General features: G+C 55.6%; 85 protein-coding genes, 6 tRNA genes, 6 rRNA genes, 1 pseudogene and 1 riboswitch (1 of these 99 cut by a window edge). Of the genes and pseudogenes, 36 read left to right on the top strand and 62 right to left on the bottom strand.

Annotated elements, in window-relative coordinates; translation table 11 throughout:
- The 4 genes in view from bcsB to bcsR are tightly spaced (at most 11 nt apart) and all read right to left on the bottom strand, a layout consistent with a single transcriptional unit that may run on beyond the window.
- Positions 1-632, bottom strand: partial view of a cellulose biosynthesis cyclic di-GMP-binding regulatory protein BcsB gene (gene bcsB / locus AM329_RS19285; protein ID WP_057979983.1) — the 5' portion only. Its footprint begins 1,792 nt before the window's first position; only the first 632 of its 2,424 coding nucleotides appear in the window; its start codon is at positions 630-632; the stop codon falls past the left edge of the window.
- A 10-nt stretch (positions 633-642) separates the two neighbouring features.
- A complete protein-coding gene (gene bcsA, locus AM329_RS19280) occupies positions 643-3,258 on the bottom strand; it encodes a UDP-forming cellulose synthase catalytic subunit (RefSeq protein WP_039264747.1) in 2,616 nt (871 codons plus the stop codon).
- The gene (bcsQ, locus tag AM329_RS19275; protein ID WP_003861177.1) at positions 3,255-4,007 is read right to left on the bottom strand and encodes a cellulose biosynthesis protein BcsQ; all 753 of its coding nucleotides are present in this window, start codon (positions 4,005-4,007) and stop codon (positions 3,255-3,257) included. Before bcsQ ends, bcsA begins: the two co-directional genes overlap by 4 nt.
- Before the next feature lie 11 nt (positions 4,008-4,018).
- A complete protein-coding gene (gene bcsR, locus AM329_RS19270) occupies positions 4,019-4,207 on the bottom strand; it encodes a cellulose biosynthesis protein BcsR (RefSeq protein ID WP_003861175.1) in 189 nt (62 codons plus the stop codon).
- Between the two features lie 174 nt (positions 4,208-4,381).
- Here bcsR and bcsE point away from each other — a divergent pair, with 174 nt between their 5' ends.
- Genes bcsE through bcsG form a run of 3 tightly spaced genes read left to right on the top strand, consistent with a single transcriptional unit; the run spans position 4,382 to position 7,807 of the window.
- Positions 4,382-5,944, top strand: a complete 1,563-nt coding sequence (bcsE, locus tag AM329_RS19265; RefSeq protein ID WP_032608098.1) for a cellulose biosynthesis c-di-GMP-binding protein BcsE — start codon at positions 4,382-4,384, stop codon at positions 5,942-5,944.
- Positions 5,941-6,135 carry a cellulose biosynthesis protein BcsF gene (gene bcsF / locus AM329_RS19260; protein WP_003861172.1) on the top strand — a complete coding sequence of 65 codons (195 nt, stop codon included), beginning with the start codon at positions 5,941-5,943 and terminating at the stop codon, positions 6,133-6,135. Before bcsE ends, bcsF begins: the two co-directional genes overlap by 4 nt.
- Complete coding sequence (bcsG, locus tag AM329_RS19255) at positions 6,128-7,807, top strand: cellulose biosynthesis protein BcsG (protein WP_023315007.1); 1,680 nt, start codon at positions 6,128-6,130, stop codon at positions 7,805-7,807. The genes bcsF and bcsG overlap by 8 nt, the downstream gene beginning before the upstream one ends.
- Positions 7,808-7,842: 35 nt before the next feature.
- On the opposite strand, the gene birA is transcribed toward bcsG, so the two are convergent.
- The 11 genes from birA to pepQ form a co-directional block, all read right to left on the bottom strand.
- On the bottom strand, positions 7,843-8,805 hold the full coding sequence (gene birA, locus AM329_RS19250) for a bifunctional biotin--[acetyl-CoA-carboxylase] ligase/biotin operon repressor BirA (RefSeq protein ID WP_003861169.1): 963 nt from the start codon (positions 8,803-8,805) through the stop codon (positions 7,843-7,845).
- The gene (gene murB, locus AM329_RS19245; RefSeq protein ID WP_023323862.1) at positions 8,802-9,830 is read right to left on the bottom strand and encodes a UDP-N-acetylmuramate dehydrogenase; all 1,029 of its coding nucleotides are present in this window, start codon (positions 9,828-9,830) and stop codon (positions 8,802-8,804) included. The genes birA and murB overlap by 4 nt, the downstream gene beginning before the upstream one ends.
- 134 nt (positions 9,831-9,964) lie before the next feature.
- Positions 9,965-10,080: ribosomal RNA gene (gene rrf, locus AM329_RS19240) — 5S ribosomal RNA — on the bottom strand.
- Positions 10,081-10,149: 69 nt separating this feature from the next.
- Positions 10,150-13,054, bottom strand: a 23S ribosomal RNA gene (locus tag AM329_RS19235).
- Between the two features lie 170 nt (positions 13,055-13,224).
- Positions 13,225-13,300 (bottom strand) — tRNA-Ala (locus AM329_RS19230).
- A gap of 105 nt (positions 13,301-13,405) precedes the next feature.
- Positions 13,406-13,482: transfer RNA gene (locus AM329_RS19225), tRNA-Ile, on the bottom strand.
- Between the two features lie 70 nt (positions 13,483-13,552).
- Positions 13,553-15,094 (bottom strand): 16S ribosomal RNA (locus AM329_RS19220).
- Together the 16S, 23S and 5S rRNA genes with 2 tRNA genes alongside form the textbook arrangement of a ribosomal RNA operon.
- A 358-nt stretch (positions 15,095-15,452) precedes the next feature.
- The gene (hemG, locus tag AM329_RS19210) at positions 15,453-15,995 is read right to left on the bottom strand and encodes a menaquinone-dependent protoporphyrinogen IX dehydrogenase (RefSeq protein ID WP_003860122.1); all 543 of its coding nucleotides are present in this window, start codon (positions 15,993-15,995) and stop codon (positions 15,453-15,455) included.
- Between the two features lie 10 nt (positions 15,996-16,005).
- Positions 16,006-17,457, bottom strand: coding sequence for a Trk system potassium transporter TrkH (gene trkH, locus AM329_RS19205; RefSeq protein ID WP_022649737.1), 1,452 nt, complete (start codon positions 17,455-17,457; stop codon positions 16,006-16,008).
- 41 nt (positions 17,458-17,498) lie between these two features.
- Positions 17,499-18,113 carry an IMPACT family protein gene (locus AM329_RS19200; RefSeq protein WP_015572737.1) on the bottom strand — a complete coding sequence of 205 codons (615 nt, stop codon included), beginning with the start codon at positions 18,111-18,113 and terminating at the stop codon, positions 17,499-17,501.
- Positions 18,113-19,444, bottom strand: a complete 1,332-nt coding sequence (gene pepQ / locus AM329_RS19195; RefSeq protein WP_003860124.1) for a Xaa-Pro dipeptidase — start codon at positions 19,442-19,444, stop codon at positions 18,113-18,115. The genes AM329_RS19200 and pepQ overlap by 1 nt, the downstream gene beginning before the upstream one ends.
- Before the next feature lie 190 nt (positions 19,445-19,634).
- On the opposite strand from pepQ, the gene fadB reads away from it, so the two are divergent.
- Positions 19,635-21,824 carry a fatty acid oxidation complex subunit alpha FadB gene (fadB, locus tag AM329_RS19185; protein ID WP_023315008.1) on the top strand — a complete coding sequence of 730 codons (2,190 nt, stop codon included), beginning with the start codon at positions 19,635-19,637 and terminating at the stop codon, positions 21,822-21,824.
- Positions 21,825-21,833: 9 nt separating this feature from the next.
- Positions 21,834-22,997, top strand: coding sequence for an acetyl-CoA C-acyltransferase FadA (gene fadA, locus AM329_RS19180; RefSeq protein WP_032608576.1), 1,164 nt, complete (start codon positions 21,834-21,836; stop codon positions 22,995-22,997).
- A gap of 202 nt (positions 22,998-23,199) precedes the next feature.
- Here the strand turns inward: fadA and glyS are convergent, their stop codons facing one another.
- From glyS to AM329_RS19165, 3 genes are all read right to left on the bottom strand, one after another.
- A complete protein-coding gene (gene glyS, locus AM329_RS19175) occupies positions 23,200-25,269 on the bottom strand; it encodes a glycine--tRNA ligase subunit beta (RefSeq protein ID WP_022652021.1) in 2,070 nt (689 codons plus the stop codon).
- A 9-nt stretch (positions 25,270-25,278) separates the two neighbouring features.
- The gene (glyQ, locus tag AM329_RS19170) at positions 25,279-26,190 is read right to left on the bottom strand and encodes a glycine--tRNA ligase subunit alpha (RefSeq protein WP_003860141.1); all 912 of its coding nucleotides are present in this window, start codon (positions 26,188-26,190) and stop codon (positions 25,279-25,281) included.
- A gap of 160 nt (positions 26,191-26,350) precedes the next feature.
- Entirely contained in the window at positions 26,351-26,656 is a 306-nt protein-coding gene (locus AM329_RS19165; protein ID WP_017693801.1) for a YsaB family lipoprotein, read from the bottom strand.
- A gap of 184 nt (positions 26,657-26,840) precedes the next feature.
- On the opposite strand from AM329_RS19165, the gene AM329_RS19160 reads away from it, so the two are divergent.
- The gene (locus AM329_RS19160; RefSeq protein WP_032608574.1) at positions 26,841-27,836 is read left to right on the top strand and encodes an acyltransferase; all 996 of its coding nucleotides are present in this window, start codon (positions 26,841-26,843) and stop codon (positions 27,834-27,836) included.
- Positions 27,837-27,888: 52 nt separating this feature from the next.
- Here the strand turns inward: AM329_RS19160 and xylB are convergent, their stop codons facing one another.
- Positions 27,889-29,343 carry a xylulokinase gene (xylB, locus tag AM329_RS19155; protein WP_032608572.1) on the bottom strand — a complete coding sequence of 485 codons (1,455 nt, stop codon included), beginning with the start codon at positions 29,341-29,343 and terminating at the stop codon, positions 27,889-27,891.
- A gap of 59 nt (positions 29,344-29,402) precedes the next feature.
- A complete protein-coding gene (xylA, locus tag AM329_RS19150) occupies positions 29,403-30,725 on the bottom strand; it encodes a xylose isomerase (protein ID WP_026080557.1) in 1,323 nt (440 codons plus the stop codon).
- Between the two features lie 371 nt (positions 30,726-31,096).
- Here xylA and xylF point away from each other — a divergent pair, with 371 nt between their 5' ends.
- From xylF to xylR, 4 genes are all read left to right on the top strand, one after another.
- The gene (gene xylF / locus AM329_RS19140; protein WP_006808602.1) at positions 31,097-32,089 is read left to right on the top strand and encodes a D-xylose ABC transporter substrate-binding protein; all 993 of its coding nucleotides are present in this window, start codon (positions 31,097-31,099) and stop codon (positions 32,087-32,089) included.
- 72 nt (positions 32,090-32,161) lie between these two features.
- Positions 32,162-33,703, top strand: coding sequence for a xylose ABC transporter ATP-binding protein (locus AM329_RS19135; protein WP_015572746.1), 1,542 nt, complete (start codon positions 32,162-32,164; stop codon positions 33,701-33,703).
- Complete coding sequence (xylH, locus tag AM329_RS19130; protein WP_003860151.1) at positions 33,681-34,862, top strand: xylose ABC transporter permease XylH; 1,182 nt, start codon at positions 33,681-33,683, stop codon at positions 34,860-34,862. The genes AM329_RS19135 and xylH overlap by 23 nt, the downstream gene beginning before the upstream one ends.
- Before the next feature lie 33 nt (positions 34,863-34,895).
- Positions 34,896-36,074, top strand: a complete 1,179-nt coding sequence (gene xylR, locus AM329_RS19125) for a D-xylose utilization transcriptional activator XylR (RefSeq protein ID WP_003860152.1) — start codon at positions 34,896-34,898, stop codon at positions 36,072-36,074.
- A 35-nt stretch (positions 36,075-36,109) separates the two neighbouring features.
- Here xylR and AM329_RS19120 read toward each other — a convergent pair whose 3' ends face one another.
- Positions 36,110-36,934, bottom strand: coding sequence for a protein bax (locus AM329_RS19120; protein WP_057979981.1), 825 nt, complete (start codon positions 36,932-36,934; stop codon positions 36,110-36,112).
- Positions 36,935-37,248: 314 nt separating this feature from the next.
- Between AM329_RS19120 and AM329_RS19110 the strand changes: the two genes are divergently transcribed.
- A complete protein-coding gene (locus AM329_RS19110; protein WP_032608570.1) occupies positions 37,249-39,279 on the top strand; it encodes an alpha-amylase in 2,031 nt (676 codons plus the stop codon).
- 190 nt (positions 39,280-39,469) lie between these two features.
- Positions 39,470-40,723, top strand: coding sequence for a valine--pyruvate transaminase (avtA, locus tag AM329_RS19105; protein WP_015572749.1), 1,254 nt, complete (start codon positions 39,470-39,472; stop codon positions 40,721-40,723).
- Positions 40,724-40,730: 7 nt separating this feature from the next.
- On the opposite strand, the gene AM329_RS19100 is transcribed toward avtA, so the two are convergent.
- Positions 40,731-41,186: a 4Fe-4S dicluster domain-containing protein gene (locus AM329_RS19100; RefSeq protein WP_023323869.1), complete on the bottom strand. Its 456-nt coding sequence runs from the start codon at positions 41,184-41,186 to the stop codon at positions 40,731-40,733.
- 460 nt (positions 41,187-41,646) lie between these two features.
- Between AM329_RS19100 and AM329_RS19095 the strand changes: the two genes are divergently transcribed.
- Positions 41,647-42,723, top strand: a complete 1,077-nt coding sequence (locus AM329_RS19095; protein WP_023323870.1) for a type I restriction endonuclease — start codon at positions 41,647-41,649, stop codon at positions 42,721-42,723.
- A gap of 3 nt (positions 42,724-42,726) precedes the next feature.
- On the opposite strand, the gene AM329_RS19090 is transcribed toward AM329_RS19095, so the two are convergent.
- The 3 genes from AM329_RS19090 to aldB form a co-directional block, all read right to left on the bottom strand.
- Positions 42,727-43,134 (bottom strand): type II toxin-antitoxin system HicB family antitoxin, encoded by a 408-nt coding sequence (locus AM329_RS19090; RefSeq protein WP_023315016.1) that lies wholly within the window; start codon positions 43,132-43,134, stop codon positions 42,727-42,729.
- A gap of 14 nt (positions 43,135-43,148) precedes the next feature.
- Positions 43,149-43,334, bottom strand: coding sequence for a type II toxin-antitoxin system HicA family toxin (locus AM329_RS19085; RefSeq protein ID WP_057979982.1), 186 nt, complete (start codon positions 43,332-43,334; stop codon positions 43,149-43,151).
- A gap of 249 nt (positions 43,335-43,583) precedes the next feature.
- Positions 43,584-45,122 (bottom strand): aldehyde dehydrogenase AldB, encoded by a 1,539-nt coding sequence (gene aldB / locus AM329_RS19080; protein WP_006808612.1) that lies wholly within the window; start codon positions 45,120-45,122, stop codon positions 43,584-43,586.
- A 166-nt stretch (positions 45,123-45,288) separates the two neighbouring features.
- On the opposite strand from aldB, the gene AM329_RS19075 reads away from it, so the two are divergent.
- Positions 45,289-46,173, top strand: a complete 885-nt coding sequence (locus AM329_RS19075; RefSeq protein ID WP_003860164.1) for an ROK family protein — start codon at positions 45,289-45,291, stop codon at positions 46,171-46,173.
- Positions 46,174-46,176: 3 nt separating this feature from the next.
- Here the strand turns inward: AM329_RS19075 and selB are convergent, their stop codons facing one another.
- From selB to AM329_RS19060, 3 genes are all read right to left on the bottom strand, one after another.
- Positions 46,177-48,015: a selenocysteine-specific translation elongation factor gene (gene selB, locus AM329_RS19070; protein ID WP_023323871.1), complete on the bottom strand. Its 1,839-nt coding sequence runs from the start codon at positions 48,013-48,015 to the stop codon at positions 46,177-46,179.
- Positions 48,012-49,397: an L-seryl-tRNA(Sec) selenium transferase gene (selA, locus tag AM329_RS19065; protein ID WP_022652040.1), complete on the bottom strand. Its 1,386-nt coding sequence runs from the start codon at positions 49,395-49,397 to the stop codon at positions 48,012-48,014. Before selA ends, selB begins: the two co-directional genes overlap by 4 nt.
- A gap of 103 nt (positions 49,398-49,500) precedes the next feature.
- On the bottom strand, positions 49,501-50,109 hold the full coding sequence (locus tag AM329_RS19060; RefSeq protein WP_015572763.1) for a glutathione S-transferase: 609 nt from the start codon (positions 50,107-50,109) through the stop codon (positions 49,501-49,503).
- A gap of 436 nt (positions 50,110-50,545) precedes the next feature.
- On the opposite strand from AM329_RS19060, the gene AM329_RS19055 reads away from it, so the two are divergent.
- From AM329_RS19055 to AM329_RS19040, 4 genes are all read left to right on the top strand, one after another.
- Entirely contained in the window at positions 50,546-52,453 is a 1,908-nt protein-coding gene (locus tag AM329_RS19055) for a PTS mannitol transporter subunit IICBA (RefSeq protein ID WP_023315019.1), read from the top strand.
- 100 nt (positions 52,454-52,553) lie between these two features.
- Positions 52,554-53,702, top strand: coding sequence for a mannitol-1-phosphate 5-dehydrogenase (gene mtlD, locus AM329_RS19050; RefSeq protein ID WP_017382581.1), 1,149 nt, complete (start codon positions 52,554-52,556; stop codon positions 53,700-53,702).
- On the top strand, positions 53,699-54,289 hold the full coding sequence (gene mtlR / locus AM329_RS19045; RefSeq protein ID WP_023315021.1) for a mannitol operon repressor MtlR: 591 nt from the start codon (positions 53,699-53,701) through the stop codon (positions 54,287-54,289). The genes mtlD and mtlR overlap by 4 nt, the downstream gene beginning before the upstream one ends.
- Positions 54,290-54,347: 58 nt before the next feature.
- Complete coding sequence (locus AM329_RS19040) at positions 54,348-54,710, top strand: YibL family ribosome-associated protein (protein WP_022652042.1); 363 nt, start codon at positions 54,348-54,350, stop codon at positions 54,708-54,710.
- A gap of 32 nt (positions 54,711-54,742) precedes the next feature.
- Here AM329_RS19040 and AM329_RS19035 read toward each other — a convergent pair whose 3' ends face one another.
- Genes AM329_RS19035 through AM329_RS19020 form a run of 4 tightly spaced genes read right to left on the bottom strand, consistent with a single transcriptional unit; the run spans position 54,743 to position 59,618 of the window.
- Positions 54,743-55,837: a fimbrial protein gene (locus tag AM329_RS19035; RefSeq protein ID WP_032608569.1), complete on the bottom strand. Its 1,095-nt coding sequence runs from the start codon at positions 55,835-55,837 to the stop codon at positions 54,743-54,745.
- 9 nt (positions 55,838-55,846) lie between these two features.
- The gene (locus AM329_RS19030; protein ID WP_032608568.1) at positions 55,847-58,327 is read right to left on the bottom strand and encodes a fimbria/pilus outer membrane usher protein; all 2,481 of its coding nucleotides are present in this window, start codon (positions 58,325-58,327) and stop codon (positions 55,847-55,849) included.
- A gap of 4 nt (positions 58,328-58,331) precedes the next feature.
- Positions 58,332-59,006 carry a molecular chaperone gene (locus tag AM329_RS19025; RefSeq protein WP_022652045.1) on the bottom strand — a complete coding sequence of 225 codons (675 nt, stop codon included), beginning with the start codon at positions 59,004-59,006 and terminating at the stop codon, positions 58,332-58,334.
- Between the two features lie 30 nt (positions 59,007-59,036).
- The gene (locus AM329_RS19020) at positions 59,037-59,618 is read right to left on the bottom strand and encodes a fimbrial protein (protein ID WP_032608567.1); all 582 of its coding nucleotides are present in this window, start codon (positions 59,616-59,618) and stop codon (positions 59,037-59,039) included.
- Between the two features lie 1,099 nt (positions 59,619-60,717).
- On the opposite strand from AM329_RS19020, the gene lldP reads away from it, so the two are divergent.
- The 5 genes and pseudogenes from lldP to trmL all read left to right on the top strand — a co-directional run bounded on the left by lldP (position 60,718) and on the right by trmL (position 66,367).
- Entirely contained in the window at positions 60,718-62,373 is a 1,656-nt protein-coding gene (lldP, locus tag AM329_RS19015; RefSeq protein WP_003860175.1) for an L-lactate permease, read from the top strand.
- On the top strand, positions 62,370-63,143 hold the full coding sequence (gene lldR, locus AM329_RS19010) for a transcriptional regulator LldR (RefSeq protein ID WP_032608565.1): 774 nt from the start codon (positions 62,370-62,372) through the stop codon (positions 63,141-63,143). Before lldP ends, lldR begins: the two co-directional genes overlap by 4 nt.
- Positions 63,140-64,327, top strand: a complete 1,188-nt coding sequence (lldD, locus tag AM329_RS19005; protein ID WP_032665644.1) for a quinone-dependent L-lactate dehydrogenase — start codon at positions 63,140-63,142, stop codon at positions 64,325-64,327. Before lldR ends, lldD begins: the two co-directional genes overlap by 4 nt.
- 180 nt (positions 64,328-64,507) lie before the next feature.
- Positions 64,508-65,848: pseudogene (locus tag AM329_RS19000) on the top strand (MFS transporter).
- A 45-nt stretch (positions 65,849-65,893) separates the two neighbouring features.
- A complete protein-coding gene (trmL, locus tag AM329_RS18995) occupies positions 65,894-66,367 on the top strand; it encodes a tRNA (uridine(34)/cytosine(34)/5-carboxymethylaminomethyluridine(34)-2'-O)-methyltransferase TrmL (protein WP_022649772.1) in 474 nt (157 codons plus the stop codon).
- A 38-nt stretch (positions 66,368-66,405) separates the two neighbouring features.
- Here the strand turns inward: trmL and ilvC are convergent, their stop codons facing one another.
- Complete coding sequence (gene ilvC / locus AM329_RS18990) at positions 66,406-67,881, bottom strand: ketol-acid reductoisomerase (RefSeq protein ID WP_006808634.1); 1,476 nt, start codon at positions 67,879-67,881, stop codon at positions 66,406-66,408.
- Between the two features lie 281 nt (positions 67,882-68,162).
- On the opposite strand from ilvC, the gene ilvY reads away from it, so the two are divergent.
- A complete protein-coding gene (gene ilvY, locus AM329_RS18985; protein WP_022652050.1) occupies positions 68,163-69,053 on the top strand; it encodes an HTH-type transcriptional activator IlvY in 891 nt (296 codons plus the stop codon).
- Here ilvY and ilvA read toward each other — a convergent pair.
- The 7 genes from ilvA to ilvL form a co-directional block, all read right to left on the bottom strand.
- Entirely contained in the window at positions 69,050-70,594 is a 1,545-nt protein-coding gene (gene ilvA / locus AM329_RS18980) for a threonine ammonia-lyase, biosynthetic (RefSeq protein WP_032608562.1), read from the bottom strand. The two genes, ilvY and ilvA, sit on opposite strands and share 4 nt — an antisense overlap.
- 2 nt (positions 70,595-70,596) lie before the next feature.
- A complete protein-coding gene (gene ilvD / locus AM329_RS18975) occupies positions 70,597-72,447 on the bottom strand; it encodes a dihydroxy-acid dehydratase (protein ID WP_032608561.1) in 1,851 nt (616 codons plus the stop codon).
- Positions 72,448-72,507: 60 nt separating this feature from the next.
- Entirely contained in the window at positions 72,508-73,437 is a 930-nt protein-coding gene (gene ilvE / locus AM329_RS18970) for a branched-chain-amino-acid transaminase (protein ID WP_003860182.1), read from the bottom strand.
- Positions 73,438-73,455: 18 nt separating this feature from the next.
- A complete protein-coding gene (ilvM, locus tag AM329_RS18965) occupies positions 73,456-73,719 on the bottom strand; it encodes an acetolactate synthase 2 small subunit (protein ID WP_003860184.1) in 264 nt (87 codons plus the stop codon).
- Complete coding sequence (gene ilvG, locus AM329_RS18960; protein WP_032608559.1) at positions 73,716-75,362, bottom strand: acetolactate synthase 2 catalytic subunit; 1,647 nt, start codon at positions 75,360-75,362, stop codon at positions 73,716-73,718. The genes ilvM and ilvG overlap by 4 nt, the downstream gene beginning before the upstream one ends.
- Before the next feature lie 2 nt (positions 75,363-75,364).
- A complete protein-coding gene (gene ilvX, locus AM329_RS26145) occupies positions 75,365-75,415 on the bottom strand; it encodes a peptide IlvX (RefSeq protein ID WP_192930497.1) in 51 nt (16 codons plus the stop codon).
- A gap of 86 nt (positions 75,416-75,501) precedes the next feature.
- On the bottom strand, positions 75,502-75,600 hold the full coding sequence (ilvL, locus tag AM329_RS18955) for an ilv operon leader peptide (RefSeq protein ID WP_001311244.1): 99 nt from the start codon (positions 75,598-75,600) through the stop codon (positions 75,502-75,504).
- A 341-nt stretch (positions 75,601-75,941) separates the two neighbouring features.
- On the opposite strand from ilvL, the gene AM329_RS18950 reads away from it, so the two are divergent.
- Entirely contained in the window at positions 75,942-77,462 is a 1,521-nt protein-coding gene (locus tag AM329_RS18950) for a YifB family Mg chelatase-like AAA ATPase (protein ID WP_032608557.1), read from the top strand.
- Between the two features lie 28 nt (positions 77,463-77,490).
- Here AM329_RS18950 and AM329_RS18945 read toward each other — a convergent pair whose 3' ends face one another.
- On the bottom strand, positions 77,491-77,829 hold the full coding sequence (locus AM329_RS18945) for a DUF413 domain-containing protein (RefSeq protein ID WP_006808641.1): 339 nt from the start codon (positions 77,827-77,829) through the stop codon (positions 77,491-77,493).
- A 118-nt stretch (positions 77,830-77,947) separates the two neighbouring features.
- Here AM329_RS18945 and hdfR point away from each other — a divergent pair, with 118 nt between their 5' ends.
- On the top strand, positions 77,948-78,769 hold the full coding sequence (gene hdfR, locus AM329_RS18940; RefSeq protein WP_003860190.1) for an HTH-type transcriptional regulator HdfR: 822 nt from the start codon (positions 77,948-77,950) through the stop codon (positions 78,767-78,769).
- A 100-nt stretch (positions 78,770-78,869) separates the two neighbouring features.
- Here the strand turns inward: hdfR and AM329_RS18935 are convergent.
- The 9 genes from AM329_RS18935 to btuB all read right to left on the bottom strand — a co-directional run bounded on the left by AM329_RS18935 (position 78,870) and on the right by btuB (position 87,292).
- A tRNA-Trp gene (locus AM329_RS18935) sits at positions 78,870-78,945 on the bottom strand.
- Positions 78,946-78,997: 52 nt separating this feature from the next.
- A tRNA-Asp gene (locus tag AM329_RS18930) sits at positions 78,998-79,074 on the bottom strand.
- A gap of 55 nt (positions 79,075-79,129) precedes the next feature.
- Positions 79,130-79,245: ribosomal RNA gene (rrf, locus tag AM329_RS18925) — 5S ribosomal RNA — on the bottom strand.
- A gap of 69 nt (positions 79,246-79,314) precedes the next feature.
- A 23S ribosomal RNA gene (locus AM329_RS18920) occupies positions 79,315-82,219 on the bottom strand.
- A gap of 170 nt (positions 82,220-82,389) precedes the next feature.
- Positions 82,390-82,465: transfer RNA gene (locus tag AM329_RS18915), tRNA-Ala, on the bottom strand.
- Between the two features lie 105 nt (positions 82,466-82,570).
- Positions 82,571-82,647, bottom strand: a tRNA-Ile gene (locus tag AM329_RS18910).
- A 70-nt stretch (positions 82,648-82,717) separates the two neighbouring features.
- A 16S ribosomal RNA gene (locus AM329_RS18905) occupies positions 82,718-84,259 on the bottom strand.
- Between the two features lie 386 nt (positions 84,260-84,645).
- The gene (murI, locus tag AM329_RS18900; RefSeq protein WP_032608099.1) at positions 84,646-85,497 is read right to left on the bottom strand and encodes a glutamate racemase; all 852 of its coding nucleotides are present in this window, start codon (positions 85,495-85,497) and stop codon (positions 84,646-84,648) included.
- Complete coding sequence (gene btuB / locus AM329_RS18895; RefSeq protein ID WP_032608100.1) at positions 85,442-87,292, bottom strand: TonB-dependent vitamin B12 receptor BtuB; 1,851 nt, start codon at positions 87,290-87,292, stop codon at positions 85,442-85,444. The genes murI and btuB overlap by 56 nt, the downstream gene beginning before the upstream one ends.
- A gap of 65 nt (positions 87,293-87,357) precedes the next feature.
- Positions 87,358-87,534, bottom strand: a riboswitch (cobalamin riboswitch).
- Between the two features lie 104 nt (positions 87,535-87,638).
- Here btuB and trmA point away from each other — a divergent pair.
- A complete protein-coding gene (gene trmA / locus AM329_RS18890; protein WP_003862063.1) occupies positions 87,639-88,739 on the top strand; it encodes a tRNA (uridine(54)-C5)-methyltransferase TrmA in 1,101 nt (366 codons plus the stop codon).
- Between the two features lie 90 nt (positions 88,740-88,829).
- On the opposite strand, the gene AM329_RS18885 is transcribed toward trmA, so the two are convergent.
- Positions 88,830-89,189, bottom strand: a complete 360-nt coding sequence (locus AM329_RS18885; RefSeq protein ID WP_003862061.1) for a YijD family membrane protein — start codon at positions 89,187-89,189, stop codon at positions 88,830-88,832.
- A 9-nt stretch (positions 89,190-89,198) separates the two neighbouring features.
- Positions 89,199-89,837, bottom strand: coding sequence for an HTH-type transcriptional repressor FabR (gene fabR, locus AM329_RS18880; RefSeq protein WP_003862059.1), 639 nt, complete (start codon positions 89,835-89,837; stop codon positions 89,199-89,201).
- A 196-nt stretch (positions 89,838-90,033) separates the two neighbouring features.
- Between fabR and sthA the strand changes: the two genes are divergently transcribed.
- On the top strand, positions 90,034-91,434 hold the full coding sequence (gene sthA, locus AM329_RS18875; RefSeq protein WP_003862057.1) for a Si-specific NAD(P)(+) transhydrogenase: 1,401 nt from the start codon (positions 90,034-90,036) through the stop codon (positions 91,432-91,434).
- On the opposite strand, the gene oxyR is transcribed toward sthA, so the two are convergent.
- From oxyR to argC, 4 genes are all read right to left on the bottom strand, one after another.
- Entirely contained in the window at positions 91,417-92,334 is a 918-nt protein-coding gene (oxyR, locus tag AM329_RS18870) for a DNA-binding transcriptional regulator OxyR (protein ID WP_008501786.1), read from the bottom strand. The genes sthA and oxyR overlap by 18 nt on opposite strands.
- A gap of 305 nt (positions 92,335-92,639) precedes the next feature.
- Positions 92,640-94,013: an argininosuccinate lyase gene (argH, locus tag AM329_RS18865; RefSeq protein ID WP_003862053.1), complete on the bottom strand. Its 1,374-nt coding sequence runs from the start codon at positions 94,011-94,013 to the stop codon at positions 92,640-92,642.
- Positions 94,014-94,118: 105 nt separating this feature from the next.
- Positions 94,119-94,895, bottom strand: a complete 777-nt coding sequence (gene argB, locus AM329_RS18860) for an acetylglutamate kinase (RefSeq protein WP_086623601.1) — start codon at positions 94,893-94,895, stop codon at positions 94,119-94,121.
- 6 nt (positions 94,896-94,901) lie between these two features.
- Positions 94,902-95,906 carry an N-acetyl-gamma-glutamyl-phosphate reductase gene (gene argC, locus AM329_RS18855; protein WP_022652055.1) on the bottom strand — a complete coding sequence of 335 codons (1,005 nt, stop codon included), beginning with the start codon at positions 95,904-95,906 and terminating at the stop codon, positions 94,902-94,904.
- An 88-nt stretch (positions 95,907-95,994) separates the two neighbouring features.
- On the opposite strand from argC, the gene argE reads away from it, so the two are divergent.
- The 5 genes from argE to AM329_RS18830 all read left to right on the top strand — a co-directional run bounded on the left by argE (position 95,995) and on the right by AM329_RS18830 (position 102,798).
- Positions 95,995-97,146, top strand: coding sequence for an acetylornithine deacetylase (gene argE, locus AM329_RS18850; RefSeq protein WP_032608103.1), 1,152 nt, complete (start codon positions 95,995-95,997; stop codon positions 97,144-97,146).
- A gap of 271 nt (positions 97,147-97,417) precedes the next feature.
- A complete protein-coding gene (ppc, locus tag AM329_RS18845; protein ID WP_017383108.1) occupies positions 97,418-100,069 on the top strand; it encodes a phosphoenolpyruvate carboxylase in 2,652 nt (883 codons plus the stop codon).
- A gap of 57 nt (positions 100,070-100,126) precedes the next feature.
- A complete protein-coding gene (locus tag AM329_RS18840) occupies positions 100,127-100,891 on the top strand; it encodes an AraC family transcriptional regulator (protein ID WP_023315032.1) in 765 nt (254 codons plus the stop codon).
- A gap of 128 nt (positions 100,892-101,019) precedes the next feature.
- A complete protein-coding gene (fsa, locus tag AM329_RS18835) occupies positions 101,020-101,682 on the top strand; it encodes a fructose-6-phosphate aldolase (RefSeq protein ID WP_023315033.1) in 663 nt (220 codons plus the stop codon).
- Between the two features lie 12 nt (positions 101,683-101,694).
- Entirely contained in the window at positions 101,695-102,798 is a 1,104-nt protein-coding gene (locus AM329_RS18830) for a glycerol dehydrogenase (RefSeq protein WP_032608104.1), read from the top strand.
- 92 nt (positions 102,799-102,890) lie between these two features.
- Here AM329_RS18830 and katG read toward each other — a convergent pair whose 3' ends face one another.
- From katG to metB, 4 genes are all read right to left on the bottom strand, one after another.
- A complete protein-coding gene (katG, locus tag AM329_RS18825) occupies positions 102,891-105,071 on the bottom strand; it encodes a catalase/peroxidase HPI (protein WP_003862046.1) in 2,181 nt (726 codons plus the stop codon).
- Positions 105,072-105,215: 144 nt separating this feature from the next.
- On the bottom strand, positions 105,216-106,106 hold the full coding sequence (metF, locus tag AM329_RS18820) for a methylenetetrahydrofolate reductase (protein ID WP_032608105.1): 891 nt from the start codon (positions 106,104-106,106) through the stop codon (positions 105,216-105,218).
- A 226-nt stretch (positions 106,107-106,332) separates the two neighbouring features.
- Positions 106,333-108,765: a bifunctional aspartate kinase/homoserine dehydrogenase II gene (locus AM329_RS18815; RefSeq protein ID WP_003862044.1), complete on the bottom strand. Its 2,433-nt coding sequence runs from the start codon at positions 108,763-108,765 to the stop codon at positions 106,333-106,335.
- 2 nt (positions 108,766-108,767) lie between these two features.
- Positions 108,768-109,928 carry a cystathionine gamma-synthase gene (metB, locus tag AM329_RS18810; protein ID WP_017383102.1) on the bottom strand — a complete coding sequence of 387 codons (1,161 nt, stop codon included), beginning with the start codon at positions 109,926-109,928 and terminating at the stop codon, positions 108,768-108,770.
- 275 nt (positions 109,929-110,203) lie between these two features.
- Here metB and metJ point away from each other — a divergent pair, with 275 nt between their 5' ends.
- On the top strand, positions 110,204-110,521 hold the full coding sequence (gene metJ, locus AM329_RS18805) for a met regulon transcriptional regulator MetJ (RefSeq protein ID WP_003862042.1): 318 nt from the start codon (positions 110,204-110,206) through the stop codon (positions 110,519-110,521).
- A gap of 42 nt (positions 110,522-110,563) precedes the next feature.
- Here the strand turns inward: metJ and AM329_RS18800 are convergent, their stop codons facing one another.
- Both AM329_RS18800 and rpmE read right to left on the bottom strand, forming a co-directional pair.
- The gene (locus AM329_RS18800; protein WP_032608106.1) at positions 110,564-111,244 is read right to left on the bottom strand and encodes an oligogalacturonate-specific porin KdgM family protein; all 681 of its coding nucleotides are present in this window, start codon (positions 111,242-111,244) and stop codon (positions 110,564-110,566) included.
- A gap of 321 nt (positions 111,245-111,565) precedes the next feature.
- The gene (gene rpmE / locus AM329_RS18795; RefSeq protein ID WP_003862040.1) at positions 111,566-111,778 is read right to left on the bottom strand and encodes a 50S ribosomal protein L31; all 213 of its coding nucleotides are present in this window, start codon (positions 111,776-111,778) and stop codon (positions 111,566-111,568) included.
- 200 nt (positions 111,779-111,978) lie between these two features.
- Here rpmE and priA point away from each other — a divergent pair, with 200 nt between their 5' ends.
- Together priA and cytR are read left to right on the top strand one after the other, a co-directional pair.
- On the top strand, positions 111,979-114,174 hold the full coding sequence (priA, locus tag AM329_RS18790; RefSeq protein ID WP_023315037.1) for a primosomal protein N': 2,196 nt from the start codon (positions 111,979-111,981) through the stop codon (positions 114,172-114,174).
- A gap of 119 nt (positions 114,175-114,293) precedes the next feature.
- Positions 114,294-115,319, top strand: a complete 1,026-nt coding sequence (gene cytR, locus AM329_RS18785; RefSeq protein ID WP_003862038.1) for a DNA-binding transcriptional regulator CytR — start codon at positions 114,294-114,296, stop codon at positions 115,317-115,319.
- Positions 115,320-115,343 lie beyond the last annotated feature (24 nt).

Below are 115,343 nucleotides of genomic sequence, written 5' to 3'. Positions count from 1 at the left end.
TCACAGACATCGCGGTAGTGGCCGACAAACTCCAGACGCACGCGGTTAAAGTCGGTGATAAACAGCGGATTAATCGGCACCTGAGCCAGGGTTTTCTTACCCAGTTGCTCTTTGGTGACGGGCAGGACGTCCATCAGCTCGTCATTCAGATAGACCTTAAGCTGGGACTGCACCGGCAGCAACGACGGCGATGGGGTGTATTCCAGGTTGAGCATCGCTTTTGACACAACTTCATCGCTGCGCATACCGAATTCGATACCGCCATTTGGGTTGATGCCGCGCAGAACCATGCTGCCCGGAGGAGGCGCGATCTGGGCAAACGTCAGCTTAACGTCACGCGACGGCGTATTTTCGGCAACCACCGGCGCACTGGCTCCCGGCACGCCAGGCATGACCTGCCCAACCACCGGGTTGTCGCCGGGCAGCGTATTCCCCGTCGTCGGCTGATTCGGGACAACGTTCTCCGTCTGCCCCGGCGCGGCCGTCACAACCGGATCGGTCGCTTGCGCGACGACAGGCACCGTTGGCGCGGGCGTGGTCGCTGCGTTATCAGGCGCCGCGTTAGCCACTGTTGCAGGGAGCGCACTCATCCCCATTGCCACTGCACATAACCAGGAAAGTTTTGTTTTCATCGCGTTATCATCATTGTTGAGCCATAACCGGGTCCGCCTGCTTCGCTTCATCTCGCTCAGGTCGACGCGGAATGAACGACACGACCCAGGAAACCAGTGAAGTAAGTGACCGGAAAATTAATTTCACCGACGACGGGGCAAATTCTGCAAGGTGACGATAGCCACGGAACCCCAGCTTAAGAATATCCAGCAGGCTTTCCAGAGGCTTATCCTCAGGGAAGCTGTCCTGCCAGAGAGCCCACGTATCCGCGCGGGCAAACGTACACTGCACAAAATCAATGTGTTGTTTTTTGGTCAGCGGCATCAGTTGCAGACCCACTTCATTTCCTCTCACACGCACCACCTGCGTCGGGAAGACATACTCCTGCTGGCCGCGCTTAAGCAGTAGGTTGACCTTCTGCCCCTCCAGCACCTTCGCCTGACCGTTGATCTTGATACCCAGACCGCCATCCGAAAAGTCATGTACGGTACAGGAGAAGAGATGTCCATCGTCGCGGGCAATGGCCGCTGGCATGCTGATTTCGACGCGATGCGCGCGGCGAACCTGCTTGCTCTCCACCAATACCGCCACCGCGCCACCGAGGATAATCAGGTTATAAAACACCCACGCCATACTCACGAAGACCGTCAGAATTTCGTTTTCCGGGCCGTAGAAGTAGCGCCAGATCCCAACAATCACGCCCACAATATTCAGCAGCACCAGGAAGATATAGGGCCGGGAGATCACCCAGTCGACATACTCCTCTTCCACCAGCCCGCCCTTCGCGGTGACGTTGAATTTCCCTTTATGCGGGTTAATCAGCGCCACCATGGTTGGCGGCGCGATGTACCAGGCCAGCACCGTTTCGTAAATTTCACTCCAGAAGGAGTGCCGATATTTCCCCTGAATCTTCGAGTTCGTCAGGCTGGCGTGGATCATGTGCGGCAGAACGAACAGGGCAATCATCAGCGCAGGCGCATAGATGATGTAAGCGTGAAGGAGCAGGAACGCCAGCGGCGCTGTGAGAAAGATAAGCCGTGGAATACCCGACAGGAAGTGGAACATGGCGTTGACGTAGCACAGCCGTTGCGCCAGCTTCAGCCCTTTACCCATCAGCGGGTTATCGAGCCTGAAAATTTGCACCATGCCGCGGGCCCAGCGAATACGCTGGCCGATGTGCGCCGACAGGGATTCCGTGGCCAACCCCGCCGCCTGAGGAATACGCATGTAGGCCGAGGTATAGCCAAGACGGTGCAGACGCAGCGAGGTGTGCGCATCTTCCGTGACCGTCTCGACGGCGATCCCGCCAATTTCATCCAGCGGTTTCCGGCGGATCACCGCACAGGAGCCGCAGAAGAACGTGGCGTCCCACATGTCGTTCCCGTCCTGCACCAGGCCATAGAACAGCGTGCCCTCGTTCGGGGTTTTACGAAAACGACCGAGGTTACGTTCAAACGGGTCCGGTGAGAAGAAGTGGTGCGGCGTCTGCATCATCGCAAGCTCTTTCTCCTTCAGGAACCAGCCCATGGTCATTTGCAGGAACGAGCGCGTTGGCACGTGGTCGCAGTCGAAAATAGAGACGAACTCCCCTTTGGCATATTTCAGCGCATTGTTGATGTTACCGGCTTTCGCGTGTTCATGCGTGGTACGGGCGATGTACTCTACCCCCACTTCGTCCGCGAACTGGCGGAACTCGGCGCGGCCACCGTCATCGAGGATCCAGATTTTGATTTTATCCTTCGGCCAGTCGATACCCAGCGCGGCGTAAATGGTGTTTTTTACCACCGACAGGTCTTCGTTGTAGGTCGGCACGAAGAGGTCCACCGTAGGCCACTGGGTCGTGTCTTTTGGCAGCGGCACCGGCTGTCGATTCAGCGGCCAGATAACCTGGAAGTAACCCAGCACCAGCACGATCCAGGCGTAAGTCTCAGCAAACAGCAGCACTAAGCCGCACACCAGGCTGACCGGATCGTCCCAGTTCAGCGTTGAGGTATATCGCCACCAGATGTAGCGGCAGGAAACGGTCAGCGATAGCACAATCAGCATCAGGGCAGAAAAACGCCCTGGTATGCGCCGCACCAGCAGCGCCACGCCCCACAGCAGGATCAGGAAGGTGAACTGCGCCAGCGGGTTGAAAGGCTGGGTAATACAGACCAGCGCAAGAATCAGCGAGAACACCACAACCACGCCGAGAATAAAACGCCGCAAGCCCGGGTGTAGGTGCCCGAGCTCTTTTTGGTTATCTAAATGACCCGTTTTGTCGCCCACCCGGTCGGGTAGCCGGTCAAGCCACTGGTGGTAGTGTTCACGCAGGTTCTGCACACGATCGAAGCTGCGCCAGCGGGACGTTTTTTTCTCCGCGCCCGTTGAGGTCGTCAGTAGCCAGATGGACTGAATAGCGTAGCGCGCGGGATCCAGCGGACGCGGCTTGTCAGGGTTGATATGCGGATAGAGTTCACCGTGGCGCGCGCGAATGCGTTGCCAGCGGGGATGCTCAAGGGGGATGAACATCCACGCCAGAATCATACACAAACAGCCCAGCGCTGCGCTCAGCGACGAGGCGCCGTGATGACGGTAATGGCGGTAGCGTTCACTTAAGCGCGAACTGACCGGCGGAATGAGCAGCCAGTTAGTCAGGCGGCTCATACTGAACTCCCGGCAGGCTCCGGCCGTTTAGCAAAGTGCAGCAGACACCAGTTGGCCAGCGTCAGGATCTCTTCCGCCGCCAGTGAATCGCTACGGTACTCCCCGAGGGGTTGTTTGGACGCGAGGCACTCCGCCATCGCTTCGTCACGATGGATCACCATCGGCAACAGGCGGCGCTGACTCTGGAGCCAGACCTGGTAGAGATCGTCCTGGATCTGGCTGCCAATGCGCAGATCGTTGATCAGAATATGGGCATTGGCAGGCATCGGCTGCTGATGCAGACGGATATGACAATTCGCATCTACGTTCGCGATGGAGAGCACATGGTCGCACTGCGCCAGCAGCTGGCGGGTCAGCGACGCGGCACCGTGCGGCAGGTCCAGCAGGATCCACTGATAGTGCCCGCTCTCTTTCAGGCTCTGCAATGCGGTGATGAAGCGAGAGAACAGGCGCTGGTACGCGGCTTCATTCCCGCGCTCGGTTTCGGTCAATTGACCAAAGGGAAGCAAATCGAGCTGGGAGGTATAACGCAAACCCGCATCCCGCCAGTCTTTATCGTCCAGAAGCGCACGTCCCCAGCCGTTTGCATGCGTAAAGTCGACATTGAATGACATGCGCAGCAAATTATCGGAACAGGCATCAATGACCAGTACCGATTCACCTAATACCTGCAATGACCACGCCAGCGCCGCGGTAACGGAAGTTGTACCCACCCCACCACGGACGCCCTGTAATCCTAGTACAGCCATCAATGGCTTCCTTATTGTTGTTGGGCAAACTCAGCTAATAACGGCCAACGTTTAATAGCCGCCGCCAACTGTTCCCGCTGGGAAATATCGGTGTAATCTATTTCAGGCAAAGAAAAAGCCTGCGTGAGTGCCAAAAAATCGTTCTGGAATGTGTAACCCAGACTTGAGTCGACTGGGGTTGCGGGTTCGTTATTTTGCATTCTTTTTTCATCCCTTTGAGTAAAATCATAAGATTCAGATGCAGCGAGGCGTCCTGCCCACTAAATTTCATTTACATGCTAAATCTGATGTTCTTTAATTTCAATGTTAGGTTTATTTCTACGCTTTCGCTAGTAAACTGAGAGACATAGAAATTCGACGAAAAGAGGGACACCGTGGACTCCATATTTTCTATTGGCATCCAGTCATTATGGGACGAATTGCGCCACATGCCAGTCGGAGGAGTCTGGTGGGTTAATACGGATCGTAATGAAGATGCCATCAGTCTGGTAAACCAGACGATAGCGGCGCAGGGGAAGGATTCCCGCGTGGCCATAATTACGATGGACGATGAGCCAAAGTCAATCATCAGGCTCGACAGTGACCGTGGACCCCAGACAGTACGATTATTTTCCATGCCTGCGGAGGCTGACAGTCTATACTTTTTACCCCGCGATATTCAGTGTTCTATTGTTCCTGAACACTATTTACTGATTCTAAAATGCTCTAATAACGGCCTGCAAAATATCCCCTCTGAAAAACTGCTGAAATGGCTGGAAAGAATCAACAGATGGGCAAAAAATCAAAATTGCACCTTATTGGTTGTTAACCCAGGCAGTAATAATGACAAGCTTTTTTCACTTTTAATGAGTGAATACCGTTCTCTCTATGGCCTGGCCAGTATTCGTGTCCAGACCGACAGCCATCTTTACGACGTGGCTTTCTGGTGCAATGAAAAAGGGGTGAGCTCCCGACAACAACTTACCCTCAAACATGTCGGGGATGAGTGGCATCTTGCTCAACAGGAAGAGACGGTAGTTCAGCCACGCAGTGATGAAAAACGCGTTCTGAGCCATATTGCGGTACTGGAAGGTGCGCCTGCACTGTCTGAGCACTGGTCACTGTTCGATACCAATGAAGCCTTATTTGATGAGGCGCGCACCACGCAGGCGGCGACCATTATTTTCTCGTTGATCCAGAATAACCAAATCGAAACGCTGGCAAGGCACATTCACACATTACGTCGCCAGCGCGGCAGCGCGTTAAAAATTGTGGTGCGTGAAAATAATACCAGCCTGCGCGCCACCGATGAGCGCTTATTACTGGGCTGCGGCGCGAATATGGTCATCCCGTGGAATGCTCCCCTGTCGCGCTGTCTGACGCTGATCGAAAGCATCCAGGGCCAGCAGTTTAATCGACATGTTCCGGAAGATATCAGCACCCTGCTTTCAATGACGCAGCCGATGAAACTGCGCGGCTACCAGAAATGGGACACCTTCTGCGATGCGGTGGGCAACATGATGAGCAATACGCTGTTACCGGCAGACGGAAAAGGGGTGATGGTTGCCCTGCGCCCCGTGCCGGGTATTCGCGTTGAGCAGGCGCTTACTCTGTGCCGCCCTAACCGTATCGGGGATATCATGACCATTGGCGATAACCGCCTGGTGCTGTTCCTCTCCTTCTGCCGGGTGAACGATCTGGATACGGCGCTTAACCATATCTTCCCGCTTCCTACCGGGGATATCTTCTCGAACCGCATGGTCTGGTTTGAAGATAATTTGATCAGCGCTGAGCTTGTCCAGATGCGTGCCCTGGCTCCTGAAAAGTGGGCGAAACCGTTGCCTGTGACAAGCGGTGCCAAACCGGTTCTGAACGCGAAACATGACGGGCATGTCTGGCGTCGGGTACCTGAGCCGCTACGCTTACTGGATGAGAACAAGGAGAGCGCGCCATTATGAATATCAGCGATATCATCCAACTGGTTGTTCTGTGCGCGCTGATTTTTTTGCCGCTTGGCTACTATGCACGCCATTCCCTGCGCCGTATTCGCGATACGGTCAGATTACTGTTCGTCAAACCTCGCTATATTAAACCCGCCGGAACACTGAGTCGCGCTCCGAACGTCAAGGCAAACCGAAAACATGACTAATTCTACCTATACCTCTTCGGCGCCATCGCCACTCTGGCAATACTGGCGCGGCCTGTCCGGCTGGAATTTCTACTTTCTGGTGAAGTTTGGTCTGCTGTGGGCAGGCTATCTTAATTTCCACCCTCTGCTTAACCTGGTGTTTATGGCATTCCTGCTGATGCCAATCCCGAACCTCAGGCTGCACCGTATACGTCACTGGGTCGCTATTCCCATCGGTTTCGCCCTGTTCTGGCATGATACCTGGCTGCCCGGCCCTGAAAGCATCATGAGCCAGGGCTCCCAGGTCGCAGGTTTCAGTGCGGACTATATGCTCGATCTGGTTGAGCGCTTTATTAACTGGCAGATGATTGGCGCGGTATTTGTCCTGCTGGTCGCCTGGCTGTTCCTGTCTCAGTGGATCCGGGTGACGGTGTTTGTCGTCGCGATTATGATCTGGCTTAACGTCCTGACGCTGACGGGCCCGAGCTTCTCGCTGTGGCCAGCCGGTCAGCCGACGACAACCGTGACCACCACGGGCGGTTCCGCCGCCGCGACCGTCGCGACAGCAGGGGATACGCCTGTGGTTGGGGATATTCCAGCGCAGACTGCACCGCCGACATCCACGAACCTGAACGCGTGGCTCTCCAGTTTTTACGCTGCGGAAGATAAGCGTCAGACGAAATTCCCGGACGCGCTGCCTGCCGATGCTCAGCCGTTTGAGCTGCTGGTCATTAACATCTGTTCTCTGTCCTGGGCTGACGTTGACGCGGCTGGTTTGATGTCGCACCCGCTGTGGTCGCATTTCGATATTCAGTTCAAGGACTTCAACTCGGCCACGTCGTACAGCGGCCCGGCGGCTATCCGCCTGCTGCGCGCCAGCTGCGGACAGCCTTCGCATAAGAACCTCTACCAGCCGGCAGCTAACCAGTGTTATCTGTTTGATAACCTGGCAAAACTGGGCTTTACCCAGCACCTGATGATGGGTCATAACGGTCAGTTCGGTAACTTCCTGAAAGAAGTACGTGAACAGGGTGGCATGCAGGCCCCGCTGATGGACCAGAAAGGGCTGCCGGTCACGTTGCTGGGCTTTGATGGCTCGCCGGTGTATGACGATACCGCCGTGCTTCAGCGCTGGTTAGATACCGTCGGCAAAGAGGAAGGGACACGTAGTGCGACGTTCTATAACACGCTGCCGCTGCACGACGGGAACCATTATCCCGGCGTGAGTAAAACGGCCGATTATAAGGCCCGTGCGCAGAAGTTCTTTGACGAGCTGAACGCGTTCTTCAACGAGCTGGAAAAATCAGGCCGCAAAGTGATGGTGGTGGTAGTACCGGAACATGGGGGAGCGCTGAAAGGCGACAGGATGCAGGTGTCTGGTCTGCGCGATATCCCAAGCCCGTCCATCACTAACGTTCCGGCCGGGATTAAGTTCTTTGGCATGAAGGCGCCGCATCAGGGAGCGCCAGTTGAGATCACCCAGCCAAGCAGCTATCTGGCTATCTCGGAACTGGTCGCTCGCGCAGTAGACGGTAAGCTGTTTGTGGAAGATAGCGTGAACTGGGATCAGCTCACCAGCGGGCTGCCGCAGACGGCGGAGGTATCGGAAAACGCCAATGCGGTGGTGATCCAGTATCAGAATAAGCCTTATGTCCGACTGAATGCCGGGGATTGGGTGCCGTATCCGCAGTGATGAGCTGCTACACCCTCTCCCCTGTGGGGAGAGGGTTACTCTGCACTTCGTAACGAAATTTCACCGCCCACCCAGGGCTTAATCACACCATCCTGTTCAAGAAGCAACGCACCCTGCGCGTCAATGCCGCGTGATGTGCCGTAAATCTCTTTATCCCCAATCAGCAGCTTCACCGGTCGGTTAATAAAGTTATCCAGCTTTTCCCAGCGGGACAGGAATGGCGCTAACCCCTCCTGTTCAAAGAGCGTCAGCGAACTACGCAACTCATTGATCATGCGGACGGCAAGCGTATTGCGATCGATGGTGATCCCCGCTTCCTGTAGGTTGGTCCAGGCCTGGTTCACGACATCGTTCTGCACGTTTCGCATCACCATGTTCAGCCCCGCTCCAATAACGATCTGTGCGGCATCGCCTGTTTTTCCCGTCAGTTCGACCAGGATCCCCGCCAGCTTCCGATCGTTGAGATACAGATCGTTGGGCCATTTTACCCGCACCTGATCGGCACCCAGATCGTGCAGCACCTCTGCCATCACAATGCCGATGACCAGGCTCAGCCCGATGGCCGCAGCTGGCCCCTGTTCAAGCCTCCAGTACATGGAAAGGTAGAGGTTGGCGCCAAATGGTGAGAACCACTTACGCCCCCGGCGGCCACGTCCTGCCTGTTGGTACTCGGCAACGCAGGCATCACCGGATTTCAGCTCGCTCAGGCGATCCAGCAGATACTGGTTCGTCGAATCAATGACCGGCAATACCGCGACGTTACCGTGCCCAATCTGGCTGCGGATGATCTCTTCATTCAGTAACTGGATCGGTTCCGGCAGGCTGTAGCCTTTTCCCGGCACCGTAAACACATCCACGCCCCAGTCGCGGAGCGTTTGAATATGTTTATTGATGGCAGCGCGGCTCATGCCCAGCTGTTCGCCCAGCTGCTCGCCAGAATGAAACTCGCCATCAGCAAGGATACCGATGAGAGTTAACGGAATAGTATTGTCCTTCACGCAATGGTCTCCACGGCATTCACTTCGCCCGTTCGGCCAATAAAGCGAACTTCAGGCTCCAGCCAGACGTTGAATTTTTCGCCCACGCGCTGACGAACATGGTGCGCCAGGTTGACGACATCCTCACTTGTCGCGTTGGACTGGTTGATCAGTACCAGCGCCTGCTGACGATGAACAGCAGCGCCACCAAGAGTAGTACCTTTTAATTCACACTGATCGATAAGCCAGCCTGCGGCCAGCTTCACGCTGCCATCCGCCTGAGGATAATGCGGGGCCGTTGGCCAGCCAGCGAGAAATGCTTTTGCATTTTCGCTGCTGATCACCGGGTTTTTGAAGAAACTGCCCGCATTTCCGTTGACTTTCGGGTCCGGGAGCTTGGTCATGCGCATGTGGCATACGGAATCAAATACCTCACGCGGTGTGACGGTAGCCGGGTCAAGACGGGTCAGATCGCCGTAAGTCAGAACGGGTTTCCAGGCTTTCGCCAGGCGCAGACCAACGGCCACAATGACGAAACGATCCTGATAATCGTGCTTGAAAATGCTGTCGCGATAACCAAAGCGGCACTGCTCTGCGGTCAGGCGCTTCGCCGTTCCGGTCGCGAGTTCGATGCAATCGACATATTCGCAGACGTGTTTCAGTTCGATGCCGTAGGCACCGATGTTTTGAATAGGAGATGATCCTGCACAGCCCGGGATCAGGGCCAGGTTTTCCAGTCCGGGCATCCCTTTTTCAAGGGTATATTGCACCAGATGGTGCCAGTTCTCGCCAGCACCCACGTGTAAATGCCAGCTGTCAGCGCTCTCTTTACACTCAATCCCCATGATGCGATTGACGATTACCGTCCCCGCAAAATCATCGAGAAACAGGACATTACTTCCTTCGCCCAGAATAAGTACGGGTTCACCGTTTCCTGTTGCGTTTTGCCATGCATTCAGCAACTGCTGAGCACTTTCGGCACGTACAATTTGATTAGCATTCCGTTGAATACCAAAGGTATTCCAGGGCTTAAGGGAGTGATTCATAGACGCTATCCTGATGCAAAAACCGGGATAGTTTACCGTATATATGGGGGGATAGGTGATTTGTTTATGGAAAGGAAGCAGGTGTAGAAACGCAAAAAGGCCATCCTTGCGGATGGCCTCTTCACTTGTTTGATGCCTGGCAGTTCCCTACTCTCACATGGGGAGACCCCACACTACCATCGGCGCTACGGCGTTTCACTTCTGAGTTCGGCATGGGGTCAGGTGGGACCACCGCGCTAAAGCCGCCAGGCAAATTCTGTTAATCTGTATCAGGCTGAAAATCGTGTCTGTCTCTTCGCCAAAACATCTTCGGCGTTGTAAGGTTAAGCCTCACGGTTCATTAGTATCGGTTAGCTCAACGCATCGCTGCGCTTACACACCCGACCTATCAACGTCGTCGTCTTCAACGTTCCTTCAGGAGACTCAAGGTCTCAGGGAGAACTCATCTCGGGGCAAGTTTCGTGCTTAGATGCTTTCAGCACTTATCTCTTCCGCATTTAGCTACCGGGCAGTGCCATTGGCATGACAACCCGAACACCAGTGATGCGTCCACTCCGGTCCTCTCGTACTAGGAGCAGCCCCCCTCAATTCTCCAGCGCCCACGGCAGATAGGGACCGAACTGTCTCACGACGTTCTAAACCCAGCTCGCGTACCACTTTAAATGGCGAACAGCCATACCCTTGGGACCTACTTCAGCCCCAGGATGTGATGAGCCGACATCGAGGTGCCAAACACCGCCGTCGATATGAACTCTTGGGCGGTATCAGCCTGTTATCCCCGGAGTACCTTTTATCCGTTGAGCGATGGCCCTTCCATTCAGAACCACCGGATCACTATGACCTGCTTTCGCACCTGCTCGCGCCGTCACGCTCGCAGTCAAGCTGGCTTATGCCATTGCACTAACCTCCTGATGTCCGACCAGGATTAGCCAACCTTCGTGCTCCTCCGTTACTCTTTGGGAGGAGACCGCCCCAGTCAAACTACCCACCAGACACTGTCCGCAACCCGGATCACGGGTCTACGTTAGAACACCAGCCATTAAAGGGTGGTATTTCAAGGGCGGCTCCACGCAGACTGGCGTCCACGCTTCAAAGCCTCCCACCTATCCTACACATCAAGGACCAGTGTTCAGTGTCAAGCTATAGTAAAGGTTCACGGGGTCTTTCCGTCTTGCCGCGGGTACACTGCATCTTCACAGCGAGTTCAATTTCACTGAGTCTCGGGTGGAGACAGCCTGGCCATCATTACGCCATTCGTGCAGGTCGGAACTTACCCGACAAGGAATTTCGCTACCTTAGGACCGTTATAGTTACGGCCGCCGTTTACCGGGGCTTCGATCAAGAGCTTCGCGTTGCCGCTAACCCCATCAATTAACCTTCCGGCACCGGGCAGGCGTCACACCGTATACGTCCACTTTCGTGTTTGCACAGTGCTGTGTTTTTAATAAACAGTTGCAGCCAGCTGGTATCTTCGACTGATTTCAGCTCCGCCCGCAGGGGCTTCACCTACATATCAGCGTGCCTTCTCCCGAAGTTACGGCACCATTTTGCCTAGTTCCTTCACCCGAGTTCTCTCAAGCGCCTTGGTATTCTCTACCTGACCACCTGTGTCGGTTTGGGGTACGATTTCGTGTTACCTGATGCTTAGAGGCTTTTCCTGGAAGCAGGGCATTTATCACTTCAGCACCGTAGTGCCTCGTCATCACACCTCAGCGTTAATAAGGTACCGGATTTACCTGGAACCTCCGCCTACATGCTTAAACCGGGACAACCGTCGCCCGGCTGACATAGCCTTCTCCGTCCCCCCTTCGCAGTAACACCAAGTACAGGAATATTAACCTGTTTCCCATCGACTACGCCTTTCGGCCTCGCCTTAGGGGTCGACTCACCCTGCCCCGATTAACGTTGGACAGGAACCCTTGGTCTTCCGGCGAGCGGGCTTTTCACCCGCTTTATCGTTACTTATGTCAGCATTCGCACTTCTGATACCTCCAGCATGCCTCACAGCACACCTTCAACGGCTTACAGAACGCTCCCCTACCCAACAACGCATAAGCGTCGCTGCCGCAGCTTCGGTGCATGGTTTAGCCCCGTTACATCTTCCGCGCAGGCCGACTCGACCAGTGAGCTATTACGCTTTCTTTAAATGATGGCTGCTTCTAAGCCAACATCCTGGCTGTCTGTGCCTTCCCACATCGTTTCCCACTTAACCATGACTTTGGGACCTTAGCTGGCGGTCTGGGTTGTTTCCCTCTTCACGACGGACGTTAGCACCCGCCGTGTGTCTCCCGTGATAACATTCTTCGGTATTCGTAGTTTGCATCGGGTTGGTAAGCCGGGATGGCCCCCTAGCCGAAACAGTGCTCTACCCCCGAAGATGAGTTCACGAGGCGCTACCTAAATAGCTTTCGGGGAGAACCAGCTATCTCCCGGTTTGATTGGCCTTTCACCCCCAGCCACAGGTCATCCGCTAATTTTTCAACATTAGTCGGTTCGGTCCTCCAGTTAGTGTTACCCAACCTTCAACCTGCCCATGGCTAGATCACCGGGTTTCGGGTCTATACCCTGCAACTTAACGCCCAGTTAAGACTCGGTTTCCCTTCGGCTCCCCTATACGGTTAACCTTGCTACAGAATATAAGTCGCTGACCCATTATACAAAAGGTACGCAGTCACACCCGAAGGTGCTCCCACTGCTTGTACGTACACGGTTTCAGGTTCTTTTTCACTCCCCTCGCCGGGGTTCTTTTCGCCTTTCCCTCACGGTACTGGTTCACTATCGGTCAGTCAGGAGTATTTAGCCTTGGAGGATGGTCCCCCCATATTCAGACAGGATACCACGTGTCCCGCCCTACTCTTCGAGTTCACAGCATGTGCATTTTCGTGTACGGGACTATCACCCTGTACCGTCGGACTTTCCAGACCGTTCCACTAACACACAAGCTGATTCAGACTCCGGGCTGCTCCCCGTTCGCTCGCCGCTACTGGGGGAATCTCGGTTGATTTCTTTTCCTCGGGGTACTTAGATGTTTCAGTTCCCCCGGTTCGCCTCGTTAACCTATGTATTCAGTTAACGATAGTGTGTCGGAACACACTGGGTTTCCCCATTCGGACATCGCCGGGTCAAAGGTTCATATCACCTCGCCGGCGCTTTTCGCAGATTAGCACGTCCTTCATCGCCTCTGACTGCCAGGGCATCCACCGTGTACGCTTAGTCGCTTAACCTCACAACCCGAAGATGTTTCACTTCTGATTGCGAAAATTTGAGAGACTCGAACACACATGAGCTGTGTGTCGTTTCAATTTTCAGCTTGATCCAGATTTTTAAAGAGCAAAACTTCGCAGTGCACCTTTTCAGGTTCACTCTGAAGTTTTCTTGTGTTCGCAGTAAAAGATGGTGGAGCTATGCGGGATCGAACCGCAGACCTCCTGCGTGCAAGGCAGGCGCTCTCCCAGCTGAGCTATAGCCCCATCGTAGTCACCTCTGTACCGGTAATTTTTGTTGAGGCAAGGCGTGGTGACACGAAGCATACTCAGGTATGTGAGTGTCGCCGCAACGCAGCATCAGCAAAAATTTGGTAGGCCTGAGTGGACTTGAACCACCGACCTCACCCTTATCAGGGGTGCGCTCTAACCACCTGAGCTACAAGCCTGTAGAGGTTTTTTACTGCTGTTTTTCATCAGACAATCTGTGTGAGCACTACAAAGGCAGGTTCTTTAAGGTAAGGAGGTGATCCAACCGCAGGTTCCCCTACGGTTACCTTGTTACGACTTCACCCCAGTCATGAATCACAAAGTGGTAAGCGCCCTCCCGAAGGTTAAGCTACCTACTTCTTTTGCAACCCACTCCCATGGTGTGACGGGCGGTGTGTACAAGGCCCGGGAACGTATTCACCGTGGCATTCTGATCCACGATTACTAGCGATTCCGACTTCATGGAGTCGAGTTGCAGACTCCAATCCGGACTACGACGCACTTTATGAGGTCCGCTTGCTCTCGCGAGGTCGCTTCTCTTTGTATGCGCCATTGTAGCACGTGTGTAGCCCTACTCGTAAGGGCCATGATGACTTGACGTCATCCCCACCTTCCTCCAGTTTATCACTGGCAGTCTCCTTTGAGTTCCCGGCCTAACCGCTGGCAACAAAGGATAAGGGTTGCGCTCGTTGCGGGACTTAACCCAACATTTCACAACACGAGCTGACGACAGCCATGCAGCACCTGTCTCAGAGTTCCCGAAGGCACCAATCCATCTCTGGAAAGTTCTCTGGATGTCAAGAGTAGGTAAGGTTCTTCGCGTTGCATCGAATTAAACCACATGCTCCACCGCTTGTGCGGGCCCCCGTCAATTCATTTGAGTTTTAACCTTGCGGCCGTACTCCCCAGGCGGTCGACTTAACGCGTTAGCTCCGGAAGCCACGCCTCAAGGGCACAACCTCCAAGTCGACATCGTTTACGGCGTGGACTACCAGGGTATCTAATCCTGTTTGCTCCCCACGCTTTCGCACCTGAGCGTCAGTCTTTGTCCAGGGGGCCGCCTTCGCCACCGGTATTCCTCCAGATCTCTACGCATTTCACCGCTACACCTGGAATTCTACCCCCCTCTACAAGACTCTAGCCTGCCAGTTTCGAATGCAGTTCCCAGGTTGAGCCCGGGGATTTCACATCCGACTTGACAGACCGCCTGCGTGCGCTTTACGCCCAGTAATTCCGATTAACGCTTGCACCCTCCGTATTACCGCGGCTGCTGGCACGGAGTTAGCCGGTGCTTCTTCTGCGGGTAACGTCAATTGCTGAGGTTATTAACCTCAACACCTTCCTCCCCGCTGAAAGTACTTTACAACCCGAAGGCCTTCTTCATACACGCGGCATGGCTGCATCAGGCTTGCGCCCATTGTGCAATATTCCCCACTGCTGCCTCCCGTAGGAGTCTGGACCGTGTCTCAGTTCCAGTGTGGCTGGTCATCCTCTCAGACCAGCTAGGGATCGTCGCCTAGGTGAGCCGTTACCCCACCTACTAGCTAATCCCATCTGGGCACATCCGATGGCAAGAGGCCCGAAGGTCCCCCTCTTTGGTCTTGCGACGTTATGCGGTATTAGCTACCGTTTCCAGTAGTTATCCCCCTCCATCAGGCAGTTTCCCAGACATTACTCACCCGTCCGCCACTCGTCAGCAAAGCAGCAAGCTGCTTCCTGTTACCGTTCGACTTGCATGTGTTAGGCCTGCCGCCAGCGTTCAATCTGAGCCATGATCAAACTCTTCAATTTAAAAGTTTGATGCTCAATGAATTAAACTTCGTAATGAATTACGTGTTCACTCGTTGAGACTTGGTATTCATTTTTCGTCCGAGGACGTTAAGAATCCATGTCACTTTGAGTGCCCACACAGATTGTCTGATAAATTGTTAAAGAGCAGTGCCGCTTCGTTTTCGCTGCGGCGCGGGGTGTGCATATTACGCTTTCCCGCTTCAGAGTCAAGCGTTTGTTTTGCTTTTCTCTGCTGACCCGGCGGCTTGCGTGCCGTTGTTCCGTGTCAGTGGAGGCGCATTATAGGGAGTTCTTCTGAAGTGACAAGCACTAAATACAAAAAACTTTTCGTTCGCTCACTTTTCAAACTCAACGCTTATTAAACCCGCGCATCGTCCGTTAAATGCGCAATTTCACGGGCAAAACTGGCGACCTGAGCCCAGTCGGTGTAGACCACTTCTTTACGTGTATCCGTTTCCCCGCCCGTCATTTTCATGATCAGGCGGATCATAAAGCGGTCGTACCAGCGGTAACGCGGGTAACGCAGCGCGCCAGCAAAGACAGAACAGATATCGGGCTGCCATGGCGAACTCAGCAAAAACTTACGCGTATAGCTGTTAGTCTGCGGCGTACGCTTCTCTGCTTTACGGGCAACCAGGTTGACCGAGTAAAACGCGCCAGGCAGCTGAGCGAGTTCCGCCGTATGCTTTTTCACAAAGCGATCCAGCGCCGGATGGAAATGGCCGTAACGAATTGAAGCGCCAATGACCACGCGGTCGTAATCCTGCCAGGCAATCTGTTCAGTGCGATTCAGGTTCACCACATCAGAATAAATGCCCAGCTCTTTGAGTTCAGAAGCCAGATATGAAGCAATCTCACGCGTTTGTCCGTCACGCGTTGAGAAAAGAATTAACGTTTTCACCAATGTCTCCTTACTCACGCCAGAATGTTGGGGTAAACAGCACCAGCAGCGTAAAGACCTCAAGACGCCCAAACAGCATATTGGCGATTAAGATCCACTTCGCCACCGGGTTCATACTGGCGAAGTTATCCGCCACGACGCCCAGCCCCGGCCCCAGGTTGTTTAACGTTGCCACCACAGAGGCGAAGGCAGAAAAATCATCCACGCCCGTGGCGATTATCGCCAGCATACTGACAATAAAGACCAGTGCATAAGCGGAGAAGAATCCCCACACCGCTTCGAGGATGCGTTCCGGCAGCGCGCGGTTCCCCAGCTTAATACTGTAAACCGCATTCGGGTGGACCAGACGTTTCAGCTCACGGTTCCCCTGCTTGAACAGCAGCAGAATACGGATCACCTTCAGACCGCCGCCCGTTGACCCGGCACAGCCGCCGATAAACGCAGAGCACAACAGCAGCACCGGCAGGAACAGCGGCCAACGCGCAATACTGTCCGTGGTGAAACCGGCGGTTGTTGCCATCGATACCACCTGGAAGAAGGCCTGGTTCAGGGTCGTGACCGCCGAGTTATAGACATCGTGGAACCACAGTACCAGGGTACAGATGATCACCAGAGTCAGCTGGACGCCAATAAACATCCGGAATTCCGGGTCGCGCCAGTACACCTTCAGGCTCCGTCCGCTAAGCAACGAGAAGTGTAGACCGTAGTTACAGCCTGAGATCAGCAAAAAGATGGCAATGATGGTATTGATTGTCGGGCTGTCGAAGTAGCCGACGCTGGCATCGTGGGTGGAGAACCCGCCGATAGCAATAGTCGCAAAGCTGTGCCCGATGGCATCAAACGCAGGCATCCCGGCAAACCACAGCGCCAGCGCGCAGGCCACCGTCAGCAGGACATAGATAAGCCACAGGGTTTTCGCCGTCTCCGCAATACGCGGGCGCATTTTGTTATCTTTCAGCGGGCCGGGCATCTCCGCCCGGTAAAGCTGCATCCCCCCGACGCCCAGAATCGGCAGGATAGCCACCGCCAGGACAATGATCCCCATACCGCCGAACCACTGGAGCATCTGCCGGTAAAAGAGAATCGCATGCGGGAGCGAATCCAGCCCCACAAGCGTGGTGGCCCCGGTGGTCGTTAATCCGGAGAACGATTCAAAAAACGCATCCGTGACGGTGAGATTCGGTTGTTCGGAGAAGATAAACGGCAGCGCACCCACGCTTCCCAGTACCGTCCAGAACAGGACCACAATCAGAAACCCCTCCCGGGATTTCAGTTCACCTTTCTCACGGCGGTTTGGCCACCACAGCAGGGAGCCAATCGTCAGCGCGACAAAAAAGGTTTGCGTAAATGCACGCCCCGCGCCGTCCCGGTAGATGAGCGCCACCAGTCCGGGAATGATCATTGTCCCGGAGAAAAGTATGACCAGCAATCCAACGATTCGGGTAATGGCACGAAAATGCATCTCTGCCGCTTCCTTAGGTATTCAAAATTGTGAGGTGGGGATTATTCTTCAATCGGCAGTAATTGCAATGAACCGCGACTAAAATCAGCGAGTTTTGCTGAAAAAGCAGCCAGTTCCGCCTGAGGAAGCGCCACGCGTAATTGCACCATTGCCTGATAATCACTGTGTGCGATGACACCGTTAAACTGTTTAAGCAGTGCTTCGATACCCGATAGCTGGGCGTAATCGCATAACAAAGTATATTCCGTAAGTGGCGTTTTGCGGGTTGTTATCAGAAGATTAAGCGCCTGCTGGACACCACCTCCGTAGGCTTTGACCAGCCCTCCGGTGCCTAACAAAATGCCCCCGTAGTAGCGGACCACGACGGCGGTGATTTCACCCACGCCGCTGCCCATCAACTGGGAGAGCATCGGTTTTCCGGCCGTACCCGCCGGTTCACCGTCGTCAGAAAACCCGAGCTGCTGTGAGTCGTCTGGCGGCCCTGCGACCCACGCCACACAGTGATGGCGGGCATCCGGGTGCTGCGCGCGGACGGACTCGACGAACGCCTTCGCCGCCTCCACGCCGTCGGTATGCGCCAACAGCGTGATAAAGCGGCTTTTTTTGATTTCCTCAACAAAGGTGACCGGCTCGGCCGGTATCAGCCAGCTTTCCATCAGGCCAGCTTCAAATCTCGCGTCATGTTCTCAATGCTGTTCTCGTGAATAACCACGTTATCCTCGATACGAATGCCGCCATAAGGCTTCAGCGCTTCAATTTTCTCCCAGTTGAAGTGCTTGCTGAATTGCCCTTCGCGCCACGGCGCCAGCAGGGATTCAATAAAGTAGATGCCCGGCTCGATGGTCAATACCATACGCGGCGCCAGAACGCGGGTGCAGCGCAGATAAGGATATTTAGACGGTGCCGCCAGGTGCGTGCCGGTATCATCCTGCATAAAGCCCGCGACGTCATGAACCTGCAAACCCAGCGGGTGGCCGATACCATGCGGCATAAATGGCCCGGTCAAATCGTTCTCAACCATCGCCTCTTCGCTCATGTCTTTGATAATCTGATGCTTACGCAGCAGTTTAGCGATGCGCTGATGGAACTGGATGTGATAATCCACGTAGCTGGTTCCGGCCTTCATGGTGCCAATCAGCGCCAGCTGTTCGTCGTTCACGTCTTTAATCAATTGCGCAAAATCGGTATCCGCATTCGCCGCCCAGGTACGGGTCAGGTCTGCCGCATAACCATTGTACTCAGCCCCCGCGTCCAGCAGGAAGCTACGCATCTCAGCCGGAACCTGATGATCCAGTTTGGTGTAGTGCAGAACCGAGGCATGTTCATTCAGCGCCACGATGTTGCTGTACGGCACGTCGGTATCGCGGTGGCCGGTCGCCGTCAGGTAAGCCTGATTGATATCGAACTCGCTCATACCGGACTGGAACGCTTCGTGCGCCGCACGGTGGCCATTCACCGCCGTTTTTTGCGCTTCACGCATGCAGTAAAGTTCGTAGTCGGTCTTGTAGGCGCGATAGTAGTGCAGATAATCCAGCACGCCTTTCGGGTTGAGTTTATCTGCCGGAATATCCAGACCCAGCGCGCGCTCAGGAACCGGACCAATGTAGCCGATGTTGCCGCGCGCCGCTGGCAGCTGGCTGCCTATGCCGTCTGCTTTTGGCAGCGCAATCACGTCAATTTCTTCGGTCCAGAATGAGGTCGGCAGCGGCTCCACGTTGTGCCAGTAATCGACCGGCAGGTAGAACCACAGTTTCGGCTTGTTCACGCCATCCACCAGCAGCCAGCAATTTGGAACCTGCGTGACAGGCACCCAGGCTTTAAACTGCGGGTTAACCTTGAAGGGATAAGCATGGTCATCAAGAAAAGTATTCATCAGCTCGCCGGAGTGGATCAGCAGGGCATCCAGCTTGAAGCGGGCCAGTACATCGCGGGTACGTTCCTGTAGGGTAACGATATGATTTTTATAAAGCGAAGCCAGTGAGTCCATCATTCTTCCTTTCGTTTTTTTGACCTCAAGTCATCGCATCTTAGCACACCTCACTCCGGCTGCGTGATTTCCACCGACCGTGATCAGCGCAGCAATTTCTTAATGACTAATTTGCATTTTATTAACATAAATTCCACACTCCGTTTCATCTGGTATGACCAGATCCAATTGCTGGATTCAGGAGACCGACATGCTCTACAAAGGCGACACCCTGTACGTAGACTGGCTGGAAGATGGCATTGCCGAACTGGTGTTCGATGCCCCCGGCTCAGTGAACAAGCTTGATACCGCGACGGTGGCCAGTCTTGGCCAGGCGCTGGATGTACTTGAAAAGCAATCAGATTTAAAAGGGCTGCTGCTGCGCTCCAACAAAGCGGCCTTTATCGTTGGCGCGGATATCACCGAATTCCTGTCGCTGTTCCTGGTGCCCGAAGAACAGCTGAGCCAGTGGCTGCACTTCGCGAACAGCGTCTTTAATCGTCTGGAAGATCTGCCTGTCCCGACCCTTTCTGCCGTCAACGGTTACGCGCTGGGCGGCGGCTGCGAATGCGTGTTAGCCACTGATTACCGTCTGGCGACCCCGGACCTGCGTATCGGCCTGCCGGAAACCAAGCTGGGCATCATGCCGGGCTTTGGCGGCTCCGTCCGTATGCCGCGCATGCTGGGCGCCGACAGCGCGCTGGAGATCATTGCCGCGGGTAAAGACGTCGGCGCAGAACAGGCGCAGAAAATTGGCCTGGTCGACGGCGTTGTAAAACCTGAGAAGCTTGTTGAAGGCGCACTCGCCATTCTGCGTCAGGCCATTAACGGCGACCTCGACTGGAAAGCCAAACGTCAGCCGAAGCTGGAGCCGTTGAAGCTCAGCAAAATTGAAGCCACCATGAGCTTCACCATCGCCAAAGGCATGGTGATGCAGACGGCGGGTAAACACTACCCGGCGCCGATCACGGCGGTGAAAACCATTGAAGCGGCAGCCCGTCTGGGCCGTGATGACGCCCTGAAGCTGGAAAACCAGAGCTTTGTCCCGCTGGCGCACACCAACGAAGCCCGCGCGCTGGTTGGTATCTTCCTTAACGATCAGTTTGTGAAGGGCAAAGCCAAACAACTCACCAAAAACGTTGAAACGCCAAAACACGCGGCGGTACTCGGCGCGGGCATTATGGGGGGCGGCATCGCCTACCAGTCTGCCTGGAAAGGCGTGCCGGTGGTGATGAAGGACATCAACGAGAAATCCCTGACGCTGGGCATGACCGAAGCGGCCAAGCTGCTGAATAAACAGCTTGAGCGCGGCAAAATTGATGGTCTGAAGCTTGCAGGCGTGATCTCCACCATCCAGCCAGTGCTGGAATACAGCGGTTTCGACCGTGTGGACGTGGTGGTTGAAGCGGTCGTCGAGAACCCGAAAGTGAAAAAAGCGGTGCTGGCCGAAACCGAAGACAAGGTGCGTCCGGAAACCGTGCTGGCCTCTAACACCTCCACCATTCCTATCAGCGAACTGGCGAGCGTGCTGAAGCGTCCGGAAAACTTCTGCGGGATGCACTTCTTTAACCCGGTGCACCGCATGCCGCTGGTCGAAGTGATCCGTGGGGAGAAAACCTCCGACGAAACCATCGCCAAAGTGGTGGCGTGGGCGAGCAAGATGGGCAAAACGCCGATCGTCGTTAACGACTGCCCGGGCTTCTTCGTTAACCGCGTGTTGTTCCCTTACTTCGCCGGCTTCAGCCAGCTGCTGCGCGACGGCGCAGACTTCCGCAAAATCGATAAAGTGATGGAAAAACAGTTCGGCTGGCCGATGGGCCCGGCGTATCTGCTGGACGTTGTCGGCATCGATACTGCCCATCACGCTCAGGCGGTGATGGCGGCGGGCTTCCCGCAGCGCATGCAGAAAGACTATCGCGACGCCATTGACGCCCTGTTCGACGCCAACCGCTTTGGTCAGAAAAACGGTCTGGGCTTCTGGCGCTATAAAGAAGACAGCAAAGGCAAACCGAAAAAAGAAGAAGATGCGGCGGTGGATGGCCTGCTGGCCGACGTCAGTCAGCCGAAACGCGACTTCACTGACGACGAGATCATCGCCCGGATGATGATCCCGATGATCAACGAAGTGGTGCGCTGCCTCGAAGAAGGCATTATCGCCAGCCCGGCAGAAGCGGATATGGCGCTGGTGTACGGCCTCGGCTTCCCTCCGTTCCACGGCGGCGCGTTCCGCTGGCTGGATACGCTCGGCAGCGCTCGCTATCTCGATATGGCTCAGCAGTACCAGCACCTCGGCCCGCTTTATGAGGTGCCGGAAGGTCTGCGTAACAAAGCGCGTCATAACGAACCCTACTACCCAGCAGTTGAGCCAGCCCGTCCGGTTGGCGCGCTGAAAACGGCTTAAGGAGTCACAATGGAAAAGGTTGTCATTGTTGATGCGATTCGCACCCCGATGGGCCGTTCAAAAGGCGGTGCGTTCCGTAACGTGCGCGCGGAAGACCTCTCCGCGCACCTGATGCGTAGCCTGCTGGCGCGTAACCCGGCGCTGGACCCTGCTGCGCTGGACGATATCTACTGGGGCTGCGTCCAGCAGACGCTGGAGCAGGGCTTCAACATTGCCCGTAACGCGTCTCTGCTGGCGGAGATCCCGCATTCGGTTCCGGCGGTCACCGTCAACCGTCTTTGCGGTTCGTCGATGCAGGCGCTGCACGACGCGGCGCGGATGATCATGACCGGCGATGCGCAGGCCTGTCTGGTGGGCGGCGTGGAGCACATGGGCCACGTGCCGATGAGCCACGGGGTCGATTTCCATCCAGGTATGAGCCGCAACGTGGCGAAAGCCGCCGGTATGATGGGCCTGACCGCCGAGATGCTCTCCCGTCTGCACGGCATCAGCCGTGAGATGCAGGATGCCTTTGCCGCTCGCTCGCATGCCCGCGCCTGGGCCGCCACGCAGTCTGGTGCCTTTAAGAATGAGATCATCCCGACCGGCGGTCACGACGCAGACGGCGTACTGAAGCAGTTCAGCTATGACGAAGTCATCCGCCCGGAAACCACCGTTGAAGCGCTTTCCACCCTGCGTCCGGCGTTTGATCCGGTCACCGGTACGGTAACGGCGGGCACCTCGTCTGCCCTGTCCGACGGTGCCGCCGCGATGCTGGTGATGAGCGAAAGCCGCGCCCGCGAATTAGGCCTGACGCCACGCGCCCGCGTGCGTTCGATGGCGGTCGTGGGCTGCGATCCATCCATCATGGGCTACGGTCCGGTTCCGGCGTCAAAACTGGCGCTGAAAAAAGCGGGGCTGAGCGCAAGTGATATCGACCTCTTTGAGATGAACGAAGCGTTCGCCGCGCAGATCCTGCCGTGCATTAAGGATCTGGGGCTGATGGATCAGATCGACGAGAAGATTAACCTCAACGGCGGCGCGATCGCCCTCGGACACCCGCTGGGCTGTTCCGGGGCGCGTATCAGTACCACGCTGATTAAACTGATGGAACGCAAAGATGCCCAGTTTGGTCTGGCAACGATGTGTATCGGGTTGGGTCAGGGGATCGCGACAGTGTTTGAGAGGGTGTAAATTAATTGAGAGAGTGTAAATAAGGAAAAGTATCTCAAAGCCAATGACGTCAGAACAAGGCGGCAAGCGAGCGAATCCCGATGAGCTTACATTAGTAAGTGATTCGGGTGAACGAGCGCAGCCAACGCAGTTATGGCGCCATTGGCGAAGAGAGACAGTTTAGTTGCCGTTCTTCCCGCCTGTCAGGGGCGGGTTTTTTACGTTATTGCAGCAGCGAAATATCCGCCACGCGCAGGAACAGCTCACGCAGTTTCTCAAGCATCGAGAGACGGTTAATCCGCAGCTCTTTATCTTCCACGTTCACCATCACCTTCTCGAAGAAGGCGTCGATGACGTCACGCAGCTCCGCCAGCTCCACCAGCGCTTCCTGGTAGCGACCTTCCGCGAAATACGGCTCCAGCTTGTCGCGCAGCACCACAACCTGCATCGCCAGAGAAATCTCTTCCGGCTCTTTCAGGGTTGCAGCGTTTACGCGATCGTTCAGCGTCTCGTCGGATTTCGCGAGGATGTTGGATACGCGCTTGTTAGCCGCGGCCAGCGCAGACGCCGCTTCCAGCGTACGGAAGTGGGATACCGCTTTCATACGCGCATCGAAATCTGCCGGACGGGTCGGACGACGCGCCAGCACCGCCTGAATGGTATCAACGGAGTAACCTTCGTCCTGATACCACGCGCGGAAACGACCGAGCATAAAGTCGATAACATCATCCACAACCTTCGCGTTGGTCAGCTTATCGCCGTACAGACGTACCGCTTCTTCGGTTAGCGTTTGCAGATCGAGGTTCAGGTTCTTCTCAACGATGATTCGCAGCACGCCCAGCGCAGCACGACGCAGCGCGAACGGGTCTTTGTCGCCTTTTGGATGCTGGCCGATACCGAAGATACCCGCCAGGGTGTCCATCTTATCGGCAATCGCCACGGCGCAGGCAACCGGATTGGACGGCAGATCGTCACCGGCAAAGCGCGGCTGATACTGCTCGTTCAGGGCTACCGCCACGTCTTCCGCTTCGCCATCGTGACGCGCGTAGTGCATACCCATCACGCCCTGGGTGTCGGTAAATTCGAACACCATGTTGGTCATCAGGTCGCACTTGGAGAGCAGGCCCGCACGGGTAGCGTGGTTAACGTCGGCGCCAATTTCACGGGCAATCCAGCCGGACAGCTCCGCGATACGGTCGGTTTTGTCGCGCAGCGTACCCAGCTGCTGCTGGAACAGTACAGTTTGCAGACGCGGCAGGTTATCTTCCAGACGTTTTTTACGGTCTGTGTTGAAGAAGAACTCGGCATCCGCCAGACGCGGACGCACCACTTTCTCGTTACCGGAGATAATCTGGCTCGGATCTTTCGATTCGATGTTCGCCACGAAGATGAAGTTTGGCAGCAGCTTGCCGTCGTTGGCGTAAACCGGGAAGTACTTCTGGTCACCCTTCATGGTGTAAACCAGCGCTTCTGCCGGAACGGCCAGGAATTTCTCTTCGAATTTCGCGGTCAGTACAACCGGCCATTCGACCAGCGAGGTCACCTCTTCCAGCAGGCTGTCGCTCAGGTCAGCGTTTCCGCCAATCTTGCGCGCCGCTTCTTCTGCGTCCGCTTTAATTTTGGCTTTACGCTGTTCGTAGTCGGCAATCACTTTACCGCGTTCCAGCAGGATCTGTGGATACTGGTCGGCATTGTCGATGGTGAACTCCGGCTCGCCCATAAAGCGATGGCCGCGGATCACGCGATCGGACGCCACGCCCAGAATGGTCGCCGGGATAACGGTATCGCCCAGCAGCAGGGTCACGGTGTGAACCGGACGCACAAAGTGAACGTCGGACGCGCCCCAGCGCATCAGCTTAGGGATTGGCAATTTTGCCAGCGAGGTCGCGATCATGTCAGGCAGCAGCGCTTCGGCGCTTTCGCCTTTCACATGGGCACGATACAGCAGCCATTCACCTTTGTCGGTGGTCAGACGCTCGGCCTGATCAACGGTGATGCCGCAGCCGCGCGCCCAGCCTTCTGCCGCTTTGCTCGGCTTGCCTTCCGCGTCGAACGCCTGAGCAATGGCCGGGCCACGTTTTTCAACTTCGCGATCCGGCTGGGACGCCGCCAGGTTTGCCACTTTCAGCGCCAGACGACGCGGCGCAGCAAACCACTCAATTTTACCGTGCGCCAGGCCAGCGTTATCCAGCTCAGCAGTGACGTTCGCAGCAAAAGATTCAGCCAGGCTGCGCAGGGCTTTTGGTGGCAGCTCTTCAGTGCCGATTTCCACCAGGAAAGTTTTCTCAGACATGGCCGCCTCTTATTTGTTTCGGTTGCACATCGGGAAGCCAAGGGCTTCACGGGACGCGTAGTAAGCTTCTGCAACGGCTTTGGTCAGGGTACGAATACGCAGAATGTAGCGCTGACGTTCAGTCACGGAGATCGCTTTGCGGGCATCCAGCAGGTTGAAGCTGTGGGCAGCCTTCAGAATACGCTCGTAGGCAGGCAGCGGCAGCGGAGTCTCCAGCGCCAGCAGCTGCTGGGCTTCTTTCTCGTACTGCTCGAAGCAGGTGAACAGGAAGTCCACGTCCGCGTATTCGAAGTTATAGGTGGATTGCTCCACTTCGTTCTGATGGAACACGTCGCCGTAGGTGGTTTTACCCAGCGGGCCGTCGCTCCAGACCAGGTCGTAAACGCTGTCTACGCCCTGAATGTACATGGCCAGACGTTCCAGACCATAGGTGATTTCGCCGGTAATCGGTTTACATTCCAGACCACCAACCTGCTGGAAGTAAGTGAACTGGGTCACTTCCATGCCGTTCAGCCACACTTCCCAACCCAGACCCCAGGCACCCAGCGTTGGGTTTTCCCAGTTATCTTCCACGAAGCGAATGTCGTGAATGGTTGGATCCATACCCAGCTCTTTCAGTGACCCGAGGTACAGTTCCTGAATGTTGTCTGGTGATGGCTTAATCACCACCTGGAACTGATAGTAGTGCTGCAAACGGTTCGGGTTTTCGCCATAACGGCCATCGGTCGGACGACGGGATGGCTGCACATAGGCGGTCGCCATTGGCTCTGGCCCTAACGCGCGCAGGCTGGTCATCGGGTGTGAGGTGCCTGCGCCAACTTCCATGTCCAAAGGTTGAACAATGGTGCAGCCCTGACGAGCCCAGTAATCCTGTAAGGTCAGGATCAGGCCCTGGAAGGTCTTGGTATCAAACTTTTGCATAGTATTTCGTGCTGGATACGTGTGGTTTTAAATGGAAGGGATCAGTATACCCGCTGGCTGCAAGATATACAGTACGAAACGGGGTTGTTTAGGGAAAATTGGGGAATAAGCCCTACAGCCAGAACCTGCGAAGGCTCTGGTTGCTGCTTATACGAGCAATTTAACGCATTGAGAGATGTAAAAACTGGCCGTCTGCATCAAAAGAGCAGACAAAGCCCTCTTTACGCGCCGTATAGCCTTTCAGTTCATAGCTGCCCTGAAAGCGCTCGAAGCCGTTTATATGAATTTTCTGTGCTTCAGAATTATAGCGGTGAGCCGCCTGATCCCTGCACAGCTGTTCCATATTCAGGGAACGCTCCGGGCTCATTTTCCCCTGCTGCGCTTTTTGGACAGGTATCTCCTCAGAAGCACTGCATCCTGTTAATAAGAGCAGCAGAAAGAGTGACACCCCACGCTTCATCATCATTTTTATTACCGCCCTGGTCAGTGGCTGTTATTTTTAGTAGCAACACGTTTATAGATTAAAGTCCGTCATTCTGCGAATCTCGCCAGCTCCCTACAAGTTAGCCTGGCTAAACTCAGAATTTTCCAAGGGAAAAGTTTTACGCAATCGCAGTCACACTTTCTTTATCAGGAATACAGAGGAACTGATGCAGTCAAAAATTAACTGGATTGATAACCTGCGGGGAATAGCCTGTCTGATGGTGGTGATGATCCACACAACGACCTGGTATGTCACGAACGCGCACAGTATCAGCCCTGTTAACTGGGATGTCGCCAATGTTCTGAACTCGGCCTCCCGCGTGAGCGTCCCGCTGTTCTTTATGATTTCCGGTTTTCTCTTTTTTGGCGAGCGTAGTGCACAGCCGAGACATTTCATCCGTATTGTCTCCTGTCTGCTGTTTTACAGCGCGATTTCGCTGCTCTATATCGTCCTGTTCACTTCAATTAACGCTGAACGTTCCCTGCTCAACTTGTTGCAAAAACCGGTGTTCTATCATCTATGGTTTTTCTTCGCGATAATCGTTATTTATCTTGTTTCACCGTTAATTCAGGTAAAAAACGTCAACGGTAAAATGCTGCTGGCGCTGATGGTGGTCATCGGGATCGTGGCCAACCCGAATACCGTCTCACAGAAAATTGATGGCTTTGAATGGCTGCCCGTTAACCTCTATATCACCGGGGATACGTTTTATTACGTGCTGTACGGCATGCTGGGGCGCGCCATTGGCATGATGGAGACGCAAAAGCGAGGAATAAACTGGCTATGCGCGGCCGCGTTTCTCGTCGGTGTGTTTATTATCTCTCGCGGGACGCTGCATGAGCTGCAATGGCGCGGCAACTTTGCCGATACCTGGTATCTGTACTGCGGCCCGATGGTCTTTATCTGCGCAATCTCTCTGCTGACGCTGGTTAAAAACACCCTGAATGCCCGCCCGCTTCCGGTGCTGGGGTTTATCTCTCGCCACTCGCTGGGCATTTACGGTTTTCACGCGCTGGTGATCCACGCCCTGCGCACCCGCGGCGTTGAGCTTAAAAGCTGGCCGGTGCTGGATATTGTCTGGATATTTACCGTTACGCTGGTTGTCAGCCTGCTGCTCTCAATGCTGCTGCAACGCATCGATACGCGCCGGTTTGTGAGCTAACCCGGTTGAAGGCTGGCAGGCCGGGTAAGCGTTAGCGCCACCCGGCTCCTGTTTATGACATTAGCGGTAAAAGCTGCTGATAGATTTTGCGGAAAACGTCTCGTCTTTCAGCGTAGCGAGCATGATTTTTCGCATCAGGACGATGCTGCTGTTCAAGCGGCAGCTGAGGCAAAAGCTGGGGCAGTGGTTTATCCCGGTTCAGCGCAATTTGCGCCAGCCGTGCCGCACCAAGCGCCGGGCCGACATCGCCTCCCGTACGATAGTCCAGCTGCAACCCGCTGATATCGGAAAGCATTTGCCGCCAGTAGCTGCTTCGCGCACCGCCGCCAATTAACGTAATGCTGGATGGCGTAAGTCCACAGTCATGCACGACATCCATTCCGTCCGCCAGAGCATAGCCAACGCCTTCAAGCACCGCGCGCGCCAGCTCTGCCGGGCCATGCTGATGGGTAAGACCGAAGAACACCCCTTTCGCTTCCGGGTTGTTATGAGGCGTCCGCTCGCCGGAAAGGTACGGTAAAAACCAGACCGCACCGGCATTATCATCCGCCTGCTGTGCCGCTGCGATAAGCGCCGGGACGTCCGCCATTCCGGTTAGTTTTGCCGCCCAGTCGAGGCAGGAAGCCGCGCTCAGCATCACCGACATTAAATGCCATTTACCCGGCAACGCGTGGCAGAAGCTGTGTACGGCGCTTCCAGGATTGCTACGATACCCGTCACTGACGGCAAAATAGACGCCGGAGGTACCGAGCGAGAGCATAGCCTGTCCTGCCTCGACCATCCCCACGCCGACCGCCCCCGCCGCATTATCGCCGCCGCCGGCGACGACGGGTACGGCTGGCATATTCCAGCGTTCAGCAACAGAAGGCTGCAAAGCGCCCGTGATTTCGCTGCCTTCAAACAGCGCAGGCATATGATCGCGCGTCAGCTGGCAGGCATCCAGCATCGCCTCGCTCCAGTCCCGTTTCGCCACGTCGAGCCACATCGTGCCCGCGGCGTCAGACATGTCGCTGGCAAAATCCCCCGTCATGCGAAAACGCAGGTAGTCTTTCGGCAACAGAACCTTCGCCACCTGGCGAAAAATCTCAGGCTCATGGCGCTGCACCCACAGGAGTTTTGGCGCGGTAAAACCGGGCATCATCAGGTTGCCCGTAATCTCGCGGGACGCAGGCACGCGTTCCTCAAGGATCGCGCACTCTTCCGCACAGCGGCCATCGTTCCAGAGAATAGCCGGGCGCAGAACGCGATGCTGGCTATCCAGCAACGTTGCGCCATGCATTTGCCCGGCAATGCCCAGCGCCTTAACGCCGCGCAGGCTGTGCTGCTCGCCTAAGGCTTTCATCGCGCGGTCCGTCGCCTGCCACCACTGCTCCGGATCTTGTTCCGACCAAAGCGGATGCGGGCGTGAAACCTGCAACTTTTCAGTCTGCGTGGCTAACACATCGCCCTGCTCGCTTAACAGGATGGCTTTCACCCCCGACGTGCCAAGATCGATCCCGATATACATGTGGTGACTCCTTTGACAGAAATGCCCGGTGGCGCAGCGCTTACCGGGCATGAATGCTGTTATTTATCGAACAGGTAGTGATTGACCAGGTTTTCCAGCAGCTCCTGATGGCCGCTCTGATGCTGCGGCGCAAGCTGATGCTGTTCAGCGTACTTCGCGATCTCCGCAAGCGATAACTGACCTTTCAAAATTTGCTGGCCCAGCTCACTGTTCCAGCCGCTGTAGCGCTTCGCCACGCGCTTATCCAGCTCACCGTCTTCAATCATACGGGCTGCCACTTTCAGCGCCAGCGCCATGGTGTCCATCGCGCCAATATGCCCGTAGAACAGATCGTATTTGTCGGTGCTCTGGCGACGCACTTTGGCGTCGAAGTTCAGGCCGCCGGTGGTGAAACCGCCCGCTTTGATGATCTCGTACATCACCAGCGCATTCTCTTCCACGCTGTTCGGGAACTGGTCGGTATCCCAGCCCAGCTGTGGATCGCCACGGTTAGCATCGACAGAGCCGAAGATGCCCAGCGCAATCGCAGAGGCAATTTCGTGATGGAACGAGTGGCCCGCCAGGGTAGCGTGATTAGCCTCAATATTCACTTTGATCTCTTTTTCCAGACCAAACTGCTTCAGGAAGCCATACACGGTGGCGACATCATAATCATACTGATGCTTGGTTGGCTCCTGTGGTTTTGGCTCAATCAGCAGCGTGCCGCGGAAACCGATTTTGTGTTTGTGGTCCACCACCATCTGCATAAAGCGACCAATCTGCTCACGCTCCTGACGCAGGTCGGTATTCAGCAGCGTTTCATATCCTTCACGACCGCCCCAGAGTACATAGTTCTCACCGCCCAGCTGATGCGTGGCGTTCATCGCAGTCACGACCTGGGTTGCCGCCCAGCTGAAGACTTCCGGATCCGGGTTGGTTGCCGCGCCCGCGCCATAGCGAGGGTTGGTAAAGCAGTTAGCCGTACCCCAGAGCAGCTTGACGCCACTTTGCTGCTGTTTTTCAGCCAGTACGTCGACCATCTGCGCGAAGTTGTTCAGATACTCTTTCAGCGATGCCCCTTCCGGCGACACGTCCACATCGTGGAAACAGTAGTACGGCACGTTCAGCTTATGGAAGAACTCGAACGCGACGTCGGCTTTACGCTTCGCCAGCTCAATGGCCTCGCCCGGCTGTTGCCATGGACGGTCAAAAGAGCCCACGCCGAACATATCGGCACCGTTCCAGCAGAAGGTGTGCCAGTAGCAGGCGGCAAAGCGCAAGTGATCTTCCATGCGCTTACCCAGCACCAGCTCATCCGGGTTGTAGTGACGAAATGCTAAAGGATTGGTCGTTTTCGTGCCTTCGAAACGAACGCGATCGAGTTGGTCGAAATAAGCTTGCATATTGAGCTCCATAATCAGGGTATGCGGCGTGGTCTTGCTTCTGGAGTAATAGTGAATAGACATTGGAGGTTGCTCAATTACGTTATTTCACACTGCTATTGAGAGAATGCGCAATTGTGCGCTGGCTCGCAAAATAATGTGCAGACAAACTATTTTTCGGCGCGCATTCCAGAATCAAATGTAATTAATAGGTTACGCTTTTTAAAATCCGATCGCGGTCATAAATTCAGAAATAAACCAAATATCGTAATGAGAAGATAAAAATCTGTAATTGCCAGCAGGCCTTTCCACGTTAAAAATTTGCTGCGTCTCAGCAGTGAATGTTTCTTTTATCTCAGCTACACATACCCCTACAAAAAGGCCTAATAATTATGAAGATAAAGAACCTGACCCTAACGCTCTGCACTACTCTCCTGCTTGCAAGCTTTGCCGGCCACGCCAAAGAGGTCAAAATCGGCATGGCGATTGATGACTTACGCCTGGAGCGCTGGCAAAAAGATCGCGATATCTTTGTTAAAAAAGCGGAATCTCTCGGCGCGGAGGTGTTCGTTCAGTCCGCTAACGGCAACGAAGAGACGCAAATGTCGCAAATCGAGAATATGATCAACCGTGGCGTCGATGTGCTGGTCATTATCCCGTATAACGGCCAGGTATTAAGCAACGTGGTGAAAGAAGCGAAACAGGAAGGCATAAAAGTCCTGGCTTATGACCGCATGATTAATAATGCCGACATTGATTATTATATTTCGTTCGACAATGAAAAGGTGGGCGAATTACAGGCTAAAAGCCTGGTCGCAAAAGTGCCTCAGGGGAATTATTTCCTGATGGGCGGCTCGCCCGTGGATAACAACGCCAAACTGTTCCGCCAGGGACAAATGAAAGTGCTGAAGCCGTATATCGACGAGGGCAAAATTAAAGTCGTCGGCGACCAGTGGGCTGACGGCTGGTTACCGGAAAACGCGCTGAAAATTATGGAAAACGCGTTGACTGCAAATAACAACAAAATCGATGCGGTGGTGGCCTCTAACGATGCCACTGCGGGTGGCGCCATTCAGGCGCTGAGCGCGCAGGGTCTGGCCGGGAAAGTCGCTATTTCCGGACAGGACGCCGACCTTGCGGGTGTAAAACGCATCATCGCGGGTACCCAGACCATGACGGTGTATAAGCCCATTACCGAGCTTGCCAATACGGCCGCCGAAATTGCCGTTGAGCTGGGCAATGGCCAGCAACCTAAAGCAGACGCGACGTTAAATAACGGCCTGAAAGACGTACCTGCTCGCCTGCTTACCCCTATCGAAGTCAACAAAGAGAATATTGACGCCACCGTGGTGAAAGACGGTTTCCATAAGAAGAGTGAACTGTAATCCAGCGCAGCCCCTGCCCGGCAGGGGCGCATCGACCTGCCCTGTACATCTGTCGGGCCATGCGGAGCAGTTATGTCTTATTTACTTGAAATGAAAAGCATCACCAAAGCCTTCGGGGCGGTGAAAGCAGTCGATAACGTAAGCCTGCGGCTGAATCCCGGCGAAGTGATGTCGCTGTGCGGCGAAAATGGCTCGGGAAAATCCACGCTGATGAAAGTGTTGTGCGGGATCTATCCGCACGGCAGCTACGAGGGCGAAATCGTCTTTGCCGGCGAGGTGCTCCAGGCCACGCACATTCGCGATACCGAACGTAAAGGCATCGCTATTATTCACCAGGAGCTGGCGCTGGTGAAGCACCTTACCGTGCTGGAAAATATTTTTCTCGGCGCCGAACTCTCACGCCACGGCGTACTGGATTACGACACCATGACGCTGCGCTGCGAAAAACTGCTGGCCCAGGTGAGCCTGGCTATCTCACCGGATACGCGCGTGGGCGACTTAGGTTTGGGCCAGCAGCAGCTGGTGGAGATCGCCAAGGCGCTGAACAAGCAGGTACGCCTGCTGATCCTCGACGAGCCAACCGCCTCACTCACCGAACAGGAAACCGCCGTTCTGCTCAATATCATCCGCGACCTGCAAAACCACGGTATCGCCTGCATCTATATTTCGCACAAGCTCAATGAGGTGAAAGCTATTTCCGACACCATCTGCGTCATCCGCGACGGGCAGCACATTGGCACGCGTGAAGCAGAAGGCATGAGCGAAGATGACATCATCACCATGATGGTGGGTCGCGAACTCACCGCACTGTATCCCAACGAACCACACACCATAGGCGAAGAACTCCTGCGCGTGGAAAACCTGACGGCGTGGCATCCCGTTAACCGCCACATCAAGCGCGTGGATAACCTCTCCTTCTCGCTGCACCGCGGCGAAATTCTCGGTATTGCGGGTTTAGTGGGTGCCGGAAGAACCGAGGCCGTGCAGTGTCTGTTTGGCGTCTGGCCGGGGCGCTGGGAAGGCAAAATTTATATCGACGGTCAGCCGGTAAAAATCGACAACTGCCAGCAGGCCATTGCCAAAGGCATTGCTATGGTGCCCGAAGACCGCAAAAAAGACGGCATCGTGCCGGTCATGGCGGTGGGAAAAAATATCACGCTGGCGGCGCTCAGCCAGTTTTCCGGCGCGCTGAGCAGCCTGGATGATGCCGCAGAACAGCAGTGTATTCTTCAGTCACTTGCCAGGCTCAAGGTGAAAACCTCCTCGCCGGAACTGGCGATAGGTCGCCTGAGCGGCGGCAACCAGCAGAAAGCGATTCTGGCGCGCTGCCTGTTGCTTAATCCGCGCATTTTAATTCTGGACGAACCCACGCGCGGGATCGATATCGGCGCGAAGTATGAAATCTACAAGCTGATCAACCAGCTTGTGCAGCAAGGGATTGCCGTCATTGTTATCTCGTCCGAATTGCCTGAAGTGCTGGGGCTGAGCGACCGCGTGCTGGTCATGCATGAAGGGAAACTCAAAGCCAACCTGAACAACCAGAACCTGACGCAAGAGCAGGTGATGGAAGCTGCCTTAAGGAGCGAACGCCATGTCGAAAAGCAACCCGTCTGATATCAAAGTCGCTGTTCCGACGCCCGGTGCGTTCGCAGGACTTAAATCGCTGAATCTGCAAGTTTTTGTAATGATTGCCGCCATTATCGTGATCATGTTGTTCTTTACCTGGATGACCGATGGCTCCTATTTGAGCGCACGTAACGTTTCTAACCTGCTGCGTCAGACCGCCATCACCGGGATCCTGGCGGTGGGGATGGTCTTTGTGATTATCTCAGCGGAAATTGACCTGTCAGTAGGGTCGATGATGGGTCTGCTCGGCGGCGTGGCGGCAATTTTTGACGTCTGGCTCGGCTGGCCGCTGCCGCTGACGATTGCGGTCACGCTGGTACTGGGTCTGCTGCTGGGGGCGTGGAATGGCTGGTGGGTGGCCTACCGTAAGGTCCCGTCGTTTATCGTCACCTTAGCGGGGATGCTGGCCTTCCGCGGCATTCTGATTGGGATCACCAACGGCACTACCGTCTCCCCGACCAGCGCCTCGATGTCCCAGATTGGCCAAAGCTACCTCTCTGATGGCGTCGGTTTTACGATCGGCGTGGTTGGGCTGATGGCGTTTGTCGCGTGGCAATGGCGAGGACGCATGCGTCGCCAGGCGCTGGGGCTGGCCTCGCCTGCTTCAACCTCGGTTGTCGGCCGTCAGGCGCTTACTGCGGTGATTGTACTGGGCGCCATCTGGCTGTTAAACGATTATCGCGGCGTCCCAACGCCCGTTCTGCTGCTGGCGCTGTTGCTGTTAGGTGGGATGTTTATGGCCACGCGTACCGCATTCGGTCGCCGTATTTATGCCATCGGTGGCAATCTCGAAGCCGCGCGTTTGTCCGGCATTAACGTAGAACGCACCAAACTCGCCGTCTTTGCCATCAACGGCCTGATGGTGGCCATCGCGGGGCTGATCCTCAGCTCACGTTTGGGGGCGGGCTCCCCCTCTGCCGGTAATATTGCCGAGCTGGACGCCATCGCCGCCTGCGTGATTGGCGGGACCAGCCTCGCCGGGGGCATTGGCAGCGTGGCGGGGGCGGTGATGGGCGCATTTATTATGGCTTCGCTGGATAACGGGATGAGTATGATGGACGTGCCGACGTTTTGGCAGTATATCGTCAAGGGTGCCATTCTTTTGCTGGCAGTCTGGATGGACTCTGCCACCAAGCGGCGCGCCTGATAACAGTATCGTGACTAATTTGGGAAATAAGCCATGTTTGAAAAGCGTCACCGCATTACGTTGTTATTCAATGCCAACAAAGCCTATGACCGGCAGGTGGTTGAAGGGGTTGGCGAATATTTGCAGGCGTCGCAATCCGAATGGGATATTTTCATCGAAGAAGATTTCCGTACCCGTCTGGAGAACATCAAAGACTGGCTGGGCGACGGGGTCATCGCTGACTTTGACGACCCCGTGATTGAACAGTTGCTGAGTGGCGTTGACGTGCCTATCGTGGGCGTTGGCGGCTCTTATCATACACCGGAACATTATCCTCCCGTTCACTACATCGCCACGGATAACCATGCTCTGGTCGAGACCGCCTTCCTCCATTTAAAGGAGAAAGGCGTCCATCGTTTTGCGTTTTACGGATTGCCCGCCACGAGCGGAAAGCGCTGGGCGATGGAGCGTGAGTATGCCTTCTGCCAGCTGGTTGCCCAGGAGAAGTATCGCGGCGTCGTTTATCAGGGGCTGGAAACCGCGCCAGAAAACTGGCAGCACGCACAAAATCGTCTGGCTGACTGGCTGCAAACGCTGCCGCCCCAGACAGGGATTATCGCCGTGACGGACGCCCGCGCCCGCCACGTATTACAGGTGTGCGAACATTTGCATATTCCGGTGCCTGAAAAGCTGTGCGTGATTGGTATTGATAACGAAGAGCTTACGCGCTATCTGTCGCGCGTGGCGCTCTCATCCGTGGCTCAGGGTACCCGTCAGATGGGCTATCAGGCCGCAAAGCTGCTGCACAGACTGTTAGACAACGAATCCCTGCCGCTCCAGCGTCTGCTGGTTCCTCCCGTTCGCGTGGTCGAACGTCGCTCAACTGACTACCGCTCATTAAACGATCCGGCCGTGATTCAGGCGATGCACTACATTCGCAATCATGCCTGCAAAGGGATTAAGGTCGATCAGGTGCTCGATTCGGTCGGCATATCACGTTCGAATCTGGAGAAGCGGTTTAAAGAGGAAGTGGGTGAGACGATCCACGCCGTGATCCATGCGGAAAAGCTGGAGAAAGCGCGCAGTCTGCTGATCTCCACCTCGCTGTCGATCAACGAGATTTCACAGATGTGTGGCTATCCGTCGCTTCAGTATTTCTATTCGGTGTTCAGGAAAGAGTATGACACCACGCCGAAGGAGTACCGTGAACGGTACAGTGAAGTCCTGCTCTAGAAAAAAGAACGCCTTCCAGTGGAAGGCGTTTTTCATTACATATGTGCGGCAATCAGACGCTGGTTATCCTGGTACATGGAGAACAGGTAATTGTTATAACGCTGTCCCTGAGTGGAATAACCTTTCAGCTTATGGATCATCGCCGTGGCCGTCACTTCCTGATCCGCCTTACGCAGCTGAGCGCGTGACTTACGGAACGAGGAATAGGCCGGGTGGGTGTTCAGGTTCACCACGTAGGCATTCACGGAATCTTTCACCGATTCAAACTGTGAATAGCCCTTCACCTTGCCGGGCGCGTTAGTACAACGACCTTTTACGCATTTCATGCCAAACAGATTGTTGTTGTTGCGCGCCAGCTTCGAGGTGCCCCAACCGCTTTCGGCGGCGGCCATTGTCGCGACCATACTGCCTGGAATGATGTCCACACGTTCTAACAGTGAGTTCCAAGGCACGCGACGCGTGTTCCCGCTCCACTTCACTTTATAGCGTTTGGCGATATCTTTCAGGCGAGTGCGCTCAGACGGCGACCAGCGGCTGTCGTACTGTTTGGAGATCAGCCAGTTACGATCCGCAGTAATCGCGGCATTTTGGCTTTTAATGTAAGGCATTACCGTCCGGAGAAACGCTTTTTTCCTTGGTGTCCCGGAAGGGTATTTTCGCAAATCAGGAAGTGAACTACTCTTTGCACTATTGCGAGAATACTCTTGTTTACTGCTAACCTTACTGCTTGTCGTCTTTATTACGTGGGCTTTCTTACTCGTTGTATCCGTGTGCGTCTTTGCAAGCACCTCACCTGAAAATGCCATGGTGAGTAACATGAGCATCGCGGCCCCATATCGTCGAATGGGAGTCGATATCATTAGGTCTCCTGGTCGGATATAAACATTCCAACACCTTATTTTCTTCAAAAATTTGAGAGCGGAATCTCAAATCGTACCAAAAATAGTCTTCAAGAGCACGTCTATAAATAGTCCAATTCCGAAACTATGTCATCCGGAACATGCTCATTAAAGCATCAACGCTGGAAAAATGTGCGCGATATCGCAGATAACTGCCTAATTTTGCGCGGGATCACTCATCCCTTCGCGTCCTCCTGGCAGAAAGCCGTAGAGGAGGAGTTTTTCCCCTGAGCCGAATGGCACACTGGTCAAAAATGCCGCGACAGGAAAATGGAATGAAACGCACTGCATTAGCTGTTCTGATGTTACCCGCATTCGCGCATGCCGACTGGTCATCGCCGGGATTTAACGCGTTTAGCGCTGAAGGTACCGGCGTCTTTACCAGCCAGGCAACGCTTGCGAAGGGTACCCGCCCGCTGACGGTGAGTCTTGATAACGCGTGCTGGCAGCCGACAGGTGCCATTAAACTCAACGAGATGCTGTCACTCAAACCCTGCGAAGGCGCCCCACCGCAGTGGCGGTTATTCCGTGACGGCGTTTATCAGATGCGTATTGATACGCGCTCGGGAACGCCGACGCTGATGTTGACAGTACAAAGTGCGGCGCCACAGCCTGTCGCAAACGTTACCCGCCAGTGCCCGAAGTGGGACGGCAAACCGCTCACGATCGATGTCGTTAACACCTTTCCGGAAGGCACGGTGGTGCGTGATTTTTACAGCAAACAGACCGCGACCGTTCAAAACGGCAAAGTAACTCTTCAGCCAGCCGCCAACAGCAATGGCCTGCTGCTGCTTGAACGCGCCGAGACGGACAAACCCGCGCCGTTCAGCTGGCAAAACGCCACCGTCTATTTCGTGCTGACCGATCGCTTCGTAAATGGCGACCCCACCAACGACAACAGCTATGGCCGCCATAAAGATGGTATGCAGGAGATAGGTACTTTCCACGGCGGCGATCTGAAAGGGCTTACCAGCAAACTGGATTACCTTCAGCAACTGGGCGTGAATGCGCTCTGGATAAGCTCGCCGCTGGAACAGATCCACGGCTGGGTGGGCGGCGGCACCAAGGGGGATTTCCCTCACTACGCCTATCACGGCTATTACACTCAGGACTGGACGAAGCTCGACGCCAACATGGGCAACGAAGATGATTTACGCCAGCTTGTCGACGACGCGCACAGGCGCGGTATCCGCGTCCTGTTTGACATTGTCATGAACCACGCGGGTTATGCGACGCTTGCAGATATGCAGGAGTATCAGTTTGGCGCGCTCTATTTGCAGGGCGATGAACTGAAAAAAACCCTCGGCGAGCGCTGGACTGACTGGAAGCCAGGAGCGGGGCAAAGCTGGCACAGCTTCAACGATTACATCAACTTCAGTGACAAAGCCGCATGGGAAAAATGGTGGGGTAAAAAATGGATCCGTACCGATATCGGTGATTACGACAACCCGGGCTTTGACGATCTGACCATGTCGCTGGCCTTCCTGCCTGATCTGAAAACGGAATCTAAGATCCCGTCAGGTTTGCCGAACTTTTATCAACACAAGCCCGACACCAACGCGAAAGTGATGACGAATTTCACGCCGCGAGATTACCTGACTCACTGGCTTAGCCAGTGGGTACGTGACTACGGCATCGACGGTTTCCGGGTCGATACCGCTAAGCACGTTGAGCCTGAAGCCTGGCAGCAACTGAAAAACCAGGCCAGCCAGGCGCTGGCCGCGTGGAAAGCCGCCAACCCGGACAAAAAACTCGACGATGCGCCGTTCTGGATGACCGGTGAATCCTGGGGCCACGGCGTGATGCAGAGCGATTATTACCGCCACGGCTTCGATGCGATGATCAATTTTGACTATCAGGAGCAGGCGGCAAAAGCGGTGGACTGCCTGGCCGATATGGATTTGACCTGGCAGCAAATGGCAGAAAAGCTGCAAAGTTTTAATGTGCTGAGCTATCTCTCCTCCCATGATACGCGTCTGTTCCGTGAAGGGGGCCAGCGCGCCGCTGAGTTACTGTTGCTGGCGCCGGGAAGCGTACAGATCTATTACGGCGATGAATCAGAGCGTCCATTCGGCCCTACGGGCTCCGATCCGCTACAGGGGACCCGTTCGGATATGAACTGGCAGGACGTCACGGGTAAACAGGCGTTAACTGTCGCCCACTGGCAGCTTCTGGGGCAGTTCCGCGCCCGTCATCCGGCGGTGGGTGAAGGCAAGCAAACAACGCTGTCAATGAAAGAAGGCTACGGCTTTGTGCGCGAGCACAAGGGCGATAAGGTGATGGTGGTTTGGGCGGGTAATCAATAGACCCCCCACCCTAACCCTCTCCCCAAAGGGGAGAGGGCCGGGGTGAGGGGTATTCACCAGAATAATTCACCACACAAATACAAATCTACCACATAAAACAACAAATCCGACCACATTCGCCGATTTGCACCAACACGGTGCTGGCGTTATGGTTACTGCCTTTCATATTAAGCCCGACAGATCACCTGCTATGACGTTTTCACTTTTCGGCGACAAATTTACCCGCCATTCAGGCATTACCCGCCTGATGGAGGACCTCAACGACGGGCTGCGCACCCCAGGCGCTATCATGCTTGGCGGCGGAAACCCGGCTCAAATTCCGGAGATGAACACCTACTTCCAGACGCTGCTGGCAGAGATGCTGGAAAACGGTAAAGCAACCGATGCGCTATGTAATTACGACGGCCCTCAGGGTAAAACAGAACTACTGACGCTTCTGGCGGCAATGCTGCGGGAAGCGCTGGGTTGGGATATCGAACCACAGAATATTGCACTGACAAACGGCAGTCAGAGCGCGTTTTTCTACTTATTCAATCTGTTCGCCGGACGCCGCGCCGATGGCACCACGAAAAAAGTGCTGTTCCCGCTGGCACCGGAATATATTGGCTATGCCGATGCCGGCCTCGAAGAAGACCTGTTTGTTTCCGCACGTCCGAATATCGAGTTGCTGCCAGAGGGCCAGTTCAAATATCACGTCGATTTTGAACATCTGCATATCGGTGAAGAGACGGGCATGATCTGCGTATCACGTCCCACCAACCCGACGGGCAACGTGATCACCGACGACGAGCTGATGAAGCTGGATGCGCTGGCGAATCAGCACGGCATCCCGCTGGTGATCGATAACGCCTATGGCGTACCGTTCCCGGGGATCATATTCAGCGAAGCGCGTCCGCTATGGAACCCGAATATCATCCTCTGCATGAGCCTCTCTAAGCTGGGCCTGCCGGGCAGCCGTTGCGGCATTATCATTGCTAACGAGAAAATCATCACCGCCATTACCAACATGAACGGCATTATCAGCCTTTCGCCTGGCGGCATCGGCCCGGCGATGATGTGCGAGATGATCAGGCGTAACGACCTGCTGCGCCTGTCGAATGAGGTGATTAAGCCGTTTTACTCTCAGCGCGTTCAGGAAACTATAGCCATCCTTCGCCGCTACTTACCGGAAGAACGCTGCCTGATCCATAAACCGGAAGGGGCAATTTTCCTGTGGCTGTGGTTTAAGGATCTGCCCATTACGACAGAGCTGCTTTATCAGCGTCTGAAAAAACGTGGCGTACTGATGGTGCCAGGGGATTACTTCTTCCCGGGGCTGGATAAGCCGTGGCCGCACACGCACCAGTGCATGCGTATGAACTACGTCCCGGACCCGGAAAAAATCGAAGCGGGTGTGAAAATTCTCGCCGAAGAGATTGAGAACGCCTGGCGCGAGGCCGGTTAATAAAACCTCAGGCCAGATTACGCAGCCGTTCCGCGCGTAATCTGGCGGGGTCTATGCAGCGCAGCGCGTGGGTGGGACAGGCTTCGACGCAGGCGGGACCGCTCTCGCGATGCGCGCACAAATCACATTTCAGCGCCTGAACGCGATCTTCCACGACCCGAACCTGCATTGCCCCGAACGGGCACGCCACCATACAGCTTTTGCAGCCGATACAGCGCGATTGCTTAACGAGCCAGGCTCCCGCAGCGTGGTGAATGGCCCCCGTCGGGCAGACATTCGCGCAGGGCGCATCTTCACACTGGTGGCAGCCCACCGCCGTAGTGAAGGTTCCCCCCTTAACCACGCGGATCCGTGACGTAAGCGCTTCTGGCGTGGCGCTGCTTTGATGCGACATCATGCACGCTACCTCACAGGTACGGCACCCGATACATTTTTCAGGATCCGCCAGGATAAATCGGTTCATGGATAACGCCTCGCGCAGGTTAAAAGTCAGTTCCGTTGAATTATCGTTAGCGCATCATACCTTGCGTGCGAATCGTTAAGGATGCTGTGGGTCAAAGAGCGGGCGCGGATACTTTTAGCTTACCCGAAGGTGCGCCAACAGGCGGAGGGGATCGGTTATCAGGCGCAGGGCTCTAATGCTACCCTCACTCCGTGGTTTAGCTGGGCAAACCGGCGTGGAGAGGAAATGCGGTTATAGGTGAATGTAGGCATAATTTGAAAAAATAAAATAGCTTTATATATATAATATACTTAATAAGCTCGGCGTTAACGGGCTTATTTTCTTTTATTCAATTTAATCACTCTGTGATCCAAACCCCGGAATCGTTTTTTTTGCTGTTAACTCCCCATGGAGTTCATTGAATGGCATGCATTTTGATGCTATTTCATCAGGACACACAGTATTGAAATAAGGATATCCCATGGAATTTACAGAAAGACTGAATGCATTATCTACTAAAATTAGACAGCAAATTGAAGTAATTAATACTGAAGAAGCAACCAAAACGGCATTTGTTATGCCTTTTATTCATAATGTCTTAGGGTACGATGTGTTTGACCCGTCAGAGGTTACACCTGAATTTGTATGTGATATTGGCACAAAAAAAGGTGAAAAAATTGACTATGCGATAATGAAAAACAATGACGTGCAAATTCTCATCGAATGTAAAAAAATTGGTGAGCCTTTAAATATAAATCATGCATCACAACTTTTTAGATACTTTCATGTTACAAACGCAAGGATATCAATCTTAACGAACGGACAAATATACAGATTTTATACCGATCTCGACGCACCTAATAAAATGGATGAAAAACCTTTTTTAGAGGTCGACCTGCTTGATATTGATGAAAACGTTATACCTGAATTAAAAAAACTCACCAAATCTTCTTTTGATCTTGAATCCATCATAAACGCTGCTGGAGAGTTAAAGTACGTTAGCCAAATCAAGAGAATATTGCATACACAACTTAACAATCCAGAAGACGATTTCGTTAAGTTTTTTGCTTCGCGAGTTTATGACGGTATGCTGACCCAAAAAGTCAGAGAGTCTTTTCAAAATCTCACCAGAAAGGCAGCAAGCCAGTACATAAACGATCAAGTTAATGAGAGGCTTAAGTCTGCCATCACAGGTATCACTCCGGCTACTGTCGAAACTCAAACAGAAACACAGCAAAGTGAGGATGATGAACAAAAGGATGAAAGTGAAATCATAACGACTCTGGAAGAATTGGAAGGTTTTCACATTGTTAAAGCAATCACCCGAGCCGTTCTTGAGGCGCCTCGCATTACCCATAGAGACACAAAGAGCTATTGCGGCATTCTTGTAGACGACAATAACCGCAAGCCTCTTTGCCGACTGCATTTTAATCGAACACAAAAATACATCGGGCTTTTTGATCTGGAAAAAAACGAAACACGGCACCCAATTGCTACAGTTGATGATATTTATTCCTTTGCTGATATCCTGAAAGCAACTGCTGCTCTTTACAACTAATCATCACCGGGGCAGTACACGCCGTGCTGCCTCTGCAAGAAAAGCACTTCGGTTAGTAAATTGTGGATGCTCGCTGACAAAGGAATCAATCTTCACCAGCAAACGGCGAGGTATCGTAATATTGATGCGCTCTACTCTGCCTTCAAACTGTTTCATATTGATATCCACCAGCAACCATTGTCCGCCAATGAAATCCTCCGGATGACTTGCCAGATGCGCTTCAACCATACCCGGAAGTGGCAACATTTCATCCATTTCAAACAACGCTTCAAAATGGGCAGTTAATGCATCACGTGCATCCTGAAAAGCATCATCCAGTGAATCCCCCGCAAAAAAACACCCCGGAACGTCAGGAAAGAAACCACTGGCGCTACCGTCGGAATCAGAATGAATGTAAGCCGGATAAAACATAACTACTCCTGATATCAGTGTTTAATTCCCGCCTGTCGCCAGATTTGTGCGAGAGTGCCTGGTTTAATGTCCTTTTTAGGATGTGGGACGGTAACCAACCCTTTTTGCACTGGATGGCGAAACTGATGATGGCTTCCCTTCGTTCTTACACATTTCCAGCCATGGCTAACCAGAACAGTAATGATATCCGCACTTTTCACATCCCAATCCTTCCCTGATTATACACATGATACACACCATCGCTACTGGGTTGAATGAGACTACCGCATTAAAAACGGCAGCGCAGCCAGACTTTAGCGAAACAGGAAGAGGCATCGAGAAAAGAAGAGGGAAGATTGTCATGTTGCAAATAAAAATGCGGCCACTATCGTAGGCCGGGTAAGGCGAAGCCGCCACCCGGCTTTAACCCGGCTCAGGCCACGCCACCCGGGACGGCCTGAGCCCGGAGATTAAAACAACCCCAGCGGTTTATCAGAGTAGCTGACCAACAGACATTTTGTTTGCTGGTAGTGCTCCAGCATCATCTTATGGGTTTCACGCCCGATGCCCGACTGCTTGTAGCCGCCAAACGCCGCATGAGCCGGATAGGCGTGATAGCAGTTTGTCCATACGCGTCCGGCCTGAATGCCCCGGCCCATTTTATAGGCCAGATTACCGTTACGGCTCCAGACGCCCGCCCCCAGGCCATACTGCGTGTCGTTGGCGAGCTCCAGCGCCTCGTCCATGGTTTTAAACGTGGTGACGGCCAGCACCGGTCCAAAAATTTCCTCCTGGAAAACGCGCATGTTGTTCTTACCGAACAGGATAGTCGGCTCAAGGTAGTAGCCCTCCTGCAAATCGCCGCCCAGCACCTTACGACGACCGCCGGTCAACACATCGGCCCCCTCTTTTTTACCGATATCAATATAGTTGAGGATGGTTTCCAGCTGGCCATGCGATACCTGCGCCCCCATCTGGGTAACGTTATCCAACGGATTACCGCTGCGAATCGACTCCACGCGCCGGATCGCCCGCTCCATAAAGCGCTCATAAATGGATTCCTGCACCAGCGCGCGGCTCGGACAGGTGCAGACTTCGCCCTGGTTAAACGCGAACAGCGCAAACCCTTCCAGCGCTTTGTCGAAGAAGGCGTCCTCTTCGTCCATCACGTCGGCAAAGAAGATGTTCGGCGATTTGCCGCCCAGCTCGAGCGTGACCGGAATGATGTTCTGGGTCGCGTACTGCATGATCTGCTGGCCCACTTCCGTTGAGCCGGTGAACGCCACTTTGGCGATACGTTTTGAGGTAGCCAGATATTCGCCGATCTCTCCCCCGGCCCCGTTGACCACGTTAATGACCCCCGGCGGCAACAGGTCGCCAATCACCTCCATCAGCAGCAGTACCGAAAGCGGCGTTAAGCGAGCGGGTTTCAGCACAACGCAGTTACCCGCCGCCAGCGCGGGCGCCATTTTCCAGCTCGCCATCAGCAGCGGGAAGTTCCACGGAATAATTTGCCCCACCACGCCGAGCGGCTCGTGGAAGTGATACGCCACGGTATCTTTGTCAACTTCACTTATTCCCCCCTCCTGGGCACGAATGCAGGACGCAAAATAGCGGAAATGGTCAATCGCCAGCGGCACGTCCGCCGCCATGGTTTCCCGGATCGGCTTGCCGTTGTCCCACGTTTCTGCGGTCGCCAGCAGCTCCAGATTCTGCTCCATCCGATCGGCGATTTTGAACAAAATGGCCGCTCTGTCCTGAACGGACGTTTGTCCCCACTTATCTTTCGCCTTATGCGCCGCATCCAGCGCTAAATCTATATCCCGCTTGCCCGAACTGGCAATTTCACACAGCGGCTGGCCGGTAACGGGCGTCAGGTTGGAATAGTATTCACCGTCGACGGGCGCCACCCAGTCGCCGCCGATAAAGTTGTCATAGCGGGGCTTCAGCTTAAGGGGAAAACCATACTCGCCTGGCTGGATACGCGATGAGGGAGGATTGTTTGTCATGACCGTCTCCTTGCAGTAGGTGTACAACAAGGGTAGTTCCGGCTGGTGGTTTTCTCGCCAGTCGGTAACGGGTTTACGAGCCGTATCACGGATTACCGTACTTTACGTTTCGTTTCTGCCGCCAGAGCCATACTTAATAGCTCAGGGGCTCATGAGGAACGATGCAATGCAGCTATTTATCGGCTTTGACGTGGGCGGAACCCACATCAAACACGGCGTGATTAACGAAAACGGCGAAGAACTGACATCCGATGAATATGATACGCCTGACGATGAAAGCACCTTCAAACAGAAGTGGAAAGCGGTGGTGGATAAGTACCGCCAGGAGCATGAGATCGTCGGCATCGGCGTGAGTTTTCCGGGCCACATCAATCACCATACCGGCGAAGCGGCCAAGGCCGGGGCGCTGGATTACCTTGACGGTGAAAACCTGTGCGAGCTTTTCGCACAGCTGACCGATCTCCCCGTAACAACCGAAAATGACGCCAACTGCGCGGCGCTGGGCGAACGCTGGCAGGGCGCCGGCAAGGACTATGAGCATTTTGTCTGCATCACCATCGGCACCGGCATCGGCGGCGGTATCGTCATGGAGGGCGATCTCTACCGTGGGTCGCACTACCGGGCGGGTGAGTTTGGCGTGCTGCCCGTTGGCAACAACGGCGAGCCGATGCACGAAGTGGCGTCAGCCAGCGGCCTGATGAAAGCCTGCCGCCGCGCGCTGGCCGTGTCGGAAGATGAGATGCCTGACGGTGAGGAGCTGTTTAAACGCATGGACAGCGACGTGCATCTGCGTGAGGCCATAGAAGAGTGGGCGCATTTCCTCTCGCGCGGCATCTACAGCGTGATCTCCATGTTTGATCCGCAGGCGGTGCTGATTGGCGGCGGCATTAGCGAGCAGGAGAAAATCTATCTCCTGCTGGATAAATACCTACAGCGATTCGAGGAGTGGGAGGCGCTCCGGGTGCCCATCCTTCCCTGCGAGCTGGGTAACCAGGCGGGAAGGCTGGGCGCGGTCTGGCTGGCTAAGCAGAAGCAGGCGCGCAGCGCTTAACGCTTACGGAAATAACTGCGCGTCGCGTAGCACATGGTCATTGCCACGACGACGCGTAAACCCGATGCGGTTGAAATACTCCAGGATCTGAATCGCCAGTTTGCGTCCCACATTCAGCCGATCGCGGAAGTCTGCGGCGCAGGTTGATCCGCGCGCCTGATCCAGCTCCCGGATCAGGTTCGCAAACGCTACGATCCGATCGTTGCGGTAATAACGATCTTTCACGATCGCCACAATCATCCCCTGCTGTGCCGCATGGCGCAGTACCTGACGCATCAGCTGCTCATCGGTATTGGTTTCACGCGCCAGATCGCGCACCCACCACGGTTCATCGCCAAACAGCGCCGCCACTTTTTGCCAGACCGCGTCCTGCTCAGCGGTAAAACCGGCCTTGTGTTCCGGCAGGTGTAGCCAGCCGTGATGACTTGCAATAACGCCGCTTTCACGCATGTTTTCAATCAGCAACAGCACCAGCGCGTCGTCTTCCATGGGCAACGCCATGCGCCGCAGACGTTCACGGCCCGGGCCGGGCTCATCCTGATGCTGTTCATGGTAGGTCGCCAGCGTGCTCAGCACTTTGCGCTGCCAGCGCGCCGCCACCGGCGCGTTCAGCAGGCTGTTCCCGGCCTGAATAAAACCTGGCTCCTGCGTCAGAAGACGCAATCCTTCGCCGCTGAGCTGGCGCGCCCAGGCGAACGCCGCCAGATCCACCGCGCCACGCTCAAGGTGGATATCTAACGCAGACTTATCATCGCGGGTCTGGGCCAGCGCGGCCAGCCACTGTAAATACTCGGGCTTACGTTTGCCGCGACGGGGCGGATCCAGCATGACCACGCGCGCGCCCGCCAGCGTTTCCCGCGCCGAAATATCGCGCAGAACCAGGCGGTCGTTATTCGCCAGCCAGAGCGGGGAGTCGAACACCAGTTCGGCGAGATCGTTTTCCAGCAGCGACACGCGTCCGGTGATGTGGCTGGCCGCGTGGTGGATATGCAGCGGCTGCCACTGGGTCAGCGGCGTATGGGTCTGGAGAGAAACGATAATCCGTTCAGAGGGCTCCGGCGGCGCGTCGGCCAGCAGCCAGTCGCCGCGGTTAAGCTGGTCTTTTTCGGCATCACCGGCAATATTCAGCGCGATACGCTGCCCGGCGTGGGCCTGTTCCACCGGCTGGTTTTGCGCATGAAGCCCGCGCACGCGCATCGGTTTGTTCACGCCCGTCAGCCACAGGGTATCGCCCACGTTCACTTCCCCGCTCAGCGCGGTACCGGTCACCACCAGCCCAGCCCCTTTCACGGTAAACGCCCTGTCGATCGCCAGACGGAAGCGGTGATGGCTGGCCTGTTCACGAGACGGGATCTGCTGCAAATGGTTGCGAAGAGCATCGATACCGCGGCCTTCTGTCGCTACGGTGACAAACAGTGCGACATCCTTAAAACCGTATTCACTCAGCGCCGCCAGCACCTCTTGACGCACCTCGTCGATACGCGCCTCCTCCACACGGTCCGCTTTGGTGAGGGCGACGGTCAACTGCGGGTTTCCCGTCAGCTGGAGGATCGCCAGATGCTCGCGCGTTTGCGCCATCACCCCGTCATCGCACGCGACCACCAGCAGGGCGTGATCGATCCCGCCCACGCCCGCGAGCATATTGGAAAGAAACTTCTCGTGGCCGGGCACGTCGATAAAGCCCAGCACGCGACCGTCGGGCTGCGGCCAGTAGGCGTAACCCAGGTCAATGGTCATGCCGCGCTTTTTCTCTTCCGGCAGGCGATCGGCATTCACGCCCGTAATGGCCTGCAATAACGTGGTTTTGCCGTGGTCAACGTGACCGGCGGTGGCAATAATCATTTCAACATCATCTCCAGAAACCGCACTTCATCTTCCAGACAGCGTAAATCCAGCCACATGCGCCCGTCACCGATCCGGCCAATCACCGGCGTCGGTAATGCGCGCCAGCGCGCCGACAGCGCCTCAAGCTGGCTTCCGCGTCCGTCGCGCGGGGTGAACGTCAGCGCTTCGCTCGGTAACCTGTCCACCGGCAGCGAGCCGCTGCCAATTTGCGACAGGCAAGGCTCGATACGAACTTCAAACTCAGGGTAATGAGGAGCAACCTGCGGCAGTAGCGCTTCCGCCTGCGCGCGAACAGAGGCCGCATCACGGCTCAGCAAACGCAACGTGGGCAGGCGGTCAGCCAGTTTCTCCGGGTGGAGATAGAGCCGCAGCGTGGCTTCCAGCGCGGCCAGCGTCATTTTATCGGCACGCAGGGCGCGCTTCAGCGGATGCTGCTGTAGCTGCGCAATCAGTTCGCGCCTGCCGACGATAATACCCGCCTGCGGCCCGCCCAGCAGTTTATCGCCAGAGAAACTAACCAGGCTTACGCCCGCGGCAACCATTTCCTGCACCATTGGCTCTTTTGGCAGACCATACTGGCGCATATCCACCAGCGACCCACTGCCAAGATCGGCAATCACCGGCACGTTTAGCTCGCGCCCGATGGCGGCCAGTTCAGCCTCTTCCACCGTTTTGGTGAAACCCTCAATGTGGTAATTGCTGGTATGCACTTTCATCAGCAGGGCGGTGTTTTCATTCACCGCCGCGCGATAATCTTTTGCATGGGTACGGTTGGTTGTGCCCACTTCATGCAGCGTGCAGCCCGCCTGGCGCATGACATCCGGAATACGAAACGCACCGCCGATCTCCACCAGCTCGCCGCGAGAGACGACAACCTCTTTTCCGCTCGCGGTGGCCGCCAGCATTAATAGCACCGCCGCCGCGTTGTTATTCACAATGCAGGCATCTTCCGCGCCGGTGATCTGGCAGAGAAGATCCGCCAGCGCGCGATCGCGATGTCCGCGCCCGGCGCCGTCCAGATCGTACTCCAGCGTCACCGGCGAGCGCATGGCCCGGGTGACGGCCTCTATTGCCTCTTCTGCCTGCTGTGCCCGGCCCAGATTGGTGTGCAGAACCGTGCCTGTCAGGTTAATAACCGGGCGCAACGCGCTTTGCGCGTGCTTGCTCAACCTCCTTTCAACTTCCTGCGCCCATGCCTCGCACCAGCCGGGTAGCGCGTTCTCAGCCTGAATATGGCGACGCGCATCGTCCTGAAGCTGGCGTAGCATGTCGACCGTTGCAGTATGGCCAAACTGCTCCAGCACCGCAGTGATGCGCGGGTCACGAAGCAGACGATCGGTAGCGGGGATCTGGCTGTAGAGGGAATGATGAGTAGTCATGAATGCGCCTGGCGAGTAAATATCTTCCCCCCTCCCGACGGGAGAGGGAGTTAACATGTGGGGGGATTGTACCGCCTCCCGCCAGGAAGTGTTATAACCCGCATCAAGCCTTTGGCGGTTCAGTCCGGGCGAAACTTTCGCGCTGGAAGAGCGTCTCCGCCAGTTTGACCAGCAGCGGACGATCTACGCACCAGCCCGGCGAGACGCGGCGGAAATTGAGGTAGCCGATGGCGCAGGCGATGGCGATCGTCGCCAGATTCAGGCTATCGCTCTGAATTTTCCCGTCGCGGATCAGCTGTTCGCACATATCCAGGCTGCGGCTGATTTTTTCGCGCTGGCGCAGCAGCTCATTTTCTGACTGCTGGGCGGCGGGCCTTGCCTGCTCGCGTACGGACGTTAATGCCGCATCCATAATGCCATCCGCCAGGGCTTCAATTTGCTTCATCGCCAGCGCTGCTTTTGGATCCGCCGGCAGCATGGCCGGCGCAACGCCAAGCAGCTCGATGTACTCCGCAATGATCGGGGAATCAAACCAGTAGTCGCCCTCGTCCGTTACCAGCGCCGGGACTTTCCCCAGCGGGTTGTACTGCGCAACGCCGTTCTCAGCGTTGTAGGGTTGTTCATTTACGAATTCAAATTCAATCCCTTTCTCCAGCAGGAGAATCGAAATCTTACGCACGAAAGGACTTGTATAACTGCCGATGAGTTTCATTGCTTATCCTTAATGCCCACAAAGAGGTCAGTATGGATCAAGCCGTGGTAAAAGACAGGTGTGCGTATCGCATTCCTGTCGTGAGGGGATACGGGAGAAATCTGCATAAAAATATTTTGTGAATCAAATCACAATCTGAAAACAAACAGCCAACTTAACATTGTGATATTAATCACAAAAACCCGCCCATTTTGGCGTAATTCTGAACGATGTATTTTTTTTACACACTCATTATGTGATCGCGATCACTTCATTAATGTCCTCACCCCCTACATTCATGTGATTCAGATCACACAAAATTTCGCTGTCTGGACAGTTGAACGATTCAGTGCCAGATTTCACAGCATCAGAACAGGGCCCGGCTACCTCTGCCGCCGCACATTAACGATAAACCTCGGGCCACAAGCCTAAGCGTAAACATAAGAAGGGGTGTTTTATGTCATCCGATTTCAAGATCAAAGTGCAAAGCTTTGGTCGTTTCCTCAGCAACATGGTGATGCCAAATATCGGCGCGTTTATCGCGTGGGGTATTATCACCGCATTATTTATTCCGACAGGGTGGTTGCCTAACGAAACGCTGGCGAAACTTGTTGGCCCAATGATTACGTACCTGCTGCCGCTGCTCATCGGTTATACCGGTGGTCGTCTGGTGGGCGGTGACCGTGGTGGCGTCGTGGGTGCCATCACAACCATGGGGGTGATCGTCGGTGCGGATATGCCGATGTTCCTCGGTGCGATGATTGCCGGTCCTCTGGGCGGCTGGGCGATTAAGAAATTTGACGTCTGGGTTGATGGCAAGATCAAATCCGGCTTCGAAATGCTGGTGAACAACTTCTCCGCGGGCATCATCGGGATGATCCTCGCGATTCTGGCGTTCCTCGGCATTGGCCCGGCGGTTGAAGTGCTCTCCAAGCTGCTGGCTGCGGGCGTTAACTTCATGGTGGCGCATGACATGCTGCCGCTGGCGTCAATCTTCGTTGAACCGGCGAAAATCCTGTTCCTGAACAACGCCATCAACCATGGTATCTTCTCACCGCTGGGGATTCAGCAGTCACACGATCTCGGCAAGTCCATCTTCTTCCTGATTGAAGCGAACCCGGGTCCGGGTATGGGCGTTCTGCTGGCATACATGTTCTTTGGTCGCGGCAGCGCGAAACAGTCTGCTGGCGGCGCGGCGATCATTCACTTCCTGGGCGGTATTCACGAAATTTACTTCCCGTATGTACTGATGAACCCACGCCTGATCCTGGCCGTTATCCTCGGCGGTATGACCGGCGTGTTCACCCTGAGCGTACTGGGCGGCGGTCTGGTCTCTCCGGCTTCTCCAGGCTCTATCCTGGCGGTGCTGGCGATGACCCCGAAAGGCGCCTACTTCGCGAACATCGCGGCGATCTGTGCGGCCATGGCGGTCTCCTTCGTGGCCTCCGCTATCCTGCTGAAAACCAGCAAGGTGAAAGAAGACGACGATATCGAAGCGGCAACCCGTCGTATGCATGACATGAAAGCCGAATCCAAAGGCGCAACGCCGCTGGCGGCAGGCGATGTCTCTAACGACCTGAGCCACGTTCGTAAAATCATCGTTGCCTGCGATGCCGGTATGGGCTCCAGCGCAATGGGTGCGGGCGTGCTGCGTAAGAAAGTGCAGGATGCGGGTCTGACCAACATCTCCGTCACCAACAGCGCGATTAACAGCCTGCCGCCGGACGTTGACCTGGTGATCACGCACCGCGATCTGACCGAACGCGCTATGCGTCAGGTACCGCAGGCGCAGCACATTTCCCTGACCAACTTCCTCGACAGCGGCCTGTACACGAGCCTGACCGAACGTCTGGTGGCGGCGCAGCGCCATGAAGATAACGAAGTGAAAGTACGTACCAGCCTGCAAGACAGCTTCGACGAGAGCAACGCGCATCTGTTCAAACTGGGCGCAGAAAACATCTTCCTTGGCCGCACGGCGACCAATAAAGAAGAGGCCATTCGCTTCGCCGGTGAGCAGCTGGTGAAAGGTGGCTACGTTCAGCCGGAATACGTTGAGGCGATGCTGGAGCGTGAAAAGCTGACCCCAACCTACCTGGGTGAATCCATCGCGGTTCCACACGGTACGGTGGAAGCCAAAGACCGCGTGCTGAAAACCGGCGTGGTGTTCTGTCAGTATCCTGATGGCGTGCGCTTCGGTGAAGAAGAGGACGACATCGCCCGTCTGGTGATTGGTATCGCCGCTCGCAACAACGAGCATATCCAGGTGATTACCAGCCTGACCAACGCGCTGGATGACGAAACGGTTATTGAGCGTCTGGCCAACACCACCAGCGTTGAAGAAGTTCTGGCCCTGCTTAACAAATAACGGTACTCCTCCCTCTCCCCCCGGGGAGAGGGCTAGGGTGAGGGGAAAACGTTCCTCACCCCAGCCCTCTCGGGTAAAAACATTGATGAAGGTTAACACTATGAAAGCATTACATTTTGGCGCAGGTAATATTGGTCGTGGCTTTATCGGTAAACTGCTGGCAGACGCGGGCATTACCCTGACATTCGCCGATGTGAATCAGGTGGTTCTGGATGCCCTGAATGCCCGTCATAGCTATCAGGTTCACGTGGTGGGTGAAAACGAACAGGTTGAAACGGTCTCTGGCGTCAACGCGGTAAGCAGCATTGGCGACGATGTTATCGATCTTATTGCCAGCGTTGATCTGGTCACCACAGCCGTGGGTCCGGTGGTGCTTGAGCGTATCGCCCCGGCGGTCGCGAAAGGCCTGGCGAAGCGTAAAGCACAGGGCGTTGAAACGCCGCTGAACATCATCGCCTGTGAAAACATGGTGCGCGGCACCACGCAGCTGAAAGGCCACGTTCTTGCGGCCGTCGCCGACGAAGATAAAGCCTGGGTTGAAGCGCACGTAGGTTTTGTTGATTCCGCCGTGGATCGCATCGTTCCGCCGTCAGCATCCGCCACCAACGACCCGCTGGAAGTGACCGTGGAAACCTTCAGCGAGTGGATCGTTGATAAAACCCAGTTTAAGGGCGCGCTGCCGACCATTCCGGGAATGGAATTAACCGATAACCTGATGGCATTTGTCGAACGTAAACTCTTCACGCTGAACACCGGGCATGCTATAACCGCGTACCTCGGAAAATTGGCCGGTCATCAGACCATTCGTGACGCGATCCTCGATGAGAACATCCGTGCGGTGGTCAAAGGGGCAATGGAAGAGAGCGGCGCGGTGCTGATCAAACGCTACGGTTTTGATGCTGATAAACACGCAGCATACATCCAGAAAATCCTCGGTCGTTTTGAAAACCCGTATCTGAAAGATGACGTTGAGCGCGTGGGTCGTCAGCCGCTGCGTAAACTGAGCGCGGGCGATCGCCTGATTAAACCGCTGCTGGGCACGCTGGAATACGGCCTGCCGCACGCTAACCTGGTGAAGGGAATCGCTGCCGCAATGCACTACCGCAGCGAGCAGGACCCGCAGGCAATTGAGCTGGCTCAGCTGATTGATGACAAAGGCGCGCAAGCTGCGCTGGCGCAGATCTCCGGTCTGGATGCCAACAGTGACGTAGTTGCGGAGGCGGTCAGCGCATACAACGCAACCAAATGATGCAGAGTCCGGCGCAGGTGAGCCTGCGCCCGAATAACAGATTGTCAGATATGCAGGCAATAATGGAACAAACCCAGGCCTTTGAAAATCGTGTGCTTGAGCGTCTGAATGCTGGCAAAACCGTACGAAGTTTCCTGATTACCGCTGTCGAGCTGTTAACCGAGGCGGTAAACATTCTGGTGCTTCAGGTGTTTCGCAAAGACGACTACGCGGTAAAGTATGCTGTAGAACCGTTACTGGACGGAGACGGACCGCTGGGCGATTTATCGGTACGGCTGAAGCTGATTTACGGTCTCGGCGTGCTGAACCGTCAGGAGTATGAAGACGCCGAGCTGTTAATGGCGCTGCGCGAAGAGCTCAATCATGACGGCAATGAGTACACCTTTACCGATGATGAGATACTGGGGCCCTTCGGCGAACTGCACTGCGTATCCGCGCTCCCTCCCGCACCTCAGTTTGATAACAGCGACCCAGAGCTGTATGCGATGCAAAAGCTGCGTTATCAACAGGTTGTCCGCTCCACCATGGTGCTTTCCCTGACTGAGCTGATTTCTAAAATCAGCTTAAAAAAAGCGTTTCAGAAGTAAGCCCGCACACATTGGTGTATCCTTCCCTGTAAATTCCCCGTTTTCAGAGTTATTTGTCATGAAAGAAGTCGAAAAGAACGAAATTAAACGCCTGAGCGACCGTCTGGATATGATCCGCCATCAGATGGCCGGCCTCTCCCTTGTTGATTCCGCCGAGAAATATGCCGAGCTGGAAAAAGAGTCCGTGAAGCTGGAGGCGGAAATTGAACGCCTGCGCGAAGTGAAAGGCCAGAAGCTGAGTAAAGAAGCGCAGAAGCTGATGAACATGCCGCATCGCCGCGCGATCACCAAAAAAGAGCAGGCCGACATGGGCAAGCTGAAGAAAAGCGTCCGTGGCCTGGTGGTGGTGCACCCGATGACTGAGCTTGGTCGCGAAATGGGCCTGAAAGAGATGACGGGTTTTTGTAAGACCGCGTTCTGATCGTCCTCCCCTGCCGCTGCGGCAGGGGAAACTCAGTTGTAAATCAGGTTAAACGTGGCCATCGCATCCGCTTTTCCCGCCGTCACGTTCGCTTCCGTCTGAATGTAATGCGCATCAAACCAGAAGGTTTGCGTCTGGTTATCCCCTACTTGCCCAAGCGCTGACACCTGCGGGGTGTTCCACGGTACCACCTGCCCCTGAACCGAACCGGTATTGTCACCGTAAAGCAGTTCGATCCCGACACCGCTGGCGCTATCCTCCTGCTTCGTCAACGCCAGCGCCCGATCGTTGCCCGGCGTGGTATCGCCAAAGAAACCCATCTTCACCGCCGTGTTATTTTCGCAAGTCACCGGAATGCTGAAGCGTCCGCCCCCGGCGCGGGAGCCGATGCCGTGAAATTCACGCTGGCTCACGCTCCCCATGGGAACAAGAATGCTGCGAGAGCCCACTGAACAGCTGGTACGCCTGACGGTGAAGCTGGCGAGATGAATCTGTACTGGTGTCGCCACGTTGGTGGCGCTGGCTTGATTTTCTCCCGCCTGCAATATCAGCGATCCGACATTTTGCTCCTGGGAGTTGGCGTTATCGTCAGGCATGGGGCTGGTCGTCGGGATTTTGTAAAACACCACCCAGAACTGCAATTTATACGTTGGGGCGCTGGCAAAGGCAGGATTCTGTGAGGCATCGCAGATACGCCGGGACTCTTTGCCATTCACCTGACTTGTGCCGTCAATATAGCGTACCGCATCGGCGCCGCAGTACTGCTGTTCCCGGAACCCCAGCGCGTAGCCGATGCCGTCGATCTGAGTTTTATAGACGTGACGTGACGCGCCGTCTTCCCCCACCACGGTGCCGACGGGGTTATCCATGTCGACAAAGCCGATACTACGCCAGGCGTCATTCCCGCCATCACAGCTGTAGAAATCCGCCCCGGTAGACTGTATCGGCGCAGATATCGGCGTCCAGTCAGACGTGCCGGGCGCATACCCAATGGCATAAGGCACCTGAACGACCCACTGATCGCGCGTGGTGCGGCAGGTTGAAGTCTGGGCATGGGCATGAAAACTCAGCATGCCAAAAAGCGAAAGCAGACTGAGATAGAAAAACCAGTGAATAAAACGACGCATGATATTCCTCTAGTGGCACTCAAGAGACAGCGTAGCGATGCCGGGGGCCATATGAGCTTTCCCCAGTCTGAAAGGTGTCTGGCATTGCTGCTGCTCCCCGTTTTCATACCAGGTGACGCGCAGGGTGCCGCGCTCGGGTACTCCGCTCAGGTAGGCCTGACCGCCGTCAGCGACCATGCTTCGGTTTGCAGAATGGCGGTTCTGCTCCACCACTTCAGCCTGCGCGCCAAACGGCAACGGTTCACCGTGGTAGCGCAGGGAAAACAGAACGCGATAACCAATGTGGGTTTTGTAATTGGCCAGCACCACCGCGCCGCTGGTGGGAATGAGCGTCAGACCGCTCTGCTCAACGTCGACGTTCTCACCCAGCGTCGCCGTATCAAGGCTGACGGTATTTTTGCGATACGCCGAGAGCGTTGGCATGACCGCATAGCCGCGGCTGTCGGTATGGATCCCGTTGTAACCCTCCGGCTCAACGTTCGCCGCACCGGGCACGCGCAGCAGGGCGACGGTATCGCCCAGCGGCTCGCTAAGCGTGACGCCATACTGCGTGGCGATAACGCCTCCGGCGAGTCCGAGGCTCGCGTTGCTACCGCTTCGGCTGTGGTCATAACCGAGGCTGACGTTGCCGTAGCCACCGTTGTATTGCAGCGCCAGGCTGGTACTGTCGGCTTGTCCCTCGCTGGCCTTACTCTGCTGAACGCTGTAATTAAGGTTGCGATTCGCCAGCGCGCTGCCGTTGAGAGACATCTGCTGCGTGGTCATTCCACGATTGTTGTGGTTGATGAAGTAACTGACCGAGCTGTCCGGTAACCAGTGGCCAAGCGGAACATTGACGTTAAACGACACGGTGCGATCGGGATGCTGCTCACGCGCTGAGTCGGTGTAGTCATATCCCGCGCCCCAGGAAATGCCCCGCCAGCTGGTGTACCAGCCAATGTGGATGGTTTTATCCTGCCCGGACGTATGCCAGTAATCCTGCATCCATGCCGAGACGCTGAGGCTGCCGAACTGACCCAGCGTCTGTGAAAAGGTGACCTGCGAGCGGCTACGGCGATTATTGAGTTGCAGCTGTTGGCTGTCAGACTGATTCAGTTCACTAAATTCATAGTAATTGCGCGAGGCATAGCGATAACTCGCCAGGTTGAAGGCGGTGCCGGTAGCGCTGAAATCTTTCTGATACTGAATGCGCCACGCCTGCCCTATCGCGTTTTTGCCGTCGGGTAAATGGCTTTTTGCCAGCGTATCGTCAATGCCCAGCGAGCCAAATGCGCCAAACCCTCTGCCTATGCCAATTGCACCGGCCTGGTAGTTGCTCGCCGTACGAAAGCCGCCATACACCGTCATCCTGGAGAGCAGACCGTAGAAAAAAGCGCCTTCAACAAACTCAGGCGAACGCGCATCGCCGGAACCGGAGTGAAATCGTCCTGCATTGAGACTGTATTTCAGGCTGCCCTGGCGTCGCATAAACGGCACCGCAGAATAGGGTTGGGTAAAGACGCGCGTTGAGCCGTCACTTTCCGTGACCGTAACCTGTAGATCGCCGCTTTGTGCGCCGGGGAACAGATCGTTAATGATAAATGGCCCGGCGGCCACCCAGGTTTCATAGATCACATAGCCATTTTGCGAAACGGAGACTTTAGCGAAGCTGTGTGCAACGCCGCGGATGGTTGGTGCGAAGCCGCGCTGGCTGTCGGGTAACATGCTCTCGCTGGACGAGAGCTGAACCCCGCGAAACGCCACGCTATCGAAGACGTCGCCTGCGGTCCAGGCATCGCCGATCCGTAGCTGGCTGTTAAGACGGCGAATATCCCGGCTCAGCCAGCTACTTTGCGACTGAAAATGGTTGCCGCCCGCGTCGCTGTGGCTCCAGGCCGAAGTGTTGCGCAACCGCCACGCCCCCAGATTGATGCCGTTACGCAGGCTCAGATAGCTGGATGTCGTGACCCCGCTCTGATGACGGGCCTGACCGCCCGACAGACTGTAATCAGTAAATGCCGCCGGGATACCATCGTCCCACTGCGACTGCGGCACGTAGCCACGGCTGCGGTGTTTCATCGCCGCCTGCGGCAGGTTGAGAAAAAGGCGCTGTTGGTTGAAATCATAGGAGGTTCGCGCTGCCGGAATAAAATCCTCGAGGTGCGTGAACGTTTCTCCCTCCTGCAACCGGGAGAATGCAGGAATGGCCCCTACATTTACTCCAAGCGCTTCCAGCAGCGATACGCTAAAAACGGGTTGCAGGCTGCCTTTCTCATTGACGAAGGTGATCTCCTGATGCCGCTCCTCGCGTCCGTTAATCTCCAGCGTCACGAGCCAGGTGCCTGGCATCTGCCCGCCCTTTTCAGAGAAATAGTGCAGATCCGCCGTTTTCTGTTCAGTAGAGGAAAGCTCCAGCGCGGCGGGATCAAAGTAATCCTCGGCCATCCCCGCACGGCTGAAGCTAAGCAGCAACACTGAAAGCGGCGCGTAACGAAACAGGCGAAAAGGCATGATCTTAAAGAGGCTGGGTGTGGGTGGCGGTGATGGCACCAAAATCATTAATAGCCGACCAGCTTACGCCCCCGGAGGCGGACACAGGCCATTCACGGGTTTCCCCTGGACCGATCATGCCCGGCTGCTCAATTTTATGCCCGCCAACGGTCAGCCGATAAAAAGAGACGTAGTATGGCGTCGGGTTAGCGGCCTTAAGCCCTTTTCCCGTCCGCGAAAACGTTATTTTCTGCCAGGCAGTTGCAGCGTCCCCTTTTAGATTGTCCGGGCGGTAGAAAATTTTAAATTTCGATTTAACGTTAACTTGTAATTCGTTGCTGCTCTCTTTTGGCTTTGGCGCAATCGCTTTAATATCGAGCCAGAATACAGATTCACGATCTGTGGGCAGCGGAGCGCCGGTATATTGAATACGCAGCGTGTTGGTCTGCTCCGGATCAAGTCTGAACAGAGGTGGCGTGACAATAAATGGCGCAGCGTTATTTTTACCCTGCCCATCCCCTTCAACCCACGACTGAATAAGATAGGGAACCGCACTTTCCATATTAGAAACAGAAAATGCCACCTCCTTGCTATGTTGTGGGTATACGATCCGTGTTCCCCCCATTACAACGCCAGCGGAAACTGACGCAGAACTAACCATTAATGCAGTGAGCATAATATACGATAAACGTTTCATCATTATTATCTCTGGAGGTGGCTGACAGTGAAATCAGTTATAAACCATCAGGAAGTTAGAAACGGCGTTAACATCGCCGGCGTTGATTTCTGTGCCATCTTTGTCAAGTGCGGCATAGAAAGTTAATTCAGCATTGCCTTCATCATCCGGTGAGGTTGTTTCAGATACCGTACCCGGTTTAATCGCCGTGCTGCGATCGCTGTTATAAAGCTTCACGCCGACACCCGTCGCCATACCTTCACCTGGCGTAACCTGAAGCAGTGTGTCATTCACCGTATCTTTGGTTCCGTCAAACAGTACCGCAACCGATTCAACCGTCTCCGGGCAGTTTTCCACGTTGATTTTGAACTCGCGCGGCGTCGTTTCGTTGTGATCGTCAAAGTAGCTTTTTGCCCACGCCCCAAGGTCTACCGTTTTGTTTTTAGAGGCCGGAGTAATATCACAGGAAATAAGGGTAATCTTCCCTGTAAAATTGATCACCCCGCCCGTACTTTGCGAACCCGCACCGGTATCCAGAGAAGCATTAACGCCAGAATCACTGCTTGACAGTACCGATTGAGAAGATAACAGCAGCCCCGCCGCGGCAATCGCCAGCGCCACATTTTTGATTTTCATTTGGAACACTTTCCCCTCTGTAAATTAAACAGATATAGACTTGTTGTACCAGGTACAATAACCGCTATAAGGATTTAAAAACGCCACCGAAAGGGTTTTAGCAGAATGGGTGACGCGACCTTATAGAATAAAGCAGGGTCCATCCCATGGTGATAATCCGTATATTTTCAGAAGGCCATACACAGATATCCTTCAACTGAGGAATGACTTCTGGCCGAAAATAACACTGAATACGTTGTGGTTAGTAATAAATTTAAAATCTTCTGTTACGTTGCTTCTGAATAAATAGTAAATCAAATGCCTTTTAACGTCTACGTATTGAAAAGTAATACGCCGCGCTTGTAAATATTCTGAAATTAACACTCAGCTAACAAATTTAACCCCTTTCCATTGCCCTAATAATTATTAATCTGCTTTTAATACCGCAACTAAATTACAAGAGAGTTAACTGATCATTGTTTGATCAATTTATTTCAGGATATTATTAGCCAAAAAATGTCACTTCAGCAAAAAATTCTTTCACTTTATCCTGAAAAATCACGGTTAAACAGGATATTTCCTTATCGATCAGCAATTGATCGTTTGTAATACACTGTTAAAATCTATATGTGAAATTTACCTTAATTAAAATTTTTTGCTACAGCTTCGATTTCGCATTTTTAACCAAAAAAATTTTTTATTTATTGGAAATATATCACTCTGATCACACATATACAGATTTTCAAAAACATAAATAAAACAAACAAACCTCATTTGATTCACGCAATATTATCACATACCCATTTTATTCAACCTCTTTTACGCGCCGTATCTGCTCAAAAGGCGAATGTAATGCCCTCCACCTGACTACCGCTCCCAACGCACGCGGTGAGTTGAACTTGCGGTTTTGGTCCTACCAATCATGCGTAAAGCTATCCATCGTTCACAGTTTCGATGCTCCACTTCACAAAAGCATTGCTGAATAGCAACACTTGGTTAACCATTTATTGCCATTAACCCTACATCACAATATTGGAAGGACCACTTTTACACTAAGTGTGACGCTGAGATGAGCAGAGACTCACCCGACGAACACCCGTGTGGTCCTCAGGAGACCTGCATGAGCCTCTGGCAACAAAACTACGATCCGGCCGGGAATATCTGGCTGTCGAGCCTGATCGCATCGCTACCGATCCTGTTCTTCTTCTTTGCGCTGATAAAGCTCAAGCTGAAGGGCTACCTTGCCGCAACGTACACCGTTGCCATCGCCCTGCTGGTGGCGCTGTTCTTCTATAAAATGCCGGTCGATCGCGCGCTGGCCTCCGTGGTGTATGGTTTCTTCTACGGCCTGTGGCCGATTGCGTGGATCATCATCGCCGCCGTCTTTGTCTACAAAATCTCGGTGAAAACCGGGCAGTTCGACATTATTCGCTCGTCGATTCTCTCTATTACACCGGACCAGCGTTTACAGATGCTGATTGTCGGTTTCTCCTTCGGGGCGTTCCTTGAAGGGGCGGCAGGATTTGGCGCGCCGGTGGCGATCACCGCCGCTCTGCTGGTCGGGCTGGGCTTTAATCCGCTGTATGCCGCTGGCCTGTGCCTGATTGTGAACACCGCCCCGGTGGCGTTTGGCGCGATGGGCATTCCGATTCTGGTGGCGGGCCAGGTGACCGGGCTGGACAGCTTCGAGATCGGCCAGATGGTGGGCCGCCAGCTGCCGTTCCTGACCATTATCGTGCTGTTCTGGATCATGGCGATTATGGACGGCTGGCGCGGCGTGAAGGAGACCTGGCCTGCGGTGATGGTAGCGGGCGGTTCGTTCGCCATTGCCCAGTATCTCAGCTCCAACTTCCTCGGCCCGGAACTGCCGGACATCATCTCTTCCCTGGTGTCGCTGGTCTGCCTGACGCTGTTCCTGAAACGCTGGCAGCCGGTACGTATCTTCCGCTTTGCTGACATGGGCGCATCGCACGTGGATCAGACGCTGGCGCGCACCGGCTATACCGCCGGACAGATTGTGCGCGCGTGGTCACCGTTCCTGTTCCTGACCGCCACCGTGACGCTGTGGAGCATTCCGCCGTTTAAAGCCCTCTTCGCCCCGGGCGGCGCGCTGTACGACATGGTGATTAATATCTCCGTGCCGTTCCTCGACAAAATGGTCGCCCGTATGCCGCCGGTGGTGCACGACGCCACGCCGTATGCGGCAGTGTTTAAGTTCGACTGGTTCTCAGCCACCGGTACGGCCATCCTGTTTGCCGCTATCCTTTCCGTTGTGTGGCTGCGCATGAAGCCTGCCGCCGCGGTACAGACCTTTGCGGCGACGATTAAAGAGCTGATGCTGCCGATTTACTCCATCGGCATGGTGCTGGCGTTCGCGTTTATTTCGAATTACTCCGGCCTGTCGTCGACGCTGGCGTTAGCGCTGGCGCATACCGGCCACGCGTTTACCTTCTTCTCGCCGTTCCTCGGCTGGCTGGGGGTGTTCCTGACCGGTTCAGATACGTCATCTAACGCCCTGTTTGCTGCCCTACAGGCCACGGCCGCGCAGCAGATTGGCGTCTCGGACGTGCTGCTGGTCGCTGCGAACACCACCGGCGGCGTGACCGGGAAGATGATCTCACCGCAGTCCATCGCCATTGCCTGTGCTGCGGTGGGGCTGGTAGGCAAAGAGTCGGATCTGTTCCGCTTTACCGTTAAACACAGCCTGATATTTACCTGCATGGTGGGCGTGATCACCACATTGCAGGCCTATGTCTTAACCTGGATGATTCCATGATAGTGATGCCCAGACGCCTGTCCGAAGAGATTGCCACTCGCGTACGGGCGCTGATAGAAGAACAACAGCTGGAAGCGGGCATGAGATTGCCCGCCGAGCGTCAGCTTGCCGCTCAGCTTGGCGTGTCGCGCAACTCACTGCGCGAGGCGCTGGCGACGCTGGTTAGTGAAGGGGTGCTGCTGAGCCGTCGCGGCGGCGGCACCTTCGTGCGCTGGCAGCATGACGACTGGTCCGAACAAAACATCGTGCAGCCGCTGAAGACGCTGATGGAAAACGACCCGGACTACAGCTTCGACATCCTCGAAGCGCGTCACGCCATCGAAACCAGCACCGCGTGGCACGCGGCGATGCGGGCAACCGACGCCGACAAAGAGAAGCTCAAAGCCTGTTTTGAAGCCACGCAAAGCAGCGACCCGGACATCGCCTCCCAGGCGGACGTGCGGTTCCATCTGGCGATTGCCGAGGCCTCGCACAACGTGGTGCTGCTGCAAACCATGCGCGGGTTCTTCGACCTGCTGCAATCCTCCGTCAAGCAGAGCCGCCAGCGCATGTATCTGGTGCCGCCGGTGTTTGCCCAGCTGACCGAACAGCACGAGGCGGTGCTCAACGCCATTCTGGCCGGAGATGCCGAAGCCGCGCGCAAGGCGATGATGGCGCATCTCGGCTTCGTGCATACCACCATTAAACGATTCGATGAAGATCAGGCCCGACAGGCGCGTATTACCCGTCTGCCTGGCGAGAGTGATATTTCCAGGGAGAACAAAGCATGATTATTTCAGCAGCCAGTGACTATCGCGCCGCGGCGCAGCGCATTTTGCCCCCGTTCCTGTTCCACTATATCGACGGCGGGGCGTATGCCGAATATACCCTGCGCCGTAACGTGGAGGATCTGTCGGAAGTGGCCCTGCGCCAGCGCGTGCTGAAAAATATGTCTGACCTGAGCCTTGAGACGAAGCTGTTTAACGAGACGCTCTCCATGCCGGTAGCGCTCGCACCTGTCGGTTTATGTGGCATGTATGCCCGTCGCGGTGAAGTGCAGGCCGCCGCCGCCGCAGATGCCAAAGGCATTCCGTTTACCCTTTCCACCGTGTCCGTCTGCCCGATTGAAGAAGTCGCCCCGACCATCAAGCGCCCGATGTGGTTCCAGCTGTACGTCCTGCGCGATCGCGGTTTTATGCGCAACGCGCTGGAGCGCGCCAAAGCGGCGGGCTGCTCAACGCTGGTCTTTACCGTCGACATGCCGACCCCCGGCGCGCGCTACCGCGACGCCCACTCCGGCATGAGCGGCCCTAACGCGGCCCTGCGCCGTTACTGGCAGGCGGTGACGCACCCGCAGTGGGCGTGGGATGTCGGGTTGAACGGCCGTCCGCACGATCTGGGCAATATTTCGGCCTACCTGGGTAAACCGACCGGGCTGGAGGACTACATTGGCTGGCTGGCGAACAATTTCGATCCGTCGATCTCCTGGAAAGACCTGGAGTGGATCCGCGAATTCTGGGACGGCCCGATGGTGATCAAAGGGATCCTCGATCCGGAAGATGCCCGCGACGCGGTGCGTTTTGGCGCCGATGGGATCGTGGTCTCTAACCACGGTGGCCGCCAGCTTGATGGGGTGCTCTCCTCCGCCCGCGCCCTGCCGGCCATTGCCGATGCGGTGAAAGGCGATATTGCGATCCTGGCCGATAGCGGCATCCGTAACGGGCTGGACGTGGTGCGCATGATTGCGCTCGGCGCCGACAGCGTGCTGCTGGGCCGTGCTTACCTGTACGCGCTGGCCACCAGCGGCCAGGCGGGCGTGGCGAATCTGCTGAACCTGATCGAGAAAGAGATGAAAGTAGCGATGACCCTGACCGGGGCGAAGTCGATTAGCGAAATCAACAAAGACTCGCTGGTGCAGGAGCTCAGTAAGCTGCCTGCGGCGCTGGCCCCTCTTTCTCAGGGAAACGCGGCCTGATCTCCCCCGGTTAGCCTCCCCTTCTTCCGCGCCCGACTTTCCCCTCGGGCGCTTTTTTTGTCGAAAATAACACCTGCGTAACATTCTTGATAAGAAAATTTGACACACCCCGCCCCTCCGCAATTGTATAGACAAGCAAATACAAGAACACAAAAACAACATCACATCGGAGGGGAACGTATGACGTATTCAGGTCGGGTGGATATTCAGCAGGTGATCGATGAAAGTCCCTTTTCAGGGTTTCACTGGCTTCTTATTGTGCTGGGCTTTCTGGTGCTGGCGATCGATGGGTTTGATACCGCAGCGATGGGTTACATTGCGCCTACGCTGTCGACGGAGTGGGGAATACATAAACAGGATCTGGGGCCGGTGCTGAGTGCGGCGCTGCTGGGGCTGTCGCTGGGAGCCCTGATTGCAGGTCCGGTATCGGACCGGATGGGACGCAAGCGCGTGCTGGTCTTTTCGTGTCTCTTCTTCGGCCTGGCGAGCCTGGGCACGGCCTGGGCGCAAAGTCTGAATACCCTGACGCTATGGCGATTTCTGACCGGTCTCGGGCTGGGCGCCGCGATGCCTAACGCCATCACGCTGATCTCAGAGTTTGCCCCCCAGCGCTGCCGCGCCATGGCAATTAACACCATGTACTGCGGCTTTCCGCTGGGTGCGGCGGGCGGCGGGGCGATCTCGTCCTGGCTTATCCCTCACCATGGCTGGCGAAGCGTGCTGCTGACCGGCGCGATTGCGCCGCTGATTTTAACGGTGCTGCTGGCGCTGCTGTTGCCGGAGTCGGTGAAGTTTCTGGTGCAGCGCGGGAAAGACGTCGCCCAGGTTCGCCGCATCGCCAGCCGGTTCGCCCGCAGCACGCTGGATAGCGTCACGGGCTTTTTCCTGACAGAGGAGAAAGTCGCGTCGAAAAAAGGCAGCGTGTCGCAGCTGTTTTCCATGCCCTGGCTGCCCGGCACCCTGATGCTGTGGGTCACCTACTTTATGGGACTGGTGATTTATTACGTCCTGCTGAGCTGGATGCCGACGCTGATGCAGGGGATGGGGTATGCGCTGGCGGAATCCGCCTGGCTCACCTCGCTGTTCACCTTCGGCGGCACCGCTGGCATTTTGCTCGCGGGCTGGATGATGGATCGCTGGGAAGCGCACAAGGTGGTCGCGTGTGGTTTCGTGCTGACGATGGGCCTGATTCTTTTACTCGGCATTGAGCATAACCATATCGCCCTGTTTGGCGGGTTAATTTTCCTGATGGGGATCGCGATGAACGGCGCGCAGTCGGGCATGCAGACCCTGGCCGCCACCTTTTACCCTACCGAGTGCCGCGCGACGGGTATCGCCTGGATGCAGGGGATCGGCCGCTTCGGCGGCGTGGCGGGCACCATGACCAGCGCCCAGCTTCTTTCCATGCAGTAGCAGGCAGACAGTATTTTAATGATCCTCAGCGTGCCTGCTCTCGTGGCCGCGGCGGCAACCGTCTACAAAATGCTGTATAGCCGCGCGCAGGAGCCGGGCGTCGCCTAGTCCCTCTCTTTTCTGCTATTCTGCCCCCGCAATTAAGGGGGCAGCATGCTTAACATCGTCTTATTCGAACCAGAAATTCCGCCGAACACCGGCAATATTATCCGCCTGTGCGCCAACACCGGTTTTCGTCTGCACATCATTGAGCCGATGGGCTTTACGTGGGACGACAAACGTCTGCGCCGCGCGGGGCTGGACTACCATGAGTTTACTGCCGTCGTTCGTCATCACGATTACGCCGCGTTTCTGGACGCAGAGAAGCCGCAGCGCATGTTCGCCCTGACCACCAAAGGCACGCCAGCGCACAGCGCCGTAAGCTATCAGGACGGGGATTATCTGATGTTTGGTCCGGAAACCCGCGGCCTGCCGGCCACCATTCTGGATGCCCTGCCAGCCGAGCAGAAAATTCGTATTCCGATGATGCCGGACAGCCGCAGCATGAACCTGTCGAATGCGGTGTCGGTGGTGGTGTATGAGGCGTGGCGCCAGCTGGGTTATCCCGGCGCGATACTGCGTAGCTAAAACAGTTCGGGTGGCTTGCGCCACCCGATTCATCGTGTTTAGCCTGCTACCGCGATACGTTTCATATCGGTCATGTAGCCACGCAGTTTCTGGCCCACTTTCTCGATTTCGTGGCTGCGAATCGCTTCGTTAACGTCACGCAGCTGCGCGTTATCAACCGCACCTTCCGCAATCGCCTGGCCCAGATCGCCCGCTTGCAGGGTGGTCATGAACTCTTTCAGCAACGGTACGCAGGCGTAAGAGAACAGGTAGTTACCGTACTCGGCGGTATCGGAGATCACCACGTTCATCTCATACAGACGCTTACGGGCGATGGTGTTTGCGATTAGCGGCAGCTCGTGCAGCGATTCGTAGTACGCAGACTCTTCAATGATGCCGGAATCCACCATGGTTTCGAACGCCAGCTCAACGCCTGCTTTCACCATCGCAATCATCAGGACGCCTTTATCGAAGTACTCCTGCTCGGTGATCTTGCCGTCGTACTGTGGTGCGGTTTCGAACGCGGTTTTACCGGTCTCTTCACGCCAGGTCAGCAGTTTCTTATCGTCGTTCGCCCAGTCTGCCATCATGCCGGAGGAGAACTCGCCGGAGATGATGTCGTCCATATGTTTCTGGAACAGTGGCGCCATGATGGTTTTCAGCTGTTCAGAGAGTGCGAACGCGCGCAGTTTTGCCGGGTTGGACAGACGGTCCATCATCAGCGTAATGCCGCCCTGCTTCAGCGCTTCGGTGATGGTTTCCCAGCCGAACTGAATCAGTTTTTCCGCGTATGCCGGGTCGGTGCCTTCTTCCACCAGCTTGTCGAAGCACAGCAGAGAGCCAGCCTGGAGCATGCCGCACAGGATAGTCTGCTCGCCCATCAGGTCAGATTTCACTTCCGCAACGAAGGAAGATTCCAGTACGCCCGCACGATGGCCGCCGGTGGCCGCTGCCCAGGCTTTGGCAATCGCCATGCCTTCGCCTTTCGGATCGTTTTCCGGGTGAACGGCGATCAGCGTCGGTACGCCGAAGCCACGTTTGTACTCTTCACGCACTTCGGTGCCCGGGCACTTCGGTGCCACCATCACCACGGTGATGTCTTTACGGATCTGCTCGCCCACTTCAACGATGTTGAAGCCGTGGGAGTAACCCAGCGCGGCGCCGTCTTTCATCAGCGGCTGTACGGAACGCACAACGTCAGAGTGCTGCTTGTCCGGCGTCAGGTTCACCACCAGATCCGCCTGCGGGATCAGCTCTTCGTAGGTGCCCACTTTGAAGCCGTTTTCGGTCGCTTTACGCCATGAAGCGCGCTTCTCGGCAATCGCTTCTTTGCGCAGGGCGTAGGAGATATCCAGCCCGGAGTCACGCATGTTCAGGCCCTGGTTCAGACCCTGTGCGCCACAGCCGACAATGACCACTTTTTTACCCTGAAGGTAGCTCGCGCCATCAGCAAATTCATCGCGCGCCATGAAGCGGCATTTGCCCAGCTGCGCCAGCTGCTGGCGCAAGTTCAGTGTATTAAAGTAGTTAGCCATGGGTGATACCTCGTGATGTTGTGTTGTTTATTACTCTATGGATTTCACGTTTTAGGAAGGCGTCAAGTCTGCGAACCCCCAGGAGCTTACTCTGGTAAGTGACTGGGGTGAGTTGACGTAGACAACGCACCTACAACGTGAAAGACGACGAGTAATTTATTGTTCGGTTCGCCTTTCAGCGACAATGTACCCACATTACAACAGGAAATTTATTGCGGAAATTGATATATTCACAACGTCACATTGCAATTTATGCAATGTAAAAAGAGGGAGTGGAATCGGTGGATTTACGCGATCTGAAAATGTTCCTGCACCTGGCGGAAAGCCGTCACTTTGGCCGCAGCGCCCGGGCGATGCACGTCAGCCCGTCCACGCTTTCGCGCCAGATCCAGCGCCTTGAGGAAGACCTCGGCCAGCCGCTGTTCGTGCGCGATAACCGCACCGTCACCCTCACGGAAGCCGGCGAAGAGCTGCGCATCTTTGCCCAGCAAACCTTGTTGCAGTATCAGCAGCTGCGGCACACCATCGACCAGCAGGGGCCGTCGCTTTCCGGCGAGCTGCATATTTTCTGTTCCGTGACCGCTGCCTACAGCCATCTTCCCCCCATTCTTGACCGCTTCCGCGCGGAACATCCGTCGGTTGAAATTAAGCTCACCACCGGCGATGCCGCCGACGCGATGGAAAAAGTGGTCACGGGCGAAGCGGATCTGGCGATTGCCGGAAAACCGGAAACGCTGCCGGGGGCGGTGGCGTTCTCGATGCTGGAGAATCTGGCGGTGGTGCTGATTGCCCCGGCGCTGCCCTGCCCGGTGCGTAACCAGGTCTCGGTAGAAAAACCGGACTGGTCGACGGTGCCGTTTATCATGGCCGATCAGGGGCCGGTGCGCCGCCGCATCGAGCTGTGGTTCCGCCGTCAGAAAATCAGCAACCCGTCGATTTACGCTACCGTCAGCGGCCATGAGGCGATGGTGTCGATGGTGGCGCTTGGCTGCGGCGTGGCGCTGCTGCCGGAAGTGGTGCTGGAAAACAGCCCGGAACCGGTGCGCAACCGCGTGATGATTCTGGAGCGCAGCGACGAGAAGACGCCGTTTGAGCTGGGCGTGTGCGCACAAAAAAAGCGGCTGCATGAGCCGCTTATTGATGCGTTCTGGACGATATTGCCGAACCACTAACCAGCCAGAAAGAACCTGAAAGCCGGGTTATGGGTTTCGTCATGACATTCATAGCCCAGTTCGTTCAGGCGCGTTTCGAAATCCGGCTCGTGCTCGCCCAGTTCGAACGCCGCCAGCACGCGCCCGTAGTCGGTGCCGTGGCTGCGGTAGTGGAACAGGGAGATGTTCCAGTGCGTGCCGAGCGTGTGCAGGAACTTGAGCAGCGCGCCCGGTGATTCCGGGAACTCGAAGCTGAACAGGCGTTCCTTCAGCGGCTTGGAAGGACGGCCGCCGACCATGTAACGCACGTGCAGCTTCGCCATCTCATCGTCAGAGAGATCGACCACGCTGTAGCCGCCGTCGTGCAGCAGGCTGAGGATCTCTTTGCGCTCCTCCACGCCACGGCTCAGACGCACGCCGACAAAAATGCAGGCATCTTTGGCGTCGGCAAAGCGGTAGTTGAACTCCGTTACCGAACGGCCGCCCAGCAGCTGGCAGAACTTCAGGAAGCTGCCCTTCTCTTCCGGAATGGTCACCGCCAGCAGGGCTTCACGCTGTTCGCCGAGCTCGCAGCGCTCGGACACGTAACGCAGGCCGTGGAAGTTCACATTGGCACCGGAAAGCACGTGCGCCAGACGCTCGCCGCGGATATTGTGCTGGGCGATGTATTTCTTCATCCCCGCCAGCGCCAGCGCGCCGGAGGGTTCCGCCACCGCACGCACGTCTTCGAACAGATCTTTCATCGCCGCGCAGATAGCGTCGCTGTCGACGGTGACGATATCGTCGAGATACTCCTGGCACAGGCGGAACGTTTCGTCGCCAATGCGCTTCACCGCCACGCCCTCGGCAAACAGCCCGACGCGCGGCAGATCCACAGGATGCCCGGCATCCAGCGCCGCTTTCAGGCAGGCGGAGTCTTCCGCTTCCACGGCAATGACTTTGATCTGCGGCATGAGCTGTTTGATCAGCACCGCCACACCAGCGGCTAAGCCGCCGCCACCCACCGGGACGAAAACGCGGTCGAGATGGGCGTCCTGCTGCAACAGCTCCAGCGCCAGCGTACCCTGCCCGGCAATCACCATCGGGTGGTCGAACGGCGGCACCCAGGTGAACCCCTGCTGCTGCGCCAGCTCAATCGCTTTGGCTTTGGCTTCGTCAAAGTTAGCCCCGTGGAGCAAGACTTCTCCGCCGAAACCGCGCACCGCGTCGACCTTGATATCGGCGGTAGCAACCGGCATCACGATCAGCGCCTTCAGCCCCAGACGCGCCGAGGAAAACGCCACGCCCTGCGCGTGGTTGCCCGCCGACGCGGTAATCACGCCGCGCGCTTTTTGCTCGTCGGTCAGCCCGGCCATCATCGCGTAGGCTCCGCGCAGCTTGAAGCTGTGCACCGGCTGCCTGTCTTCACGCTTCACCAGGATGACGTTGTCGAGGCGCGAAGAGAGTTTTTCCATTTTTTGCAGGGGCGTGACCTGCACGGCTTCATAGACCGGCGCGCGTAGCACCGCTCTCAGGTATTCCGCCCCCTCAGGGGCGGCGGATAAGGGTTGTGACTCGGCCATCGTTAGCCCCCCAGTTTAGATTTATCGCGCACCGCGCCTTTATCTGCACTGGTTGCAAGGCTCGCGTAGGCGCGCAGGGCGAAGGAGACTTCGCGCTGGCGATCTTTCGGCGTCCAGGCTTTGTCGCCGCGGGCTTCCTGCGCTTCACGACGGCCCGCAATCTCCTGGTCGCTCAACTTCAGCTGAATGCCGCGGTTTGGAATGTCGATTTCAATCAGATCGCCATCTTCGATGATCGCGATATTGCCGCCGCTTGCCGCTTCCGGGGAGACGTGGCCGATGGAGAGACCAGACGTGCCGCCGGAGAAACGACCATCGGTGATCAGCGCGCAGGCTTTGCCGAGGCCCATCGATTTCAGGAAGGTGGTCGGGTAGAGCATCTCCTGCATGCCGGGACCGCCTTTCGGTCCTTCGTAGCGAATGACCACCACGTCGCCTTCCACCACTTTGCCACCGAGGATGGCGTCTACCGCTTCGTCCTGGCTTTCATACACTTTTGCCGGACCGGTGAATTTCAGGATGCTGTCGTCCACGCCAGCGGTTTTCACGATACAGCCATTTTCCGCAAAGTTACCGTACAGCACGGCCAGGCCGCCGTCTTTGCTATAGGCATGTTCCAGCGAGCGAATGCAGCCTTCGGCGCGATCGTCATCAAGCGTGTCCCAACGGCAATCCTGCGAGAACGCCTGGGTGGTACGGATGCCCGCCGGACCGGCGCGATACATGTTTTTCACCGCGTCGTCTTTGGTCAGCATCACGTCGTACTGCTCCAGCGACTCCGGCAGCGTCAGGCCGAGCACGTTTTTCACGTCGCGGTTAAGCAGCCCGGCGCGATCCAGCTCGCCGAGAATACCAATCACGCCACCCGCACGGTGGACATCTTCCATGTGGTACTTCTGGGTACTCGGCGCGACTTTACACAGCTGCGGCACTTTGCGGGAGAGCTTGTCGATGTCGCTCATGGTGAAGTCGATTTCAGCTTCCTGCGCGGCGGCCAGCAGGTGGAGAACGGTGTTGGTGGAGCCGCCCATGGCGATATCCAGCGTCATGGCGTTTTCGAACGCCGCTTTACTGGCGATGTTGCGCGGCAGCGCGCTGGCATCGTCCTGCTCGTAGTAGCGTTTGGTCAGCTCAACGATGCGCTTGCCCGCGTTAAGGAACAGCTGCTTACGGTCGGCGTGGGTCGCCAGCAGCGAGCCGTTGCCCGGCTGAGACAGGCCCAGCGCTTCGGTCAGGCAGTTCATGGAGTTGGCGGTGAACATCCCGGAACAGGAGCCGCAGGTCGGGCACGCGGAGCGTTCCACCTGGTCGCTCTGCTCGTCAGAGACTTTCGGGTCCGCGCCCTGGATCATCGCATCGACCAGGTCGAGCTTGATGATTTTGTCGGAAAGCTTGGTTTTCCCCGCTTCCATCGGGCCGCCGGAAACGAAGATCACCGGAATGTTCAGACGCAGGGAGGCCATCAGCATCCCCGGGGTGATTTTGTCGCAGTTGGAGATACAGACCATCGCATCGGCGCAGTGGGCGTTAACCATATACTCCACCGAGTCGGCGATCAGCTCGCGCGACGGCAGCGAATAGAGCATCCCTCCGTGGCCCATTGCGATACCGTCATCCACCGCAATGGTGTTGAACTCTTTCGCCACGCCGCCGGAGGCTTCGATTTGCTCGGCAACCAGCTTACCGAGATCGCGCAGGTGTACGTGGCCCGGCACAAACTGGGTGAAGGAGTTCACCACGGCGATAATTGGCTTGCCGAAATCGGCGTCGGTCATTCCGGTGGCGCGCCACAGTGCGCGGGCACCCGCCATATTACGGCCGTGGGTGGTGGTGGCTGAACGATACTTAGGCATGCTTTATTTACTCCCGTCTGACTATTTAATGGGACGGTGCGTGCCGTCCCAAATTTATATTTAGTGATTAACCTGATCCAACCAGCCGTATTTATCTTCTGTCTCGCCGGTGAAGAGGCCAAAGAACGCTTGCTGAATGCGTTTGGTCACTGGGCCACAGCGGCCTTCGCCCACCTGAATGCCATCGACGCTACGCACCGGCGTAATTTCAGCCGCGGTACCGGACATAAACACTTCGTCAGCCAGGTACAGGGATTCGCGGGACAGCACCTGCTCGCGCACTTCGATACCCAGATCTTTTGCCAGCTTGATGATGGCGTCACGGGTGATGCCTGGCAGCGCGGACGAGGTAAACGGCGGGGTGAACAGAATGCCGTCTTTTACTTCAAACAGGTTTTCGCCCGCACCTTCGGAGATGTAGCCATTCACATCCAGCGCGATACCTTCCTGGTAACCGTGACGGCGCGCTTCGCTGCCGACCAGCAGTGAGGACAGGTAGTTACCGCCCGCTTTAGCCGCAGTCGGGATAGTGTTTGGCGCCACGCGGTTCCAGGAAGAAACCATTGCGTCGATCCCCTGATCCAGTGCTTCCGCGCCCAGGTAGGCGCCCCACGGGAACGCAGCAATAATCACATCGGTGTTATAGCCAGCGGGCGGGTTGACGCCCATGCCGACATCACCCACGAAGACCAGCGGACGAATATAGGCGCTGGTCAGTTTGTTCTGGCGAATCACCTCGCGGCAGGCTTCCATCAACTCATCAACGCTTTGGGAGACCGGGAAACGATAAATTTTGGCTGAGTCATGCAGACGCTGCATGTGTTCACGGTGGCGGAACACCACTGGTCCTTTGTGAGAGTCGTAGCAACGGATCCCTTCAAACACGGAGGTGCCGTAGTGCAGCGCGTGGGACATCACGTGAACTTTCGCGTCTTCCCAGCGAACCATCTCACCATTGAACCAAATGTAATCAGCTTTTTTTGTCGTCATTTTTTCGTCCTGTCACGCTTAAGCGCGGATTTGTTGTGATGTGGTTGTGCTCTGGCAGATGGCAACATGGGCAACGTCTACCAGTTTTGATAACTGACTAAACAGTAAGTCGACCGGCCGCGGGCTGGCAACGGTTAATTCGATACTGATGTTTTGCGCGTCGGTGGCCGTTTCCATATTCATAGAGCAAATCTGAAAACCACGATGACGCACCACACGCAAAACGCGTTCTAATGTTTCCGGGTTGAAGCGAGCCTGCACGGCGACCTGATGTTGCATCATGATAATTTCTCCAGCATTTGTGAGTTACTGGCACCGGGCGGTACCAACGGCCAGACGTTCTCAAGCTCATCGATTGAGACATGAAGCAGGTATGGGCCTTCGCTTGACAGCATGGTGTCGAGTGCCGCTTCAACCTGGTCTTTACGGGTGATGTGCTGGCCAGGAATGCCGAAGGCGCTGGCCAGGGTGAGGAAATCGGGGTTATCGGTCAGGGTGGTTTCACTGTAACGTTCCTGGAAGAACAGCTGTTGCCACTGGCGAACCATCCCTAAACGCTGGTTATCGAGCAACACGATCTTCAACGGTAACTGCTTGCGCTTCACGGTGCCGAGCTCCTGAACGTTCATCATGAAGGAGCCGTCACCGGAGATACAGATAACGGTATCGTTCGGGCGGGCAACCTGTGCACCAACGGCGGCTGGCAGACCGAAGCCCATCGTCCCTAACCCGCTGGACGTGATGAAGTTTTCCGGACGGGTGTAGGTCATGTGCTGGGCAGACCACATCTGATGCTGGCCGACATCGGTCGTCACCACGCTGTCGGCGGGCTTACGGTCGGACAACTGCTTCAACAGCAGCGGCGCGTAGATGGCCTCGCCGGGGTGGTCGTAACGCCAGGCGTGTTCAGCGCGCATATCGGCGGTGTGCTGACGCCATGGGTTAATATCCAGCGGCTGCTCCAGGGCCGGTAACAGCGCGTTAAGATCGCCCTGCAACGCGACATGCGCCTGACGCAGTTTGTTCATCTCCGCCGGGTCGATGTCCATATGGATCACTTTGGCGTTTGGCGCGAAGGTGTTCAGCTTGCCGGTGACGCGGTCGTCAAAACGGGCGCCGACGGCGATGAGCAGGTCACACTCCTGCACCGCCAGGTTTGCCGCTTTGGTACCATGCATCCCCAGCATGCCCAGATAGTAGGGGTAATCAGCATCTACCGCACCCAACCCTTTCAGCGTGCAGGTGGCAGGCATTTGCGTTGCCGCGATAAATTCGCGCAGGGCAGGAACCGCCTGCGCCATACCTACGCCACCACCAACGTACAGCATCGGTTGTTTGGCCTGCACCATCATCTGACGCGCCTCTTCCACCTGTGCATGCGGGAACGCATCATCGCTTTTCACGGTAGAGAAATGCGGTTCCAGATCGCCGAGTGCAACCTGGATATCTTTCGGGATATCAACCAGAACCGGGCCAGGACGGCCAGAGCTGGCAACCTCGAACGCTTCGGCCATCACCCGCGGCAGCTCTTCGAGAGACTGAACGAGGAAGCTGTGTTTGGTGCAGGCCAGCGATAAACCGAGCACATCCACTTCCTGGAAGGCATCGGTGCCGATGAACGGAGAGGCAACCTGTCCGGTGATGGCAACAACGGGAACAGAATCCAGCAGTGCATCAGCCAGACCGGTGATCAGGTTCGTTGCGCCCGGACCTGAGGTCGCCATACAGACACCGGTTTTACCGGTGGCACGGGCATAACCGATGGCGGCCATCGCTGCGCCCTGCTCGTGTCGGCACAACAGGTGCTCCACGCCGCCGTCATACAGTGCATCGTAAATCGGCATAATTGCGCCACCCGGATAACCGAATACTGTCTCGACTCCCTGCGCGCGCAACGCATGTACTACCCACTGTGCCCCATTCATAGTTAGTTCCCCGTCATAAATCGGGAGAAACAGAATTTTGTGCTACTTGTCATTCTCTGCTCCTCATTTCCGTTTTTTAGTCATAAAAAAACCCCCGGACCTTTCGGTGCGGGGGTCTTAGTTCGTTAAGGCTTGATTTCTAAGCCTTTCCTCGTCCAAGTGCAGCCCCGCACGGTGGGATAATAATCACCACCACGCTAATCACGACCAGGCTAATCACTCGTAGAAGGGCTGTCATTTTCAGTTCTTTTTGCATCTTGTTCGAAGGAATACCTAAAGAGTTACCACAGATATTTCATCTGACACAAGATTTTTTTATGACCTGTTTCTGTAGCAGGCGAACTATTTCTTTCAAAATCGTTGTTTTATATAGGGAAAAAATAGAAATGAAGATTTTTCATTTTTTTTGTCCTGTTTCATCAGGCAAGGCGCGCATGATTCCTTTTCTGCGAGGCCGATTCCACCGACATGTAATGATTACATTTAGGCGCTAAAAGGCTGGAACGAGCGCCGTAATTCAGTGAATTAGCGCTAAACAGGAAAAAATGATGCTGGCATAGTCACCGCCAAGGAGGGCTTATGTCACTGTCAGTTGTTTATACACGCGCGGCCATCGGCGTGAAGGCACCGCTTATTTCTGTAGAGGTTCATTTAAGTAATGGACTGCCCGGACTGACGCTGGTCGGCTTACCAGAAACGACCGTTAAAGAGGCGAGGGATCGCGTGCGCAGCGCAATTATTAATAGCGGTTATGCTTTTCCGGCGAAGAAGATCACCATCAACCTTGCGCCCGCCGATTTGCCAAAGGAGGGAGGGCGATATGATTTACCTATTGCTATAGCGCTTCTCGCGGCTTCTGAACAGCTCAATACGCCAGGGCTAAGCTCGTGCGAGTTCGTGGGTGAATTAGCGCTTACAGGCGCGTTAAGAGGCGTTCCCGGAGCAATCTCGGGTGCGCTTGAAGCCATACGCGCGGGAAGACAAATCATTGTGGCCAGTGAAAATGCCTCTGAAGTAAGCCTTATCGCCGAAAAGGGATGTCTTGTCGCGGGACATTTGCAGGAGGTTTGCGCCTGGCTGGAAGGCCGACACGAGCTTGCCGAGCCGCAGGAGAATGACGAGGTGGCGCCAGATTCGCCCGAGGATCTCAGCGATATTATGGGTCAGGAACAGGGTAAACGAGCGTTAGAGATAACGGCCGCGGGTGGGCATAACCTGTTACTGATAGGTCCGCCAGGCACGGGGAAAACGATGCTGGCGAGCAGATTGAGCGGCCTGTTGCCACCCCTCAATAATCACGAAGCGCTGGAAAGCGCCGCGATATTTAGCCTGGTCAGTTCTACGTCGCTGCATAAACAGTGGCGCCGCCGTCCCTTCCGCTCTCCACACCACAGTGCGTCTCTTACCGCGATGGTGGGCGGGGGTTCGATCCCCGGGCCGGGTGAAATCTCACTGGCGCACAACGGCATTCTGTTTCTGGATGAATTGCCAGAGTTTGAACGCCGCGTGCTGGATGCATTGCGGGAGCCGATTGAATCCGGCGAAATCCATTTGTCTCGTACACGGGCCAAATTAAGCTACCCTGCGCAGTTTCAGCTGGTCGCCGCGATGAACCCTAGCCCTACGGGTCATTATCAGGGCAATCATAACCGCTGTACGCCGGAGCAGACGCTGCGCTATCTAAGTAAGCTGTCCGGCCCCTTCCTCGACCGTTTTGATTTATCTCTCGAGATCCCCCTGCCCCCGCCCGGTCTGCTGAGGCAAACCGGTATCAAAGGCGAAAGCTCAGCAGCTGTGCGTGAACGGGTTATTGCGGCGCAGGCGCGGCAGTATGTTCGTCAGAACAGGCTGAATGCCCGGCTGGATAACAGCGGGATCCGACAGTTTTGTTCTCTCAACGCTGAAGATGCGGGCTGGCTGGAAGAGACACTGACGCGGTTTGGGCTATCCATTCGCGCGTGGCAGCGTTTGTTGAAAGTTGCGCGCACGGTCGCCGACGTGGAAGGCTGCCCCGGAATAGAGAGGCGGCATTTGCAGGAGGCATTAAGTTACCGTGCGATCGATCGGCTGCTGTTGCATCTGCAAAAAATGCTGGCGTAAAAAAAAGGGGCCGTAGCCCCTTCTCTTCTTAATCGTCAGACTCGGTGTAGTCTTCTGCACCTTCCATCTGCGGCTTGCCGCCAGACAGCGTATGGAAACGCTTAGGACGCTTAATGCGAGCCATATACTTGATCCATACACGTTCTGCATCAGACTGCGGCTCACGCTCACCACGGCAAACAGAGACAAACTGTTTTTCATCTTCGGTTGCCGGTTCACGTTTACCCAGATCCAGCTCGTTAAAGGCATAACCATGGCGCTCAAGAAGTTGAGCTTCTTTGATAGTGAAATCGCCGTGACGAGAGAACCCGCGCGGATAATGTTTATTGTCGAAAAAACGATTAGTCGTCGTAAAGCTTTCCGCCATCCTACACGCTCCTAATTCTTTGGCCGAGCTATTTATGGCGCGGAGTATTAGTTACGCTTGACAGAGTGTAAAACAAAACATTTAAATCATAACGACAAATAATTTTGCGGAGAAAGATGTGGATACGGAATTGCTAAAAACTTTCCTCGAAGTGAGCAGAACGCGACACTTTGGGCGAGCAGCTGAAGCCCTCTACCTGACGCAGTCAGCAGTCAGTTTTCGTATTCGACAGCTGGAAAATCAACTGGGTGTGAACCTTTTTACCCGCCATCGCAACAATATTCGTTTAACCCCGGCCGGTGAAAAGCTATTGCCTTATGCAGAAACCCTGATGAATACCTGGCAGGCAGCGCGGAAGGAGGTTGCGCACACCTCCCGGCATAATGAATTCTCGATCGGTGCCAGCGCTTCACTATGGGAATGCATGCTCAGCCAGTGGCTTATGCGGCTATATCGCTCACACAACCATCTGCAATTTGAGGCGAGGATTGCGCAACGCCAGTCGCTGGTTAAGCAACTCCACGAGCGGCAGCTTGATCTCCTGATCACCACAGAAGCGCCCAAGATGGACGAATTTAGCAGCCAGATTGTTGGACAGTTTAGCCTGGCGCTCTATGCATCCGAGCCTGCAATGATGAAGGCCGACCTGAATTATTTACGCCTGGAATGGGGGCCTGATTTTCAGCAGCACGAGACGGGGTTAATTGCCAGCGATGATATCCCGCAACTCACGACAAGCTCTGCGGAGATCGCATGCCAGCATCTTCCCGCATTGAAAGGCTGTACATGGTTACCTGTTCGCTGGGCGGATAATAAACCCGCACTCCATGTTGTCACCGATTCGACAACTCTCTCCAGGCCGCTGTATGCCATTTGGCTGCAAAACAGCGATAAGCAGTCGCAGATAAAAGATCTGTTAAAAACCAGCATACTGGATTAACGCAAAAGCCTGCGGAAACGCAGGCTGCTTATTCTTCAGGAAGGTGTTGAGCTGTTTTGCAGGCAAAAAAAAATCCTTTGCCGAAGCAAAGGATTCTATATGGCAGGGGCGGAGAGACTCGAACTCGCGACACCCGGTTTTGGAGACCGGTGCTCTACCAACTGAGCTACGCCCCTAGAGTTTTTGCCATTAAGCCTGCCGAAAGGGCAGGCTTAATGTCTTAATAAGTGGCGGAACGGACGGGACTCGAACCCGCGACCCCCTGCGTGACAGGCAGGTATTCTAACCGACTGAACTACCGCTCCACCGAATACTTCTGTAACCACCGGATTAATGCACCGGCTTACTACTTAATTTGATGCCTGGCAGTTCCCTACTCTCACATGGGGAGACCCCACACTACCATCGGCGCTACGGTGTTTCACTTCTGAGTTCGGCATGGGGTCAGGTGGGACCACCGCGCTAAAGCCGCCAGGCAAATTCTGTTAATCTGTATCAGGCTGAAAATCGTGTCTGTCTCTTCGCCAAAACAGCTTCGGCGTTGTAAGGTTAAGCCTCACGGTTCATTAGTATCGGTTAGCTCAACGCATCGCTGCGCTTACACACCCGACCTATCAACGTCGTCGTCTTCAACGTTCCTTCAGGAGACTTAAAGTCTCAGGGAGAACTCATCTCGGGGCAAGTTTCGTGCTTAGATGCTTTCAGCACTTATCTCTTCCGCATTTAGCTACCGGGCAGTGCCATTGGCATGACAACCCGAACACCAGTGATGCGTCCACTCCGGTCCTCTCGTACTAGGAGCAGCCCCCCTCAATTCTCCAGCGCCCACGGCAGATAGGGACCGAACTGTCTCACGACGTTCTAAACCCAGCTCGCGTACCACTTTAAATGGCGAACAGCCATACCCTTGGGACCTACTTCAGCCCCAGGATGTGATGAGCCGACATCGAGGTGCCAAACACCGCCGTCGATATGAACTCTTGGGCGGTATCAGCCTGTTATCCCCGGAGTACCTTTTATCCGTTGAGCGATGGCCCTTCCATTCAGAACCACCGGATCACTATGACCTGCTTTCGCACCTGCTCGCGCCGTCACGCTCGCAGTCAAGCTGGCTTATGCCATTGCACTAACCTCCTGATGTCCGACCAGGATTAGCCAACCTTCGTGCTCCTCCGTTACTCTTTGGGAGGAGACCGCCCCAGTCAAACTACCCACCAGACACTGTCCGCAACCCGGATCACGGGTCTACGTTAGAACACCAGCCATTAAAGGGTGGTATTTCAAGGGCGGCTCCACGCAGACTGGCGTCCACGCTTCAAAGCCTCCCACCTATCCTACACATCAAGGACCAGTGTTCAGTGTCAAGCTATAGTAAAGGTTCACGGGGTCTTTCCGTCTTGCCGCGGGTACACTGCATCTTCACAGCGAGTTCAATTTCACTGAGTCTCGGGTGGAGACAGCCTGGCCATCATTACGCCATTCGTGCAGGTCGGAACTTACCCGACAAGGAATTTCGCTACCTTAGGACCGTTATAGTTACGGCCGCCGTTTACCGGGGCTTCGATCAAGAGCTTCGCGTTGCCGCTAACCCCATCAATTAACCTTCCGGCACCGGGCAGGCGTCACACCGTATACGTCCACTTTCGTGTTTGCACAGTGCTGTGTTTTTAATAAACAGTTGCAGCCAGCTGGTATCTTCGACTGATTTCAGCTCCGCCCGCAGGGGCTTCACCTACATATCAGCGTGCCTTCTCCCGAAGTTACGGCACCATTTTGCCTAGTTCCTTCACCCGAGTTCTCTCAAGCGCCTTGGTATTCTCTACCTGACCACCTGTGTCGGTTTGGGGTACGATTTCGTGTTACCTGATGCTTAGAGGCTTTTCCTGGAAGCAGGGCATTTATCACTTCAGCACCGTAGTGCCTCGTCATCACACCTCAGCGTTAATAAGGTACCGGATTTACCTGGAACCTCCGCCTACATGCTTAAACCGGGACAACCGTCGCCCGGCTGACATAGCCTTCTCCGTCCCCCCTTCGCAGTAACACCAAGTACAGGAATATTAACCTGTTTCCCATCGACTACGCCTTTCGGCCTCGCCTTAGGGGTCGACTCACCCTGCCCCGATTAACGTTGGACAGGAACCCTTGGTCTTCCGGCGAGCGGGCTTTTCACCCGCTTTATCGTTACTTATGTCAGCATTCGCACTTCTGATACCTCCAGCATGCCTCACAGCACACCTTCAACGGCTTACAGAACGCTCCCCTACCCAACAACGCATAAGCGTCGCTGCCGCAGCTTCGGTGCATGGTTTAGCCCCGTTACATCTTCCGCGCAGGCCGACTCGACCAGTGAGCTATTACGCTTTCTTTAAATGATGGCTGCTTCTAAGCCAACATCCTGGCTGTCTGTGCCTTCCCACATCGTTTCCCACTTAACCATGACTTTGGGACCTTAGCTGGCGGTCTGGGTTGTTTCCCTCTTCACGACGGACGTTAGCACCCGCCGTGTGTCTCCCGTGATAACATTCTTCGGTATTCGTAGTTTGCATCGGGTTGGTAAGCCGGGATGGCCCCCTAGCCGAAACAGTGCTCTACCCCCGAAGATGAGTTCACGAGGCGCTACCTAAATAGCTTTCGGGGAGAACCAGCTATCTCCCGGTTTGATTGGCCTTTCACCCCCAGCCACAGGTCATCCGCTAATTTTTCAACATTAGTCGGTTCGGTCCTCCAGTTAGTGTTACCCAACCTTCAACCTGCCCATGGCTAGATCACCGGGTTTCGGGTCTATACCCTGCAACTTAACGCCCAGTTAAGACTCGGTTTCCCTTCGGCTCCCCTATACGGTTAACCTTGCTACAGAATATAAGTCGCTGACCCATTATACAAAAGGTACGCAGTCACACCCGAAGGTGCTCCCACTGCTTGTACGTACACGGTTTCAGGTTCTTTTTCACTCCCCTCGCCGGGGTTCTTTTCGCCTTTCCCTCACGGTACTGGTTCACTATCGGTCAGTCAGGAGTATTTAGCCTTGGAGGATGGTCCCCCCATATTCAGACAGGATACCACGTGTCCCGCCCTACTCTTCGAGTTCACAGCATGTGCATTTTCGTGTACGGGACTATCACCCTGTACCGTCGGACTTTCCAGACCGTTCCACTAACACACAAGCTGATTCAGACTCCGGGCTGCTCCCCGTTCGCTCGCCGCTACTGGGGGAATCTCGGTTGATTTCTTTTCCTCGGGGTACTTAGATGTTTCAGTTCCCCCGGTTCGCCTCGTTAACCTATGTATTCAGTTAACGATAGTGTGTCGGAACACACTGGGTTTCCCCATTCGGACATCGCCGGGTCAAAGGTTCATATCACCTCGCCGGCGCTTTTCGCAGATTAGCACGTCCTTCATCGCCTCTGACTGCCAGGGCATCCACCGTGTACGCTTAGTCGCTTAACCTCACAACCCGAAGATGTTTCACTTCTGATTGCGAAAATTTGAGAGACTCGAACACACATGAGCTGTGTGTCGTTTCAATTTTCAGCTTGATCCAGATTTTTAAAGAGCAAAACTTCGCAGTGCACCTTTTCAGGTTCACTCTGAAGTTTTCTTGTGTTCGCAGTAAAAGATGGTGGAGCTATGCGGGATCGAACCGCAGACCTCCTGCGTGCAAGGCAGGCGCTCTCCCAGCTGAGCTATAGCCCCATCGTAGTCACCTCTGTACCGGTAATTTTTGTTGAGGCAAGGCGTGGTGACACGAAGCATACTCAGGTATGTGAGTGTCGCCGCAACGCAGCATCAGCAAAAATTTGGTAGGCCTGAGTGGACTTGAACCACCGACCTCACCCTTATCAGGGGTGCGCTCTAACCACCTGAGCTACAAGCCTGTAGAGGTTTTTTACTGCTGTTTTTCATCAGACAATCTGTGTGAGCACTACAAAGGCAGGTTCTTTAAGGTAAGGAGGTGATCCAACCGCAGGTTCCCCTACGGTTACCTTGTTACGACTTCACCCCAGTCATGAATCACAAAGTGGTAAGCGCCCTCCCGAAGGTTAAGCTACCTACTTCTTTTGCAACCCACTCCCATGGTGTGACGGGCGGTGTGTACAAGGCCCGGGAACGTATTCACCGTGGCATTCTGATCCACGATTACTAGCGATTCCGACTTCATGGAGTCGAGTTGCAGACTCCAATCCGGACTACGACGCACTTTATGAGGTCCGCTTGCTCTCGCGAGGTCGCTTCTCTTTGTATGCGCCATTGTAGCACGTGTGTAGCCCTACTCGTAAGGGCCATGATGACTTGACGTCATCCCCACCTTCCTCCAGTTTATCACTGGCAGTCTCCTTTGAGTTCCCGGCCTAACCGCTGGCAACAAAGGATAAGGGTTGCGCTCGTTGCGGGACTTAACCCAACATTTCACAACACGAGCTGACGACAGCCATGCAGCACCTGTCTCAGAGTTCCCGAAGGCACCAATCCATCTCTGGAAAGTTCTCTGGATGTCAAGAGTAGGTAAGGTTCTTCGCGTTGCATCGAATTAAACCACATGCTCCACCGCTTGTGCGGGCCCCCGTCAATTCATTTGAGTTTTAACCTTGCGGCCGTACTCCCCAGGCGGTCGACTTAACGCGTTAGCTCCGGAAGCCACGCCTCAAGGGCACAACCTCCAAGTCGACATCGTTTACGGCGTGGACTACCAGGGTATCTAATCCTGTTTGCTCCCCACGCTTTCGCACCTGAGCGTCAGTCTTTGTCCAGGGGGCCGCCTTCGCCACCGGTATTCCTCCAGATCTCTACGCATTTCACCGCTACACCTGGAATTCTACCCCCCTCTACAAGACTCTAGCCTGCCAGTTTCGAATGCAGTTCCCAGGTTGAGCCCGGGGATTTCACATCCGACTTGACAGACCGCCTGCGTGCGCTTTACGCCCAGTAATTCCGATTAACGCTTGCACCCTCCGTATTACCGCGGCTGCTGGCACGGAGTTAGCCGGTGCTTCTTCTGCGGGTAACGTCAATTGCTGAGGTTATTAACCTCAACACCTTCCTCCCCGCTGAAAGTACTTTACAACCCGAAGGCCTTCTTCATACACGCGGCATGGCTGCATCAGGCTTGCGCCCATTGTGCAATATTCCCCACTGCTGCCTCCCGTAGGAGTCTGGACCGTGTCTCAGTTCCAGTGTGGCTGGTCATCCTCTCAGACCAGCTAGGGATCGTCGCCTAGGTGAGCCGTTACCCCACCTACTAGCTAATCCCATCTGGGCACATCCGATGGCAAGAGGCCCGAAGGTCCCCCTCTTTGGTCTTGCGACGTTATGCGGTATTAGCTACCGTTTCCAGTAGTTATCCCCCTCCATCAGGCAGTTTCCCAGACATTACTCACCCGTCCGCCACTCGTCAGCAAAGCAGCAAGCTGCTTCCTGTTACCGTTCGACTTGCATGTGTTAGGCCTGCCGCCAGCGTTCAATCTGAGCCATGATCAAACTCTTCAATTTAAAAGTTTGATGCTCAATGAATTAAACTTCGTAATGAATTACGTGTTCACTCGTTGAGACTTGGTATTCATTTTTCGTCCGAGGACGTTAAGAATCCATGTCACTTTGAGTGCCCACACAGATTGTCTGATAAATTGTTAAAGAGCAGTTGCAACGGGGCTTTCAGCTCACCGTTGCGAGGTCCCGTATAATACGTTTTCCTCATTCAGAGTCAAGCAATTATTTTTACTTTTCTCTGTTGGCATTCATCTCTGAACCCCGCTGTCCCGGCGGCTTGTAAGCCGTTGTTCCGTGTCAGTGGAGGCGCATTATAGGGAGTTCTCAGACGTTGACAACCCCTCTTTGAAAAAAAACATTCAACCGTCTCTTTTTTGCTCAAAACCGTGCTACAGCGCCAGTTTTTCGAGCGTTTCGAAGCCGTAACGCTGTAAAACGGGTAAAAGTTGTTCAGTTTCTTTTGTTATCGCCATACAGAAAGCGATGTTCGCTTCCGCTGATTTCGCATCCGGCGCCTCGTGTTCCAGCAGCCAGGCCGTCCGACGCGCAATCGCCGCACCGGAATCCACCAGCCGGGTTCCTTCAGGCAGGACCTTTAATAGCTCTTCCTGTAACAGCGGGAAATGGGTACATCCAAGAACAACCGTATCCGGGGGTTCCTGCATCCGCAGCCATGGACGCAGAATGCGGCGCAGCTCTTCAAGCGAGACCGTCTCGCCGTGCAGCTTCGCTTCCGCCATTTCCACCAGCTCCGCGGAACCGAGCATGGCGATCTGGCATTCATTGGCAAAGCGCTCAATAAGCTCGCGCGTATAAGGACGTTTTACCGTACCACGCGTCGCCAGCAAACCCACGATGCCGTTCGCCGTCAGACGCGCCGCAGGTTTAATTGCCGGCACAACGCCCACAACCGGGAACGGGAATTTTTCGCGCAGGGCAGGAAGAGAGACCGTGCTTGCCGTATTACAGGCAATGACCGCCAGCGCCAGGGGGTAGCGCTTTTGTACCGCGGTGACGATTTCAACCACACGCTCAACAATAAAGTCTTCACTCTTTTCCCCATACGGGAACGCGACGTTATCGAAGGCGTAGATGTAATGGAGATCCGGCAGGAGCTGCCGAATCTCATCATAGACCGAAAGCCCACCGACGCCGGAATCAAACACCAGCACGGTGGGACGCGGATCAGAAGGTGTAGCTGCCAGACAAGGTGTATTCCCGTCCTGCAGTTTGGTAGCCATAAACTGTCTCGTAATCTTTATCGAACAGGTTGGCTATTTTACCACGAACTGTGAGATGAGAGGTGACGGGATATGAAACCGCGACGTCCCACAGGCTGACGCCGCCCATTTTCACGCGTTCTGTTGCATAGGTATTCGGATCAACGGCAACGTCATAGCGAGTGCCCAGATAACGGTACGCCAGATTCCAGTCGAGATCCCACACCTGCCAGTCAAGCTGATACTTAACCTGTTGCTTTGAGCGACGAGCCAGGACTTCGTTAGTTTTCGCATTACGCGGGTCGACGTAGTCGTAAGAAATCTGATGCCCTAACGGGCCAGTGTCGAACTGGGCCGTCGCCTCGATTCCTTTAATACGGGCTTCATCGACGTTGTAATAACGGTAAGTCCGCGGGTCGCTATTAATGAGGTTATCGATATCATTACGATAGCCCGTCACACGCCAGTTTACCGGCCCCGTCAGACCTTCAAAGCCGCCTTCCCACTGCTTACTCTCTTCTGGCTTCAGATCCGGATTACCGTAATCTTTACTGTGGATCTGGCTCATGGTCGGTGCTTTATACGCTGTACCGTAAGAACCGATGATGCGATACCCCTCGATGAACTCCCATGCGGCGCTGGTCTGCCAGGTGGCGTGATTGCCAAAATTAGAGTTATCGTCATTACGCGCCGCCGCTTCCAGCGTCACGCTGTTGAACTGCTGCATCGCCGAAAGGAACACGCCGGTATTACGTTGTTCGTAACCTTTTTCCAGATAGCCCGTACCCGCCTGGGTTTTCTGCTTCTGCCAGTCCAGACCCGCGCCGATATTGCCGTGCCCCACTTCAACCGTATTCAGCCACTGGGTGGTGTACTGCTTCACGTCATCCATGGTTGCGGAGTCAGCGTAGCGGCCTTTTTTCGGATCATAGTTCTGATCTTTGCTACGGCCATACCCTGCCACCAGCTGTGACTGGAAAATACCCTGGTTATAGCGCAACCCGGTGTCCCAGTTCTGGCTGTAAACCTGACGCGTGTCCGGCCGCCCATCAATGCCGGTCGCGCCATAGTGATCGTAACCGTCATACGCGGAGCGGTTATCGTAGCCAAAACCACGGACGAATCCGCTGACGCTGTCGGTAAACTGCTGCTCCACCGAGCCAAACAGCGATTTACTCATAAAACCATCGCGGTCTGGCTGGCGCGGGGCATCTTTTGCGGCAATATCAAAACCACGGGTATAGGTATAATCACCGGCCATGGTGATTTTGGTTTTATCGAACACCTGCTGGAAGGCACCGTTATAGTTTTGATACCCCTTTGAACCGACACCCGCAGAAATTTCCGCACCCGGCTTGTCGCGCCCGGTAATGATGTTAATCACACCGCCAATCGCGTCGGAGCCATACAGCGCCGAACGTGGGCCGCGAATGTACTCAATACGCTGAATCAGCGACGTCGGAATTTGGCTTAAATCGGGAACGTTGCTGATCCCGGCATTATTCAGAGGGATACCATCAATCAGTACCAGAACATGGCGGGATTCCGTACCGCGAATAAACGTTGAAGAGGTCGACCCCATCCCGCCGCTTTGTGCGATGTCCACACCCGGCAGGCGTGACATGATTTCCACAACACTCGTTGCCTGCCAGCGTTCAATATCCTCACGCGTCACGACGGAGGTCGGAGCCAGAACGGTTTTTGCTGGTTGTTCGAAACGGTTTGCTGTCACCACCAACGAGTCGGCGCTTTCCTGCGCCCAGCCCGAAAATGCCGTGACGGAAAACACCGTCAACAGCGATACTTTTTTAATCATTGTTAAAGCATCCACAATATAAGAAGGATGCCGCAGGCCTCACCGATAGCACGCGATGATGAAACCAAATGCGACGTGATCCCGGCAGGTCTTCGGGCTGGGTGGCGTTATACGGATGAAGACTTCCCATTTTCACAGTGTCTACAACTCTCATCCCGCCAGTCTTTACCGCTGCGCGTCAGCTCCAGATTTGCACTGGATTCCCTTTTCACTCTAAGGAGACCGGAAACAGAATGCTACAATTAGACACGTATAGATGTCCAGATAGCTATTAGCCATTAAATCTGGACATCCACTGCACAATCCCTACAATCCCCGCGTAATTCTTTATCACTCAGGACGCATCATGACCCCCGAACACCTCCCGACAGAACAGTACGACGCACAGCTGGCAGAAAAAGTTGTCCGCCTGCAAAGTATGATGACGCCTTTCAACGCGCCCGTTCCCGAGGTGTTTCGTTCTCCGGTCAGCCACTACCGTATGCGCGCTGAGTTCCGCATCTGGCACGATGGCGATGACCTGTACCACATCATTTTCGATCAGCAGACGAAATCCCGTATTCGCGTAGACAGTTTTCCGGCGGCGAGTGAGCTTATCAACCAGCTGATGACGCTGATGATCGACGGTGTGCGCAACAATCCGGTACTGCGCAACAAGCTGTTCCAGATTGACTACCTGACCACCCAAAGCAATCAGGCCATTGTTTCTCTGCTCTATCACAAAGCACTGACTGACGAGTGGCGCGAGCAGGCAGAAGCCCTGCGCGATGCGCTGCGCGCGCAGAATATCAACGTGCACCTGATTGGCCGCGCGACCAAAACCAAAATCATGCTGGACCAGGATTACATCGACGAGCGTCTGCCGGTGGCAGGAAAAGAGATGGTTTACCGTCAGGTGGAGAACAGCTTCACCCAGCCGAATGCCGCCATGAACGTGCAGATGCTGGAGTGGGCGTTGAAGGCGACGGAAGGGTCTAAGGGCGATCTGCTGGAACTCTACTGCGGTAACGGCAACTTCTCGCTGGCGCTGGCGCGTAACTTCGAACGCGTGCTGGCGACGGAAATCGCCAAACCGTCGGTGGCAGCCGCGCAGTACAACATCGCCGCTAACCATATTGATAACGTACAAATTATTCGTATGGCGGCAGAAGAGTTTACCCAGGCGATGAACGGCGTACGCGAGTTTAACCGCCTGCAAGGGATTGATTTGAAGAGCTACCAGTGTGAGACAATTTTTGTCGATCCGCCGCGCAGTGGCCTGGACAGCGAAACCGAGAAGATGGTGCAGGCGTACCCGCGTATTTTGTACATCTCCTGTAACCCGGAGACGCTGTGCAAGAATCTGGAAACATTGAGCCAGACGCACAAGGTTGAACGTCTGGCGCTGTTCGATCAGTTCCCGTATACGCACCATATGGAGTGCGGCGTACTGCTTACTGCACGATAATCTTTAGGCCGGATAAGCGTAGCGCCATCCGGCATTTTTTGGCAGGTGGCGCTTCGCTTACCTGCCCTACAACGACTACAAAACCCTTCTCTACTCCGGCAACTCGCTCTTGCGGCTACGCATGCGAGAGCCAATCCAGAACACCAGCGCCACAGACAGTACCGCAGGCAGGAAGTTAGAGCCAATATCCGGATACTCCGCGCGCACCACCGTGCTATAAAGCAATACACCCAGAATAAAACAGGCTGCGGCCAGTCCCGGTAACCCAACTGGCATCGTGCGGTTCAGATAACGTTGATGCAGGCAGTACACCGTCAGCACCAGCGCGATAATCGGGAAAATCGAGAACGGTACAATTGAGCTGAAAACCGCCGCAAACGTACCATTAATGGATAAGCCAGCGATCAATGCCAGCAACAGCGTTCCTTTATCCTGACCTGACTGTTTCATTACTCACCTTCACTCATCGTTTTGATGTGCCAACTTCTCTTGTTCACGGCGATACCAGTAGTACGCGCCTTTAGAAATCATCCGCAGCTGCAATACCAGTCGCTCTTCGAGTTGCTTACGTTGTTCAATGCTGACATCCAGCGCTTCAGCACCCGCGCTGAACACAATCGTCACCATCGCCTCAGCCTGTGCTTCAGTAAACGCACGCGGCATATGGTTTTCGAGTTCAAGATAGTCGGCAAGTTCCGCGATGAAATGCTGAATTTCACGCGCGACGGCGGCACGAAACGCGGCTGACGTTCCGGAACGCTCACGCAACAGCAGGCGAAACGCGTTAGGGTTATTGCCGATAAATTCCATAAATGTCGACACGGAAGTGCGGATCACGCTGCCGCCCTTGGCGATACGCTGACGCGCCTGACGCATAAGCTGGCGCAGCATCAAACCGCTCTCGTCGACCATGGTCAGGCCCAGTTCATCCACATCACGGAAATGACGATAGAAGGACGTTGGCGCAATCCCGGCCTCGCGCGCCACTTCACGCAGGCTCAAACTGGCAAAACTCCGCTCAGCACTCAGTTGACTGAATGCGGCTTCCACCAGCGAACGCCGGGTTTTCTCTTTTTGTTGTGCTCTTACGCCCATCACGATAGTTGAATCCTTCCAAAGGCCCGTTGGCACTATACCAGAGAATAAAATTAATCTGTTTACCTGACTTTGTGAATGATTGTTTACGCGCGGTTTGTGCTCCACTGCCCGAAAAAAGCACAACGATAATTGGGTTACCCTGGCAATGATGTTATGATTCTGTTGCTTTTATGTATAAGAACAGGTAAGCCTTGCCATGCCACATTCCTACGATTACGACGCAATAGTTATTGGTTCCGGCCCCGGCGGCGAAGGTGCTGCTATGGGTCTGGTAAAACAGGGAGCCAGAGTAGCGGTTATTGAGCGCTACCATAATGTCGGCGGCGGTTGCACTCACTGGGGCACCATCCCTTCGAAAGCCCTCCGCCACGCCGTTAGCCGCATTATCGAATTTAACCAGAACCCTCTTTACAGCGACCACTCCCGACTTCTTCGCTCCTCCTTTGCCGATATCCTGAATCACGCAGACACGGTCATTAACCAGCAGACGCGCATGCGTCAGGGTTTCTATGAGCGCAACCACTGTGAAATTCTGCAAGGGAACGCGCATTTTGTGGATGAACACACCCTGGCGCTGGAGTGCCACGACGGTTCGGTTGAGACGCTCACCGCTGAAAAATTTGTGATCGCCTGCGGCTCCCGTCCTTACCATCCGGCAGACGTGGATTTCTCGCACCCGCGCATTTACGACAGCGACTCCATCCTCAGCCTGCACCACGAGCCACGCCATGTGATCATTTATGGTGCGGGGGTGATTGGCTGTGAATATGCGTCGATCTTCCGCGGAATGGAGGTCAAAGTTGATTTGATCAACACCCGCGACCGGCTGTTGGCGTTCCTCGATCAGGAGATGTCAGATTCCCTCTCCTACCACTTCTGGAACAGTGGCGTGGTGATTCGCCACAACGAAGAGTACGAGAAGATTGAGGGCTGCGATGACGGTGTGATCATGCACCTGAAATCTGGTAAGAAGCTGAAGGCGGACTGCCTGCTGTATGCCAACGGCCGTACCGGCAACACGGATTCATTGCAGCTGGAGAATATCGGGCTTGAAACCGACAGCCGCGGTCAGCTCAAGGTCAACAGCATGTACCAGACTGCGCTGCCGCACGTTTACGCGGTGGGCGACGTGATTGGTTACCCAAGCCTGGCCTCCGCCGCTTACGATCAGGGCCGCATCGCCGCACAGGCGCTGGTGAAAGGTGAAGCGACGGCGCATCTGATTGAAGATATCCCGACGGGGATCTACACCATTCCGGAAATCAGTTCTGTCGGCAAAACCGAGCAGCAGCTTACGGCCATGAAGGTGCCTTACGAGGTGGGTCGTGCCCAGTTTAAACATCTGGCGCGGGCGCAAATCGTGGGAATGAGCGTGGGTACACTGAAGATCCTGTTCCATCGCGAGACGAAAGAGATCCTCGGTATTCACTGCTTCGGTGAACGCGCGGCGGAAATCATTCATATCGGCCAGGCGATCATGGAGCAAAAAGGTGGTGGCAACACCATTGAGTACTTCGTTAACACCACCTTTAACTACCCGACCATGGCGGAAGCTTATCGGGTCGCTGCGCTGAACGGCTTAAACCGCCTGTTTTAACGCGCTGTCAAAATGGCCATCCATCGCACCGCGGATGGCCTCTGCCAGCTGCTCATAGCGGCTGCGCAGCGGTGACCCCGGACGATAAACCAGACCAATGGTGCGACGCGGCTCCGGCTTAATACACGGCAGATAGACCACGCCATCACGTTTACGCTCGTGCGGCACCGCCAGCGCCGGCAACAGCGTAATACCGCTTCCCGCCGCCACCATATTACGCAGCGTTTCCAGGCTGGTTGCGCGGAAATGGGTATCTTCATCGGCACCCGCTTCGAAGCAGAAGCCCATCGCCTGATCGCGCAGACAGTGGCCGTCTTCCAGCATCAGCAGTTTTTCACCGGCCAGATCGGCCATCGGTACGCGATCGCGGTTCGCCCACGGGTGATCTTCATAGATCGCCAGCATCATCGGCTCATCGAACAGCGGTACTTCAATAAACGCTTCACTCTCTTTAACGAGCGCCAGAATCGCACAGTCGAGCTTACCGCTGTCTAACTGCGCCAGCAGCTGATGGGTTTGCGCTTCATGCAGGTACATTTCGAGTTTCGGGAACGTCTGGTGCAGCATCGGAATGATGTGCGGCAACAGGTACGGGCCAACGGTTGGGATCAGGCCAATATGCAGCGGGCCGGACATCGCTTCCCCCTGCTGGCTTGCCATTTCCTTGAGCACTTTGACCTCGCGCAGTACGGTGCGCGCCTGATCCACCAGCAGCAGACCTGCCTGCGTGAACAGTACTTTACGACTGGTGCGCTCCAGCAGCATCACGCCCAGCTCATCTTCCAGCTTGCGGATCTGACCGCTCAGCGTTGGCTGGCTGACATGGCAGGAGTCTGCCGCGCGGCGAAAATGGCGATGCTCAGCTAACGCTACCAGGTATTCAAGATCACGAATATTCATTATTCATCCTCCGTCGCCACGATAGTTCATGGCGATAGATAGCATAGCAACGAACGATTATCCCTATCAAGCATTCTGTTGAATAATACATCACATAGACGAGGCGGTACGTGTTTGACCCTTGACGTCCCCGCACCGTCAGCGAGTTTCTCTCAAAACTCGAAAAACTAAAGCCAACGTGAACTTTTGCGGACCCCGTGGTCCGCTTTTTTTTGCGTAAAAAAAAGCCCAGCACTAAGCCAGGCTCCGTTTTTCTCCCTCTCCCAGTGGGAGAGGGACGGGGTGAGGGCACCAGCCCGCACGGTTTAAACCAACCGGTTTTTCGCATCCGCAATCGCCTGCGCTACCTGCTTCGGTGACACGCCGCCTTTCGCTGCACGCTTATCCAGGCAGGATTGCAGGGCCAGAATCGGGTAGACATCATCCCCGATAACCGCGCTGAATTTTTGCAGGTCGGCAAGCGCCAGCTCTTCAAGGGCTTTACCCTGACGAATCGCTTCCACTACCGCTTCACCCACAATATGGTGCGCCTCGCGGAACGGTACGCCTTTCGCCACCAGGTAGTCCGCCAGTTCGGTAGAGTTAGCATACCCCTGCTGCGCCGCTTCCTGGCAGCGCGGACGTTTCACCTGAATGCCGTCCAGCACCAGCGCGCCCATATGCAGACAGTCCAGCCAGGTGTCGAGCGCGTCGAACAGCCCCTCTTTGTCTTCCTGCATGTCTTTGTTGTACGCCAGCGGCAGCCCTTTCAGGGTCATCATCATACCGGTCAGCGCACCCTGCACGCGGCCACATTTCCCGCGGATCAGCTCCAGCGCGTCCGGGTTTTTCTTCTGCGGCATCAGGGAGGAGCCGGACGTCACACGGTCGGACAGCTCCACAAACCCGGCTTCGCCAGAGTTAAAGAAGATCAGGTCTTCGGCAAAGCGCGACAGGTGCACCATCCCGATAGACGCATTTGAGAGCAGTTCCAGCACGTGGTCACGGTCAGAGACGCTGTCCAGACTATTGCGGGTGGCGGAGGCAAAGCCCAGCCAGCCTGCCAGCTGCTCACGGTCAATTTCATAAGCCGTGCCGGCAAGCGCGCCGCTGCCCAGCGGGCTCACGTCCAGACGCTTTAAGGTATCCTGTAAACGGCTCTCATCACGCGCCAGCATCTCAACATAGGCCAGACACCAGTGCGCGAACGTCACCGGCTGCGCGCGTTGCAGGTGGGTATAACCCGGCATCACCGCGTCCTGATTGTTCTGCGCGGTGTCCACCAGCGCGCCCTGCAACTGACGATTCGCCGCCAGCAGTTCGCCGACGGTCTCTTTGCACCACAGCTTCAGGTCGGTCGCCACCTGGTCATTACGGCTACGCCCGGTATGGAGCTTTTTACCCAACTGGCCGACTTTGTCGATCAGTTTGCCTTCCACCCAGCTGTGAATATCTTCAGCATCGCTCTGGAGGATTTGCTGCGGATCCAGACGCACCTCTTCCAGCAGATTGTTCAGCGCCTCTTCCAGCTGCTGCTGTTCGTCTGCGGTCAGCACGCCAACGGTCACCAGCGCTTTGGACCAGGCCACAGAGCCGACAATATCCTGTTCGGCCAGGCGGTAGTCGAAGCGCAAAGAGTCGTTGAACTGTTTGAACCGCTGATCCGCTGCCTGTGTAAAACGCCCACCCCAAAGTGCCATAACGAATTTCCTTAATGATGATATTTTTGCCCGGTGGCGCTGCGCTTACCGGGCCTACAAAATTCACGTAGGCCGGATAAGCAAAGCGCCATCCGGCACAGAAACTTAAGCCAGAATACGCGTACCAATCGGCGTACCGTTAAACAGCGCCGGGAGTTGCTCCGCGTGCCGCCAGGAGGCGATATCCACCGGGCGACCCAACGTGCGGGCCGCATCCAGCGCCGCATTCACTTTAACAATCATGCCGTCGGTGATAATGCCTTGATCGATCAGCTGCTCGGCTTTTGCGGCGGTCATTTCCGCAATACGCTGGCCTTTGCCGTCCAGTATGCCGCTCACGTCGGAGAGCAGGATCAGGTCTGCGCCCAGCGTGGCCGCCAGCGCGGTTGCCGCCTGGTCAGCGTTAACGTTCATCAGCTCGCCCTCTTCGGTCACGCCGATAGAGCTCACCACCGGCAGGAAACCGCCTTCCAGCAGGGTGTTAATCAGCTTAGGCGAACCCGGCTGCGCCAGTCCAACATGGCCAAGCTCTTCGTCGAGCTGGGTCACTTTCACGCTATCGCCATCGCCCAGATAGAGGCCAACGGAGGCGATATGGTGCTTCTTCGCCCAGGCCAGCAGCGTTTTGTTCGCCGTGCCCGCCAGCGCGCCGGTAATGATGTCAATCTGGTCGGCAGGCGTCACGCGCAGGCCATTTTTCTTTTTCACCGGCAGGTTGAGCCCTTTCATCAGCTCATCCACCACACAGCCGCCGCCGTGCACAATCACCAGCGGACGTTGGTGTGATTCACGATAGTTCACCAGTGCGTTAAACAGGCGCTCCAGCGCTTCTTCGCTGTCCAGCAGTACACCACCGAGTTTGATAATTAATGGATTCATCATCACACCTTAAATAAGAGCCTGCGTTTCAGGAAAGCCGAAACGAATATTTGCACACTGCATTGCCTGTGCGGCAGCGCCTTTCAGTAGGTTATCTTCTGCGGCCACCACGATGAGATGCTCACCCTGCACGGCAAAGCCAATATCGCAGAACGGCAGGCCGACCACATTTTTCAGCGCCGGCACGCCTTTGTCGTACAGGCGCACCAGCGGTTTATCCGCATACGCCTGCGTGAAGACCTCGTTCACCTGTTCTTTGGTCACACCCGGCTTCAGGCGGCAGGTAATGGTTTCGAGGATCCCGCGCGGGAAGCTGCCCAGATGCGGGGTGAAAATGACGTCCGCGCCCAGATGCGTCGTGATTTCAGGATGATGACGGTGGTTAAACACGCCATACGGCTGAAGGCTCACTTCGCAGAAGCTGTTGGAGATTGCCGCTTTGCGCCCGGCGCCGCTCACGCCACTGGTGGCGTTGATCACCGGCCACTGGTTCAGATCCAGCAACCCGGCGTCGATCAGCGGCTTCAGGGAAAGCTGCGCCGCCGTCGGGTAGCATCCCGGAACGGCAATCAGGTTCGCTTCTTTCAGTTTATCTGCGCTCCACTCCGCCAGGCCGTACACCGCTTTTTCAAGCAGATCCGGATGCTGGTGGGTGAAACCGTAATATTTTTCGTAGAACGCGCCGTCGTTAACGCGGAACGCGCCGGAGAGATCGAACACCACGCATCCGGCTGCCAGGAACTGCGGCGCCAGGTCGTGACTGACCTCGTGTGCGGTGGCTAAAAACACCACGTCAACGCCGTCGGTAAACTCGCTGATGTCAGACATGGGCTGCAAAGGCAAATCAACCACGCCCTTAAGTTGTGGATGCAAATCGGAAATTAACTTTCCGGCATCATTGCTTTGCGCTGACACGGTCAAAGCGGTTATGGTCATATGAGGGTGGCGATTTACGTAGCTTACAAGCTCTGCGCCCGCATAACCGCTAGCGCCTACAATCAGCGTATTCAACATCGGGTTCCTTTATGCTCAACGTTAATGTATTTTTATTCACATTTATTGCATGAATATTGATACTATCACGACCTAAGGTGTGTCAACAATGAAAATGAACTTACCGCCATTTATCGAGATTTACCGCGCCCTGATCGCCACACCCTCCATCAGCGCGACGGAAGAAGCCCTGGATCAGAGCAATGAGTCTTTAATCAATCTGCTGGCGGGTTGGTTTAGCGATCTTGGGTTTAACGTTGAGGTTCAGCCCGTCCCCGGAACACGCCACAAATTTAACCTGCTCGCCAGTACCGGACATGGCGCGGGCGGCCTGCTGCTGGCTGGGCACACTGACACCGTGCCGTTTGATGATGGCCGCTGGACGCGCGATCCGTTCACGCTGACCGAGCATGACAACAAGCTTTATGGTCTGGGCACCGCCGACATGAAAGGCTTCTTCGCCTTTATCCTCGACGCGCTGCGTGACGTGGACGTGACGAAGCTGAAAAAACCGCTCTACATTCTGGCGACCGCCGATGAAGAGACCAGCATGGCGGGCGCACGTTATTTCTCTGAAAACACATCGATTCGTCCTGACTGCGCGATCATCGGCGAACCGACCTCTCTGCAACCGATTCGGGCGCACAAAGGCCATATTTCTACCGCGGTGCGCGTACTGGGCCGGTCTGGCCACTCCAGCGATCCGGCGCGCGGCGTGAACGCCATTGAGCTGATGCATGACGCGATTGGCCGCATCATGACCCTGCGCGACGATCTGAAAGAGCGCTATCACTACGAGGCGTTCACCGTGCCTTACCCAACGCTTAACCTCGGCAGCCTGCACGGCGGTGATGCGTCCAACCGTATCTGCGCCTGCTGCGAACTGCATATGGATATCCGTCCTCTGCCGGGCATGACGCTGAGCGATCTGGATGGCTTACTGAACGAAGCGCTGGCACCGGTCAGCGAGCGCTGGCCGGGCCGTCTGACGGTCTCCGAACTGCATCCGCCGATTCCAGGCTACGAATGCCCGCCTGACCATCAGCTGGTTCAGGTAGTGGAAAAACTGCTCGGCGAGAAAACCGACGTGGTGAACTACTGCACCGAAGCGCCGTTTATTCAGACGCTGTGCCCGACGCTGGTTCTGGGCCCTGGCTCCATCAACCAGGCACACCAGCCGGACGAATATCTCGAAACCCGCTTCATCAAGCCCACCCGCGAACTCATTACCCAGGTTGTGCATCACTTCTGCTGGCATTAAAACCGCACCGAAAAGTCCCCTCTCCCTGTGGGAGAGGGTTAGGGTGAGGGCAACAAATCGCATGATCACCGTCACATTTCCATAAGCATCTCTTATCTGACGCAATGCGAATTAAATTTCGTAAATTGTCCGCATTTATTCGTCTGCTGAACCGTTTTCGCAGCAATTGACGACGGGGGTTTTACGTGGCTTTATAAAGGGAGATGACAAAATAATGTCCAGAAGATTTTCGCCTGGGCATAAACAAAAATGATGGGGTGACTGGGTTTTTATGAACGAACAATATTCCGCGTTGCGTAGTAATGTCAGTATGCTCGGCAAAGTGCTTGGAGATACCATCAAAGACGCACTGGGGGAGAACATCCTCGACCGCGTTGAAACCATCCGCAAGCTGTCCAAATCTTCCCGCGCCGGTAATGAGGCCAACCGTCAGGAGCTGCTTACCACCTTGCAGAACCTCTCCAACGATGAGCTGCTGCCCGTTGCCCGCGCCTTCAGCCAGTTCCTGAACCTGGCAAACACCGCTGAGCAATACCACAGCATTTCGCCAAAAGGCGAAGCGGCCAGCAACCCGGAAGTCATTGCCCGCACCCTTCGTAAACTCAAAGACCAGCCCGACCTCAACGAAGCGACCATCAAAAAAGCGGTGGAATCCCTTTCGCTGGAGCTGGTGCTGACCGCACACCCAACCGAAATCACCCGTCGTACGCTGATCCACAAAATGGTGGAAGTGAACAACTGTCTGAAGCAGTTGGATAACAAAGACATCGCCGACTACGAACGTAACCAGCTTATGCGCCGCCTGCGCCAGCTGATTGCCCAGTCCTGGCACACCGATGAAATTCGTAAGCATCGCCCAAGCCCGGTCGACGAAGCCAAGTGGGGCTTTGCGGTGGTGGAAAACAGCCTGTGGGAAGGGGTACCCAACTACCTGCGCGAGCTGAACGAACAGCTGGAAGAAAATCTGGGCTATCGCCTGCCGGTCGACTTTGTGCCGGTTCGCTTCACCTCCTGGATGGGCGGCGACCGCGACGGCAACCCGAACGTGACGGCGGAAATCACCCGTCACGTCCTGCTGCTGAGCCGCTGGAAAGCAACCGACCTGTTCCTGAAAGATATTCAGGTGCTGATCTCCGAGCTGTCGATGGTGGAAGCGACGCCGGAACTGCGCGCGCTGGCCGGTGAAGAAGGCGCCAGCGAGCCGTACCGCTTCCTGATGAAAAAGCTGCGCGGTCAGCTGATGGCCACTCAGGCCTGGCTGGAAGCGCGCCTGAAAGGCCAGCGCCTGCCGAAGCCGGAAGGTCTGCTGAGCCAGAACGAACAGCTCTGGGAGCCTCTATACGCCTGCTATAAATCGCTCCAGGCTTGTGGGATGGGCATCATTGCCAACGGCGAACTGCTCGACACCCTGCGCCGCGTGAAGTGTTTCGGCGTGCCGCTGGTGCGTATCGACGTTCGTCAGGAAAGTACCCGTCATACCGAAGCGCTGGGCGAGCTGACCCGCTACCTCGGCATTGGCGACTACGAAAGCTGGTCAGAAGCCGACAAACAGGCGTTCCTGATCCGCGAGCTGAACTCCAAGCGCCCGCTGCTGCCGCGCAACTGGGAGCCAAGCAATGACACCCGCGAAGTGCTCAACACCTGTAAAGCGATTGTAGATGCGCCGAAAGGATCTGTGGCCGCCTACGTGATCTCCATGGCGAAGACCCCGTCCGACGTGCTGGGCGTTCACCTTCTGCTGAAAGAAGCGGGCATTGACTATGCTCTGCCGGTAGCACCGCTATTTGAGACTCTCGACGACCTGAACAACGCTAACGACGTGATGACCCAGCTGCTGAACATCGACTGGTATCGCGGCTTTATTCAGGGCAAACAGATGGTGATGATCGGCTATTCCGACTCCGCGAAAGATGCGGGGGTGATGGCAGCCTCCTGGGCGCAGTATCAGGCACAGGATGCACTGATCAAAACCTGTGAGAAAGCCGGTATCGAGCTGACCCTGTTCCACGGACGCGGTGGCTCAATTGGTCGTGGCGGTGCGCCTGCACACGCGGCGCTGCTCTCTCAACCACCAGGAAGCCTGAAAGGCGGCCTGCGCGTGACCGAGCAGGGCGAGATGATCCGCTTCAAGTACGGCCTGCCGGAAGTGACCATCAGCAGCCTGTCGCTTTATACCAGCGCGATCCTCGAAGCCAACCTGCTGCCGCCGCCGGAGCCAAAAGAATCCTGGTGCCGGATTATGGACGAACTGTCTGACATCTCCTGCGATCTGTACCGCGGCTACGTGCGTGAAAACAAAGACTTTGTCCCTTACTTCCGCTCGGCCACGCCTGAACAGGAGCTGGGTAAACTGCCGCTGGGTTCGCGCCCGGCCAAGCGTCGTCCGACCGGCGGTGTTGAATCCCTGCGCGCCATTCCATGGATCTTCGCCTGGACGCAAAACCGCTTAATGCTGCCAGCCTGGCTGGGTGCCGGTGCGGCGCTGCAAAAAGTGGTGGAAGACGGTAAGCAGAGCGAACTGGAAACCATGTGCCGCGACTGGCCATTCTTCTCTACCCGTCTGGGAATGCTGGAGATGGTCTTCTCGAAGGCCGACCTGTGGCTGGCGGAATACTACGATCAGCGCCTGGTGAAGCCGGAGCTGTGGGCGCTGGGCAAAGAGCTGCGCGAACTGCTGGAAGGCGACATCAAAGTGGTGCTGGATATCGCCAATGACTCCCACCTGATGGAAGACCTGCCGTGGATCGCCGAGTCTATCCAGCTGCGTAACATCTACACCGACCCGCTGAACGTTTTACAGGCAGAGCTGCTGCACCGTTCGCGTCTGGCGGAAGAGGAAGGTAAAGAGCCGGATCCACGCGTTGAACAGGCGCTGATGGTGACGATTGCGGGCGTTGCGGCGGGCATGCGTAACACTGGGTAATGCTTTATGCCGGGCAGGCGTTTTTAGCGCCGCCCGGCACGTTTCGGTAGTCTTCTCATGTATTCCGATATCACCCGAATTTTGACTGACCTGGTGAACCGAACGTTACCGCTGGGCCAGATTCATTTCTCAGCGCTGGCTGAACAGCATCCCCGAACATCTCCCTGCCTCGTCATTACCCTTGCTCCCCCCTGTGAGGCGATATTTTCATCCTTTGGACACATCACGCTTCCACCGCCTAACGCCCTGAGCATACATTTCGGTAAGCAGCAGCTGACTCTCGATTTACAGCGTGACAACGCGCTTTTGCAGCAGCTGCAGGTTCCCCGGCGTGGCCCGAGAACGGGTGCTTTTCTTCTGCAAGCGCTCACCGAATTACAGATGCAGCCAGACGAGCAAGACACAGCCATGCTGGTGGTATTAAGCTTGCTCAGCCACTGCCGGGATCTGCTTGGGAGTGACATCCACACCGCTAACCGCAGCCGGGCGCTATTCGAAGCCGTTCGTAGCTATATCGAAGAAAATTACGCCTCTTCGTTAACGCGCGAATCCGTGGCACAGGCGTTCTACATCTCGCCGAACTATCTTTCCCATCTCTTTCAGAAGATCGGCCACGTGGGGTTCAACGAGTATCTGACACAAACGCGGCTGGAACATGCACGCCAGTTGCTGAAAGGCTACGATCTCAAAATTAAAGATATTGCCGCACGCTGCGGATTTCCTGACAGCAACTACTTTTGTCGCCTCTTTCGCAAGCACACCGAGCGTTCCCCTTCCGAATATCGTCGCCAGTATCACAGCCAGCTTATCGCCAAAAAATAGCATTGTGATCGCTATCGCACTTCGCTAAGGACATTACATTTGTCCAGTATTTGGCAAAATTGACCTGTATCCGCCGCACTCAGCCGGGCCTTACCCTTTATTCAACCTTTCTGACTTAAGGAAAAATAATGGAACTGTATCTGGATACCGCGAACGTGGCGGAAGTGGAACGCCTTGCACGCATCTTCCCCATCGCGGGCGTCACCACCAACCCAAGCATCATTGCCGCCAGCCGTGAATCCATCTGGGACGTGCTGCCGCGCCTGCAAAAAGCCATTGGGCCGGAAGGCATGCTGTTTGCTCAAACCATGAGCCGCGATGCCGAAGAAATGGTGGCGGAAGCAAAACGGCTGAACAATGCCCTGCCGGACATCGTGGTAAAAATTCCCGTCACTGCACAGGGGCTCATCGCGATTAAGGCGCTGAAGAAAGAGGGAATTACCACGCTGGGCACCGCCGTTTACAGCGCCGCTCAGGGTTTACTGGCCGCGCTGGCAGGCGCGAAATACGTTGCGCCGTACGTCAACCGCGTCGACGCACAGGGCGGCGACGGTATTGGCATGGTACAGGAGCTGCAGTCCCTGCTGGAACTGCATGCGCCGGAAAGCATGGTGCTGGCTGCCAGCTTTAAAACGCCGCGCCAGGCGCTGGATTGCCTGTTGGCAGGATGTGAGGCAATCACGCTTCCCTTAGACGTAGCGCAACAAATGCTCGACACACCAGCGGTAGAGTCAGCCATAGAGAAGTTCGAGCAGGACTGGAAAAACGCGTTTGGTAACCTCAACCTCTAAGGGAGAACTGTTATGGACCGTATTATTCAATCGCCGGGGAAATACATCCAGGGTGCAGATGTTCTTACTCGCCTCGGCGACTACCTGAAGCCGCTGGCGAATCGCTGGCTGGTGGTGGGCGATAAATTTGTGCTGGGTTTTGCTGAAGAAACCCTGCGTCAGAGTTTTAAAAAAGCCGGACTCCATGCCGAAATTGCACCGTTTGGTGGCGAATGTTCGCAAAATGAAATCGATCGGCTGAAAAAACTGGCCGACAGCGCCGACTGCCTGGCGGTGCTGGGTATCGGTGGCGGAAAAACGCTGGATACCGCCAAAGCGCTGGCCCACTTTATGGACGTGCCGGTGGCCATTGCCCCGACCATTGCCTCCACCGATGCGCCGTGCAGCGCCCTCTCCGTGATTTATACCGACAGCGGTGAGTTCGATCGCTACCTGATGCTGCCGCACAACCCGAACATGGTGATTGTCGATACCAAAGTGGTGGCAGGCGCACCTGCGCGCCTGCTGGCCGCCGGGATTGGCGATGCACTGGCAACCTGGTTTGAAGCGCGCGCCTGTTCGCGCAGCGGCGCCACGACCATGGCGGGTGGCAAGTGCACGCAGGCAGCGTTAGCGCTGGCAGAGCTGTGCTACAACACGCTGGTTGAAGAGGGCGAGAAAGCGATGCTGGCGGCAGAGCAGCATGTCGTCACACCGGCGCTGGAACGCATTATCGAAGCCAACACCTATCTCAGCGGGGTGGGCTTTGAAAGCGGCGGGCTGGCGGCGGCGCATGCCATTCACAACGGCATGACGGCGGTGCCGGATGCGCATCATTTTTACCATGGTGAAAAGGTCGCGTTCGGCACGCTGACACAGCTGGTACTGGAGAACGCGCCGGTTGAAGAAATTGAGACCGTCGCCGCGCTTTGCCACAGCGTTGGGCTGCCGATCACCCTGGCGCAGCTGAACATCAATGAGGATATTCCGGCCAAAATGCGGCTGATCGCGGAAGCGTCCTGCGCCGAAGGTGAAACCATTCACAACATGCCTGGCGGCGTCACGCCGGATCAGGTCTATGCGGCGCTGCTGGTGGCCGACCAGTATGGACAGCGATTCTTGCAGGAGTGGGAGTAACGAAAAAAGCCGGGTGGCGCTGCGCTTACCCGGCCTACATGGCACTTTAATTTGTAGGCCGGGTAAGGCGTAGCCGCCACCCGGCACATGGGTTACTTCACGTCAAACCGGTCCAAATCCATCACTCGCGCCCACGCGGCAACAAAATCACGGACGAACTTCTCGTGTGCATCACTGCTGGCGTATACTTCGGCCAGCGCACGCAGGACGGCGTTTGAACCGAAGACCAGATCGGCGCGGGTGGCGGTGTATTTCACTTCTCCGCTGGCGCGATCGCTACCGGCAAACAGCTCGTTTGAGTCATCGGTCGCTTTCCACTGGGTGTTCATATCCAGCAGATTAACGAAGAAGTCGTTGCTCAGCACGCCCTCGCGGTTGGTAAACACGCCATTCTTGCTGCCATCGAAGTTTGCACCCAGTACGCGCAGACCGCCGATTAGCACCGTCAGTTCCGGCGCGGTCAGGGTCAGCTGCTGGGCTTTGTCGATCAGCAGCGACTCGGTGGTGGATACATCCACCTGCGCACGGTAGTTGCGGAAACCGTCGGCAACCGGTTCGAGCAGGTTAAACATCTCGATGTCCGTCTGGTCCTGACGCGCATCTACGCGGCCTGGGGTAAACGGTACGTTGACGTAAACGCCTGCCGCTTTCGCCGCCTGCTCAACGCCCACAACACCTGCCAGCACGATGATATCGGCCAGTGAGGCTTTATTAGTGGTGCGCTGAATAGCTTCCAGAGCCGGTAACGCCCGTACCGCCGCGGCGTTCACATCCCAGTCGCGCTGAGGCGCCAGCGCCAGACGCGCGCCGTTAGCGCCGCCACGCTTGTCGCCGCCGCGGAAGGTCGATGCCGACGCCCAGGCCACGGAAACCAGCTCGCTCACGGAGAGACCAGAGGCCGCGATTTCCGCTTTCAGGCTTTCAATATCTTCCTGCGTCGGATGGAACACCGGCTGCGGCAGCGGATCCTGCCAAATCAGATCTTCTTTCGGCACTTCCGGGCCGATGTACCGCGCTTTTGGCCCCATATCGCGGTGGGTCAGCTTGAACCACGCGCGCGCAAAGGCTTCGTTGAAGGCCTGCGGATCGTTCAGGAAGCGACGGGAAATTTTCTCGAATTCCGGATCAAAACGCAGCGTCAGGTCGGTGACCAGCATGGTTGGCTTGCGTTTTTTCGACGGGTCAAACGGGTCAGGCATAATTTCCGGCGCATCCACGGCTTCAAACTGAATGGCGCCCGCCGGGCTACGCGTCTGCACCCATTCGTATTTGAACAGGTTCTCGAAGAAGTAGTTGCTCCACTGGGTCGGGGTTTGAGACCAGATAACTTCCAGCCCGGAGGTGATGGCGTCAGCGCCAATACCGGTGCCGTGCGTGCTGGCCCAGCCCAGGCCCTGCGCTTCAATCGGTGACGCTTCCGGGTCAGTGCCCACATGCGTGGCTTCGCCTGCGCCGTGCGTTTTACCGAGCGTATGGCCGCCTGCAATCAGCGCGACGGTCTCTTCGTCGTTCATGCCCATGTTGCCAAAGGTAGCGCGGATCGCCGCCGCCGCAGACAGCGGTTCACCGCTGGCGTTTGGCCCTTCGGGGTTAACGTAAATCAGGCCCATTTCAGTGGCCGCAAGCGGGCGCTTCGCCAGCGCTTCCGGGTCACGGTGGGTCAGCCAGGCTTTTTCATCGCCCCAGTTCACATCCAGATCCGGTTCCCAGACGTCTTCACGCCCGGCACCGAAACCAAAAGTGCGGAAGCCGGAGTTCTCCAGCGCCACGTTACCCGCGAGGATAAACAGGTCGGCCCAGGAGATTTTTTGTCCGTATTTTTGCTTAACTGGCCACAGCAGACGGCGAGCCTTATCCAGGCTGACGTTATCAGGCCAGGAGTTCAGCGGCGCAAAACGTTGCTGGCCGCGCCCCGCGCCGCCGCGACCGTCAACGGAGCGATAGGTACCCGCACCGTGCCAGGCCATACGAATAAACAGGCCCGCATAGCTTCCCCAGTCGGCAGGCCACCACGGTTGTGAGTCGGTTAAAAGGGCTTTGAGATCGCCCTTAAGGGCGGAATAGTCGAGCTTGCTGAATTCTTTGCGGTAGTCGAAGTCTTCACCCAGCGGGTTCGAACGGTTGGAATGTTGGTTTAGAAGATCGATGCGGAGTTGTTTAGGCCACCAATCTTTGCTGCCGGTACCTGCACCCGCGCTGTGATCGACGCCGCCCTGGTGGAACGGACATTTGCCGGCGGATGCCGCGTTATTGGTCTCGTCTGACATGCTCATCGCTATGCTCCCTTTACAGTGTTACCGTTACGATATACACCACTAGCGATAAGAGATAGTTGAATTAATCCACAGATTCGATAGCTAATACCTTTTAACTCTCTGTTCGATTAAAAAGCCCTCGTTTTATGAGGGCTTTTTACTTTACAGCGCCGGGCGAACACCGAGCGTATGGCAAATGGCATAGCTCATTTCCGCGCGATTCAGGGTATAGAAATGGAAATCTTTCACCCCTTCGCGGCTTAAAATCTTCACCATGTCCATCGCGATATTGGCCCCCACCAGCTTGCGGGTTTCCGGGTCGTCGTCCAGCCCTTCATACATTTTGGACATCCACAGCGGAATGCGCACGTTGGTCATATCCGCGAATTTCTTCGCCTGTTTGAAGTTCGAGACCGGCAGAATACCAGGGATGATTTCGACATCAATACCTGCCGAGACGCAGCGGTCACGAAAGCGCAGGTAGCTTTCAACGTCAAAGAAGAACTGAGTAATCGCACGGTTAGCACCAGCCTCCACTTTACGCTTCAGGTTGAGCAGATCCGCCTGGGCACTTTTGGCTTCCGGGTGAACTTCAGGGTAGGCGGCCACGGAGATATCAAAGTCGGCAACGTCTTTCAGCAGGCCGACCAGATCGGCGGCAAACATCTCTGGCTTACCGCTGCCTGGCGGGAGGTCGCCGCGCAGGGCCACAATGTGGCGAATGCCGTTATTCCAGTAGTCCTGGGCAATGGCGTGCAGTTCATCACGGGTGGCGTCGATACAGGTCAGGTGCGGCGCCGCTTCCAGACCGGTTCGGTCTTTAATGCCCTTAATGATGCTGTGCGTGCGGTCACGCTCACCGGAGTTGGCGCCGTAGGTCACGGAGACGAACTTCGGCTTGAGGCTGCTCAGGCGATCGATAGAGCTCCACAGGGTTTGCTCCATTTCACTGGTGCGCGGCGGGAAAAATTCAAAAGAGACGTTAATCTGGCCGTTTACTTCGGCCAGGCTCTGGTTCAGTGCTTCCCGCTGGTTGGCGTGAAAAAAGCTCATACCCTACCCCTATCAATCGCGTGTCATTGTCTGTTGTGTTGTGAACTTCTATACGTTTAGACGTCCAGATGTAAAAATGACGGAAAAGCGGGATGACGTCAACAGAAATAATCAACATTAACGGTGAGGTTTGTTCAGGGAAGATGAAGGGCATTCATGATGGGGGTGAGTGCGGTCTGATACCCTCACCCTGACCCTCTCCCACAGGGAGAGGGAAATGCAGACGTTACAGCAGCTTAGCCAGACGATTAATGTCGGACTGAATGGCTCCGGCGGTGACATCGCGTCCCGCGCCCGGGCCACGGATCACCAGCGGGTTATCGCGGTACCAGCGGCTTTCGATGGCGAAGACGTTGTCGCATGGCAGGAGCGCCGCCAGCGGATGTTCAGGACGCACCGCCTCCACGCCCACGCGCGCTTTACCGTTCGCCTCGAAGCGCGCCACGTAACGCAGCACCAGCCCCATCTCGTTAGCCGCTTCCAGACGTTGCACCATCTGCTCGTTCAGCTCGTCGCCGTTCTCGAAGAAGTGATCGACGGACCCTTCCTCGCAGCCCGCAGGCACCAGCGACTCAACGCGTACCTGACCCGGCTCAATGTCGTAGCCGGCTTCACGCGCCAGGATCACCAGCTTGCGCATCACGTCTTTACCGGCAAGGTCAACGCGCGGATCCGGCTCGGTTAAACCCTGCTGCCACGCCTGATCCACCAGGTCGGTGAACGGCACGGTGCCGTCAAATTGCAGGAACAGCCAGGAGAGCGTGCCGGAGAAGATCCCGCTCAGCGCCAGAATGCTGTCGCCGCTTTCAATCAGATCGCGCACGGTATGGTTAACCGGCAGACCTGCGCCAACGGTGGCGTTATACAGCCAGTGACGACCCGTTTTTTCGAACGCGTCGTGGATCTGGCGATATTTATCAGTGCTGCTCGCGCCCGCCAGCTTGTTGGCGCTGATGACGTGGAACCCGTGGCTGGCGAAATCCAGATACTGATCGGCCAGCTGCTCGCTGGCGGTCACATCCAGCACTACCAGATCGTCATACGGGTGCGCACGCATCCACAGGAACAGCGACTCTTCATCTTGCTCGACGGCTTCATCATTAAAGAAGGCCAGCGCGCGGCTGGCATCCAGCCCTTCGTAGTTCAGCAGGCTGCGGCGGCTGTCCACCACGCCTGCGAGAATGAATTCGAACCCGGTACGCGCCGAGAGCGTGACCTGTTCGCGGGCGAACAGCTCCAGCCAGCGGGAACCGATGTTGCCTTTACCAAACAGCACCAGGCCGATGCGTTTTTCCGCACGGAACAGGGAGGTATGCAGGCCCTGAATCAGGCTCTCGGTTGGCCCTTTACGCAGAACGGCAACCAGGCTGATGCCCTCTTCTGATTGCCAGGTGAACTCCACCGGCTGGCCTTTCAGCTGCTGCCAGAAGCGGTGGCAGTGGAGCGGGTTACGGGTGACGCCCGCGCCCACCATCGCCACCAGCGCCAGCCCCTGACGCAGGCGAAGCTCGCCCGGCAGGCCTGCTTCATCCAGAATTTTCAGGGCGCTGTCCACCACTTCGGCGGTATAGCAGAACTGCAACAGCTGGCGATCGTTATGCACGCCAACGGCCAGCGGACGCACCTGAGCACGTTTCAGGATGGTGTCGATATCTTTGTGCGCCAGTTTGAAATCCTGGCCCGCAGGCACCTGGAACTCAATCAGGCAGATGTCATCGTGGCTGGTGACAATGCGCGCGCCCGTACCGGATGCCAGCACGCGCTCGATGCGGGTGGAACCCTGATCCGGCGTGTAGCTACAGCGTAGTTGCAGGTCGATGTCGCTGCCGGAAACCGGCTGTAGCGTGCGCGCGTGCAGCACCGGGGCCGCCAGACGCGCCAGCTCGCTCGCTTCGTCGAGACGCAGCAGCGGCAGCAGGCAGGCATCTTTCACTTTGCGCGGGTCCGCGCTGTACACACCGGCCACGTCGCTCCAGATGGTGACGCGGGACACGCCCGCCAGGGCACCAATCTGTGTTGCCGAGTAGTCAGAGCCGTTACGGCCCAGCAGAACGGTTTCGCCGGCATTGCTGCGGCTGATAAAGCCGGTGACGACAATACGTTTACCGGGATGTTGCACCAGCAGCTGTTGCAGCAGTGGGTAGGACAACCCTTCGTCCACCTGCGGCTGCGCGGCACGTTCGGCACGCAGGAAATCACGCGCGTCGAGCCAGGCGGCTTCCACACCCAGGTGTTGCAGCACGGCGGCCATCAGGCGCGCAGACCACACTTCACCGTGGCCAACCACTTCGGCATACACCGCATCGGTAATGCCGCTGTCCAGCAGAGCGGCCAGACGCTCAAGGTCGTGCGTAAAAGCGCTAATCAGCCCGTCCGCCACGTCCGCAGGCAGCAAACCGGCAATCAGTTCGCTCTGGTAACGACGTAAGGACTGTTGCACCTGATGCGCAGAGAGGCGATCGGTCTGGCTCAGTTTCAGCCAGCTAATCAACTGGTTGGTGGTGCTGCCTGCCGCAGAGACAACCATCATGTCCCCCGGCTGTGAATACTCGGTCATGATCCCTGCGACACGCAGGTAACATTTCACATCAGCAAGACTACTACCACCAAACTTGTGCAGCTGACGACCCTTCGCCCCTGCCTGCGCTATCACACTCATGATTACCCCTTGGCTGCGACCCGGAAGCCATTTTCCAGATCGGCAATTAAATCTTCAGAATCTTCAATACCGGTCGAGATACGCAGCAGCGTCTCGGAAATCCCGGCAGCGGCACGTGCTTCGGGTGCCATACCTGCGTGCGTCATAGTTGCGGCGTGGGAGATCAAGCTTTCTACTCCCCCTAAGGATTCCGCCAGCGTAAACAATGACAACCCGCTCAGGAAGCGACGCAGCGTTTGCTCGTCACCGTCCAGTTCAAAACTTAACATCGCGCCAAATCCTTTCTGTTGGCGCGCGGCAATCTCGTGCCCCTGGTTTTCCGGCAGCGACGGGTGATAAAGCTTTTTCACCAGCGGCTGGGTTTTCAGGAAATCCACGATCGCCTGGGCATTACGCTGCGCCACGTCCATACGCGGTGATAGCGTGCGAATACCGCGCAGCAGCAAATAGCTGTCGAACGCGCCCGCGGTGACGCCAATGTTATTGGCCCACCATGCCAGTTCGGTGACAACGTCGGGATCTTTGGCAATCACCACGCCCGCCACCACGTCAGAATGGCCGTTCAGATATTTCGTGCATGAATGCAACACCAGATCGGCACCCAGTGCCAGTGGGTTCTGAAGGGCCGGACTGAGGAACGTATTATCCACTACACTTATCGCTCCCGCATCCCTTGCGAGCTGACAAATTTTCGCAATATCGACTACGCGCAACAATGGATTGCTTGGACTTTCCACCAGAACCAGCTTCGGCTGCTCGGCAAGCGCCTGTTTCAGCGCCTGTTCGTCGTTTTGATCGACAAACAGCACACGGTAGCAGCCACGTTTCGCCAGGCTATCAAACAGACGATAGCTGCCGCCGTAACAGTCGTGTGGTGCCACCAGCAGATCGCCAGGTTTCAGGAACACTGTGGTTACCAGGTGAATGGCAGACATGCCGGTATTGGTTAATACCGCCCCTGCGCCGCCTTCCAGTTCCGCCAGCGCTCGCTGGGTGACGTCGCGCGTAGGATTGCCGCGACGCGAGTAGTCATGCGCGCGAGGTTCATTAAATCCGGTGAAATTATAGGTGCTGGAGAGATGAATTGGCGGGACAACGCAGCCGTACTGCTCGTCATCATTCAATCCGCTACGCACTGCGATGGTGGCCTGTTTACGCGTCATGGTGAGGCTTCCTGGCGAATGAGGTGAAAAGTCAGGCACCAGAGTAAACATTGAAAGTATGGACGTCAATACATCTGGACATCTAAACTTCTTTGCGTATAGATTGAGCAATGCGCAAATAGCCGTTAAAATTATATGCTTTAGGACACGCTACAGCGGCAATATCCGTGCCTCGGTATCGTCTCTACGGTAAACTACGCAAGATTACGGTTCAAAACTGATGGTTACGGGTTTTGCACCTTTAGATTAATGACTGAGAGGATTAAAGGTATCTCATGGCTGAATGGAGCGGCGAATATATCAGCCCATACGCTGAGCACGGTAAGAAGAGTGAGCAAGTCAAGAAAATCACGGTGTCCATTCCTCTGAAGGTGTTGAAGATCCTCACCGATGAACGTACGCGTCGTCAGGTGAACAACCTGCGTCACGCCACTAACAGCGAACTGCTGTGCGAAGCGTTCCTGCATGCGTTTACCGGCCAACCGTTGCCGAACGATGACGATCTGCGTAAAGAACGCAGTGACGAAATCCCGGAAGAGGCGAAGGTGATCATGCGTGAACTGGGTATCGACCCGGAGACCTGGGAATACTAACAGCGATGCGGTCCCGCTGAGGGTGCTCAGCGGGATGGTTTCTCAGAAGTTGTAACCTAAGCCGACACGCAGACGCGTTTGTCGGTCGTCAGTGGTAGCAGTGTTATAGCCGGAAGAGACATTACCCACCTCCACGAATGGCACCCACGAATCGATGTTATACGCCACGCGGAAGTTATATTCGTAATCCTCTTTTTTGTTGTTATACAGATCTTCGTTGTCGGCGAATTTATAAATTCCGTTCAGCTCAAACATCCAGTTATCAATATTATATCCCAGCCACATTTCCGGGCGATATACCAGTCTGTCATCTTTACCGTCTGCATTACGGCGGGTATATTCGGTACGATAACGGAACGCCGTCCACCAGCTGTCATTAATATTATACTGTACGCGTAAATAGGGTTTATAAATAGCCATGTCGTCACCCATTTCAACCGCGACACCCGGCTGCCAGATAAATCCCTGCCAGGTAAACTGGTAGCTGGCAGTATATTCGTTGCTGTTACTCTCCATATTATTGAGCGCATCATTAGATTGCTTTTCGTCTGAGCGTGAGACGGCCTCTACGGCCACACCAAAGCCCGTCCCGAAACGGTGTGACATGTATACACGGTCATAGTTACGTCCATCGTCGTAATACTCGTGTCGGTAATCAACATATCCCGCCTGCGCCGCGCACGATAGTAATGGAAGCACGAATAAAAGTTGCTTCAGTTTCATCCTTTTTCCCTCAAAGTAAATACACCCTGAAAGCCATCGCTGTTGAAATGGCAAATAAGAATTTATGTCGAGCGCAGTGTAATTTTACACCCAGAGGGAAACCTTTTATTTATTGCCATATCCGGCAATAAAATGGCAAACAGGCCAAGAATACAGAGATAAAGCTCACTATCCGTATAAATAGGAATATATTAAGACACGGTGATTATTTTTCGGAAAAATTAAAATATATATTTGAAGAGAAAATATAAATACAGAATTAATTCAGGAGAGATATTACAGGCACAAAAAAACCGCCCGGAGGCGGTTTCTTCTGGATGCTTATTTAGCGCCCGGGATGCTGAAACGCTTGTTGAAGCGGTCAACACGGCCACCGGTTGCAACATCACGCTGCTTACCAGTGTAGAACGGGTGGCATTTGCCGCACACGTCCAGGTTCAGATCGTGACCCACGGTAGAGCGGATCTGGATAGAGTTACCGCAAGAGCAGTTTGCAGTAATCATTTCGTATTTCGGGTGAATATCTTTTTTCATGGGAGAACCTCAGTTAAGGCCGCGTCGCTCTTCCAGCCCTAACGCCAGACACCACGCGATGTTGAATGTAAGTTCTTTGGCGTAAAATACACCAAAGGCGGCGAATCATACAGAATTTGACCAACGTATGCAAACTGATCCGCACGCCGCTTTCACTAATGTGTATACTAACGCGCCACTTTTCAAGTCAGGAAGATTCGATGCCCGTCGCTCACGTTGCCCTGCCCGTTCCGCTTCCCCGCACCTTTGACTACCTGCTGCCCGACAGCATGAGCGCCAAAGCGGGCTGTCGCGTGACCGTGCCGTTTGGCAAACAGCAGCGCGTGGGGATCGTGGTGTCCGTCAGTAATAAAAGCGAACTGCCGCTTAACGAGCTGAAATCGGTTGTTGAGGTGCTGGACAGCGAGCCGGTTTACTCCACCAGCACCTGGCGACTGCTGCTGTGGGCGGCAGATTATTATCATCATCCGATTGGCGATGTCCTGTTCCATGCCCTGCCCATTATGCTGCGCCAGGGTAAGAGCGCCAGCCACGCGCCAATGTGGTACTGGTTTGCCACCGAGCAGGGCCAGGCGGTGGACATTAACAGCCTGAAGCGCTCGCAAAAACAGCAGCAGGCGTTGGCCGCGCTGCGCCAGGGAAAAATCTGGCGCCATCAGGTCGACGAGCTTGAGGTAAGCGAAACCGCGTTGCAGGCATTAAGGAAGAAAGGGCTGAGCGAGCTGGCCAGTGAAGCACCTGCCCTTCACGACTGGCGCGACGGCTTTTCCGTCTCGGGCGATCGTCTGCGTCTGAATACCGAGCAGGCCACCGCCGTAGGCGCGATTCACAGCGCTGCCGATCGTTTTTCCGCCTGGCTGCTGGCGGGCGTCACCGGCTCCGGTAAAACCGAAGTGTATCTGAGCGTGCTGGAAAACGTGCTCGCGCAGGGCAAACAGGCGCTGGTGATGGTGCCGGAAATCGGCCTGACGCCGCAAACCATCGCGCGTTTCCGTGAACGTTTTAATGCGCCCGTTGAGGTTCTGCACTCCGGCCTGAACGACAGCGAGCGCCTCAGCGCCTGGCTGAAAGCGAAAAACGGCGAAGCGGCGATTGTGATCGGCACCCGTTCATCGCTGTTTACGCCGTTTAAAAATCTCGGCGTTATCGTGATCGATGAAGAGCATGACAGCTCCTATAAACAGCAGGAAGGCTGGCGCTATCACGCCCGCGACTTAGCCGTATACCGCGCCCACAGCGAGCAAATCCCCATTATTCTCGGGTCTGCCACCCCCGCGCTTGAAACGCTGCACAACGTTCGCCAGCGTAAATACCACATGCTGCGCCTGACGCGCCGCGCGGGAAATGCCCGCCCGGCCATTCAGCATGTGCTGGATCTGAAAGGTCAGCAGGTGCAGGCCGGGTTAGCGCCTGCGCTGATTAGCCGCATGCGTCAGCATTTGCAGGCGGGCAACCAGGTGATCCTGTTCCTGAACCGCCGCGGCTTTGCGCCTGCGCTGCTGTGCCACGACTGCGGCTGGATCGCGGAGTGCCCGCGCTGCGATCACTACTACACCTTCCACCAGGCTCAGCGCCATTTGCGCTGCCACCACTGCGACAGCCAGCGTCCGGTCCCCCGTCAGTGCCCGTCCTGCGGCTCAACGCACATCGTGCCGGTCGGTCTGGGAACGGAACAGCTTGAACAGGCGCTCGCGCCCTTCTTCCCGGATGTGCCCATCTCCCGTATCGACAGGGATACCACCAGCCGTAAAGGGGCGCTGGAGCAGCAACTGGCGGAAGTACATCGTGGCGGCGCGCGTATCCTGATTGGTACTCAGATGCTGGCGAAAGGGCACCACTTCCCGGACGTGACGCTGGTCGCCCTGCTGGACGTCGACGGCGCGCTGTTCTCCGCGGATTTTCGCTCCGCCGAGCGTTTCGCCCAGCTTTATACCCAGGTTGCCGGTCGCGCTGGTCGAGCGGGTAAGCAGGGCGAGGTGGTGCTGCAAACGCACCACCCTGAACATCCGCTGCTGCAAACCCTGCTGCACAAAGGCTATGACGCCTTCGCGGACCAGGCGCTGGCCGAACGTCAGACGATGCAGCTTCCCCCGTGGACCAGCCACGTTATCATCCGTGCGGAAGACCATAATAACCAGCAGGCGCCGCTGTTCCTGCAACAGCTGAGAAACCTCCTGCAAGCCAGCCCACTGGTGGATAATCAGCTGTGGATTTTAGGCCCGGTACCCGCGCTCGCCCCGAAACGCGGCGGCCGTTTCCGCTGGCAACTCTTACTTCAGCACCCCTCGCGTATCCGTTTACAGCAGATCGTCAGCGGCACGCTGGCGCTGATCAATACCCTGCCGGAAGCGCGAAAAGTGAAGTGGGTTCTGGACGTCGATCCGATTGAAGGCTGAAGACGGATCGAAAAATTTAATGCGCCTCACACTTTTTATGAAAATTCTGTAACCGATTCCATTAACTATCTGTAAAAATGGTGCGGTCCGCAGTTCGGTGTTCAGGCGAGGAGAAGACGTTGAAGTCCAGGAAAGAGGTTGCCTCGGCGACCATGAAAGACGTTGCCGAGAAAGCACAAGTCTCAACAGCAACCGTGTCCCGCGCATTGATGAACCCTGACAAAGTCTCCCAGGCGACCCGAAACCGGGTTGAAAAGGCGGCGCTTGAGGTCGGTTATTTTCCGCAAGCCATGGGGCGTAACGTAAAACGCAACGAATCCCGCACCATCCTGGTGATCGTGCCGGACATCTGCGATCCCTTCTTCAGCGAAATCATCCGCGGCATTGAAGTCACGGCCGCCGCCCAGGGCTATCTGGTGCTGATTGGCGATTGTGCCCACCAGAACCAGCAGGAAAAAACGTTCATCGACCTGATCATCACCAAGCAGATTGATGGCATGCTGCTGCTTGGCTCACGCCTGCCGTTTGATGCCAGCATTGAAGAACAGCGCAATTTACCGCCGATGGTCATGGCGAACGAATTCGCGCCGGAGCTGGAGCTGCCAACCGTTCATATCGATAACCTCACCGCCGCGTTCAACGCCGTGAACTATCTTCAGGAACTGGGGCATAAGCGCATCGGTTGTATCGCCGGACCAGAAGAGATGCCGCTGTGTCATTACCGCTTGCAGGGCTACGTTCAGGCGCTGCGCCGTACCGGGGCTATCGTCGATCCGCACTACATTGCGCGCGGTGATTTCACCTTTGAAGCGGGCGGGCAGGCGCTGGAAAAATTGCTGGCCTTGCCAGAACCGCCTACCGCGGTCTTCTGCCACAGCGACGTGATGGCGCTAGGGGCGTTATCCTACGCCAAACGTCACGGCCTGCGTGTGCCGCAGGACCTGTCGATAATCGGTTTTGATAATATTTCGCTTTCGGAGTTTTGCGATCCGCCGCTTTCGACCGTTGCACAGCCGCGGTATGACATTGGCCGGGAAGCGATGCTGCTTTTGCTGGATCAGCTGCACGGTCAAACAGTTAGCAGTGGGTCACGGCTACTGGATTGTGAGCTAATTGTGCGCGGCTCTACCCAGGCATTAACTTAAAGTAAATACCTTTCGACACCCTTA

Source organism: Enterobacter cloacae complex sp. AR_0002 (genome assembly GCF_001922365.1).
Classification (GTDB): Bacteria; Pseudomonadota; Gammaproteobacteria; order Enterobacterales; family Enterobacteriaceae; genus Enterobacter; species Enterobacter hormaechei_C.
Note: the sequence above shows the minus strand (reverse complement) of the source record. Positions and strands in the feature narration are given on the sequence as shown.

Excerpts from the sequence above, each read along its gene's own strand:
- bcsA (WP_039264747.1), bottom strand. The coding sequence starts at position 3,258 with ATGAGCCGCCTGACTAACTGGCTGCTCATTCCGCCGGTCAGTTCGCGC.
- bcsQ (WP_003861177.1), bottom strand. The coding sequence starts at position 4,007 with ATGGCTGTACTAGGATTACAGGGCGTCCGTGGTGGGGTGGGTACAACT.
- bcsR (WP_003861175.1), bottom strand. The coding sequence starts at position 4,207 with ATGCAAAATAACGAACCCGCAACCCCAGTCGACTCAAGTCTGGGTTAC.
- bcsF (WP_003861172.1), top strand. The coding sequence starts at position 5,941 with ATGAATATCAGCGATATCATCCAACTGGTTGTTCTGTGCGCGCTGATT.
- bcsG (WP_023315007.1), top strand. The coding sequence starts at position 6,128 with ATGACTAATTCTACCTATACCTCTTCGGCGCCATCGCCACTCTGGCAA.
- murB (WP_023323862.1), bottom strand. The coding sequence starts at position 9,830 with ATGAATCACTCCCTTAAGCCCTGGAATACCTTTGGTATTCAACGGAAT.
- trkH (WP_022649737.1), bottom strand. The coding sequence starts at position 17,457 with ATGCATTTTCGTGCCATTACCCGAATCGTTGGATTGCTGGTCATACTT.
- AM329_RS19200 (WP_015572737.1), bottom strand. The coding sequence starts at position 18,113 with ATGGAAAGCTGGCTGATACCGGCCGAGCCGGTCACCTTTGTTGAGGAA.
- pepQ (WP_003860124.1), bottom strand. The coding sequence starts at position 19,444 with ATGGACTCACTGGCTTCGCTTTATAAAAATCATATCGTTACCCTACAG.
- fadB (WP_023315008.1), top strand. The coding sequence starts at position 19,635 with ATGCTCTACAAAGGCGACACCCTGTACGTAGACTGGCTGGAAGATGGC.
- fadA (WP_032608576.1), top strand. The coding sequence starts at position 21,834 with ATGGAAAAGGTTGTCATTGTTGATGCGATTCGCACCCCGATGGGCCGT.
- glyS (WP_022652021.1), bottom strand. The coding sequence starts at position 25,269 with ATGTCTGAGAAAACTTTCCTGGTGGAAATCGGCACTGAAGAGCTGCCA.
- glyQ (WP_003860141.1), bottom strand. The coding sequence starts at position 26,190 with ATGCAAAAGTTTGATACCAAGACCTTCCAGGGCCTGATCCTGACCTTA.
- AM329_RS19165 (WP_017693801.1), bottom strand. The coding sequence starts at position 26,656 with ATGATGATGAAGCGTGGGGTGTCACTCTTTCTGCTGCTCTTATTAACA.
- AM329_RS19160 (WP_032608574.1), top strand. The coding sequence starts at position 26,841 with ATGCAGTCAAAAATTAACTGGATTGATAACCTGCGGGGAATAGCCTGT.
- xylB (WP_032608572.1), bottom strand. The coding sequence starts at position 29,343 with ATGTATATCGGGATCGATCTTGGCACGTCGGGGGTGAAAGCCATCCTG.
- xylA (WP_026080557.1), bottom strand. The coding sequence starts at position 30,725 with ATGCAAGCTTATTTCGACCAACTCGATCGCGTTCGTTTCGAAGGCACG.
- xylF (WP_006808602.1), top strand. The coding sequence starts at position 31,097 with ATGAAGATAAAGAACCTGACCCTAACGCTCTGCACTACTCTCCTGCTT.
- AM329_RS19135 (WP_015572746.1), top strand. The coding sequence starts at position 32,162 with ATGTCTTATTTACTTGAAATGAAAAGCATCACCAAAGCCTTCGGGGCG.
- xylH (WP_003860151.1), top strand. The coding sequence starts at position 33,681 with ATGTCGAAAAGCAACCCGTCTGATATCAAAGTCGCTGTTCCGACGCCC.
- xylR (WP_003860152.1), top strand. The coding sequence starts at position 34,896 with ATGTTTGAAAAGCGTCACCGCATTACGTTGTTATTCAATGCCAACAAA.
- AM329_RS19120 (WP_057979981.1), bottom strand. The coding sequence starts at position 36,934 with ATGATATCGACTCCCATTCGACGATATGGGGCCGCGATGCTCATGTTA.
- AM329_RS19110 (WP_032608570.1), top strand. The coding sequence starts at position 37,249 with ATGAAACGCACTGCATTAGCTGTTCTGATGTTACCCGCATTCGCGCAT.
- avtA (WP_015572749.1), top strand. The coding sequence starts at position 39,470 with ATGACGTTTTCACTTTTCGGCGACAAATTTACCCGCCATTCAGGCATT.
- AM329_RS19100 (WP_023323869.1), bottom strand. The coding sequence starts at position 41,186 with ATGAACCGATTTATCCTGGCGGATCCTGAAAAATGTATCGGGTGCCGT.
- AM329_RS19095 (WP_023323870.1), top strand. The coding sequence starts at position 41,647 with ATGGAATTTACAGAAAGACTGAATGCATTATCTACTAAAATTAGACAG.
- AM329_RS19090 (WP_023315016.1), bottom strand. The coding sequence starts at position 43,134 with ATGTTTTATCCGGCTTACATTCATTCTGATTCCGACGGTAGCGCCAGT.
- aldB (WP_006808612.1), bottom strand. The coding sequence starts at position 45,122 with ATGACAAACAATCCTCCCTCATCGCGTATCCAGCCAGGCGAGTATGGT.
- AM329_RS19075 (WP_003860164.1), top strand. The coding sequence starts at position 45,289 with ATGCAGCTATTTATCGGCTTTGACGTGGGCGGAACCCACATCAAACAC.
- selB (WP_023323871.1), bottom strand. The coding sequence starts at position 48,015 with ATGATTATTGCCACCGCCGGTCACGTTGACCACGGCAAAACCACGTTA.
- selA (WP_022652040.1), bottom strand. The coding sequence starts at position 49,397 with ATGACTACTCATCATTCCCTCTACAGCCAGATCCCCGCTACCGATCGT.
- AM329_RS19060 (WP_015572763.1), bottom strand. The coding sequence starts at position 50,109 with ATGAAACTCATCGGCAGTTATACAAGTCCTTTCGTGCGTAAGATTTCG.
- AM329_RS19055 (WP_023315019.1), top strand. The coding sequence starts at position 50,546 with ATGTCATCCGATTTCAAGATCAAAGTGCAAAGCTTTGGTCGTTTCCTC.
- mtlD (WP_017382581.1), top strand. The coding sequence starts at position 52,554 with ATGAAAGCATTACATTTTGGCGCAGGTAATATTGGTCGTGGCTTTATC.
- mtlR (WP_023315021.1), top strand. The coding sequence starts at position 53,699 with ATGATGCAGAGTCCGGCGCAGGTGAGCCTGCGCCCGAATAACAGATTG.
- AM329_RS19040 (WP_022652042.1), top strand. The coding sequence starts at position 54,348 with ATGAAAGAAGTCGAAAAGAACGAAATTAAACGCCTGAGCGACCGTCTG.
- AM329_RS19035 (WP_032608569.1), bottom strand. The coding sequence starts at position 55,837 with ATGCGTCGTTTTATTCACTGGTTTTTCTATCTCAGTCTGCTTTCGCTT.
- AM329_RS19030 (WP_032608568.1), bottom strand. The coding sequence starts at position 58,327 with ATGCCTTTTCGCCTGTTTCGTTACGCGCCGCTTTCAGTGTTGCTGCTT.
- AM329_RS19025 (WP_022652045.1), bottom strand. The coding sequence starts at position 59,006 with ATGATGAAACGTTTATCGTATATTATGCTCACTGCATTAATGGTTAGT.
- AM329_RS19020 (WP_032608567.1), bottom strand. The coding sequence starts at position 59,618 with ATGAAAATCAAAAATGTGGCGCTGGCGATTGCCGCGGCGGGGCTGCTG.
- lldP (WP_003860175.1), top strand. The coding sequence starts at position 60,718 with ATGAGCCTCTGGCAACAAAACTACGATCCGGCCGGGAATATCTGGCTG.
- lldR (WP_032608565.1), top strand. The coding sequence starts at position 62,370 with ATGATAGTGATGCCCAGACGCCTGTCCGAAGAGATTGCCACTCGCGTA.
- lldD (WP_032665644.1), top strand. The coding sequence starts at position 63,140 with ATGATTATTTCAGCAGCCAGTGACTATCGCGCCGCGGCGCAGCGCATT.
- trmL (WP_022649772.1), top strand. The coding sequence starts at position 65,894 with ATGCTTAACATCGTCTTATTCGAACCAGAAATTCCGCCGAACACCGGC.
- ilvC (WP_006808634.1), bottom strand. The coding sequence starts at position 67,881 with ATGGCTAACTACTTTAATACACTGAACTTGCGCCAGCAGCTGGCGCAG.
- ilvA (WP_032608562.1), bottom strand. The coding sequence starts at position 70,594 with ATGGCCGAGTCACAACCCTTATCCGCCGCCCCTGAGGGGGCGGAATAC.
- ilvD (WP_032608561.1), bottom strand. The coding sequence starts at position 72,447 with ATGCCTAAGTATCGTTCAGCCACCACCACCCACGGCCGTAATATGGCG.
- ilvE (WP_003860182.1), bottom strand. The coding sequence starts at position 73,437 with ATGACGACAAAAAAAGCTGATTACATTTGGTTCAATGGTGAGATGGTT.
- ilvM (WP_003860184.1), bottom strand. The coding sequence starts at position 73,719 with ATGATGCAACATCAGGTCGCCGTGCAGGCTCGCTTCAACCCGGAAACA.
- ilvG (WP_032608559.1), bottom strand. The coding sequence starts at position 75,362 with ATGAATGGGGCACAGTGGGTAGTACATGCGTTGCGCGCGCAGGGAGTC.
- ilvL (WP_001311244.1), bottom strand. The coding sequence starts at position 75,600 with ATGACAGCCCTTCTACGAGTGATTAGCCTGGTCGTGATTAGCGTGGTG.
- AM329_RS18950 (WP_032608557.1), top strand. The coding sequence starts at position 75,942 with ATGTCACTGTCAGTTGTTTATACACGCGCGGCCATCGGCGTGAAGGCA.
- AM329_RS18945 (WP_006808641.1), bottom strand. The coding sequence starts at position 77,829 with ATGGCGGAAAGCTTTACGACGACTAATCGTTTTTTCGACAATAAACAT.
- murI (WP_032608099.1), bottom strand. The coding sequence starts at position 85,497 with ATGGCTACCAAACTGCAGGACGGGAATACACCTTGTCTGGCAGCTACA.
- btuB (WP_032608100.1), bottom strand. The coding sequence starts at position 87,292 with ATGATTAAAAAAGTATCGCTGTTGACGGTGTTTTCCGTCACGGCATTT.
- trmA (WP_003862063.1), top strand. The coding sequence starts at position 87,639 with ATGACCCCCGAACACCTCCCGACAGAACAGTACGACGCACAGCTGGCA.
- AM329_RS18885 (WP_003862061.1), bottom strand. The coding sequence starts at position 89,189 with ATGAAACAGTCAGGTCAGGATAAAGGAACGCTGTTGCTGGCATTGATC.
- sthA (WP_003862057.1), top strand. The coding sequence starts at position 90,034 with ATGCCACATTCCTACGATTACGACGCAATAGTTATTGGTTCCGGCCCC.
- oxyR (WP_008501786.1), bottom strand. The coding sequence starts at position 92,334 with ATGAATATTCGTGATCTTGAATACCTGGTAGCGTTAGCTGAGCATCGC.
- argH (WP_003862053.1), bottom strand. The coding sequence starts at position 94,013 with ATGGCACTTTGGGGTGGGCGTTTTACACAGGCAGCGGATCAGCGGTTC.
- argB (WP_086623601.1), bottom strand. The coding sequence starts at position 94,895 with ATGATGAATCCATTAATTATCAAACTCGGTGGTGTACTGCTGGACAGC.
- argC (WP_022652055.1), bottom strand. The coding sequence starts at position 95,906 with ATGTTGAATACGCTGATTGTAGGCGCTAGCGGTTATGCGGGCGCAGAG.
- argE (WP_032608103.1), top strand. The coding sequence starts at position 95,995 with ATGAAAATGAACTTACCGCCATTTATCGAGATTTACCGCGCCCTGATC.
- ppc (WP_017383108.1), top strand. The coding sequence starts at position 97,418 with ATGAACGAACAATATTCCGCGTTGCGTAGTAATGTCAGTATGCTCGGC.
- AM329_RS18840 (WP_023315032.1), top strand. The coding sequence starts at position 100,127 with ATGTATTCCGATATCACCCGAATTTTGACTGACCTGGTGAACCGAACG.
- fsa (WP_023315033.1), top strand. The coding sequence starts at position 101,020 with ATGGAACTGTATCTGGATACCGCGAACGTGGCGGAAGTGGAACGCCTT.
- AM329_RS18830 (WP_032608104.1), top strand. The coding sequence starts at position 101,695 with ATGGACCGTATTATTCAATCGCCGGGGAAATACATCCAGGGTGCAGAT.
- katG (WP_003862046.1), bottom strand. The coding sequence starts at position 105,071 with ATGAGCATGTCAGACGAGACCAATAACGCGGCATCCGCCGGCAAATGT.
- metF (WP_032608105.1), bottom strand. The coding sequence starts at position 106,106 with ATGAGCTTTTTTCACGCCAACCAGCGGGAAGCACTGAACCAGAGCCTG.
- AM329_RS18815 (WP_003862044.1), bottom strand. The coding sequence starts at position 108,765 with ATGAGTGTGATAGCGCAGGCAGGGGCGAAGGGTCGTCAGCTGCACAAG.
- metB (WP_017383102.1), bottom strand. The coding sequence starts at position 109,928 with ATGACGCGTAAACAGGCCACCATCGCAGTGCGTAGCGGATTGAATGAT.
- metJ (WP_003862042.1), top strand. The coding sequence starts at position 110,204 with ATGGCTGAATGGAGCGGCGAATATATCAGCCCATACGCTGAGCACGGT.
- AM329_RS18800 (WP_032608106.1), bottom strand. The coding sequence starts at position 111,244 with ATGAAACTGAAGCAACTTTTATTCGTGCTTCCATTACTATCGTGCGCG.
- rpmE (WP_003862040.1), bottom strand. The coding sequence starts at position 111,778 with ATGAAAAAAGATATTCACCCGAAATACGAAATGATTACTGCAAACTGC.
- priA (WP_023315037.1), top strand. The coding sequence starts at position 111,979 with ATGCCCGTCGCTCACGTTGCCCTGCCCGTTCCGCTTCCCCGCACCTTT.